We start from the raw sequence: 115,343 nt of genomic DNA on the forward strand, positions 1-115,343 counted from the left end.
GCGAAGTTGATCGCTGATGAGTTTTATTCCGATTCTCATGATGCCGAGGTTTGCTACAGAGATGGTTTACGGTACCAAGCTTTTCTAAAAGCTCATCCGGAAACAGGTAAGGCCACGGAGCAAAGCGCGGTATTCCCGAAAGATCATGTGCTTCTCATTACAGGCGGCACACGAGGCATCGGACTATTATGCGCCCGTCATTTTGCAGAGTGCTATGGAGTGAAAAAACTGGTGCTGACCGGACGAGAACAGCTTCCTCCGCGAGAGGAATGGACTCGTTTTGACACCTCGAACACATCAGTTGCCCAGAAAATCCAGGCAGTGCGGGAGCTGGAAGCGAAGGGTGTACAGGTGGAGATGCTGTCGCTGACGTTATCTGATGATGCTCAGGTTGAGCAAACGCTGCAACATATCAAGCGAACATTAGGACCGATTGGCGGTGTCATTCATTGTGCAGGTCTGACGGATATGGATACGCTGGCATTTATCCGAAAAACTTCAGATGATATTCAGCGGGTGCTGGAACCTAAGGTGTCAGGTCTTACAACGTTATACCGCCATGTGTGTAACGAGCCTTTACAGTTTTTTGTCTTATTTTCTTCTGTTTCAGCCATTATTCCGGAGCTTTCGGCGGGACAAGCTGACTATGCGATGGCCAATAGCTATATGGATTATTTTGCAGAAGCACATCAGAAACATGCGCCGATCATCAGTGTTCAGTGGCCGAACTGGAAAGAAACCGGTATGGGTGAAGTGACAAATCAAGCGTATCGGAAAAGCGGCTTGTTGAGCATTACGAATTCAGAAGGCTTACGTTTTCTAGATCAAATTGTATCGAAAATGTTCGGACCGGTTGTTCTCCCCGCAATGGCGAATCAAACAAACTGGGAGCCGGAACTGCTGATGAAGAGGAGGAAACCGCATGAGGGCGGTTTGCAGGAAGCTGCTTTACAGAGCCCGCCAGCCAGAGACATTGAAGAGGCCGATGAAGTTTCCAAATGTGATGGGTTATTATCTGAAACACAGTCCTGGCTTGTTGATCTGTTTACCGAAGAGCTGAGAATAGATCGTGAAGACTTCGAGATTGACGGGGTGTTTCAGGATTATGGCGTGGATTCGATCATTTTGGCACAGGTGCTCCAGCGTATAAACCGCAAATTAGAGGCAGCGCTCGATCCATCGATTCTATATGAATACCCGACAATTCAAAGGTTCGCAGATTGGCTGATCGGTTCTTATTCCGAAAGTCTGTCCGCTTTATTCGGAGGCAGGATATCGGATGCATCAGCACCTTTGGAGAACAAAATAGAGGCGGAGGCATCTGTTCCTGCGGAGGATCGAGCTCTTACACCTCAGATTCAGGCGCCAGCGATTTTGTCACCGGACTCTCATGCAGAAGATATTGCCGTTGTCGGACTCTCTTGCCGATTCCCTGGGGCAGATACATTGGAGTCATATTGGTCGTTACTATCCGAGGGGCGTTCGTCAATCGGCCCGATTCCGGCAGAGCGTTGGGGCTGTAAGACGCCATATTATGCCGGCACGATTGATGGCGTCAGCTATTTTGATCCTGATTTCTTTTTGCTTCACGAAGAAGACGTAAGGGCGATGGATCCGCAAGCACTGCTCGTGTTGGAAGAGTGTCTGAAACTCTTGTATCACGCCGGTTATACACCTGAGGAAATAAAGGGCAAGCCCGTCGGTGTTTATATCGGAGGCAGAAGCCAACACAAACCTGATGAAGACAGCCTTGATCATGCCAAGAATCCGATCGTGACAGTCGGCCAAAATTATTTAGCGGCTAATCTTTCACAATTTTTTGATGTCCGCGGCCCGAGTGTTGTAGTTGACACCGCATGCTCGTCAGCTTTGGTCGGCATGAATATGGCCATTCAGGCGCTGCGTAGCGGAGATATTCAATCCGCCATAGTCGGCGGTGTCAGCTTACTGAGCTCAGATGCCTCTCACAGGCTGTTTGACCGGCGCGGCATTTTAAGCAAGCATTCATCCTTCCATGTGTTTGATGAGCGTGCTGACGGAGTTGTGTTAGGTGAAGGCGTCGGAATGGTCATGCTAAAAACGGTAAAACAGGCGCTGGAAGACGGAGATACCATATATGCTGTCGTGAAAGCGGCCTCGGTCAATAATGACGGAAGAACGGCGGGGCCTGCAACACCTAATCTGGAGGCGCAAAAGGAAGTCATGAAAGATGCGCTTTCCAAAAGCGGAAAAAAACCAGAGGACATCAGCTATCTTGAGGCAAACGGGTCAGGTTCAATCGTAACCGATCTCCTTGAGCTAAAAGCGATCCAATCAGTGTACCGTTCTGGGCACTCATCGCCTCTTTCTCTTGGCTCAATCAAGCCGAACATCGGGCATCCGCTATGTGCTGAAGGGATCGCCAGCTTCATTAAGGTTGTGCTGATGCTGAAAGAGCGCCGCTTTGTCCCATTTTTATCAGGTGAAAAAGAGATGGCGCATTTCGATCAACAGAAAGCGAACATCACGTTCAGCCGAGCCCTGGAAAAATGGACAGATTCGCAGCCTACTGCGGCTATTAACTGCTTTGCCGATGGGGGGACGAATGCCCATGTCATCGTAGAGGCGTGGGAAAAAGATGAAAAACACGCCATCAAGCGCAGTCCAATATCGCCTCCTCAATTAAAGAAACGAATGCTTTCGCCAGGCGAGACAAAGCTGGAAGCGGAGACTTCGAAAATGACTGCGGCAAACATATGGGATACTTATGAGGTGGAGGTCTAACGTGAAAAAGATAACGAAACAACTCACATTATCGTTAAAAAATCCGTTTATTTATCACCATGTGGTTTACGGACAAAATGTCCTGCCGGGATTGGCTTATATCGATATAATCTACCAGATATTCAGAGAACACGGCTTCTCCTGCTCAGAGCTTCAGCTGCGGAATTTATCTATCTATCAGCCATTGACGGCGGAACAGGATGCAGTAATTGTTCTGAATATCCAATGCGCGGAGAAAAAAGAAGGAAAGTGGCAAATCACAGCCAAGGGAATTGAAAAACGTGACGGGAAAGAAGCTTCGGAAGAAAAGCTCTATATGAAGGCTGACATGCACGCAGACTCCCCAGCCATATTTGAAGAAACACTGGATTTCAGTCAAATCAAAGCATCTGCACAGAACGTTGTTCAGCTTGATGATGTATATGAACAATGCAGACGTCAGGAATTGGTGCACAGCGAATATATGAAAGCAAAAGGCTGCATCTATGAAGAGGAAGACGGCGTTCTTCTTGAGCTTTCTCTCGGTTCGGAAGCCATGCTTCACGCAGAAGGCTTTATGTTTCACCCGACTCTCATAGACGGGAGCGGGGTGGGTGCCAATCATTTGCTCACATCTTTGCTTAAAGGAGAACAGAGGCTGTATTTGCCTCTGTTCTATGAATCCTTTTCCGCTTCTGCACTTTTGCAGTCGGATTGCATGACAAGAATTAAGCGCTCCTCCGTCCGGCGGGAAAAAGAGCTGATTTATGTAACACTTGAATTTTTTAATGCGTCGGGAGAAAAAGTGGCTGAGTTGAAAAACTTTACAAGCAAATTGGTGCGAGAAGCGGAGCTGATTAGCGGAAAACATCAAGATGCACAGGAGACACAGATGACAAGAGCGGACACTGCTGAGCGTGATAAACCTGCTGACATGGTTTCTTCTCCCGTTGATTCCTACAGCGGGGCTGAACAGTTCGTAAGCCAATTAATTGCAGAGAAAATCAATAAGCCGGTAGAACAAGTTGAAAAACAGGTCGGTTATTACCAAATGGGACTGAATTCATCGGGCTTGCTTGAGGTGGTAGAAACGATCAGTGATAAGATCGGTGAGAGCCTTTCGCCGACTCTTCTGTTTGAGCATACCACCATAGCGGAGCTGTCAGCGTTTCTTGCCGAGGAATATGCTGAGCATTTTAGTGCCGCTGGTTCCCTTGGCCAGAATGAAAGAGCACGCGTTTCCGACACAATAAACGATCGTAAGACTGTTGAAGCTTCTCGTCCTGCACCTATTGAGGCAGCAGGCGATATTGCGATTATCGGCTTGGCGGGCAGGTATCCGAAGGCAGCCAATATTCATGAATTTTGGAACAATCTGAAAGAGGGAAAGGACTGCGTTAGCGAGATTCCTGAGTCGCGCTGGGATTGGCAGCGACTTGAAGGAATCACATCTCCTTCGGGTAAGGACATTTCCAAATGGGGAGGATTTATTGATGACCCCGACTGCTTCGATCCTCAATTTTTCAGAATCACGCCAAGAGAAGCGGAGACAATGGACCCTCAAGAGCGGCTGTTTTTAGAAACATGCTGGGAAACGATTGAGGATGCGGGCTATACGCCAAAGACGTTGGCCAAGCCTAAAGGACGAAATAAAAGGCAGCATGTAGGAGTTTTTGCCGGTGTCATGCACAAGGATTATACATTAGTCGGAGCTGAAGAAGCATCAGCAGAAAATGTGTTTCCTCTTTCGCTCAACTATGCGCAAATCGCCAACCGTGTTTCTTACTTTTGTAATTTCCACGGTCCGAGTATGGCTGTCGATACGGTATGTTCATCCTCTTTGACCGCAGTGCACTTGGCGTTGGAAAGCATACGTCACGGTGAGTGCGATGTTGCGTTAGCAGGCGGAGTGAACCTGTCTTTGCACCCGAATAAATATATGACATACGGGGTCTGGGATATGTTTTCCACTGACGGACACTGCCGTACGTTTGGAAAGGATGGGGACGGTTATGTGCCGGCCGAGGGTATAGGCGCGGTTTTATTAAAGCCTTTGCGCCAGGCGGAGGAAGACGGAGATCGCATTTATGCGGTTATTAAAGGAAGTGCTGTGAATCATGTGGGCACTGTAAGCGGCATTTCAGTGCCGAGCCCTGTTTCTCAAGCTGATCTGATTGAGACATGCTTGGAGAAAACGGGAATCGACCCGCGGACGATCAGTTATGTGGAAGCCCATGGAACCGGCACGTCCTTAGGAGATCCGATCGAAATACAGGGATTAGTGAAAGCGTTCCGCCAATATACGCAGGATCGGCAGTTTTGTTCAATCGGTTCTGTAAAGTCGAACATTGGGCACGCCGAATCCGCCGCGGGGATCAGCGGTTTAAGCAAGGTTGCCCTTCAGCTTCACCATCAAAAACTTGTGCCTTCTTTGCATTCGGAAGAACTGAATCCGTACGTTGATTTTGAAAAGTCTCCATTTTATGTACAGCATGAAACAGAAACGTGGAAGCAGCCTGTTATCAAGGAGAATGGGGAAGAGGTCCCTTATCCGCGGCGGGCGGGTATCAGTTCCTTCGGAGCAACTGGTTCAAACGCACATATTATCCTTGAGGAATATATTCCTCAAACAGCGGAGCAGGACGTTTCTTTGTCCTCAGATTCTGACATGTCCGCAGTTATTCCGCTTTCTGCCCGTAATCAAGAACGTCTCCGTGTATATGCAAAACGTCTCTTGGATTTTCTTCATGATGGGATTCAGATTAGAGATTTGGCGTATACATTGCAGGTAGGCCGTGAACCGATGGAAGAACGGGTTACTTTCTTAGCATCCGGAATTCAAGAATTGAGCGACCAATTGAAGGCTTTTATAGAAGGACGAAAAACCATTCAGCATTGCTGGAAGGGCCGCGTGTCAAGAGGAAGCGAACCATCGCGTCCCGCCGAATCGGTACATAAATTGCTGGAGCAAAGAAAACTTGATCAAATTGCGGAGCAGTGGGCGAACGGATCTGGTGTTGACTGGAAGCTGCTTTACGAGGGAAACAAACCAAAGCGGATCAGCCTGCCGACTTACCCATTTGAGAGGGTGCGTTATTGGGTGCCGAAAGCGGAGAAAAAGACTGATCGTTTAAAGGAGGAGCGACACATTCTGCATCCTCTTCTGCATCAAAATGTGTCCGACATATCGGGTGTCCGCTTCCGTTCAGCGTTTACAGGACGTGAATTTTTCTTGAAGGATCATGTCATAAAGGGCGAACACGTTTTACCTGGCGCAGCTTTATTGGAGATGGTTCGGGCAGCTGTGGAAAGGGCAGCTGCGGATCAGTTCCCGACAGGATTCCGGCTCCGGAATATCGTCTGGGTCCGGCCGTTCGCCGTCACGGAACAGCAGAAAGATATAGACGTACGTCTATATCCTGAGGACAATGGTGAGATTACATTTGAAATCTGCCGGGACCCTGAAAGCGCAGAGGAGTCGCCGATTGTATATGGGCAAGGGAGTGCAGTGCTTTGTGAGGCTGGTGAAAATCCGGTTATCAACATTGAAGAATTGAAGGCAAGCTATAATGGCCGGACGCTGTCACCTTTTGATTGCTACGAGGCTTATACAGAAATGGGTATTCATTATGGTGACAGCCACAGAGCGATCGACAGCCTATATGCCGGCGAAAACGGAGTTCTAGTGAAATTGACGATGCCTCCTGTAATCTCTGATACAGAAGACCATTATATTCTGCATCCGAGCATGATAGATTCGGCATTTCAAGCATCTATCGGTTTGAGGCTGGGAGGAGCTACGAGTTTAGAAGACAGAAAGGCAATGCTGCCTTTTGCCATACAGGATGTCCAAATCTTCAAAGGCTGCGAGGCATCTATGTGGGCGCGGATCACATATAGCGAGGGCAGTACAGCTGGGGATCGTATGCAGAAGCTTGATATCGATTTATGCAATGAAGAGGGGCAGGTTTGCGTGCGATTGACGGGCTATTCTGCAAGAGTGTTAGAAACAGATCAAGAAGGTCCTTCTGAAGCGACTGACACGCTATTGTTCGAACATATTTGGGAAGAACGTGCTGCAGAGAGGCAAGAGCTCATAGAGTACGACACGCATAAAGTCGTTGTCTGTGATGTTGGAGAACAAATGGAAAGCCTCCAAAATCATCTTGACTGTACAGTTCTGCAGCATGATACAGAGACAATTGATGAACGGTTTGAAGGTTATGCCATACAGTTATTTGAAGAAATCAAACAGCTAATGCACTCAAAAACAGGAGGACATACATTCATTCAAGTGGCGGTGCCTGCGTTGGACGAGCCTCAGCTATTAAGCGGCTTAACGGGATTACTCAAAACGGCTGAACTGGAAAATCCAAAACTGACAGGACAGTTGATCGAAATAGAAACCGGGATGTCAGCTGGTGAGCTATTCGAAATATTGGAGGAAAACAGACGCTATCCGCGTGACACGCATATCCGCCACTGGCAAGGGAAGCGATTTGTAAGCAAGTGGAAAGAAGTGTCTGGTGAGCACCTAAGTGCTGACATGCCATGGAAGGATAAAGGCGTGTATCTGATCACAGGCGGTGCGGGCGGTCTGGGATTCATCTTTGCAACTGAAATCGCAAACCAAACGAATGATGCGGTTGTGATCCTGACAGGACGCTCTCCGCTTGATGAAAGGAAGAAGAAGAAGCTTAAAGCCTTACAGAAACTTGGCATCCAAGCGATTTACAGACAAGCTGATCTGGCTGACAAACAAACGGTTGATGCCTTATTAAAAGAAACCCAAAACGTTTACGGAGACTTAGATGGCATCATTCATAGCGCCGGTTTAATAAAAGATAATTTCATTATGAAGAAAAAGAAAGAAGAGGTTCAAACCGTTCTTGCTCCAAAGGTAGCAGGACTGATTCACCTTGACGAAGCAACGAAAGATATTCCGCTCGATTTCTTTATCCTTTTTTCCTCAGGTGCCGGAGCAGTAGGAAGCGCGGGACAGGCTGATTACGCAATGGCCAATGCATTTATGAATGCATTCAGCGAATATCGCAATGGCCAAGCAGAGCTGCACAAGCGTTACGGAAAAACTCTTTCAGTGTGCTGGCCGCTGTGGAAAGACGGGGGCATGCAAATTGATGCGGAAACTGCAAGGATGCTGAAAAGAGAAACAGGCATGGTGGCCATGGAAACAGATCGTGGGATTCAGGCGCTATATCATGGCTGGACGTCAGGAAAGCCGCAAGTGTTAGTTGCTTCCGGTGTTACTGATCGGATTCGTGCATTTTTACATGAAACGGGACATGGCAAAGGCCAATCTCACGATATCAAAAAAAGCAGTCTCAATCAGGAGGCAGAAAAAGCAGACATGATCGGGGAAATTGATGAAGAGATACCAAGAGAAAAAGCGGAGAACTATTTTAAACAGGTGCTTTCTTCGGTGATTAAGCTGCCAGCCGGCCAGATTGATGCTGAAGCTCCTCTCGAGGATTACGGGATCGATTCTATCATGATCATGCATGTAACGGGTCAATTAGAAAAAGTATTCGGTTCTTTGTCCAAGACGTTGTTCTTTGAATATCAGGATATTCGCTCATTAACACGGTATTTTATTGATTCCCGCAGAGAAAAACTGCTGGACATCTTGGGAATTGAAACAGGAAAACCTTCTGTTGAAAGAAAATCAGAACCTGAAAAACAAGAAATCCCAGTTACCCTAAGAAAGTCTGGATTTCTTCCTTTGCGAGATAAAGAGCAGAAGCAGTTAAGAGAGAAGGAAACGGAAGAAATCGCGATCATCGGTATCTCAGGTCGCTATCCGCAGGCAGACAACATTGATGAATTGTGGGAAAACCTGAGAGACGGTCGAGACTGTATTACTGAAATTCCTGCAGACCGCTGGGATCACAGTCTTTATTATGATGAAGATAAAGACAAGCCTGGAAAAACCTACAGCAAGTGGGGAGGCTTCTTGAAGGATGTAGACAAGTTTGATCCTCAGTTTTTCCATATATCGCCGCGTGAGGCAAAATTAATGGACCCGCAAGAGCGTTTATTTTTGCAGTGCGTGTATGAAACGATGGAAGACGCAGGCTATACAAGAGAGCACCTCGGCCGTAAGCGTGATGCTGAGCTTGGCGGAAGCGTCGGTGTTTACGTCGGTGTCATGTACGAAGAATATCAGCTGTACGGGGCACAAGAGCAGGTGCGGGGAAGGTCTCTGGCTTTAACGGGAAATCCATCATCCATCGCGAACCGGGTATCTTATTATTTTGATTTTCACGGACCGAGTATTGCTTTAGACACCATGTGTTCTTCTTCTTTAACGGCTATCCACTTGGCCTGCCAAAGCCTGCAGCGCGGAGAGTGTGAGGCGGCATTCGCGGGCGGCGTGAATGTGTCAATCCATCCAAATAAATATTTGATGCTCGGGCAGAACAAATTTATGTCCAGCAAAGGCCGATGTGAAAGCTTCGGACAGGGCGGAGACGGCTATGTGCCGGGGGAAGGCGTTGGAGCAGTGCTTTTGAAGCCATTGTCTAAAGCAGTTGAAGATGGTGATCACATTTATGGAATCATTAAGGGGACAGCCATCAACCACGGGGGAAAAACAAACGGGTACTCAGTGCCCAATCCGAATGCCCAAGCAGATGTCATCAAAAAGGCGTTTGTGGAAGCGAAGGTTGATCCGCGGACAGTCAGTTACATCGAAGCCCACGGCACGGGAACCTCTCTCGGTGATCCTATTGAAATCACAGGGCTGTCCAAAGTGTTTACGCAAGAAACCGATGACAAACAATTTTGTGCAATAGGGTCAGCCAAATCAAATATCGGGCACTGTGAGAGTGCGGCAGGTATTGCAGGAGTAACGAAGGTATTGCTCCAAATGAAATACAGGCAGCTTGCGCCTTCCCTGCATTCAAACGTGCTGAACCCGAATATTGATTTCCTTAACTCGCCGTTTAAAGTACAGCAAGAGCTAGAAGAGTGGAAGAGGCCGATCATCAGTGTCAATGGCAAAGACATCGAATTACCGAGAATCGCAGGAGTCTCTTCATTTGGTGCCGGGGGTGTGAACGCCCATATTTTAATAGAAGAGTATGCTCCGGAACCTGTGGAGGAACGTTTACCAGCGAGGAAACAGCCGGCTGTCATTGTGCTCTCAGCAAAAAATGAGGAAAGACTTCAGAAACGCGCGGAGCGATTGCTGCATGCCATTCGTGAACAAACATATGTTGAAGCAGATTTACACCGAATTGCCTATACGCTGCAAGTCGGCCGGGAAGCGATGAACGAACGGCTGGCGTTCGTTGCGGAAACGATGCAGGAGCTTGAAGAAAAGCTGTATGAATGTATCTCCGGAACAGAAAATCGTGAATATGTCTATCGCGGACAAGTAAAGAGCAACAAAGAAGCCATTGCTGCTTTTGCTGCTGATGAGGATATGTCAAAAACAATTGAGGCATGGCTGCAAAAAGGAAAATATGCGAAGGTTTTAGACCTGTGGGTAAGAGGTTTGCGAATCGACTGGGGCACGCTATATCAGGATCAAAAACCGCGGCGCATCAGTTTACCTGCCTATCCTTTCTCAAGAGATCACTATTGGATAGACGTACATGCAAAGGCTGAGGAAAAAAGAACGGAGGAGCCATTCGCTCCAGTACAGCCCGTCATTCCAAAGCCGTCTGTAGACAGAGAAGCCAGCGGCAAGCCTGCCAATATTACGTTACAGCCTTTAATGACCAATCAGGATCGTTTGGAGCGGACAGCATCTCTGGTTCCATCAGATACAGAAACAGAGACGATCACGGCGGAAGCCTTGTGCGATGAACTGACAGCGGGCTTAGCGGAAGTGCTGTACATGGACCAAAACGAGATTGATCCAGACGAAGCATTCATAGATATCGGTATGGACTCGATTACCGGGCTCGAATGGATAAAAGCAATAAATAAACAGTATGGCACATCACTAAATGTCACAAAGGTATATGATTATCCGACAACACGTGATTTCGCTGTTTACTTGGCACACGAGTTAAGCACACAGGCTGGGGAGAAAAAACAAACGGAGACGTACACGCCGATCAGACAAAAAACAGCGGTACCTGCTGCTAAACCGGCTAATATATCTCTGCAGCCGTTAGAACATCATCAGCCAGTGCAAGAGGAGGCTGAAGAAACGATTCAATATGCAGCGGCAGAAATATCTGCATCAAGACAATATACTGTAGCAATTGAAACGCTGCATGAAAACTTGAGGGAAAGCATAGCAGACGTGTTATACATGGAGCCATACGAGGTGGATATTGACGAAGCGTTTATAGATATCGGAATGGACTCGATTACCGGACTCGAATGGATAAAAGCGGTGAACAAGCAATACGGAACGTCATTTACGGTAACCAGAGTATATGATTATCCAACGATACGTGATTTTGCCGAAATGCTAAAGTCCGAGCTTGGAACTCATCTTGATAGAAAGATAGAGCATACTGACTCTTTCGAAGCAGCCCAGCAAAAGCCAGCAGCACCATCTAATCCAAAGCCGGCAGAACGGCCGCTACAGCCTGTTCAACATCCAATAAAGAAAGAACATGAGAAGAAAACGGTTCCTGTTCTTCAAGACCGCCCGGAGGATGCGATAGCGATTGTCGGGATGTCGGGAAGATACCCGGGCGCTCGTAATGTAAGAGAGTACTGGGATAACCTGGTTCATGCGAGAAATGCCATTCGGGACATTCCAACATCACGGTGGGATGTTGACAAATACTATGATCCTGTCCTCAACAAAAAAGGGAAAGTCTATTGCAAATCAATGGGGATGCTTGATGATATTGAACATTTTGATCCGTTGTTTTTTAATATTCCACCGTCAGAAGCTGAACTGATGGACCCGCAGCATCGAATCTTTTTGCAGGAAGGCTATAAAGCCTTTGAGGACGCTGGGTACAACGCCCGAACTTTAAATGAGAAAAAATGCGGTGTATATCTCGGCATTATGAGCAATGAATACGGGGTCATGCTGAACCGGCAGGCAAGAGCAAATGCCACCGGGAACAGCTTTGCGATCGCTGCGGCGCGTATTCCATATTTTCTTAATTTAAAAGGGCCTGCGATTCCTATTGACACCGCTTGTTCATCTTCATTGGTCGGCACACATTTAGCGCGGCAGGCACTTATAAACAAAGAAATTGATATGGCGCTGGTCGGCGGGGTCAGCTTATACCTGACGCCGGAATCTTACATCAGTATGTGTGAGGCCGGCATGCTTTCACCTGATGGACAATGTAAAGCATTTGACAATGGCGCGAATGGTTTTGTGCCCGGCGAGGGTGCGGGTGCGCTGGTTCTGAAAAGGCTGAAAGATGCGGAAGCGGACCGTGACCATATTTATGGCATCATCATTGGCTCGGGTATTAATCAGGACGGGAAAACAAACGGAATCACAGCACCGAGTGCGAAAAGCCAAATGGACCTGGAAAGAGACATATATGAAACATACGGCATACATCCTGAGAGTATCAGTTATGTCGAGATGCATGGCACAGGAACAAAACAAGGCGATCCAATTGAATTAGAAGCTCTGTCCACCGTATTTCAAGAAAAAACAGACAAAAAGCAGTTTTGCGCAATCGGTTCCGTCAAAAGCAATATTGGCCATACATCCGCGGCGGCAGGAGTAGCCGGGGTTCAAAAAGTGTTATTGTGCATGAATCATAGAACACTTGTGCCGACATTGAACTTCACGACGCCGAATGAGCATTTTGAATTTGAGCATTCTCCTTTATACGTAAATACGGAGCTTAAGCCTTGGGAAACGGCTGATGGAAAACCGCGGAGAGCATGTGTGAGCTCTTTCGGATATAGCGGAACGAATGCCCATATTGTGATAGAGGAATATCAGCCTGAAAAGAGGAACGATCGATTAACAAAGCAGCACCGCTCAGCATTATTTGTACTCTCAGCGAAAAAAGAGAAGCAATTGAAGGCCTATGCGGAAGCAATGAAAGATTTCGTAACTTCCAATGAAGATATCGATCTGGAGGATATGGCATACACACTTCAGACGGGCCGGGAAGCAATGGATTATCGCATGGCGTTTTTGGCGGATTCGAGAGAAATGCTGATCAAAGCTTTAGATGATTATTTGGCTGAAATGCCGAACGGCAGCATATTTGCTGCTCACGTGAAAACGAAGAAGAGCGAAATCAAGCTGTTTGAAACGGATCATGATGCCAAAGCATTGCTGCAAACATGGATAGAGAAAAAAAGGCTGGAGAAAGTAGCAGAGCTATGGGTGAAAGGGCTGCAGATAGATTGGAACAAGCTTTATGGGGAATACACGCCTCGCCGAATCAGCCTGCCTGCTTATCCGTTCGCGGAAGAGTATTACTGGCTGCCAACTCAAGAAGGTGAACCCGAAACCATTGCTACAGCTCTGCCTCAATCCGAACTGATGCCAAAGCGCTGCTTTCTGCGTAAACAGTGGCAGCCTTGTCCGATTGAACCGGCAGAAATGACGAATCAAACCGTCGCCATTTTGGCAAATGAGGAGACAATGGCATTAGCGGAAGAGCTTTCGACGTATTTCTCGACATACCGTATATTTGACAGCCAAGAGCTGGATCGGGTATCTGCTGCTGACTATGAACACGTTGCTGGAGCAATCGATCTGATCGGGTGCGGAACGAGCCATGAGCATTCTATGGGCTGGATAAACTGGCTCCAAAAGCTGATCGAGAAAGGACGTGCAAGCAAGCATCATTTGACGGTCTTGGGTGTAACAAAGGGGCTGGAGGCCTACGCAAATGAGGGTGTTATTTTGTCTGGTGCTTCACGGGCCGGTTTATACCGCATGCTTCAAAGTGAGTACAGCCATCTTACTTCAAGACATGCAGATATGGAATGCGAAGCCTCTCATGAGGAGCTGGCCAGACTGATTGCAGTTGAATATTATGCCAAGAGCACAGAATCAGAAGTCTGTTATCGAAACGGACAGCGATATCGCGCATATTTGGCAGAGCAGCCAGCAGAAGCCGCTCTTAGTCATAAGCAAGTATCGTTTTCAACAGACAAAGTCCTGCTCATTACAGGCGGGACAAGAGGTCTCGGCTTGCTGTGTGCGCGGCATTTTGTGAAAACATACGGCGTTAAGCGGCTGGTCCTTATCGGCCGTGAAGAGCTTCCGCCGCGTGACCAGTGGAATTCGGTAAAAATTTCCTCGCTTGCCGAGAAAATAAAAGCCGTTCAAGAGCTAGAAGACATGGGTGCGCAAGTTCAGGTGCTGTCTCTGGATCTCACAGACAGGGTTGCTGTCGAACAGAGCCTGAAGACAATACACGAAACAATGGGGGCGATTGGCGGAGTCATCCATTGTGCCGGGATGGTGAACAAACAAAACCCGGCTTTTATCAGAAAATCACTAGAAGAGATCGGACAGGTGCTTGAACCGAAAGTCGAAGGTCTGCAAACGTTGTTTGACCTGCTTCAAGATGAGCCATTGGCGTTTTTCACCTTGTTTTCATCAGTATCAGCGGCCATCCCTGCACTAGCAGCAGGACAAGCTGATTACGCGATGGCAAATGCTTTTATGGATTATTTTGCGGAGGCTCATCAAGATAAATGTCCCATTGTAAGCATTCAGTGGCCTAACTGGAAGGAGACCGGTTTAGGCGAGGTTCGAAGCAAAGCTTTAGAACAAACTGGATTGATCAGTTTGACAAACGACGAGGGATTACAGCTGCTTGACCAGATTCTATCAGACAGACAGTATGCTGTCGTGTTGCCGGCAGTACCAGATACAAACGTTTGGAAGCCGGATAAGCTGATGCAGCCGTCACTGCCTGTCGAAGCTCTCTCGCATCCTGAGACGAAAGAGCAAACCGGCACTCGCAACCTGTTCCCTGAAACAGTCGACTGGCTCGTAACTCTTTTTTCAGATGAACTGAAAATAGCTGCAGAAGACTTTGAAACGGATGAACCTTTCCAAGAATACGGAATCGACTCGATTATATTGGCCCAGCTGGTACAGCAGATGAACCAACAATTAAATGGAGATATTGATCCGTCAATTTTGTTTGAATACCCGACAATAGAATCCTTTGCACACTGGCTCATTTCGAAATATGACATATCAGCTGTTTTACAGCCATCTGTTCCTGAGAAACAGACACCTTTCAAGCCGCAATCAGCAATGAAACAGAAGCCGGTGCCAGAACAGCGGCCGCAACAGATAAGCCATGAAAAAACGGCACTTCTTGCTGAGGACATCGCTATCATCGGTCTTAGTTGCAGGTTCCCAGGAGCAGAAACCCTAGAGGAATACTGGGAACTAATACATGATGGACGGTCTGCGATTGCGCCTGTTCCGCCTGAACGATTCGGGAACTCCAGCTCAAATTACGCGGGCCTCATTGATGAAATGAACCGATTTGATCATGATTTCTTCATGATGTCCGAAAACGATGTCAGAGCGATGGACCCTCAAGCTTTGGCTGTATTGGAGGAAAGCTTGAAGCTATGGTATCACGCGGGTTATACAGAGAAAGAAGTGAAAGGCATGAGGGCTGGTGTTTATATAGGAGGCCGCAGCCAGCACAAGCCTGATCCGGCCAGTCTTTCAAAAGCAAAAAATCCGATAGTCGCTGGCGGACAAAACTATTTAGCGGCTAACATCTCACAATTTTTTGACTTGAAGGGACCGAGTATTGTCCTGGATACCGCTTGTTCCTCTGCACTGGTGGGGCTGAATATGGCCATTCAGGCTCTGCGAAGCGGAGATATTGAGGCAGCGGTTGTAGGCGGCGTCAGTTTGCTTGATGCTGATGCGCATCGAATGTTTCATGAGCGCGGACTTTTATGTGACAAACCGTCATTCCATATTTTTGATAAGCGGGCAGACGGTGTCATTTTAGGAGAAGGCGTGGGCATGGTTCTCGTCAAAACCGTCAGCCAAGCGCTTGAAGACGGAGATTCCATATATGCAGTCATTAAAGCCGCTGCGATTAATAATGACGGAAGAACGGCTGGCCCATCATCTCCGAATCTCGAGGCACAAAAGGACGTCATGCTGTCAGCGCTTGAAAAAAGCGGCAAAAAGACTGAAGAGATCAGCTATCTCGAAGCGAACGGATCGGGGTCGGCAGTAACAGATTTACTTGAATTAAAGGCAATCCAGTCCATTTACCGTTCTGAATCAAAGGCTCCGTTAGGGCTGGGATCGGTGAAACCTAACATCGGCCATCCATTATGTGCAGAGGGGATTGCGAGCCTGATTAAAGTAGCTTTAATGCTGAAGCATAGACAATTGGTTCCGTTCCTGTCAGGTAATGAAAATATGCCGTATTTTGATATAGAAAAAACAGATTTGTATTTCAGCAGATCGCAAGCCGAGTGGAAGGAGACAACGCCGGCTGCGGCAATTAATTGTTTTGCAGATGGCGGAACGAACGCCCATCTCATTATAGAAGCCTGGAATGAATCGGTTGCTCGTCCAATTAGAAGAAAACCTCTGCCTTTGCCGGAATTAAATAGGCAGCCCGTTTTAATCAAACCATCAGCTCAAAACGTGCAGGAAAAAGTGCATTCAGACACAGGGGCTTCTAAAGATATGTTTTGGAAAACTTTCAAATAAGAGAGGAGTGGGAAAATGATAACTGAACAACTGCACATTTCATTAAATAATCCAATCATGTCCAACCACAAGGTATATGGACAAGCGTTATTACCCGGCCTTGCTTATATAGATTTAATCTACCAAGTATTCCAGGAACATGGTTATGCATACCAAGAGCTTGAATTAAAAAACCTGACCATTTTTTACCCTTTGATCGCAGATGAGTCATATGACATTGCCCTGACCATTCACGTGTCTGAAAGAAAGGAAGGGACATGGTCCATCATCATCGACGGACAAAAACAGCATGGAGAATCACTATCTGACAAGAGACAATATGTGACTGCTGACATGCATCGTAAAGAGCAAACCGCTTTTGCCGAATCAATAGACCTTAATCAGTGGAAAAGTACAGCTGACAGGATTCTGAATTTAGATGAAATCTATGAACAATGCCGTTCTCAGGAGTTAGTCCATACCGGCATGATGAAGGCAAAAGGGCGGATTTATGAAGCCAAAGAGGGGGCTTTAATTGATTTAGCAGTTGGACAGGAAGCCCTGCGCCATTCTGAAGCTTTTCTGTTTCATCCGACGCTTATTGACGGCAGCGGCATAGGTTCAAGCTGCCTGATCTCAGATCAAACGATGTACCTGCCATTGTATTATGAATCGTTTTCTGCTTCAGAACGATTGCAAAAAGGATGTACAGCACGGATCCTCTCCTCATCTGTGCGCCAAAAGAAAGAACTCACTTATATGACGATTGAATATTTTAATTCAGCAGGACAAAAAGTGGCCGAGCTGAAACAATTTGCAGGCAAGTCTGTACGGAATATGTCAGCCTTTCATTCTCCAAAAGAAATTCAAGAAAAAAGAGCTGCTGTCTCTCAGAACATCAGTCAGGACTATCCCGCATTTGAAATGTATTTGCGTCAGCTGCTTGCTAAGCAGCTTGAAAGGCCGGCAGAACAAATGGATATCCACGCTGGGTACTATGAGCTTGGTCTGGATTCTCCGTCATTGCTTACCATGGTTCAGGAAATTGGAGATAAGGTTGGAGCGGATCTTGCTCCGACACTGCTGTTTGAATTTACAACAATTGCAGAACTAGCTGCTCATCTTGCTGATCACTATTCAATTGGAGAGGCGGACGATGCTGTCCGCCAATCTCCTTCACCAATGAAGGATTCTCCTGATGGTGTTACCTCTTCACCAGAGATCGGGGAGGACATTGCCATTATCGGAATGGCGGGACGCTATCCTAAGGCAAAAAACATACAGGAATTTTGGGAACATCTTAAAGCGGGTACCGACTGCATCACAGAGATTCCAAACTCACGCTGGGAGTGGAAAGAAAACAATGGACAGGATTCACCTGCAGGCAAGCCACTCTCGAAATGGGGCGGGTTTATCGAGGAGGCTGATTGCTTTGATCCTCAATTTTTCAGAATCTCTCCGCGTGAAGCGGAAATGATGGACCCTCAGGAACGGTTATTTTTAGAGACATGCTGGGAAGCTATTGAAGATGCGGGTTATACACCAGAGACAATTGCTTCACCGCAGGGAGAAAATAAAAGACAGCATGTCGGTGTGTTTGCCGGCGTAATGCATAAGGACTATTCCCTTATAGGGGCTGAAGCTCTATCAGAACACAATCCATTTCCTTTATCGCTGAATTATGCGCAAATCGCCAACAGGGTCTCTTACTATTGTAATTTCCACGGCCCAAGCATGGCGGTGGACACGGTCTGCTCTTCCTCATTAACTGCGGTTCATCTGGCAATAGAGAGCATCCGGAATGGAGAATGCGAGGCCGCGCTTGCCGGAGGCGTCAATTTGTCATTGCATCCGGCTAAATATATCAGCTATGGCAGTGTAGGAATGCACTCAAGTGACGGCTATTGCCATACTTTCGGCAAAGACGGAGATGGCTACGTATCTGGAGAAGGTGTCGGGACAGTATTGCTAAAACCGCTGCGAAAAGCTGAACAGGACGGTGACCGAATCTATGCTGTCATCAAAGGCAGTGCGATAAATCATGTAGGAAAAGTAAGCGGAATTACAGTACCGAGCCCGGTAGCTCAAGCTGATGTAATCGAAGCATGTCTAGAAAAAACAGGAATTGATCCGCGCACCATCAGCTATGTTGAAGCCCATGGCACTGGCACCTCATTGGGAGATCCGATTGAAATACAGGGGTTAGTAAAAGCTTTCAGCCGCAATACGCAGGACAAGCAATTCTGTTCAATCGGTTCTGTGAAATCAAATATTGGCCATGCTGAAGCTGCAGCCGGCATTAGCGGCTTAACGAAGACTGTCCTGCAGCTGCATCATAAAACCTTGGTGCCGTCATTACATTCAGAAGAGCTGAATCCTTATTTGAAGCTTGATCAAACCCCATTTTTTGTCCAGCATGAAACAAAGGAATGGGAGCAGCCATCTTTTACAGAAAACGGGGTGGACGTCACATATCCCCGCCGTGCCGGTTTAAGTTCGTTTGGCGCTTCAGGATCAAATGCGCATCTTATTTTGGAAGAATATATTCCGGCAGAGAGCCATTCAGAGACGATTTTAACGAAAAATGAAGAAATAGTGATACCTTTGTCTGCGAGAAACAAAGATCGTCTGCAGGCTTACGCTCTTAAACTTCTTGATTTTCTTAGCGAGGACGTCAATCTTTTAGCGTTAGCTTATACCATGCAGGCAGGACGGGTTGAAATGGAGGAGCGTGCGGCCTTCATTGTAAAAGACATAAAAGATTTAACGGCTAAACTTCGAGCGTTTGCCAATGGCGAAGAAGAGATCGAGGGCTGCTGGACCGGACAAGCCAAGGAGAATCAGGAGGCGGCTGGGCTAGCATCGGTAAATGCGCTGAATAACAATTTGATAACAGACAGTGAAATGATGGAAATGGCGAAAGCATGGGTTCAAGGAAAGCGGGTCACCTGGGAAGACCTATACGGCGATCGCAAGCCGCTTAAAATCAGTGTTCCGACCTATCCGTTTGCAAGGGAGCGCTACTGGATCCCGGTTCCTGAAATGAAAACCAGCACTGTGAATCATATCTTACATCCGCTGGTGCACCGCAATACATCAGACTTTACTGAGCAGCGCTTTAGCTCTGTATTTACAGGCACGGAATTTTTCCTTTCTGATCATGTTGTACAGGGACAGAAGATTTTGCCGGGCGTTGCCTATTTAGAGATGGCAAGGGAAGCAGCGGAAAAAGCTGCAGGCGATCTGGACGGCGAACAAAGAGTGGTGTCGCTTAAAGACATTGTGTGGGTGCGTCCTATCACGATAGAAAGTGAACCAAAAGAAATACATATTGGCCTTTTTCCTGAGGATAACGGGGACATTTCCTTTGACATTTATAGCAGCTCTGAACATAAAGAAGAAGCCCTGACGATACACTGCCAAGGCCGCGCTGTCATTTCAGATGAAGCGGACACTTCCATTTTAAACCTTTCATCAATACAGACAGAATGCAGCCTGGACACAGTGACGTCAGAACAATGCTATGCAGCGTTTCGAAAGATTGGGCTTGACTATGGAGAGGGCTATCAAGGGATTGAAAAAGTCTATGTCGGCAAAGATCAATTGCTTGCAAAAATCTCGTTACCCGCTTTTCTAAAAAACGACAAGCAGCATTTTGCGCTCCACCCGAGTTTGATGGATTCCGCGTTCCATGCCACAGTCGGTTTTATCGTTAGCTCAGTCAATGCCGCTGGACAAGCTCAGACGCTGTCTCTTCCATTTGCGTTACAGGAGGTTGATATTTTCAGCCCATGTCCAGAGAAGATATGGTCTTATATTCGATACAGTTCAGACAGTAAAGCGGAGGACAAAGTCAGAAAGTATGATATTGATTTATGTGATGAGAACGGACACGTTTGTGTGCGAATGAAGGGTGCCTCGATGCGGGCACTTGATGGAGAGCAGCATTCAAAGCCGCAACTATTAACTGATTCTCAGCTGACCGGGCATACGATGATGATCCCTGTCTGGGAACCAGTCTCTTCAGATACGGAGGATAATGCTTCGTTTGCTGGTACACGAGTTGTTTTATGCGGTGCTGCTGAAGCTGATCGGGCATTAATAAAGCATCATTATCCGCAAGTTTCCTTTATCGATATCCGGCCTGCAGATGACATTGAGGGAATAGCGGACAAACTGCAAGCGTACGGAAGCATTGACCATGTATTGTGGATTGCCCCGTCACACCGGGGAAGTATAGGTAGTGATGGACAAGGAGAAGCTGTTCTTCACTTATTTAAGCTTGTGAAAGCATGCCTGCAATTAGGCTATGGCGAGAAACAACTTGAATGGTCTCTTGTGACCGTCCAAGCGCAGCCGGTTACGCAACATGAGGCAGTACAACCCGCTCATGCAAGCATTCATGGGCTTGCCGGCACAATGGCAAAGGAATATCCACACTGGAAAATCCGTCTTCTCGATCTTGAAAAAGGCTGCACATGGCCGGTAAATCACATGTTTGCGCTCCCAGCTGACCGCCTTGGCCATGCTTGGGCCTATCGTAATCAGCAATGGCATCAGCAGCAATTGATCCCATATCGGCACTCACTGTCAGGCGACACGCTATATCGGAAAGGCGGAGTCTATGTGGTCATCGGAGGAGCCGGGTATATCGGAGAGGCGTGGAGTGAGTACATGATCCGCCGCTACCAGGCGCAAATCGTTTGGATTGGGCGAAGTCAACTTAATGCTGCCATCCAGTCAAAAATAGACCGACTTTCGGCGCTTGGCCCTGAGCCTTTCTACATTGCAGCCGATGCAGCCGATAAGCATTCATTGCAGCAGGCTTATGATCAAGTGAAAATGCGCCATCCTCATATTCACGGGATTGTTCACTCTGCGATGGTTTTATTTGAGCAAAGCCTGGAAAAAATGAAGCCGGAAGAATTCACCGCTGGACTGGCGGCGAAGATCGATGTCAGTATTCGGATGGCCCAAGTGTTCCGCCAGGAGAATGTAGATTTTGTTTTATTCTTCTCTTCGCTTGTAGCCCATATCAAAAATGTGAAGCAAAGCCATTATGCCTCTGGCTGTACATTTGCAGATGCTTTTGCTCACCAGCTTTCTCAGAGCTGGGCATGCCCTGTAAAAGTCATGAACTGGGGATATTGGGGGAATAGTGAAGCGGCTGAGGATGAACATTATGTACAACTCATGAATCAAATCGGCTTAGGTTTAATTGAGCCTGCGGAGGCTATGAAGGCGCTGGAAGCACTGCTTTCTGGGCCAGTCAGCCAAACAGCTTTCATTCATACGACAAAGCCTGTAGCAGTCGAAGGCGTGAATCAGAATGAATTCATCACTCTTTATCCAGAGCAACCTTCAGCAGATGCAGAGAGCCTGATGGAGCGTCTGCCGACTACGGGACGATTTCAAAGAGTGACACATGAAGAGCTTGATGATCTTCTTTACAGGCTGTTGTTAGGACAGCTGCAAACAGCCGGGCTGTTTGATGGTTATACATTATCGGTTGAACGTCTTCAACAATATAAGACTCGTGAATTTTATGGAAAATGGATTCGGCAAAGCAGCGAATTTCTCTTGCAGCATGGCTATCTTAAGAAAGTTGGAGATTCATTGGTGAGGAAGGACCAAGCAGAGGATATCGAGCTGCTTTGGCTAGAATGGAACGCGAAAAAAGAAAAGTGGCTTAAAGACAGCGAGACAAAGGCGATGGTTGTATTAGCAGAGGCCATGCTGAAAGCATTACCGGATATTTTGACAGGGAAAGTCCCTGCAACAGATATCATGTTCCCGCATTCCTCGATGGAACTTGTGGAAGGCATTTATAAGCATAACCAAGTGGCAGACTATTTTAATAAAGTGCTTGCCGATACATTAATAGCTTATCTGGATGAACGTCTGAAGCACGACCCTGAGGCATCGATTCGCATTATGGAAATAGGCGCAGGCACAGGCGGCACGAGTGCCGGAATCTTTGAAAAACTGAAACCATATCAAAAGCACATCAATGAATATTGCTATACAGATCTGTCTAAAGCATTTTTGCTGCATGCAGAAAAGGAATATGGGGCGGAAAATCCGTACCTGACATATCAGCTTTTTGATGTGGAAAAACCGATTGATCAGCAGGAATTTGAAGCGGGAGGCTATGATGTCGTCATTGCCGCTAATGTCCTTCACGCAACAAAAAATATCCGTCAAACACTGCGGCATACAAAAGCGGTAATGAAAAACAACGGAATGCTGCTGCTGAATGAAATGGCGGGAAACAGCCTGTTCCCTCACATCACCTTTGGTCTTTTGGAAGGCTGGTGGCTGTATGAAGATCCTGCAGTGCGGATTCCCGGCTGTCCAGGCTTACATCCTGACAGCTGGAAAGCGGCACTTGAAAGCGAAGGCTTTGAATCTGTCTTTTTCCCGGCCGAGGCGGCACATGATCTGAGTCACCAAATCGTCGCAGCCTCAAGTAACGGGCTGGTTCGCCGTATGATGAAAAATGTGATCTTGCCGGAGAAGGTTGTTTCACAAGCGTCTAATCAGGAGCCAGCCTACATTCATACCATAGATTCAGAGGAAGCTGGACAATCAAAACATGCTCTCCTAAGAGAAAAAAGCACAGAATATATGAAAAAACTAATCGGGGAAACGTTGAAAATTCCTGCAGGAAAGATTGAGTCATCTGAACCGCTTGAAAAGTACGGTATTGATTCTATCGTTGTTGTCCAGCTGACGAATACATTGCGTAAAGAATTTGACCATGTAAGCAGCACTTTATTTTTCGAGTACCAGACCATTGACGCATTAGTGGAGCATTTCATCAAAACAAAAACAGAAGCGCTGATGAAATTAACAGGTCTTGACCGTCAAGTTCAACAACAGACACCGGCCGAAAGCAGAACCCAATCTTCACAGAAACCTGATCAGGCCGCTAAAAGAACACGGCGCTATCGCAAGCTTGGCTTCAGCAGAGAGAAAGAAACACCGACAAACACTCTTGCAAGCCGTGACGTTGCCATTATCGGCATTTCTGGACGCTATCCTCAGGCGGAAACAGCAGAAGACTTTTGGAATAACCTAAAAGAAGGAAGAAATTGTATTGAGGAAATTCCGAAAGATCGCTGGGATTGGAAAGCTTATTACGATAAAGAAAAAGGAAAAGAAGGATCAATTTATACGAAATGGGGCGGATTTATCAAGGATATGGACAAGTTTGATCCATTATTCTTTCAGATTTCTCCGCTTGAGGCAGAAAGAATGGACCCTCAGGAGCGATTATTTCTGCAAACCGCTTATGCAAGTATTGAAGACGCGGGATACACGCCTGACTCGCTCTGTTCAAGCAGAAAAATCGGCGTCTTTGCCGGAGTCATGAACAAAAATTATCCGACCGGCTACGGCTATTGGTCTATCGCCAACAGAATATCCTATTTACTGAATTTCCAAGGCCCGAGTCTTGCAGTCGATACAGCCTGCTCATCCTCCCTGACAGCGATTCATTTAGCGCTGGAAAGCATCTATAGCGGATCGAGTGATTGTGCCATTGCCGGCGGTGTCAATTTAGTTGTCGACCCGGTTCACTATCAGAATTTATCTGTCATGAATATGCTCTCTGCTAGTGATACATGTAAATCATTCGGCGATGATGCAGATGGATTTGTCGACGGTGAAGGCGTAGGCGCCATTGTGTTAAAGCCGCTGCAGCAAGCAATAGCGGACGGTGACCATATTTACGGTGTGATAAAGGCAAGTGCCATTAATAGCGGAGGAAAAACAAATGGATACACGGTTCCAAATCCTCATGCACAGGCACAGGTAATTAAAGAAGCAATGGAGCGCGCCGACATTCCTGCCCGAACCATCAGTTATTTAGAGGCGCATGGAACAGGCACTGCATTAGGAGATCCGATTGAGATAGCGGGGTTAACAAAAGCATTCGAGAAAGATACGCAGGAGAAACAGTTTTGTGCGATCGGCTCCAGCAAATCAAATATCGGTCATTGTGAAAGTGCAGCCGGAATTGCAGGGCTGACAAAAATACTTTTTCAGTTTAAATATGGCCAAATTGCGCCATCATTGCATGCTCAGCGGTTGAATCCGAACATCGAGTTCAGCCATACGCCATTTGTCGTTCAGCAGCAACTTGGTGAATGGAAACGCCCAGTGATTGGCGGGCAAGAGGTGCCTAGGCGCGCTGGCTTGAGCAGTTTTGGCGCCGGAGGGTCCAATGCCCATATCATTCTGGAAGAATATATTCCAAGAACGGGGGCGCAAACGCCGAAAGACCATCCTCCAGCGCTGATTGTGCTGTCGGCCAAAAACATGGAACGCTTGCAAGAAAAAGCGGAACAGCTGCTTACAGCCATCAAACAAAAGAGGTACCGCGAAACAGACCTGATCAGGATCGCCTATACCTTGCAAACAGGCCGTGAAGCAATGGAAGAACGGCTGGCCTTTATAGCGGAATCACTAGAGGATCTTGAGAGAAAGCTGAACGATTTTATCGAAAACAAAGCAGACAGCCTGTATCTGGATCGCATCGATGATAACAAAAAAGCGTTAGCAGTCTTATCAGCGGATGAGGATACGGAAAAAATCATAGAAGCATGGATGAGAAAGGGGAAATACACGAAACTGCTGGATCTTTGGGTGAAAGGCTTGTCTTTCGACTGGGGCATGCTGTATGGCACCCAAACGCCTGTCCGGATCAGTCTTCCGGCATATCCATTTGCAAAAGAACGTTACTGGGCACCAGGCGCGGCAAAGGCTCCGGCGTCTATAGAACAGGATCATGATCAGCAAACAGAAGAACCTTTCAAGGTTATGACTTTTCAAGAAGTGTGGAAAGAAGAGCCGGCGACTTTCACATCGAAACGTATCAAAACGCTCATCTGTTTTCTGACTGAAAGAGAAAAGCAAAACGCATTTGCTTCAGCCTTGAAAAACGTTGATCAAGACACTAAGGTCATTTTTATATCACAGGGCGAAGTGTACAGCAAACAGTCTGGATATAGCTACCAGATTGTGCGGCAAGAACCCGTTACTTTTGAAAAGGCCTTCCAGAGCATTAAAGAAGAACTTGGAGAGCCAGATGCAATCCTCTATATGTGGCCTTTGGAAGACAAGCGCTGTATAAAGGACCATTCCTGTATTGTTTACCTATTACAAGGTATGTCCGCAGCAAAGCTTCATCCTTCACGGCTGCTGCTGGCAGGGTGTTTTGAAGATGGTCTTGACCGAAGCTGTCTGGAATCATGGATTGGCTTCGAACGTTCACTCGGGCTTGTCCTTCCGCATACAAAAGTGACTGGAATCTTTCAGCCGGCGGAACAAGGATCGATGGATGATTGGACACGTAAAGTCTGGGCAGAATTACAGGCTTCAGCTGAACAAACGGTTTTGTATCAGAATCTGAAACGATATGTAAATCACATTGAACAGACAACGTTACAACCAGACGACAGCAAATTGAAGTCTGGCGGTACTTACCTGATTACAGGCGGTGTAGGAGGGCTTGGTTATTTATTTGCCAAGCATTTGGCCAAAAACTATGCCGCAAACCTGATTTTGACAGGGCGGTCGCCTTTTAATGATGAGAAGCAAAAGCAAATAAAAGAATTAAAGAATCTAGGCGGCGAAGCGATGTATGCAGAAGCAGATGTGTCTGATCCTATCGCAATGGGAGACTGCGTAAAAAGAGGGAAAGACCGATTCGGTGCCATCAACGGTGTCATTCATGCAGCCGGGATCGAGAGCGACTCTGCTATTTTTGACAAAAAGATCGAAAGCTTCCAGCGCATCATTGAACCGAAAATCAACGGCACGATAGCGCTTGATGAATGGCTTAAAAATGAAGACCTTGATTTTATGTGTTATTTTTCTTCTTCTTCTGCGGTTTTAGGGGATTTTGGATGTTGTGATTATGCGATTGGCAATAGGTTTCAGATGGCTTACGCACAATACAGAAATGAGCTGCATAACGGTAAAACGTTTGTCATCAACTGGCCTGTATGGAAGGATGGCGGAATGAAGATCGGTGATGAGGAAACAACGGATATGTACCTGAAATCAAGCGGCCAACGCTTCCTAGAAGCCGAGGAAGGCATCCGTATGTTTGAGCACATCCTAGCTCAGCAGGATGCTCAGCATCTCGTGATAGCCGGTCAGCCCAGCCGTGTCAGCAGATTTTTAGGAATGACTGAACCAGCTATTCCAGAACCGGCCACTCAAGCCCCTCTAGCACAAGAAAACAAGGATGAGGTAAAAACGTTAAGCATTGAAAAGCGTTTAGAACACGACTTGAAAGAGCATATTCACACATTGCTTAAGATTTCAAAGGACAAGCTGAATTTGAACAAAAATTGGGCCGACTTCGGATTTGATTCAATCTATTTGGCTAAATTTTCGAATGTGTTATCAAAGCATTTCAACATCGAAGTGACACCGGCTTTATTTTTCGGCTATTCGACTTTACAAGAATTGATAGGCTTTTTCTTAACCGATCATAAAGAGCTGATTGAAGCATTTTACCGGGATGATGCATCAGAGGCGCAAAAGCCCCCTGAAGCTTATGCAGCAATTCCTGTAGCTCCAGAACCGGAAACCAGTAAACAAAGCATTCGGCAGGTTCACGATGAGCCTATTGCCATTATCGGCATGAGCGGCAGGTTCCCTCAAGCTGATTCGGTCCATGAGCTGTGGGATAATCTGAAAAACGGTAAATCGTGTATCTCTGACATTCCGGGCGAACGCCGGGACTGGGGGAGAGCTAACAGAGATCCAGAAAAAGCAGTGCCAAGGTGGGGTGCATTTTTGAAGGACATAGACCGGTTTGATCCGCTGTTTTTTCAAATATCGCCTAAAGAAGCCGAAAGCATGGATCCGCGCCAGCGCATTTTTCTAGAGGAAGCATGGCACACGTTTGAAGACGCCGGCTATATGGGAGATCGGATAAAAGGAAAATCCTGCGGTGTTTATGTAGGTGTGGAAGAAGGGGAATATGCGCACCTAACCGGAGATTCGGATTACATTAACGGAACACAAAACGCCACATTGTCTGCGAGAATCGCATACGCATTGGATTTAAAAGGGCCTAATATGGCTTTGACAGCAGCATGTTCATCTGGACTGGTGGCGATTCACCAGGCATGTTCAGCTCTGCGTCAGGGGGATTGTGAAATGGCTTTAGCCGGCGGCGTCAGCTTGAATATTTCTCACATGTCTTTTGAGGCGCTGACAAGGGCCGAAATGCTGTCTCCGAACGGACAATGCAAAGTGTTTGACCAAGAGGCCAATGGCCTTGTGCCAGGTGAAGCGGTGGCTGCTGTTCTCTTGAAACCATTATCAAAGGCAATTGAAGATAAAGATCATATTTATGGCTGCATCAAAGCCAGCGGCGTGAATTACGATGGCAAAACCAACGGCATTACTGCGCCAAATCCTTTTAGCCAGGCAGAATTGATCGAAAACATTTATGAAAAAAATGAAATCAATCCGCTCGATATTCAATATGTGATGGCGCACAGTACCGGCTCGAATCTTGGTGATCCGCTTGAGGTCCAAGCGTTAACGAGCGTGTTCAGCAAATATACGAAGCAGAAGCAATTCTGTATGATCAGCTCAATTAAACCTTTAATCGGACACACATTTGCAGCGTCAGGAACGGTTGCTTTAATCAGTATGCTGATGGCTATGAAAAACCAGATCATTCCGGCCACTCATCACTGTGAATCGGAAAACCCGTATATTCCGTTTAAAGAAAGCCCATTTGTGCTTTGCAAAGAAAACCGTTCGTGGATCAGGAAAAATCAGAAGCCGAGGATGGGAACGATCAGCACGACTGGAATCAGCGGCACCAATGCACATGCAGTCATTGAAGAATACATTCCGGATGATCAGCCGTCCACACAGCGGCATCAAGGGTCACCGCAGGTCATCGTGCTTTCAGCCCAAAATGACGATCGGCTTCAGGATGCTGCCTGCCGCATGATTGCGTATCTGGAGCAGAATCATAACTTTTCTTTACCTGATGTGGCATATACGCTTCAGGTTGGGAGAAAAGCCATGGAAGCAAGGCTAGCGATCGTTGCAAACAATCAGGAGCAATTGGTGCGAAAATTGAAGGAATATGTGGAAGCAATGAAGAATGGTGGGATATCGGGCCAACAGAGATCCCTTTATACAGGATATACAGAAGGGATATTAGAAGAACAAGATGAAGCAGTTCTGCAGGCTCTCGCAAAAGAAAGAAATTTGGAAAACATCGCGGAATGCTGGGTGAAAGGATATCAGATTCCTTGGGAACTCCTTCATGATGGCGATCACGTTCGAATGGTTTCTTTACCTGGTTATCCATTTGCAAGGGAGCGGTATTGGGTTTCGTCAGGCACCCAGCAATCAGTGGCCGTTAAACAGCATTCACAAGATATGAAAACAGAGATTGACGAGCCGAATGGCAAAACCCATATTCAAAAGATCATTGTTCAATTTTTAGCACGAGAATTGGGCATATCTGAGGATCGAATCAATTTCAAAAGAAACTTTTTGGATTATGGGATGGATTCAATTCTTGGCCGAAAATTGATGCGGCATATCGAAAAAACCACGCAGCTGAAGATGGCCGGTCGGGAAATCCTTGAATGTCAGACAGTCCAAGCTCTATCTGACCATTTGGCCTTAAAAGCGGAAAAACAAAATCATAGCGCAGCAGCACATCACATAAAGGGCACGTATACAGACGAGCAAATCATCGGATTGATGCAAGAGGTGGCGCTAGGGAAATTGGATTTTAAGAGTGTGCAAAACATCATAGAAGGGAGTAAATCGTATGAATCATAAAGAAATTCTCGATGCCTTCAGATCAGGAGAATTAACCATTTCTGAGGTGGAAGAACATCTTAAAGGCATGAAGCGGCAGTTGAAAAGCCCGCTTTCAGAAGGGCAAAAAGGGCTGTGGATGCTTCAAAAAATGTCTCCTGGGATGAGTGCATATAATATTCCTTTATGCTTTCGCTTCAGCAAACCAATACATGCAGAGACGTTCAAGAAAGCCCTTCTGTTTGTACAGAAACAATATCCGGTCTTAGCCAGTGTGATTCAAGAAGAGAATGGCGTTCCATTTCAATCGGTTCAGTTATCAAAGGATCTTTGTTTTGTGGAAGAGGATATATCAGCAATGAAATCAGCAGATATCTTTCCTTTTCTAAAAGAAAAAGCAAAAGAACCTTTCCAGTTGGATGCTGGTCCGTTATGGCGCACACACCTTTTTCATCGGTTAGAAGAATGCATTGTTCTTATAACAATTCACCATATCATATTTGATGGTGTGTCGATGCTGACATTGATATCGGCGCTATTCGAAGCGTATCAACAATTGCTGAATGGGATTGAGCCCTTGCAGCAGCCATTAACGGCTGATTATTACGATTTTGTCGATTGGGAAAAACGGATGCTGACTGGCAGAGAAGGGGAAGAGCATCTCGCTTACTGGAAAGAACAGTTGTCTGGGAGTCTGCCAGTTCTTGATTTGCCTGCTGACCGTCCGCGGTCTTCAGCACGAAAATTCAAGGGGCAAGCTTATAAAAGCTTGCTCCCCCATCACCTGAGAAATCAAATTAAATCGTTTGCCTGCACCAATCATGTGAATGAATCGGTTGTGTTTCTCTCCATTTACAAAGTACTGCTGCATCATTATACAAAACAAAAGGATATCATTGTTGGCGTTCCGACAATGGGTCGGCAAGAAGACAGATTTGAAACCCTAATCGGTTATTTTATCAATATGATGGCTGTTCGGAGCAAGAATATCGGATCTCAGCCATTAACAGCATTTATTCGGGAACTGCAGCTGACAGTGGCTGACGGCCTGGATCATGCGGCGTTTCCGTTCCCTGCATTGGTAAGAGAGCTGAATGTAGACCGCTCGGCCGCGGATTCTCCGGTTTTTCAAACAGCTTTTCTGTACCAAAACTTTTTTCAGGCAACAGGCTTGCAAAAAGTGCTCGAACCGTATCAAACGCTTGGCATCGAATATATTGAAGACATTCGGCAAGAGGGTGAATTTGAGCTGGCGCTCGAAATATATGAGCAAGAAAATGAAACAGTGCTTCATCTTCTGTACAACCCTGATTTGTATGAACTGTCCTCCATTGAAAGCATGATGGAGAACTATATGAAGCTCGCGCAACACATGATGGATGACCCGTCTTTGCCGCTTGAAGCCTACTCTTTGCGATTAAATCAAGAACAAACTAATTTGGTGGAACAATGGAATGCGACAGGGACAAACATCGCAAATGACAAGTGTATACATGAGGTGTTTGAGGAAAAAGCGAAACAAACCCCTGATGCGGTTGCTGTGATGTTTGAAGACAGATCACTTACATATAAAGAAGTAGATGAAAAAAGCACATCTGTGGCAGTCTACCTTCAACATCAGGGTGTTAGACCTGAACAGCCCGTTGGCATTTGTGCAGAGCGTTCGTTTGATATGATCATCGGAATTTTAGGAATACTGAAAGCTGGCGGAGCGTATGTGCCGTTAGATCCAAGTTTTCCGCAAGAACGATTAGAGTACATGCTCAAAGACAGTCAGGCATCCATTGTCCTCACCCAACCTAACGTTCATGATAGGATCAGCGGATTAACTGGCAGCCATGTAAAAGCGATCAATATCGAGTTAGCTTGCCGAAACGGTTATACAGACCAGCAAAGCAGCGGTTTAAAGCGGGAAGTAAAACCGGAACACCTCGCTTATATTATTTATACATCGGGAAGCACCGGAGAGCCTAAAGGGGTTATGGTAGAGCATCGGAGCATTATGAATACCCTGAATTTTCTTGAATCTCACTATCCTGTAACGGCTGAGGATGCATATTTATTGAAGACGAACTATGTGTTTGATGTATCGATCTCAGAATTATTCGGATGGTTTATTGGAGACGGCCGTCTAGTGATTCTTCCGCCTAATGGGGAGAAATCACCGCAGCTTTGCATGGATTATATTGAAACATATAAAGTGACTCACATTAATTTTGTGCCGGCCATGCTGCATGTTTTTTTAGAAATGGCGAAAGACAACAAGCGATTCACAGAGGACGGTCCGCTGAAGTATATGATGGTTGCAGGTGAAGCCTTCCCTAAAGAATTAGTGAAAAAGACGGTATCGCTCTTTACAAACTGCCGTGTTGAAAATATATACGGACCGACGGAAGCCTCCATTTACGCTGCGTATTTCGGATGCGGAAAAGGAGATATCGCAAGTCACCATACACCGATTGGAAAGCCTGTTTCCAACACGAAAATTTATATTGTGGACCAGCATTTGAAGCCTGTCCCGATCGGAAAGCCTGGTGAGCTTTGCATCGCTGGAGCCGGCTTGGCAAGAGGCTACTTTAAAAAGCCGGGGCTTACGGCTGAAAAATTTATTGATAATCCCTTTGAACCAGGGACGAAGCTATATAAATCGGGTGATTCAGCAAGGTGGCTTCCTGACGGCAACATAGAATACTTGGGACGGATTGACAGCCAAGTCAAAATACGCGGTTTTCGCGTCGAGCTGGGCGCAATAGAAACAAAGCTGAGTGAATTTCCGGGCATTTTAGATCAGGCGGTAGTGGTGAAGCAGCTGGAGGGCCATCAACAGCTCGCTGCTTATTATACAGAGGAAAGCGGACATGCCTCTGCCAATCCAAAAGATTTGCGCCTTCATCTAAAATCGAGTCTGCCTGAATATATGATACCTTCACACTTTATCCGCTTAGATGAACTTCCATTATCGCCCAGCGGAAAAGTGAACCGTAAAGAATTAGAAAAACGCGAGATCGTGTTCAACAGAAGGAAACCAAATCACTTGCAATTAACGGAAATAGAGGATCAGGTGCTGCGCATTTGGGAGGAAACGCTCAAGGTCAGCGGATTTGGGCCGGAAGACGGATTTTTCGATGCGGGCGGCGATTCGCTTCTGGCTGTAGCTGTGGCTGAACGAATCAAAAAAGAATTCGATTGTGAGTTTCATGTTACTGAGCTGTTTGAGTTTTCCACGATCCGTGCAATCAGTGAATACATTTTGGAGATGAAAAACTCAGATCTAGCCGGGACACAAAATGAAGATCATTATGATATCAAAAAAGATAGAAAACACCTAGAACAGAAGATTCCCCCTTATTTTGATGACAGTGTTGCGATTGTGGGGATATCTTGCCAGTTCCCGGGTGCGAAAAATCATCATGACTTCTGGAACCACATCAAAGAAGGCAAAGAAAGCATACGATTCTTTTCTGAAGAAGAGCTTCGCGCAAATGGAGTTCCCGAAGAATTGATACAGCATCCTGACTATGTGCCTGTGCAATCTGTGATCGAAGGGAAAGACTTATTCGATCCCGGTTTCTTTCAAATCTCGCCAAAAGATGCTGAGTATATGGACCCTCAGCTCCGCCTCTTATTGCTGCACTCCTGGAAAGCGATTGAAGATGCAGGATATGTGGCTAAGGAGATTCCGGCAACAAGTGTATATATGTCTGCAAGCAGCAATTCATATAGAACGTTATTGCCGAAGGAGACAACAGAAGGACATGAATCACCGGATGGCTATGTCTCATGGGTTTTAGCCCAAAGCGGAACCATTCCCACAATGATCTCACATAAGCTCGGATTAAAAGGGCCAAGCTATTTTGTTCATTCTAACTGTTCTTCATCACTAGTCGGTTTATATCAAGCATACAAAAGCCTGACATCGGGCGAATCACAATATGCGCTTGTCGGAGGCGCAACATTGCACGCACAATCAGCGATCGGCTACGTGCACCAAAACGGGTTGAATTTTTCAAGCGACGGGCATGTGAAGGCGTTCGATGCTTCGGCGGACGGAATGGCCGGAGGTGAAGGCGTAGCAGTCATCCTGCTGAAAAAAGCTGTGGATGCCGTAAAAGACGGAGACCATATTTATGCCATTATGCGCGGAATAGGTATCAATAATGATGGGGCAGAGAAGGCAGGCTTCTATGCGCCTAGTGTAAAAGGCCAAACAGAAGTGATACAGCATGTATTGGATACAACCAAGATCCATCCTGAAACGGTCAGTTATATTGAAGCACACGGGACGGGAACGAAATTAGGCGATCCTATTGAAATGTCTGCTCTAAATAAAGTGTACAAGCAATACACCGACAAAACACAATTTTGCGGAATTGGTTCAGTGAAAACGAATATTGGCCATTTGGATACAGCTGCGGGGTTAGCCGGATGCATTAAAGTTGCGATGAGTTTATACCATAATGAACTTGCACCGACCATCAATTGTACGGAGCCGAATCCGGATATAAAGTTTGAAAGCTCTCCTTTTTATGTTGTCCGTGAACGAAAATCGTTAGAGAAACACGCAGGTGTCCATCGGGCGGCTCTGAGCTCATTCGGCCTTGGCGGAACTAACGCCCATGCAATATTTGAGCAATATGAAAACATTTCTGATGCAGGTACCGAAAACGAAGGCAATCAGCCTTACATCATTCCTATATCAGCAAAAAATAGTGAACGGCTCCAAGTATACGCGAAGGAAATGCTGTCCTATATCAGTCAAGACGAGCAAAGGCATTTCTCTTTAAGAGATATTGCATATACCTTCCAAGTCGGCCGTGAAGCAATGGATAACAGGATCGTTTTTATAGTGAACGATCTGGAAGAGTGGAAACATCAGCTGGAAGCTTTTGTGACTGGAAAGCCGCTCGCAGAAGGCTGTATTCAAGGAGAAAAAACGAGAATGACATCCGCTGAACAGCTGCTTGGAAATGCTGAAGCAGATGATATGGCTTCATCGCGGATATCAAAAGAAGAATTGAGAAAGATTGCCGAGATGTGGGCAAATGGCTTTCACGTTGAATGGCGCAGGCTCTATCCAAATATAAAGCCACGCCGCATCAGCTTGCCGACATACCCTTTTGCCGAAGAACGATACTGGCCTGAAAGCAGCACCGGCGCTATCACAACAATTGAACCATCTCGTTTGCATCCTTTGGTGCACCATAATACATCGGTTCTGTCAGAGCAGCGTTTCAGCTCCATTTTCACAGGACAAGAGTATTTTATTGCCGAGCATATCATTAAAGGCATGGCGATTTTGCCGGCGGCGGTCACGCTTGAAATGGCAAGAGCCGCTATAGAACAAGGAATTGGCGGATTGGAAGATCATGAAACTGGAATCAGGCTGAAAAATGTCGTGTGGGTTCGCCCGGTTGTAGCAGGAAGTGAGCCGGTTCAGGTAAATATCGGACTTTACGATGAAGATGGCGGACACATTGCTTATCGGATGTATGGTGAGCCGGAATCCGCTGATGCAGAACCAGTTGTATATAACCAAGGTATAGCGGAATTGATTCAGTTAAAGCGAGAAAAAGCACTGGATCTTTCTAAGATCAAGAAACAATTTGATCAAAGCAGAATGGATGCTGCCTCGTTTTATGAAGGGATGATCGGCGCCGATTACGGTCCAGGTTACAAGAGTGTAGAGGCCGTATATAAAGGCGACGGCCAGCTGCTTGCCAAATTATCACTGCCAGAATCTGTTGCACATACGTTGGGCGATTATGTTCTTCATCCAAGTGTAATGGACGGGGCGTTACAGGCGGCTGAATATTTGCAAAATGTCGTCAGAGCGGAACTTTCAGACACTGAAGACTTTAAGGCAGCACTGCCATTTGCCCTGGAGGAACTTGAGGTCTTTCGTCAGTGCGTTTCTGATATGTGGGTTTATGTTCAATTCAACTCGAAAAACAAACCAGGAGATTTGATACAGAAAGTCGATATTCACCTATGCGATGAGCATGGCATGATCTGCGTGCGGCTGAAAGGATTTTCGACGAGAGTGATGGAGGCAGATATACAAACCGAACCATCAAAAATCAACGCTGAAACTTTATTGTTTCAGCCCGTTTGGCAAGAACAAAAGGCTGCTGACGGCTTAGCTGCAAAAAAATATGCAGAGCATCTCGTGTTCCTCTGTGAATATGACAATGAGACGAGAGAACAGATTGAAGCAGCCATCGAGGATGTCCATGTATACAGCCTGGAAGCAAGGCCTTCTTCAGTAGATGGGCGTTTCCATTCTTATACAGAACAAGTGTTTAAAAAGGTACAAGAGATCATTCGTACGAAACCGAAAGACGGCATTCTCGTTCAGATCGTGACCTCTGCCGAGGGAGAACAGCAATTGTTTTCAGGGTTGACAGGACTGCTGAAAACAGCTTGTCAGGAAAATGCCAAACTAACCGGCCAAATGATTGAAGTCAGCAGTGAAGAAAGTGGAGAAAGCATTGCTGGCAAACTGTTAGAAAATCAAATGAGCAGCGATTCATATGTCAAATATCAAAACGGGACACGGTATATTGCTGATTGGCGTGAAATCAAACAGGCAAAAGGAGACGGCAGCAAACCGTGGAAAGACAATGGCGTTTATCTCATTACAGGAGGTGCCGGCGGACTAGGTCATATTTTTGCAAAGGAAATTGCGGAACAAACGAAAAATGCGACAGTCATTCTGGCGGGCCGCTCACCTCTTAGCGAAAGCAAAAGCAAAAAGCTGGAAGAGCTTCATAGCAAGGGGGCTGACATCACCTACCGGCAAACAGATGTTACCAATAAAATTGAAGTCTATCAGCTCATTGACGACATTCAAAAAAGATATGGCCGTCTGAACGGTATTCTTCATAGTGCCGGAATCATCAAGGACAGCTACCTGGTTAATAAACAGGCGAAAGATCTGCACGATGTACTGGCGCCTAAAGTAAAAGGGCTTGTTTATCTAGACGAAGCGAGCAAGGATTTGCCTTTAGACTTCTTTATTCTCTTTTCATCTCTTTCAGGAAGTTTAGGGAGCATTGGCCAGTCTGACTATGCGGCAGCCAATGTATTTATGGATATGTATGCAGGCTATCGAAATCGGCTTGCCGACCTCAGCCAGCGGCATGGGAAGACGCTTTCTGTAAACTGGCCTTTATGGAGAGATGGAGGCATGCAGGTCGATCAAGAAACTGAGAAAAGGCTTGTACAACTGGCCGGTATTGTTCCTATGAGGGCGGAAAAAGGAATTCAGGCATTATATCAAGCACTTCATTCAGAGGCAAACCAAGTAATGGTGATCGAAGGCGATGTGCAGAAAATAAAACAAAACATGCTGGCAAAAAACGCCTCCGCACCTATGGAAAAGAAGGAAGCAGAACACATGACTGAACAAATAAATAGCATTGATACAGACAGTTTGCTGGATAAAGTAAAGGCGATGTTAAAGCGAGAGATCGCCAAGCTGTTAAAGGTCAAGCTTGAAACGATTGATGATCATGCCGAGATGACGGTGTATGGTTTTGATTCTATCTCCATGACTGAATTCACCAACCATATCAATCGCGCCTATCAGTTAGAGCTGACGCCAACCGTATTTTTTGACCACCCGACGATTCATGCGTTTGGCAAGCATTTGTCAGAAGAGTATCAATCGGTATTTGCGAAGACATTTGCTGTGCGCGCTGCATCGGCTAAGATTCAGCCTGCTGCGAAACAGGAACAAGCCGTGCGTGCCAAAGCTAAAAGACGCAGAAAGCAGCAAGTCATGCTGCCAAACGCCATACAGAGTGATGCAGGGCCTGAGCCAATTGCCATTGTGGGCATAAGCGGGATTTTCCCTATGGCGAAAGATGTTGAGGCGTACTGGAACATCTTAAAAGAGGGCAAAGACTGCATGACGGAAATCCCGAAAGATCGCTGGGATTGGCGTGAATATGAAGGTGATCCGGCGAAGGAAGTCAATAAAACGAACGTGAAATGGGGCGGCTTTATTGACGGTATTGCAGATTTTGATCCATTATTCTTTGGCATTTCCCCGCGTGAAGCTGAACAAATGGAACCACAGCAGCGCTTACTGCTGACTTACGCCTGGAAAGCGATCGAAGATGCAGGATATTCGGCGAAAAGGTTGTCAGGCACAAAGACCGGCGTCTTCATCGGAACGGGAAATACAGGATACAGCTCTCTTCTATCTAAAGCGAACTCGGCAATAGAAGGATCAGCGGCAGCCAATACGAGCCCATCGGTCGGTCCGAACCGGGTCAGTTATTTCCTTAATCTGCACGGGCCGAGCGAACCGATTGATACAGCGTGCTCAAGTTCACTAGTGGCGATCCACCATGCCATCTCTTCAATTGAGGAAGGCACTTGTGACATGGCATTAGCCGGCGGTGTAAATACGATTATCCTTCCTGAGGTGTATATCAGCTTTGATAAGGCGGGAGCACTGAGCAAAGAAGGAAAATGCAAGACGTTTTCAAATCAAGCCGATGGTTTTGCGCATGGAGAAGGTGCCGGCATACTGTTCCTGAAAAAATTAAAAGCGGCTGAAGAAGCGGGAGACCACATTTACGGAGTCATAAAAGGCAGTGCAATCAATCACGGCGGCCGTGCAGCCTCTTTAACGACTCCCAATCCGAAGGCGCAGGCAGATGTTATTCAGTCGGCATATCAAAAAGCGGGAATCGATCCGAAAACCGTGACCTACATTGAAGCCCACGGAACCGGGACGGAGCTTGGAGACCCGGTTGAAATTAACGGTTTGAAATCAGCTTTTAAAGCATTGGGTGTAAATGAAGGAGACACATCAGTCAATCCTTACTGCGGTTTAGGTTCTGTAAAGACAAACATCGGCCACTTATCGCTGGCAGCCGGTGCAGCAGGAGTTATTAAAATATTATTGCAGCTTAAGCATAAAACCTTAGTGAAAAGTCTGCATTGCGAAACCGTGAATCCATACATTCAGCTGAAAAACAGTCCGTTCTATATCGTACGGGAAACGGAAGAATGGAAAGCGCTGAAAAATGAACGGGGAGAAGAGCTTCCTCGCCGGGCAGGTGTCAGTTCATTTGGAATCGGCGGGGTAAACGCCCACGTGATTATCGAGGAATATATTCCGGAAGCATCCGATGAGAATATACCATCCATCACGCCGGAACATCCGGGTATCTTCGTTTTATCGGCTAAAAATAAAGCGCGGCTAAAAGAACATGCACAGCAGCTGGCAGATGCGCTTGATAAGCAAACATATAGTGACGTAAATCTCGCCCGAATCGCTTATACACTGCAAGCCGGACGGGATGCGATGGAAGAACGTCTCGGGATTATTTCCGGTTCCATTGAGGATTTACAGCAAAAGTTAAAAGACTTTGCAGCGGAGAAAAGCGGTGTGGAGGATGTATTTAAAGGCAGGATTGATAAAGGCACACTCCAAATGCTGACAGAGGACGAAGAGATTCAAGAAGCCGTCGAGAAATGGATGGAACGGGGAAAGTATGCAAAATTGCTTGAATTATGGGTAAAAGGGCTTGATGTAGACTGGACGAAATTGTATGGCGAGAATCTGCCAAAGCGCATCAGCTTGCCGACGTATCCTTTCGCAAAAGACCGTTATTGGATCTCTGATCATATTGAAAAAAGCGGCAGCATTGATGCAAATCAAGCAGCCTCCCGCCTTGGCGGAGCCGTGCTGCATCCATTAATGCATCAAAACACATCGAATCTCTCGGAACAAAGGTTTAGCTCTATTTATACGGGAGAAGAGTTTTTCCTTGCTGATCATGTTGTGAAAGGCCAACGGATTTTGCCGGGAGTGGCTCATCTTGAATTGGCGCGGGCAGCTGTTGAGCAGGCCGCAGAGGTACAAGGTGTACCGTGTACCATGAAGCTAAAGAATGCGGTGTGGGTGCGGCCTATTGTTGTAGAGGATCAGCCGCAGCAAGTACACATTAGGCTTTTACCGGGAGAAAATGGTGAGATCTCTTATGAAATCTATGGTCATTCAGACGTTACTGGCGAACAGTCAATCGTCTACAGTCAAGGCAGCGCGGTATTGAATCCTGCTGAAAATTTGCCGGCGGTTGATTTGCAATCTCTGCGGGAGCAGTGTCAGGAAAGCCATTTCAGCGTAAACGAAGTATACGACACCTATCGAATGATTGGATTTGAATATGGTCCTGCTTATCGCGGAGTGAAAAAAATCTATACAGCTGAACAATTTGTTTTGGCAAAATTGTCATTGCATCCGTCAGCTGCAGATACGCTCAGCCAATACAAAATGCACCCTGGGCTGATGGATTCTGCTTTGCAGGCGTCAAGCATTTTGACAGGCGCCGGGGATAACCAGCTGACACTGCCTTTTGCGGTCCAGGAGCTTGAAGTCTTCGGAGCATGTTCGTCAGAAATGTGGGTATACGCAAGATACAGCCAAGGCAGCAAGGCAACTGATAAGGTGCAAAAGCGCGATATTGATATTTTAGATGAGAGCGGCAATGTTTGCGTACGGATGAAAGGATTATCTTTCAGAGCAGCGGAAGGCGGCTCTGGATCGGCGGAATCTGATCAAACGCTGGAAACCCTGATGTTTGAAGAAAAATGGGTGCCTAAGGATTTTAAAAAAGAAAGTCCTGAGCCTCATTACGAACGGCACATTGTCATGCTTTGTGACATGAATGGCCTCTCAAAAGACCGCATTGAATCAAGATTGACAGGAGCGGAATGCATCGTTTTGGAGTCATTCCGCGAAGGACTTGCAGAGAGGTTCCAAGATTATGCCGAACAAGCGCTTGAGACGGTTCAGGGTCTTCTCAAAAGCAGACCTCAGGGCAATGTTCTGATCCAGCTGCTTACCTCTGCACAAAGAAAGCAGTACTCATTCTCAGGGCTATCGGCGCTCCTTAAAACTGCCGGCTTGGAGAATAAAAAACTAATCGGCCAGACGATTGAAATCGATTCACATGAAAATATTGAAAGTGTGATAGAAAAACTGAAAGAGAATAAAAGGCACACAGAAGATCAGCACATCAAATATGAAAAAGGCAAACGGTACATCAATGATCTGGATGAAATGCAAATAGATGATCGGGAAATAAGCATGCCGTGGAGAGATAAAGGTGTATACCTCATCACGGGCGGCGCAGGAGGACTTGGGTTTATTTTTGCAAAAGAGATTGCTCGTCAAGCCGAACAGCCTGTGCTCATTCTGACAGGCAGATCCGCGTTGAATGCGGATCAGCAGGCGGAGCTTAACGAACTTCAGCAATTAGGGGCTCGCGCAGAATACAGGCAGGTTGACGTGACACAAACCGAAGCAGCCTCCGAGCTTATCACAAGCATTACGTCTGATTACGAAGACTTGAATGGTGTCATTCACAGCGCTGGGCTGATTAAAGATAACTATCTTATGAGCAAAACCAATGAAGAGCTGACACAAGTTCTCGCTCCTAAGGTGAAAGGGCTTGTGAATGTGGATGAGGCAACCGAGCATCTTGCGTTAGATTTCTTTATCCTCTTTTCTTCAATATCAAGTGTTGCCGGCAGCGCGGGACAGGCCGATTATGCAATGGCTAATGCATTTATGGACAGTTATGCTGCTTATCGGAATGCGCTTGTAACCGCCATGTACAGGCACGGACAAACGTTGTCAATCAATTGGCCGCTCTGGAAAGAAGGCGGCATGCGCGCGAATAAAGAAATTGAAAACATGACGTTGAAAAACACAGGTGTGACTCCAATGCGGACCGAGACCGGCATTCAAGCGCTGTATAAAGCTTTGGCATTTGGCAAAGATCAAGTCATCGTCATGGAAGGAATCAAAGACATGATGAGGGAAAAGCTGACTCAAAAGCCGTCTTCTGATGATGTACCGGTGACATCTGAATCAAGAATGGATCAAGGGAATATGTTTGACCACATTCAAGAAGTTTTAAAGCAAACAATCTCTCAATTGCTCAAAATCAAACCTGAAGAGATTGACCCGGACATGGAGTTTAATCAATATGGATTTGATTCGATTACGTTAACTGAATTCGCAAATACACTGAATGAGAAGTACAAGCTGGATCTTACGCCTACGATCTTCTTTGAGCATGCAACTGTTTATGCATTTGCAGGGTTTCTGTCAGAAGAATATCCAAATGCTTTTACAGCTCAAACGCCTGCCAAAGCTGAGGTGCTGATGCAGCCTGTCGAACAGAATATAAAAAATATGACGTTTTCGACTGAAAACCGCTTTGTAAAACCTTCGGTAACACCAATGCAAAAGGAAGCTGATCACAAGCCTGAGCCTATTGCGATTGTTGGGATGAGCGGCGTTTTCCCAAAGGCAAAAGACGTTGAGGAATATTGGAAGAACCTGTCATTGGGCACGGATTGTATTACAGAGGTTCCAAAAGACCGCTGGGATTGGCAGGAGTATTACGGGGACCCTCTGAAAGAAGCGAATAAAACAAACGTCAAATGGGGCGGTTTTATTGATGAAGTAGCTGACTTTGATCCATTGTTCTTCGGCATATCTCCGCTGGAGGCTGAGCAGATGGAGCCTCAGCAGCGCCTGTTAATGACCTATGCGTGGAAGGCGGTAGAAGAAGCGGGACACTCAGCGAGAAGCCTGGCAGGAACCAAAACGGGCATCTTCATCGGGACAGGAAACACAGGGTACAGTTCACTTCTGTCAAATGTAGACATCGAAGGCTCAGCGGCTGCGAATATGAGTCCTTCTGCAGGACCGAATAGAGTCAGTTATTTCCTGAACATTCATGGACCGAGTGAACCGATCGACACTGCGTGCTCAAGCTCTTTGGTCGCCATTCATCATGCGGTTTGCGCCATTGAAAATGGAAACTGTGAAATGGCGATTGCGGGAGGGGTCAACACGGTCGTAACTCCGCAAGGCCATATCGCCTATGATAAAGCCGGGGCGCTGAGCAAAGAAGGAAGATGCAAAACATTTTCTGACAAAGCCGATGGATTCGCAGTCAGTGAAGGTGCCGGCATTCTCTTTCTGAAAAAGCTGACAGCGGCTGAACGAGACGGTGATCATATTTACGGTGTCATTAAAGGAAGTGCGGTAAACCACGGTGGCCGCGCAAATTCTCTAACGACTCCTAATCCGAAAGCTCAGGCGGATGTCGTAAAAACAGCATATGAAAAAGCGGGAATTGATCCAAGAACCGTAACTTATATTGAAGCGCATGGGACTGGAACCGAGCTGGGCGATCCAGTAGAAATCAACGGCTTAAAAGCGGCATTTAAAGAGCTGTATGAAAAAACGGGGGACCCGGCTGTTCATGGCAGCCATTGCGGACTTGGGTCAGCGAAAACAAACATCGGTCACTTATCGCTGGCGGCCGGTGTGGCGGGTGTCATTAAAGTGTTATTGCAGCTCAAGCATAAAACGCTTGTCAAAAGTCTGTACAGTGAAACTGTTAATCCATATATCAGACTGGATGACAGCCCGTTTTATATTGTGCAGGAATCGAGAGAGTGGCAGGCGCTTCGTGATGAAGCCGGCCGAGAGCTGCCGCGCCGCGCAGGTATCAGTTCGTTCGGGATAGGCGGCGTCAATGCCCACGTGGTCATTGAGGAATATATTCCGAAAGAAACAACCCATCCTGCAACAGCACCAGCTGTGACAGCACAGCACCCGGGCATCTTTATTTTGTCGGCAAAGGATGAAGGTCGTCTGAAAGACCAAGCCCGGCAATTAGCAGACTTTATCAGCAAGCGATCTATCACTGCTCGTGACCTCACTGATATTGCTTATACACTCCAAGAGGGGCGTGATGCAATGGAGGAGAGATTAGGGATCATCGCTGTCTCGACTGGGGACTTGCTGGAAAAACTGAACCTCTTTATAGAAGGGGGCACCAATGTGAAGTACATGTACAGAGGCAGAGCAGAAAAAGGTATCGCACAAACATTGAGATCAGATGACGAAGTACAGAAAACGCTCAACAATAGCTGGGAGCCTCACATATATGAAAGACTGCTTGATTTATGGGTAAAAGGCATGGAAATAGGCTGGTGTAAACTGTATGACGGCAAACAGCCGAAACGCATAAGCCTCCCTACCTATCCATTTGCGAAAGAACGCTACTGGATAACGGATACGAAAGAGGAGGCAGCCGCCCATCAAACAGCTTTAAAAACAGTCGAATCAGCAGCTTTGCATCCATTGATACATGTCAACACATCTGATTTGTCAGAGCAGCGTTTCAGCTCGGCCTTTACAGGTGCTGAGTTCTTTTTCGCCGATCATAAGGTGAAGGGAAAACCGGTTATGCCGGGCGTGGCATATCTTGAGATGGTTCATGCTGCCGTTACAAGAGCAGTGAGAAGAACCGAAGATCAACAATCTGTTATTCACATCAAAAATGTTGTGTGGGTGCAGCCGATTGTGGCGGACGGCCAGCCTGTGCAAGTGGATATCAGTCTAAATCCCCAGCAGGACGGCGAGATTGCTTTTAACGTCTATACAGAGGCTGCACATAATGATCGAAAGATACATTGTCAAGGCAGTGCTTCAATCCGTGGGGCAGGAGACATTCCAGTCCAGGATATCAGCGTGCTTCAAGATCAATGCAGTTTAAGCACACTCTCACACGACCAGTGTTATGAATTGTTTAAGGCGATCGGCATTGACTACGGACCTGGTTTTCAAGGGATAGATCGGCTTTACATCGGCCGCAATCAAGCCTTGGCAGAGCTTTCTCTGCCTGCTGGTGTAACTCACACACTGAATGAATTCGTTCTTCATCCAAGTATGGCCGATTCTGCTTTACAAGCGTCGATCGGGCTAAAGCTGAATTCCGGTGACGAGCAGCTTTCTCTGCCTTTTGCGCTGCAAGAGCTAGAAATATTCAGCCCGTGTACAAATAAAATGTGGGTGTCTGTGACATCTCGTCCTAATGAGGACAAAATACAGAGACTGGATATTGATTTGTGTGATGAACAAGGCCGAGTGTGTGTAAGAATCAAGGGGATTACCTCAAGGCTGCTGGAAGAAGGCATACAACCGCCAGACGGGCCGACATCACTAGGAAACTCCAAAGCAACTCTTAACGGAGCGCTTCTTATGGCGCCGATATGGGATCGAGTGCAGCTGGAGAAGAGGATCATTTCGCCTGCTGATGAGCGTGTTGTCATCCTCGGAGGGGATGACAACAGCAGAAAAGCTGTTCAAAGGCAGATCCCGTTTGCCAAGGAGCTGTCCATTGAGCCGAACGCATCAATTCATAGAATTGCAGGCCAGCTTGAAGCACTCGGATCGTTTGACCACATCGTGTGGATGTCTCCTTCTCGTGTGACAGAGTGCGAAGTCGGCGATGAAATGATTGAAGCCCAAGATCAAGGCGTCATTCAAATGTATAGGCTCATTAAGGCAATGCTCTCTTTAGGCTATGGACAGAAGGAGATAAGCTGGACGGTCGTGACGGTGAATACACAATATGTTGATCAGCATGATATTGTCGACCCGGTCGATGCCGGGGTACACGGCCTGATCGGTTCAATGTCAAAAGAATATCCAAATTGGCAGACAAAGCTGATCGATGTTAAAAAATACGAAGATCTGCCGTTATCTCAACTCCTTTCCTTGCCTGCCGATCAAGAAGGGAATACGTGGGCCTATCGAGACAAGGTCTGGCATAAGCTTCGTCTAATTCCAGTACACAACAATCAACCGGTGCACACGAAGTATAAGCACGGAGGCGTTTATGTTGTCATAGGCGGAGCTGGAGGTATTGGTGAGGCGTGGAGTGAATATATGATCAGAACATATCAGGCGCAGATCGTTTGGATTGGCAGAAGGAAAAAGGATGCAGCCATTCAAAGCAAGCTGGACAGACTTGCACGTCTAGGGCCAGCCCCGTATTACATTCAAGCAGATGCGGCTAACCGAGAGGAATTTGAACGCGCGTATGAAACAATGAAACAAACGCATCGAGAAATCAACGGTGTCATTCATTCTGCGATTGTCTTACAAGACCGAAGCCTGATGAATATGAGTGAGGAATGTTTCAGAAACGTTCTTGCTGCAAAAGTTGATGTAAGCGTGCGAATGGCCCAAGTTTTCCGGCATGAACCACTGGATTTTGTTTTGTTTTTCTCTTCCGTACAATCGTTTGCAAGAGCTTCCGGACAAAGCAACTACGCTGCGGGCTGCAGTTTTAAGGATGCTTTTGCACAACGGCTTTCTCAAGTATGGCCTTGTACAGTAGCCGTGATGAATTGGAGTTATTGGGGAAGCATTGGTGTTGTTTCATCACCGGATTACCAGAAGAGAATGGCTCAGGCAGGCATAGGCTCAATTGAAGCCCCTGAAGCAATGGAAGCTTTGGAATTGCTGCTCGGGGGACCGCTGAAGCAGCTAGTGATGATGAAAATGGCAAACGAAACGAATGATGAAGCGGAACAGACAGAAGAAACGATTGAAGTGTACCCGGAAACTCACGGCTCAGCCATTCAAAAGCTGCGAAGCTATCACCCGGGTGACAGCACAAAGATTCAACAACTGTTATAGGAGGGGGAGCGCCAATGCTGAACACAGAAGACATTCTCTGTAAAATGCTTTTCGCACAATTACAGTCCATAGGGTTTTTCACAGAAAGTAAATCCCAGCCGGTATTGGAGAATTTCTATGGCAGATGGTTTGAAGAAAGCCAATCGATTTTAGAACGGCATCAATTTCTCAAGCGAACGGAGAACGGATATGTTCCAACACGTTCAATAGGCACCATGAGCGAGCTGTGGAAAGAATGGAATGAACAAAAATCTGACCTGCTTCAAGATCATAATATGAAAGCCATGGTGACATTGGTGGAGACAGCACTTAAAGCCTTGCCGGAGATTCTGACCGGCAAGGCGTCAGCCACCGATATCCTGTTTCCGAATTCATCTATGGATTTAGTAGAAGGGGTCTATAAAAACAATCAAGTCGCAGACTATTTTAATGATGTTCTTGCAGATACGTTAACAGCCTATCTGCAAGAACGTCTGAAGCAAGAGCCTGAGGCGAAGATTCGAATATTAGAAATCGGAGCCGGGACCGGCGGGACAAGCGCGGCTGTTTTTCGAAAATTGAAAGCATGGCAGACACATATAAAAGAATATTGTTATACAGACCTGTCTAAAGCTTTTTTAATGCATGCAGAAAATAAGTATGGTCCTGACAATCCATATTTGACATATAAACGATTTAATGTCGAGGAGCCGGCGTCTGAACAGCATATTGATGCGGGAGGCTACGACGCGGTCATCGCGGCAAATGTGCTTCATGCCACAAAAAATATCCGGCAGACATTGCGAAATGCAAAAGCAGTTTTGAAAAAAAACGGGCTGCTCCTTGTAAATGAAATAAGTGATCATAATATATACTCGCATTTGACGTTCGGCCTTTTGGAAGGCTGGTGGCTGTATGAGGACCCTGATCTTCGCATACCGGGCTGTCCGGGCCTGTATCCGGATACTTGGAAAACGGTGCTTGAGAGTGAAGGATTTCGCTATGTTTCCTTTATGGCTGAACAATCGCATCAGCTCGGCCAGCAGATCATTGCCGCTGAAAGTAACGGAGTCGTCCGTCAAAAGAAGAGAACGGGGGCAGAAGAAGATCCAAGCCATATACAAATGAATGCTGAAATCGATCATTCACAGGAAAGCGATTCTCTCATCGAACAAACGGCACAATTTGTGAAGCATACGCTGGCAAAATCAATCAAACTATCACCAGAACGTATTCACGAAGATGCGACATTTGAGAAGTATGGAATTGATTCGATTTTGCAGGTGAATTTCATTCGTGAATTAGAAAAAGTGACGGGAGAGCTTCCAAAAACCATTTTATTTGAACATAACAACACAAAAGAACTCGTCGAATATTTAGTAAAGGGGCATGAAAATAAGCTCCGGACAGCATTGTTAAAGGAAAGAACGAAGCCTGCAAAAAATGAAGCTCCACTTCAAACAGAGCGTACAGATCCTAATAAGCCATTTACTTTTCATACACGCCGCTTTGTTACAGAGCAGGAAGTCACTGAAACTCAGCTAGCAAATACCGAACCACCAAAAAAAGAAAAGACAAGTAATTTGCAAGGAACACATTTTAATGATTCTAGTACAGAAGATATCGCAATAATCGGGGTAAGCGGGCGCTATCCGATGTCTAACAGTTTAGAAGAGCTTTGGGGGCATTTAATCGCCGGAGACAATTGTATTACAGAGGCACCGGAATCCAGATGGCGCACATCTTTATTGAAAACATTATCAAAAGATCCAAAAAAGCCGGCAAATAAGAAACGCTATGGCGGATTTTTACAAGATATAGAGGCATTTGACCATCAGCTTTTTGAGGTGGAGCAAAACCGGGTGATGGAAATGACACCGGAACTCCGTTTATGTTTAGAAACCGTCTGGGAAACGTTTGAGGACGGCGGCTATACGCGAACCCGGCTGGATAAATTGCGGGATGATGACGGAGTAGGTGTTTTTATAGGGAATATGTATAACCAGTATTTTTGGAATATCCCATCTTTAGAGCAGGCAGTCCTCAGCTCAAATGGGGGAGACTGGCACATTGCAAATCGCGTTTCCCACTTTTTTAACCTGACCGGACCGAGTATCGCTGTCAGCTCAGCATGCTCTAGTTCATTAAACGCCATACATCTTGCGTGTGAAAGCCTGAAATTGAAAAACTGCTCAATGGCGATTGCTGGAGGCGTCAATTTAACACTCGATCTCTCTAAATATGATTCTTTGGAGCGTGCCAATCTGCTGGGAAGCGGCAATCAAAGCAAAAGTTTTGGCACAGGAAACGGGCTTATTCCCGGGGAAGGCGTCGGAGCTGTCCTGTTAAAACCGCTTTCAAAGGCGATGGAAGATCAGGATCATATTTACGCTGTGATCAAAAGCAGTTTTGCTAACCATAGCGGCGGAAGACAGATGTATACAGCTCCAGATCCGAAGCAGCAAGCAAAGTTAATTGTCAAGTCGATTCAGCAGTCGGGCATTGATCCAGAGACTATCGGCTATATTGAATCGGCGGCAAATGGTTCGGCGCTAGGCGATCCTATTGAAGTAATTGCCTTAACAAACGCGTTTCAACAATATACAAACAAGAAACAGTTTTGTGCGATAGGCTCTGTCAAATCCAATCTGGGGCATTTAGAGGCGGCTTCCGGTATTTCTCAGCTGACAAAAGTGCTGCTGCAGATGAAGAAAGGGACGATGGTGCCGACAATTAACGCGATGCCTGTCAATCCAAATATTAAGCTGGAACACACGGCTTTCTATCTTCAGGAACAAACAGAGCCATGGCATCGCTTGAATGATCCTGAAACTGGTAAACAATTGCCTCGCAGAAGCATGATCAATTCCTTCGGAGCGGGGGGAGCCTATGCCAATCTTATTATAGAAGAATATATGGAGACGGCCCCTGAGAAAGAACATATCGCTCTCCGCCAGCAGGAATTCACTGCCGTTTTTTCAGCCAAAACAAAATGGAGCCTGCTTAGCTATCTAGAAAATATGCAATTGTTTTTAGAGAAGGAAGCTTCTCTGGATATTGAACCCGTTGTACAGGCTTTACACAGGAGAAACCATAATTTAGAGCATAGGGCTGCATTTACAGTGACATCGACTCAAGAGCTGATCGAGAAACTAAAGGTGTTCCGAACATCAAGAGAAAGCTCACTCCAGCAAGGCATCTATACATCATTCGATTTACAGCCATGTCCGGAATCAGCATCTAAGGATAGAGAAATAAACGCAGCAGAGCAATGGGCACAAGGGGCATCGATTACTTTTAAAGAAGCTGATAGAGAGAACCGATCAGGCTGGGTTCATCTGCCTCACTATGCATTTGACCATAATACATCATTTCATTTCGATGTATCGTCTATCAATGAGAAATCGTCAGATGTTGAAGACAATATCAATCAGCCGGTCATTCAAGACCAATTCACTTATGATGAGCCTTACGTTCAAGGACACGTCTTCAACAATGAACGGATGCTTGTCGGTGCCACATATGGCAGTCTGGCCATTGAAGCATTTTTTAACCTGTTCCCTGAGGAAAACAGCGGCCGTATCAGCAAATTAAGTTATATCAGTCCAATTGTCATCAAACAAGGCGAGACCATTGAACTTCAGGCAAAGCCGCTGCAAAAAGATCAAGTCATAGAACTGCAAATCATGTATCGCGAGCCGTCCTCCGGTTTGTGGAAGCCTGCCGCAATCGGACAATGCGGAATCGGTTCTTTTGAGCCCAAAAAAGTCAATATCGAGAACGTTAAGCATTCATTAACTAAGCTTCATCACATCGATCAGATGTATAAAACCGGAAACGGTCCTGAATGGGGAGAGTTATTTAAGACAATTACTCATCTTTACAGAGATCACAAATCTATACTGGCAAAAATTCGCCTGCCCCAAAGCGGGCCGGCAAACGGGCACCATTACACTGTAAGCCCATTGATGACAAACAGCGCGTACTTGGCTATCCTCAGTTTCTTAGAGCAGTTTGACATGACAGGCGGCTTCCTGCCGTTTGGAATCAATGATATCCAGTTTACAAAGCAAACGATAAAAGAGGATTGCTGGCTTTTGATTACATTGGTTAAGAATACAGGTGACATGCTGCTGTTTGATGTAGATGTGATCAATGAGTCGTCAGAAACAGTGCTGCACTACTCGGGCTACTCGCTTAAACAGCTTCGTATTTCGAATCAAAGAGGAAATCAAAATAAGGCCATCAAAGCCAGCAATCTGAAAGATCGTATCAGAAGCTATGTAACAGATAAACTGGCAGTAAACATGGCCGATCCGTCAAAATTGTCTCTTGCAAAAGCGCATATCATGGATTTTGGAATCGATTCTTCTCAATTGGTTGCATTGACAAGGGAGATGGAAGCAGAGACAAAGATCGAATTAAATCCGACTCTGTTTTTTGAGTATCCGACTATTCAAGAGCTAATCGACTTTTTTGCGGACAAACATGAAGCATCATTTGCTCAGCTGTTTGGTGAAGCTAATCAGCAGGAAGAACGCCCAGCTCAAATCGAAAACCAAATGAAACAGATTCCGGCATACGAGACGAACACGGATAAAACAATCGAACACGCGGCAGACGGCATAGCCATTATCGGCATGTCGGGACAGTTTCCGAAAGCAAACAGCGTAACGGAATTTTGGGATAACCTTATCCAAGGAAAGAACTGTGTCTCTGAAGTGCCGAAAGAACGCTGGGACTGGCGCAAATATGCCGCAGCCGATAAGGAAGGGCAATCAAGCCTTCAATGGGGCGGTTTTATAGAAGGAATAGGTGAGTTTGATCCCCTGTTTTTTGGCATATCGCCTAAAGAAGCGGCGCATATGGACCCACAGGAGTTTCTGCTCTTGATACATGCATGGAAGGCGATGGAAGATGCAGGCTTAACAGGGCAGGTTGTATCCAGCCGCCCGACAGGAGTATTTGTCGCAGCCGGCAATACGGATACAGCTGTAGTTCCTTCCCTAATTCCAAACCGTATATCCTATGCACTTGATGTAAAAGGGCCAAGTGAATATTATGAAGCTGCCTGTTCCTCAGCTCTAGTGGCTTTGCACAGAGCTATACAATCCATTCGAAACGGCGAATGTGAGCAAGCCATTGTCGGGGCTGTGAATTTGCTGCTTTCACCAAAAGGCTTTATTGGCTTCGACTCAATGGGCTATTTGAGTGAGAAAGGACAGGCCAAATCCTTTCAAGCAGATGCAAATGGCTTTGTCAGAAGTGAAGGAGCAGGAGTTCTCATCATTAAACCATTGCAAAAAGCCATTGAAGATTCTGATCATATTTATTCGGTTATTAAAGGTTCAGGTGTATCGCATGGCGGCAGGGGAATGTCACTTCACGCGCCAAATCCGGCCGGCATGAAGGATGCAATGCTGAAGGCTTATCAAGGAGCGCAAATTGATCCCAAAACGGTGACCTATATAGAAGCGCATGGGATCGCCTCTCCATTGGCAGACGCGATAGAAATAGAGGCGTTAAAGTCAGGCTGCAGTCAGCTCGAATTGGAACTTCCACAGGAAGTACGGGAGGAAGCGCCATGTTATATCAGCAGCTTAAAGCCGAGCATCGGACACGGTGAACTCGTCTCCGGTATGGCTGCTCTTATGAAGGTCAGCATGGCGATGAAGCATCAAACAATACCAGGCATATCCGGATTTTCGTCTTTGAATGACCAGGTGTCAATAAAGGGCACCCGTTTCCGAGTGACTGCCGAAAATCAGCAATGGGGGGATTTAAGTGACGATGCAGGCAAAAAAATTCCGCGCAGAGCGAGTATCAACAGCTATAGCTTTGGAGGCGTAAATGCGCACGTCATTTTAGAAGAATATATTCCTTTACCAAAACCACCGTTTAGTATGAGTGAGAATGGTGCCCACATTGTGGTTCTTTCTGCAAAGAATCAAGACAGGCTAAAAGCAATTGTTCAACAGCAGCTTGACTATGTGAATAAACAACAAGTACTGTCATTACAAGATTATGCTTATACACTCCAATCCGGCCGAGAGGAAATGGAAGACCGCCTGGCGCTCGTTGTCCGCAGTAAAGAAGAACTGGTAATCGGCTTGCAAGCCTGCTTAGCTGCGGAAAAAGGCGATAAGCCGAAGAGTTCTGTACCTGTCTTTAGCGGAAATGCAGAAAATGGCTCGTCAGATCTCGAAGCCTTGCTGGATGGTCCATTAAGAGAAATGGTGATCGAGACTTTGTTGTCTGAAAACAACCTTGAAAAGATCGCGTTTTGCTGGACAAAAGGGGTGCAAATCCCATGGGAGAAGCTTTATAAAGGAAAAGGTGCCCGCAGAATACCGTTGCCAACCTATCCATTTGAAAAGAGAAGCTGCTGGAACGGCTTTCAAGCAGTAGAGAATACGCCTTCTGTTTCACAGGATGAGCGTATCAACAACAGCAGCGATCATCACATATTAGCAAATGTACTAGGGATGGTTCCGGGTGAACTGCAGCCTCATAAGCCATTGCAGCAGTATGGATTTGATTCAATTTCTTGCATACAGTTATTACAGCAATTGCAATCAAAGGTGGACCCTCTCATTGCCTTGACGGAGCTTCAAGCATGCCATACTGTTCAGGACATGATGGACTTGATCGCAAAGAAAAAGGAGGATACATCCTTACAAAATGATCAAGCTCGCACGTTTCCGGAATTGATACCGTTAAATGACGGCAAGCGGGGGCGCCCTGTCTTTTGGTTCCATGGCGGAGTAGGAGGAGTTGAAATCTATCAGCAATTTGCACAAAAGAGCCAGCGCCCTTTTTACGGCATTCAAGCCAGAGGATTCATGACTGATTATGCTCCTTTGCACGGAATTGAACAAATGGCTTCCTATTATATAGAGATCATTCGATCCATACAGCCTGAAGGTCCTTATGATGTAGGCGGATATTCCTTAGGCGGGATGATTGCATATGAAGTCACACGCCAGCTGCAAAGCCAAGGCCTTGCTGTCAAAAGCATGGTGATGATTGACTCCCCATATCGTTCAGAGACAAAAGAGAATGAGGCATCTATGAAAACGTCAATGCTGCAAACAATTAATACGATGCTGGCATCGATTGCGAAACGGGAAAAGCTTACGGATGTTCTCATCAGCCGTGAAGAGGTGGACATAAGCTTAGAGGATGAAGAATTCCTGTCTGAGTTGATTGACTTGGCAAAAGAACGAGGGCTAAACAAACCAGATAAGCAAATACGTGCGCAGGCTCAGCAAATGATGAAAACACAGCGCGCCTATGATTTGGAGTCGTACACTGTTAAGCCTCTCCCTGATCCTGAGACGATAAAATGTTATTATTTCCGCAACAAAAGCAGGTCTTTCTTTGGTGATTTAGACACTTATTTCACTTTATCAAATGAAAAAGAACCGTTTGATCAAGCTGCCTATTGGGAGGAATGGGAGCGGCAAATTCCCCATTTCCACCTGGTGGATGTCGATTCAAGCAACCACTTCATGATATTAACCGAACCGAAAGCGTCAACAGCCATGTTAGAATTTTGCGAAAAGCTCTATTCAAACAGGGGAGTAGTGAATGCGAATTTCCTTAAGGCTTTCCGGAAGAAACATGAAGCGAGGGAAGAAAAAGAAACAGATGAATTGGTGAAGCGCTGAGAAAACACAAACGCCCCCTCTTTTAAAAGGGGGCGTTTTGAATATTATTTTGAAAGTGAAACAGGGAGACTTTCTAATCCTCTTAAAAAGACATTTTTTCTCCATTGAATGTCATCAGGTGCAACCGCAAGTTCAATATCAGGAAATCTCTTCAAAAGTGCGTTAAATGCAATGTGGCCTTCCAGCCTGGCAAGAGGCGCTCCTAAGCAGAAATGAATGCCAAAACCGAAAGAAATATGTCTGTTAGGCGACCGATTTATATTTAATATTTCGGGGTTCTCAAAAAAATTCGGGTCGCGATTGGCCGATCCAATGCCTATAAAAATCATGTCTCCTCTTTTGATCGAATGCCCCTTATATGTAAAGTCTTCAATGGCCCACCGATTTGCCATCATAACGACAGGTGAGGTGTATCGCAGCAATTCTTCAACCGCTGTAGCGATCATTTCAGGCTGCTGCTTGAGCTTCTCACATTCCTTCATGTGCTGCAGCAATGCGAGGGTGCCTGAGCCGAGTAAGTTAACAGTTGTTTCAAGGCCGGCTACAACGAGCAAGAACAGCATCGAATAGAGCTCTTTTTCGCTTAACTTGCTGCCGTTTTCCTCAGCATGCACAAGTTTGCTGATTAAATCGTCTTTTGGCTTTATTCTTCTGTCATGGATCAGCTTGGCGATATAATCTTTAAATTCACGAAGAGCCTGATTTGTCAGCTCTCTATTACCTTCAGAGGTATCAACCATCGCATTGGTCCAGATTTGAAACTGTGACCGATCTTCTTTTGGGATTCCCATCAATTCAGATATAACAATAAAAGGCAAAGGGGAAGCGAAGGATTTCATGATATCCGCTTTATTTTCTTTTTCCATTTCATCTAAAAGCTGTTCAGCAATTTGTTCAATGCTGCCGCGCAGATTTTCAATGGTTCGGGGAGTAAATGCTTGATGAACAAGTGATCTCAGGCGGGTATGGTCAGGTGTGTCTTTTGCCAGCATATGATCGGATACAAAATCGATATCTTCACTAACGTTGAGCATTTTGATTTGTTCTTGGTTCATCACATTTTTTACGTCTCTTGTAATTCGATTGTCTTTTAAAAAGGCCATACAATCATCGTATCGGGTAATTAACCAGGCCGGATATGTGGCTCCGAACCGTTTTAATTCAAATCGGTGAATGGGCTCTTCCTCTCTAAATCGTCCTAAAACTGAAAAAGGATTGTGATGAAACTCTTTACCATGCGGATGAAACATCAATTTTTCCATTTGCATTCTCCTCGCCTAATAGGGTAAATAGATGAATCAAATTGCTGAACTAGTTTACAAAAAACAGAATGATTTGAAATGTAATCCTGTCTCTAAAACTATATATCTATTTTAGGAGTCATTCAATAGGGTGAAGAACGAAAAAAGTGAAAAAACGGCTCGATATAAAGCAGCGCCTTTGAACGAAAGCTCAAAGGCGCTACGCTGTATTATTTTGATGAAAGTGGCTTTCAGCTGTGCTGGATATCAATTGTATATACTGCACGATCTGTTACGACCTTCAATCCTTCGTTTTCTTGGTGAATATGAATTTCACCTAATAAAGGAATCTCATAGGCATTTTGCGGAAGCGGTACGTTTCCGTCCTCAGTGAATGTTGTTCCTTCGCCTTCTAAAACCAGCTCTTCTTTCGCAACATAATCATCAGGATGATTCGTACTGCGTATAGCCACTTTTTGAAGGTGGAGAACTATCTGATCCAAGTCTGATATCTCTTCATTATGGGTCAATTCACCTTTTCTAATATCAAGCGTCTGGCCGACTTTTGACTCCAGCCATTGAGAAAGCTGTGTATTCGTGTGTGCCATCAATATTCCTCCTTTTGATCTACACGATACTATTCCCAATTGCTGCATCTTTTACACGGAAAAGAGCCGCCTCACTCTTTATGTATGAAACAATTCGCTGTTGAGAGCCTTGATATAGCGTACGGCAGAACGCTGGACCGCTTCGCCAGCATTTTCTTTGACAACTTTAGAAAAAGCATTGTAAAGCCGGTTGAATTGAAGCGGTTTTACTTTGGCTGCTATTTCTTCAACTTTGGAGGCGGGAAGGGGAATGAGATTTGGGTAGCTGTACATAAAGCTGACCCAGTTTCGGTCCGCCGCAACCGTAATGATATCTCCGGTCAATAGACAGCCTTTCCCTTCATTGCCCTTGCTCCAATGCAAAACAGCACCGCCTTTAAAATGTCCGCCCAGTCGGTAAAGGTCCAGTCCCGGCTTCATATTGAGCGTTTCCCCTGACCAGAAGTGAATGTGATTGCTTGGCCTTGTCACCCATTCTTTATCATCCTCATGGATATAGATCGGGGCCTGAAACGTTTCAGCCCACTCAACCTGAGTAGAGTAATAATGTGGATGAGACAAGGCGATGGCTTGAATACCGCCTAATTCGTTGATTTGGCCAATTGTCTTTTGGTCAAGATATGTCATGCAATCCCACAGCACATTGAAGCCCTTATGCTGGATAAGATGGGCTGTTTGTCCAATCGCAAACTCTGGTTCAGTTTTGATGCTGTAAAGATGCTCTTCTTCCTTTTTGAGGATGTTTTGAAGGTTTCCTTTCTCACGCATGTCTTCAAGGGTTGTCCAACTTTGTCCATCGGGATGAATATACTGCCTTTCATCCTCGCAAATCAGACACGAGTTGGGCGGATCTACAGTCTGTGCATGTTGCACACCGCATGTGTTGCAGATATAATATGGCACTTTCTTCACTTCCTTCATCTATTTTCCATTATTTTACCTTATGATTATGAATATTCAAACAAAAAACCGGCAGTTCTGTTGAGAGAGAATTGCCGGCTTTTTGGTGCTGTTTATTGGCCGGGAACGGAATTTTCTGCGTTGACAGCGCCCGCTCCGTACACATTCGGATCTTCATCTTTCCATTTGTCCGTGCCGTTTTTCAAAAGCTCTTTTACTTCATCAGGGGTAAGATCCGGGTTTTGCTGAAGAATTAAAGCTGCGATTCCTGCGCAAATCGGTGTTGCCATCGAGGTTCCTGACATTGTAAAGTACTGAGACCCTACACGGCTTGACTTTTGGAGCTTATCAATATAAGAATTCGGAGAGCGAAGGGAAATAATATTAACACCCGGCGCTAAAATATCGGGCTTTTCTTTCCCGTATACTGTCGGGCCGCGGCTTGAGAAGGAAGCGACAGTATCATCATCGCTGCTTGCAGTATTGTTATCGTCAAGCGCACCTACTGTAATCACCTTTTCGCTCACGCCCGGGCTTGCAATGGTCTGCGAATCAGGGCCTGAGTTTCCGGCAGCGACACAGACGACAATCCCTGCGCTCCACGCTTCCTCAACCGCTCTGACTAACGGATCTTCCTGTTCATGATCATATCTAAGGGCATCGCCCCCGAGCGACATGCTAATAATATCAATCGGTTCATCGGGGTTGTCCTCATTGTATTGAATACACCACTCAACACCCTCTATAATATCTGCTAACGTTCCTGAACCCTGCTTGTTTAATACCTTTACGCCGATGAGATTGGCTTCCGGTGCAGGGCCGCGGTATTGACCGGAAGAGGATGCGCCGCTGCTTGCGACATCACCTGCACAGTGTGTGCCATGACCATTATCATCGTACGGCTCTGTTTTTTGATTGACCATGTCCGCGAATCCGATAATTCTGCCTTCTAGATCAGGATGCGGGTAGATTCCTGTATCGACAACAGCGACAGTAACACCTTTTCCTGTCAGGGTTTGCCCGTTTCTGACGACTTCCTTCGCATGGCTTGCTTCGGTTGCCGTGTCTAAAAGCGCTTTGACTTCGCGGTTTAAATACACTTTACGGATATTGCTGCATTCAGAGAGAAGGGAATGTAATGCTGAAGGAGTAACCTCGGCGCTGCAGCAGTTGATTTTGTTGAAGCGGCTTTTTAGCTTGCTGCGTTTTTCTTTTTGCAGCACCTCTCCAGCCATTTGAAAGCCGGTCTCGTGACAGCCTTCCTCAAATTCGATAATGACTGACATTTTTTTTCTGTTTTGCAATTTGGTTTCGAAAAATTTATGCAAGAAGCAAGGAGTCCATTTGAAGGGCTTGTAAAGCTGCAATACGGTTTCCCGTAACGGCCAATCTAGCTTGTGAGCATTTGCTCTCACCATTTGTACCATAGAGTACCCAAACATGTATTTTCCTCCTATTATAAGGTTCTCTGTATACTCTATGAACAGATGATAGGTTTGGTAAGTTTGTTTGTCCTCTGTAAGAGACAGACAAGAGTTTGTTTTTCTGAATCTTTCGCATTAGATACGATAGATTCAGAAGTTGAGGAAATCATTGGGGATTGAAAAAGAACGTTTGTTCGTATTATAATGTGATCATATCAAACTGGGAAGGGGAGAGCAACCGTATGAATTTCTACTTGCACCGTTCTTTGGAAAGCCAAATGCCAATCAGCATTATATATATGAAGAAAGACGGAACGATTAGTAAAAGAACGATTATTGTGAGACAGAAAAGCAAAACGAAAATTAAAGCATTTTGTTTTTCGAAACAACAGATCAGAACATTTTTATTGGACTCTATCCTCTCCTGTGATTTTGTGAGAACAAATAAGCAAAATCTCTATTCTGCAGGCCGGTAACAGCTGTCCGTCTCAGCAACCGGGCAGCCTGTTACTAAAACCCTCCTTAAACCTATATACATTTATTTGCCAAGTGAGGTTGTTCCTACCTTTTTTGTCTTTCCTCTCAACCTTTTTTCACTCTTATTTGAAATGAACCGCTAATAACCGTGACAATCAATTGATTTTTTGAAACCGGGAACTTTTTCACTGATGATATTGTGTATACAATGGTAAGATAAAACCTATTGGCTAAACCTCATATAATGAACCGCGCCATTCTTATGAAAGGAGTTAAACATGAGAAGATTTTTACTAAATGTCATATTAGTCTTAGCCATTGTCTTGTTCTTGAGATATGTTCATTACTCATTGGAACCTGAACCATCAAATCAGCCAGATACATATTCAAATTTCAGCAGCTTGGCAGAGAATGAGAGCCCAGCCGATTACGATATTTCATATAATGAGAAAAAAGGAAGCAAAGTCTTAATTATGTCTCCGCATGGTGGAAGAATTGAAGGCGGAGTAAGTGAGCTTGTGCGTTATTTCAATAATGAATACTCTACATACCTGTTTGAAGGGTTGAAGTCCCACGATAACCAAACGCTGCACATTACAAGTACCAACTTTGATGAGCCATTGGCTAAAAAGAAAATCAAGGAGCATCAATATGTGGTGGCTTTTCACGGATATAAAGGAGAGAACAAGAATACGCTTGTAGGGGGAACAGACCGAAAGCGGGCGAAAATGATTGTGAGAGCCCTTGAGCGGAGAGGGTTTTCCGCTGAGTTAGCGTCGTCTAAAAGCGGTCTTGCTGGATTGAATGCCGAAAACATTAATAACCAAGGGGAAACGGGGCTAAGTATCCAGCTGGAAATCAGCCGTGAGCAGAGAGAAGCATTTTTTGATGATTTTTATTATAAAAATAGAAAATACACAAAGAACAGTGAATTTTATGCTTATGTCAGTGCGATCAAAGGTGTCCTGGAAAAAGAGTATTCGTAACAAGCAGATCAGAAGACAAAATAAGAGAAGATCAGTAGACTGAAATAGGATAAAAAAGGAGGCGAAACAATGGCAGATCATCATTTTTATTTAAAAGCGAATTGGCCGGGTAACCGCAATGATGTCGGTACGATTGAAAGCGGTAACCTGATCACATCGATTTCCATTCCTAAAGAAATGGATGGCCCGGGAGAAGGGACCAACCCAGATGAAATGCTTCTCGGGGCGGCAGCGACCTGTTACATTATTACACTTGCAGCGATGATGGAGAGAAGCGGGCTGGAAAAAGAAGACTTACAGATGGAGTCAGAAGGCATTGTCGACGTCACAAAAGGAGTCTTTACATACAAAAAGATCATTCACCGTCCCTCTGTCGTGCTTAAATATGATGCTTCACAAGACGACGTCGCATTGGCGCACAAGCTTTGTAAAAAAGCGGAGACGTCATGCATGATTTCGCGTGCAATTCAAGGAAATGTCGAGCTGCAGCTTGAAGCCTCTGTGAAACTGGGTGGAGAATAAAGAAAACAGACGGTCACTCACAGACCGTCTGTTTTTTATCTTCAGCGTGGGCTTTCGATTGATTTAGCACGACCACGCCTGCAATGACAAGCGTGAGACCAAATACACCTTTTAAACTGATGGTTTCGCCAAAAAGCAAAAACCCGACAATTGCTGTAAGCGCGGTACCGACGCCCGACCATGTTGCATACGCGCTTGATAAGTCAATTGTTTTTAAAGAAAAGCTTAGAAACGTAAAAGCAGAAAGAAATCCGACTATGACTCCGGCAATGGGCCAGGCTTGTGTAAATCCTTCTGAAAGCTTCAGCATCGTGCTCCCAAACACTTCAGATACAATGGCGAGAGCCAAATAAAGCAATCCTCTCATCTTCATCACTCCTTTACTGCCAATTAAGTAACACGACCCCTGATAGTAATAAAAGAATCCCGATCAGCCCTTTGGCATTCAGATCTTCCTTGAACCATTTTACTCCGATCACTGACGTCAGCACCGTGCCCGCCCCGCTCCAAGTCGCATAGGAGAGGCTCAGGGGAATATGGTTTAAAGTCAGGGACAGCATATAAAAGGCGAGGGAATAGCCAATAACGACCAAAGCACTTGGCTTCCACTTTTTGAAGCCATCAGATACCTTCAGCATGGCTGCTCCTATCGATTCCGAACATATGGCAATCGTGAGGAATATATATCCTATCAACATCATGAATTCTCCTCACTATATTTTTAGATTAGAAAAAACTTCAGCTAGAAAAATATTAGTGTATGCCTATGTATGAGTCAAGAGATTCATTTTCACACACATAAAAAGACCCCTTTTTAAGGGGTCTTTTGCGTTTAATAATAATAAGGGAACGGGGCATACGGATAATAGGGGTATCCGCCATACAAATAAGGATTAAATAAAGCGCTTCCTATAAGCCCGCCTGCAAGGCCGCCGATAAACGGTCCTCCAAAAAATCCGAATGGCCGGCCAAAACCAAATCCATAACCAAATCCGGGTCTTCCAAACCCGTAACCGAACCCGAACGGTCTTCCAAACCCAAATGGTCTCCCGAATCCGAACGGTCTTCCAAATATTCTTGTATCTTCAGGGCTGAAATGCTCTAACTCGTTCATGTTTTCTTTCCTCCTGTAATAAAGTGTAGATGATGCAGTGTATTCACCATGCCCGGATTTGATTGGGCGAATCGAGGAAAAGGAGGATGTGAACACATTGGGCCTGTATCAGTCTGACTGGTCAAAAGCACCGCCCCACGCACATGCTTATCATGTCAAAACAACGAGAGAACAGGGCCATTATCATCTCATCGAAGGGTTTACTCAGCCGGCAAACGGATCAAATACCGATCAGCATACACATTACTATACAGGGATCACTTCATTTGAAAACGGCCATTTTCATCGGTATTACGGAATCTCAGGACCGGCGATTCCTTTAGCAGATGGCACACATTATCATGAAATCGAAGAAACGACGTATCTGGCCTATAACGAGCCGATTGAGATCCAGTACGGAGGGGTTGTGTACGATCCCGGAGATGACAGAAGAAAAACGCATCGTCATACCCTGAAAGGAAAGACAAGGGAAATTGTCGGCAATGAGCCGCTCGGCTGGTAGAAGGATGTTTACCGATGCAAAAAAAGGGCAAAATGGATAGGTGGTTGTCCATGTTGAATGCTATAATGGGGGGAGATTTATAAAAGAGAGTGATACATATTGAATAATACGAAGCAGCCCGTTGTCATTTTAGTCGGACCGACGGCAGTGGGGAAAACCAATTTAAGTATTCAGCTAGCCAAATCCTTAAACGCGGAAATTATCAGCGGAGATTCGATGCAGATTTATAAAGGGATGGATATTGGAACAGCTAAAATTACCGAACAGGAGATGGAGGGAGTGCCCCATCATCTGATTGACATTTTAGATCCCCAAGACTCTTTCTCTACTGCCGATTATCAAAGCTTAGTAAGAAATAAAATCAGCGAGATTGCAAATAGAGGAAAGCTTCCGATGATTGTCGGCGGTACAGGGCTTTATATACAATCTGTGCTTTACGATTATACATTTACGGAAGAGGCAAATGATCCCGTGTTTCGAGAGAGCATGCAAATGGCCGCTGAGCGGGAAGGCGCTGACTTTCTTCATGCCAAACTTGCTGCAGCAGATCCCGAGGCAGCAGCTGCGATTCATCCGAATAATACAAGAAGAGTCATTCGCGCACTGGAAATTTTACATACGTCCGGAAAAACGATGTCCCAGCATTTGAAGGAACAAAAACGAGAACTTCTGTACAATGCAGTGTTAATTGGCCTAACAATGGATAGAGACACGCTTTACGAAAGAATTAATCAGCGGGTCGATTTGATGATGCAGTCAGGCCTTCTTCCCGAAGTGAAACGCTTATACGACAAGAACGTGAGAGACTGTCAATCAATACAGGCGATAGGCTATAAAGAGCTGTATGCATATTTTGACGGTTTTGTGACACTTTCCGATGCTGTCGAACAGCTAAAGCAGAACTCGAGGCGGTATGCGAAACGCCAGCTGACGTGGTTTCGCAACAAAATGCAGGTCACATGGTTCGATATGACACCGCCTGTTGATATGGAGCTGAAAAAAAAGGAAATTTTCACACATATAGCAGGAAAACTCGAACTTTAATCGAAACTGTATGATATAGAGAATCAAGGAGGACGAAACATGAAACCGATTAATATTCAGGATCAGTTTTTGAATCAAATCCGGAAAGAAAATACGTATGTCACTGTTTTTTTGCTGAACGGCTTTCAGTTGCGGGGCCAGGTGAAAGGCTTTGATAACTTTACCGTATTGTTGGAATCGGAAGGTAAGCAGCAGCTTATATATAAACATGCGATCTCAACGTTTGCGCCGCAAAAAAACGTCCAGCTTGAACTCGAATAGATCAAAAAATGCCATGTCAAGATATGAGGAAAGGCTGCCGGGGGTTCCCGGCGGCCATTTTTAACATGAATCCACTTTTGCTCCAAGCTTTTTGTGTAAGCTGACCATGCCAAGGCACGGTCTTTTTTTATGAGAATAACATACGGAAGTGAAAATGGTATATTATGTATAAAATGAATTTGGGAGTGATCGACCTTGTTTGAAAGTGAAGCAGAACTGAGACGAATCAGGATTGCACTTGTATGGATAGCTGTCTTTTTACTGTTCGGGGCGTGCGGGAATCAAGATACCATTATTGAAACAGACAGCGGCAATTCAGACTATGAAACGCCTCAGCCCACCTCGTTTCCACTTGAACATAACCATTTTGGCGTTATGGAGGACGGCTATATCAAAATTTATGAGTATAATGAGTCCCGCAATGAGGTAAAGCTGAAGAAAGAATACGCGGATGATGAGCTTGAATAAAATTCACAAGCATTCGAATTTACAAAGCGGATTCCAGCCGCTAAACTAAATACAGACACAGATCAAACAGAGGGTGAAAACATGAAGCATAAAGTGATCGTGAATCATTGGGAAGAAATTTGCGAAGATGATTCTTGCTATGAATACGGAACAAGTATCATTGTGAACGGAAAAGAATTAATCAGAGAAGCGTCAATTATCACTGCTTTGAAGGCGGTTTTAGAAGAGATCGGCGCGGATGTTGAAATAGAAGAAACAGTAGAGAGCGAAAAATGCTGTGATAGCTTAAGAAAAAAAAATCTAGACTACTAAGCAGTTTTTTTTCATGTTATGATAAACATCGGCTAAAAAACGACACCCCGAGTAGGACGAGAGATGATTCTCGTTCTGCTCTCTTTTTTGGGCCCTAATGAGTCTGCCCATTTGCCTGATTTGATCAAAATATGAATTTTTCATAAAAACGAATCTATATATTGTGTTTTTGCTAGAGGGTAGTATACTATATATAGTGTTAGTGATGAGAGATTCATATTTTTTGATAGGTCGTGATAAAACGTGGTACAAATCATATTTGATTCGAAAACAGGGAATGTTCAGCGGTTTGTGAATAAAACAGGTTTTCAGCAGATACGCAAGGTGGACGAAATGGACCACGTGGACACTCCGTTTGTTTTGGTCACCTACACGACAAACTTCGGCCAGGTACCGGCATCAACACAATCATTTCTCGAAAAATACGCCCATCTCTTATTAGGAGTCGCTGCGAGCGGCAACAAAGTATGGGGCGATAACTTTGCAAAAAGCGCCGATACCATTTCAAGACAATATCAGGTGCCGATCTTGCACAAATTTGAACTCAGCGGCACATCTAAAGACGTTGAATTGTTTACTCAGGAGGTAGAAAGAGTTGTCACAAAATCAAGTGCCAAAATGGATCCAGTTAAATAACGAAATCATGATCCAAAAAGATGGAAAATTCCAGTTTGATAAGGATAAAGAGGCTGTACATAGCTATTTTGTAGATTATATCAATCAAAACACAGTCTTCTTTCACGATTTAAAAGAGAAGCTGGATTATTTGGTTGAAAACCAATACTACGAAGAGGAATTCTTAAGCCTTTATTCTTTTGAAGACATTAAAGAAGTGTTTAAGACAGCTTACGCTAAGAAGTTTCGTTTTCCTTCCTTCATGAGTGCGTTTAAATTCTATAATGACTATGCTTTGAAAACGAATGACAAGAAAAAAATCCTCGAGCGTTATGAGGACCGGATCTCAATTGTTGCGCTGTTCTTCGCTAACGGCGACACTGAGAAAGCAAAAGAATATGTAAACCTGATGATCAATCAAGAATATCAGCCGAGCACACCGACATTTCTGAACGCCGGCAGAAAACGCCGCGGTGAACTTGTGAGCTGCTTCTTGCTCGAAGTTAATGATTCTTTAAATGACATTTCAAGAGCGATCGATATCTCCATGCAGCTTTCTAAGCTTGGCGGCGGGGTTTCTCTTAACCTGTCCAAGCTTCGCGCGAAAGGTGAAGCCATTAAAGATGTTGAGAATGCGACAAAAGGCGTTGTAGGCGTCATGAAGCTTCTTGATAACGCGTTCCGTTACGCTGACCAAATGGGACAAAGACAAGGATCCGGCGCGGCGTATTTAAACATTTTCCACCGCGATATCAATGATTTTCTTGATACGAAAAAGATTTCTGCGGATGAAGATGTGCGTGTCAAAACGCTTTCGATCGGTGTTGTCATTCCGGATAAGTTCGTTGAGCTTGCACGCGAGGACAAAGCGGCTTATGTATTCTACCCGCACACGATTTATAAAGAGTACGGCCAGCACATGGATGAGATGGACATGAACGAAATGTACGACAAGTTTGTCGACAACCCTCGGGTGAAAAAGGAAAAAATCAACCCGCGGAAACTGCTTGAAAAATTGGCGATGCTTCGTTCTGAATCAGGCTATCCATACATCATGTTCCAAGATAACGTCAATAAAGTGCATGCGAATAACCATATTTCCAAGGTCAAATTTTCTAACCTTTGCTCTGAAGTGCTGCAGGCATCTCAAGTTTCTTCATACACAGACTATGATGAAGAAGATGAAATCGGTCTGGATATCTCCTGCAACCTGGGTTCGCTTAACATTCTCAACGTCATGGAGCATAAATCAATCGAAAAGACAGTCAAGCTTGCGACAGACTCTTTAACACACGTTTCTGAAACAACTGACATCCGTAATGCGCCTGCTGTAAGACGGGCAAACAAAGCGATGAAATCAATCGGCCTCGGTGCTATGAACCTTCACGGCTACCTTGCGCAAAACGGCATTGCGTATGAAAGTCCGGAAGCGCGTGACTTTGCAAACACGTTCTTTATGATGGTGAACTTCTACTCCATCCAGCGTTCTGCGGAAATCGCAAAAGAGAAGGGTGAAACGTTTGATCAATATGAAGGCTCAACCTATGCGACAGGTGAATACTTTGACAAATACGTTTCTACTGATTTCTCACCGAAATATGAAAAAATCGCCAACCTGTTTGAGGGTATGCATATCCCGACGACAGAGGACTGGAAAAAGCTAAAAGCATTTGTGGCTGAACACGGCATGTATCACAGCTACAGATTATGCATTGCGCCGACAGGCTCTATCTCATACGTCCAATCAAGTACGGCGTCTGTTATGCCGATTATGGAACGCATTGAAGAACGAACATACGGCAACTCAAAAACGTACTACCCAATGCCTGGGCTTGCATCTAATAACTGGTTCTTCTATAAAGAAGCCTACGATATGGACATGTTCAAGGTTGTGGATATGATCGCCACTATCCAGCAGCACATTGATCAGGGAATCAGCTTTACATTGTTCTTAAAAGACACAATGACGACCCGTGATTTAAACCGAATCGATCTGTATGCACATCATAGAGGAATTAAAACCATTTACTATGCAAGAACGAAAGATACTGGGCAAGACAGCTGCCTTTCTTGTGTTGTTTGATTAAAGGAGAGTTTATAGTGACAAAAATTTATGACGCAGCAAACTGGTCAAAGCATGAAGACGATTTTACCCAAATGTTCTATAACCAAAACGTGAAACAGTTCTGGCTTCCGGAAGAGATTGCTTTAAACGGCGATCTCCTCACATGGAAGTACCTCGGAAAAAATGAGCAGGACACTTATATGAAGGTACTGGCCGGACTTACGCTTCTTGATACAGAGCAGGGGAATACGGGGATGCCGATTGTGGCTGAACACGTAGATGGCCACCAGCGGAAAGCGGTGCTGAACTTTATGGCGATGATGGAGAACGCTGTCCATGCGAAGTCGTACTCTAATATTTTCATGACCCTTGCACCGACTGAAACGATTAATGAAGTATTTGAATGGGTTAAACAAAATAAATATTTGCAGAAAAAAGCGCAAATGATTGTCGGGCTTTACAAAGCCATTCAAAAAGATGATGAAATTTCACTGTTCAAAGCGATGGTTGCTTCCGTCTATCTGGAAAGCTTCCTTTTCTACAGCGGTTTCTATTATCCGTTATATTTCTACGGACAAGGAAAACTGATGCAAAGCGGTGAGATCATTAACCTGATCCTTCGTGACGAAGCGATTCACGGCGTGTATGTCGGTCTCCTTGCTCAGGAAATTTATAATAAACAGACAGAAGAGAAAAAAGCAGAGCTTCGTGAATTTGCGATCGACCTTCTGAATCAGTTATATGAAAATGAGCTTGAGTATACAGAGGACTTGTACGATCAAGTCGGACTCTCACACGATGTAAAGAAATTCATCCGCTATAATGCGAATAAAGCGCTGATGAATCTTGGATTTGATCCATACTTCGAAGAGGAAGATATTAATCCGATCGTATTAAACGGATTAAACACAAAAACAAAATCGCATGACTTCTTCTCTATGAAGGGGAATGGTTATAAAAAAGCGACAGTTGAGCCGCTCAAAGATGATGACTTTTATTTTGAAGATGAAAAAGAGCAGATATAATATCTGCTCTTTTCGGCTTGAAGGTTCAAATGAGGAGGACGCAGTACCCATGGGAAAAATGGACGAAATGATTTTAGTTGCCCCGCGCGGTGATGTGTTTAAGAAAGAAAGCTTAACCTTCCAGGGCGTGTACAGTGAAGATAGCAGAGTAGCCGAAATCATGGCTCAGATTGAAGCGGCCTATCGTGAAATGAGAAGAGGGGACGCAGAAGAAGATCCGCGTTTCAAGCAGCCGATACCTTATGTCGTCATTAAGCGTGAAGATGAAGTTTTTCTTTACGAGCGGCTGGCTGGCGGCGGTGAATCACGACTGCACAACAAGCTTTCTCTCGGCTTTGGCGGTCATATGAACGCCATCGAAGGGGCAGCTTCATTTGCTGAAGTCTTAAAGCTGAACACAGACCGTGAGCTTGAGGAAGAACTGCAAATAAATGAAGAAGATAAACAGGCGATTGTCACACTGGGATTGATCAATGATGATGAAAACAGTGTTGGCAAAGTGCATATCGGTATTCTTTCTGCGCTTCAATTAAAGCCTGGCGCACAAGTGGAAGTGAAGGAGAAAGAACAAATTGCGGGTAAATGGATGAAAGTTTCTGAATTAAAACAGGATGACATCTACAACCGTCTGGAAACATGGTCACAGTTTGTTGTTGATATTCTTGAATAAAAAAACCCGGTTTCTCGCGATGAGGAGCCGGGTTTTTTTATGAGACGCTCGTCCCCGTCTCGGCTATGATTCTAGGATCACAATAGCGTCAAAGCCGGCATTTTTCGCTCTGGCAGCGAGGGTGTCTGCATTGTCTTTGGATGAAAATGCGCCAATCTGCACTTTGTATAATCCGTCCTTTAAAAGGACAATCGAGTCAAAACCTTTGGCTTCGGCATTACTTGCGAGCGAGTCGGCATTCGCTTTGACTTTAAATGCGCCGATTTGAACCTTATATAACCCTGAGCTGGAAGTCTTTTTAAGGTTAAAGGCTTGCTCCAGCCCGTTTGCATGTCCTCTCGCTAAGCTTTGAATAAAACTGCTCGTTTTCAGCTTATTTGCATCGGCAACGGTATCAATGAAACCGTTCTCGGTCAAGAGGGCAGGCATTGCCGACTCCCTTAGGACGTGGAAATTCGCTGTTTTTTTGCCGCGATCGGCAAAGTCGACAGCTTGTATCACTTCAGAGTGAATTGTCGATTGATAAGTCGTCGTCGGGGCTCCTACATCTGGATAAATATAGCTTTCAAAACCTGTGCCTCCCCCGGAATTAACGTGAATGGACAAAAAGAAATCTGCTCCCCAGTTATTTGCGGCATTTGTCCGGTCGTTTAAGCTGACATATTGGTCGCTTGTCCGGCTCAGCAGCAGAGAAACGCCTTCATATTCATTAGTTAATATCGTACGTAAGGCTAAAGCGATTTGCAGGGTTAACGTTTTCTCCTGAAGGCCATTACCTGTTGCGCCTGGATCAGACCCGCCATGGCCAGGATCAATAAAAATTTTAACCATTTTTCATCACCTCATTACAGGATATGAAAAAACACGGCTTCTGCTTGTACGATTATCATTCAACTGAAAAATGAGGAAATAACCCTTTCAAATTCGGAAATTATTTCTCGGGAAAGCGCACAATTCAACATGAAGCGACAACAGATACGATCCGACATGAAATCTGTGCATACGCCATATGTTTGTATGTACTATGGGTTCGGTTAACCTGCACTGATTCCTGTTTAAGCTTTGCGTTCATAAGCATTTGAAACGTTAATTGATGAGAAAAGCTCCTTTCATTAAAGACACCACTTTAAAAATCGAAAAAAAGAAAAACACTTCAGGTATCTTACGGCGGGTAATACGCTTCGTACAAAAAACAGCCCGTTGCATGAAAAAGAAATAATGAGAAAGAAGCTCACTATAATACTCTGACAAAATGATTAAAAACAAAATATCATGGTTTGTCCACCCCATGTCCGTGAATACAATAAGAAATAAAGTATTTCTCGGGAAAGCGCAGGATTCCTTATTGTTCCCGAAAAAAGCAATTGTTTCGACACATGATAGGCGTTTGTCACAATCGGCATCCGCTTGAATATCATATAGAGAGAACAGAGAGGTGAAGATGTTGGAGCGCGCTGTGACTTATAAAAACAACGGACAGATCAACATTATTCTGAACGGGCAAAAGCAGGTGCTGACGAATGCTGAGGCAGAGGCGGAATATCAGGCTGCATTGCAAAAAAACGAAGCAAAGCACGGCATTTTGAAGGAAATCGAAAAAGAGATGAGCGCATTAGTTGGGATGGAGGAAATGAAACGCAACATCAAGGAGATATACGCCTGGATTTTTGTGAACCAAAAACGCGCGGAGCAAGGCTTGAAGGTTGGAAAGCAAGCGCTGCACATGATGTTTAAAGGAAATCCGGGAACGGGAAAAACGACGGTTGCACGGCTCATCGGCAAGCTGTTCTTTGAAATGAATGTCCTGTCAAAAGGCCACTTAATAGAAGCGGAGCGGGCTGACCTGGTCGGGGAGTATATCGGACACACCGCCCAAAAGACGAGAGATTTAATCAAAAAGTCATTAGGTGGCATTTTGTTTATAGACGAAGCCTACTCGCTGGCAAGAGGCGGCGAAAAGGACTTTGGGAAAGAAGCGATCGACACACTTGTAAAGCATATGGAAGACAAACAGCATGAGTTTATTTTGATACTCGCCGGATATTCACGGGAAATGGATCATTTTCTCTCGTTAAATCCCGGACTCCAATCAAGATTTCCCATCTCCATTGATTTTCCGGATTACTCTGTGACCCAGCTCATGGAGATTGCGAAACGAATGATCGATGAAAGGGAATACCAGCTCAGTCAAGAAGCTGAATGGAAATTGAAAGATTACTTAATGACAGTGAAAAGCACGACAAGTCCCATTAAATTCAGCAATGGACGTTTTGTCAGAAATGTGATCGAAAAATCGATCAGAGCACAAGCCATGAGGCTTTTAATGGGAGACCAATACTTAAAAAGCGACTTGATGACCATCAAAAGCCAAGATCTTTCCATTAAAGAAGAAGCATCTGGATCTGCATAGACCTCTCTGTTTTTGAGAGGTCTGTTTTTTGCTCGTATTTCCGCTTTTCAAAGCAATCGATTTGTGGTATACACATGCAGGGTTTGGTATGATAATACTACTGCCCAATATGCAAAAGAAAGGAACATCCATTTGAACGAACAAGAAACGATTCAGGAGAAAGCCATTTTAGTCGGATGTCAGCTGCCGCATATCACGGATGAGCATTTTGAAAATTCTATGGAAGAGCTAGCATCTCTGACAAAAACAGCAGACGGAAAAGTACTGACCAGCGTCACACAAAAACGGAACAGGGCTGACGCCGCTACATATATAGGAAAAGGGAAGGTAGAAGAGCTGAAGGCACTGGTGGAAGAGCTTGAAGCTGATCTCCTCATCTTTAATGATGAACTGTCGCCAAGTCAGCTGAAGTCATTGGCAACAGCAATTGAAGTGAAGATGATTGACCGCACGCAATTGATATTAGATATTTTTGCAAAGCGGGCGAGAACGAGAGAAGGCAAACTTCAAATTGAGCTGGCTCAGCTGCAATATGCACTGCCGCGTCTGACGGGACAAGGGATCAATCTCTCCCGGCAAGGCGGAGGAATTGGGGCAAGAGGTCCCGGGGAAACGAAACTGGAAACCGACCGCCGCCATATCAGAAATCGCATTCATGAAATCAACACACAGCTTTCAACTGTCATTCGCCATAGAAGCCGATACCGTGAAAGAAGAAAGAAAAACGGTGTGCTTCAAATTGCGCTTGTCGGCTATACAAACGCAGGGAAATCAACATGGTTCAACCGCCTGACGAGTGCTGACAGCTATGAAGAAGATCTCCTGTTTGCCACGCTGGACCCGATGACCAGAAAAATGGTCCTGCCAAGCGGCTACAGTGTTCTTCTTTCAGATACAGTAGGATTTATTCAGGATCTTCCGACGACATTGATTGCTGCATTCCGCTCAACGCTTGAGGAAGTAAAAGAAGCGGATTTGATCCTGCATTTAATTGATTCTTCAAATGAGGATTATGCGGGACATGAAAAAACAGTGCTTGGGCTTCTCGAGGAGCTTGAAGCAGATGATATCCCGATGCTGACGGCTTACAATAAACGTGATCAAAAACTGCCTGATTTTATACCGTCCGCCGGAAGGGATCACATTATGGTCAGTGCGAAATTTGAGGACGACGCTGCAGCCTTTAAAGAAGCGATTCAGCGCTATTTGCGCCAAGAACTGTTAACGTCTTTTGAAGCACATGTGCCGGCAAGTGAAGGGAAGCTCCTTTCCAGAATCAAATCGGAAACGATGGTAGACCGCTTCTATTTTAATGAAGAAAATGAACAGTATGACATATCCGGCTATGTCCAAGAAGAGCAAAGTATCATCGGTGAATTAAAGAAGTATATGTAGGAAGGAAATATAAAGACATGTTTGACACATTAACACACGGAGAATTATTGAAGAAAACGGCAATGGAAGTGGAAGCGGACATTGCCGGCATTCATAAACAAATAGAAGAAATCAGCGAGCGAAATGAGTGGAGAGTGCTTCAAAGCTATAGAAAACACAAAGTAAGCGACACTCATTTCACGCCGTCTACTGGATACGGCTATGATGATATCGGAAGAGACACGCTTGAAAGCATATATGCGGATGTGTTTGGCGGAGAAGCGGGGCTTGTAAGGCCGCAAATCATTTCAGGCACACATGCCATCTCAATTGCTTTGTTCGGTGTCCTCAGACCGGGGGACGAGCTCCTTTATATCACGGGCAAGCCGTATGATACGCTAGAGGAAATTGTGGGCGTCAGGGGTGGAGAAAACGCTGGTTCGTTAAAGGATTTTCAAATCGGCTATAATGCGGTTGATCTGACGAAAGACGGAAAGATAGACTATGATGCAGTCGCCGCTGCGATCAATCCGAAGACAAAAGTAATCGGCATTCAGCGCTCAAAAGGATATGCGAATCGCCCTTCTTTCTTAATTAGTGAAATAAAAGAAATGATCCGTTTTGTAAAAGAAATCAATGAAAACCTGATCGTCTTTGTGGACAACTGTTACGGAGAATTTGTGGAAGAGCTTGAGCCTTGCCATGTCGGAGCCGACCTGATGGCGGGATCTCTCATTAAAAATCCCGGCGGCGGCCTTGCGAAAACAGGCGGCTACCTCGTCGGAAAAGCGAAATGGATTGAAGCTTGCTCATACCGTATGACGTCACCCGGCATCGGCAGAGAAGCGGGGGCATCTCTTTACTCGCTCCAAGAAATGTACCAAGGCTTCTTTTTGGCGCCTCACGTTGTGTCTCAAAGTCTAAAGGGAGCGGTGTTTACAGCGAGATTCCTTGAAAAACTCGGCTTCACTTCAAACCCGAAATGGGATGCGAAAAGAACGGATTTAATACAATCCGTTGAGTTTTCTGACAGAGAAAAGATGATTGCTTTTTGCCAGGCTATTCAATTTGCATCGCCAATCAATGCTCATGTGACGCCTTATCCAGCCTACATGCCTGGATACGAGGATGATGTCATTATGGCAGCAGGGACGTTTATTCAAGGAGCAAGCATCGAATTATCAGCTGATGGCCCTATCCGCCCGCCGTATGTAGCGTATGTTCAGGGAGGATTAACCTATTCGCATGTGAAGAATGCCATATGCAGTGCAGTGGATTCATTGATGGAAAAGCAATTAATTTAAATTTTTTAAAAATTTCTCTGGATTTGATGTTAAGAATCCTTACATCGTATTGACACAAAATATAACATCACCTATAATGAAACTAAGTTAAGAAAAGGAGGAAATTGAGATGAGTGATAATATTCGCCGCTCAATGCCTTTATTTCCAATAGGAATTGTCATGCAGTTAACTGAGTTATCAGCAAGACAAATTCGATATTATGAGGAAAATGGACTGATATTTCCAGCCAGAAGTGAAGGGAATAGACGATTATTTTCATTTCATGATGTAGATAAACTGTTAGAAATCAAGCACCTGATAGAACAAGGTGTAAACATGGCAGGAATTAAACAGATTCTGGCGAAAGCCGAAGCCGAGCCAGAACAAAAACAAAGCGAGAAGACGAAAAAACCAATGAAACATGATCTGTCCGATGACGAACTGAGACAGCTCCTGAAAAACGAGCTCATGCAAGCCGGCCGTTTTCAAAGAGGGAATACATTCCGTCAAGGCGACATGTCCCGCTTCTTTCATTAATCCGTTAGCAACTGTTTTGCTATATACATTTACCTTTTAAGAGGAGGAATTTTACCAAATGGCAAAGTACACTAGAGAAGATATCGAAAAATTAGTAAAAGAAGAAAACGTGAAGTATATCCGCCTTCAATTTACTGACATTCTTGGAACAATCAAGAATGTTGAGATTCCTGTAAGCCAGCTTGGAAAAGCGCTTGATAATAAAGTCATGTTTGACGGTTCTTCTATTGAGGGATTCGTTCGTATCGAAGAGTCAGACATGTACCTGTATCCAGATCTAAATACATTTGTTATCTTCCCATGGACAGCTGAAAAAGGTAAAGTAGCACGTTTCATCTGTGATATTTACAATCCGGATGGCACACCTTTCGAAGGTGACCCGCGAAACAACTTAAAACGGATTCTGAAAGAAATGGAAGACCTCGGCTTCAGTGATTTTAACCTTGGGCCTGAGCCTGAATTCTTCTTATTCAAATTGGACGAAAAAGGCGAGCCGACGCTTGAACTAAACGACAAAGGCGGATATTTCGACTTAGCTCCAACTGATTTAGGAGAAAACTGCCGCCGCGATATCGTACTTGAGCTTGAAGAGATGGGCTTTGAAATCGAAGCGTCTCACCACGAAGTAGCACCTGGTCAGCATGAAATCGACTTTAAATATGCTGGAGCAGTCCGCTCTTGTGATGACATCCAAACATTTAAACTAGTTGTCAAAACAATTGCCCGCAAACACGGCCTGCATGCGACATTTATGCCAAAACCATTGTTCGGTGTGAACGGTTCAGGTATGCACTGCAATCTATCACTCTTCAAAAATGGTGTTAACGCATTCTTTGACGAAAACGCAGATCTTCAGTTAAGTGAAACAGCGAAGCACTTCATTGCAGGTATCGTGAAGCACGCAACAAGCTTTACAGCAGTAACAAACCCGACAGTAAACTCTTACAAACGTCTTGTTCCTGGCTATGAAGCACCTTGTTATGTAGCATGGAGCGCGCAAAACAGAAGCCCGCTTATCCGTATCCCGGCTTCTCGCGGCATCAGCACACGTGTTGAAGTACGCAGCGTAGACCCAGCTGCAAACCCATACCTTGCACTTAGCGTATTGCTTGCTGCAGGATTAGACGGAATCAAAAACAAACTGGAAGCGCCGGCTCCAATCGACCGCAACATCTATGTGATGAGCAAAGAAGAGCGCATGGAAAACGGAATCGTTGACCTTCCCGCAACACTTGCGGAAGCACTAGAAGAATTCAAATCAAACGAAGTCATGGTCAAAGCGCTGGGCGAGCACCTATTCGAACACTTCATCGAAGCAAAAGAAATCGAATGGGATATGTTCCGCACGCAAGTTCACCCTTGGGAACGCGAACAGTATATGTCTCAGTATTAATCTCTCAATCCCTTGGCACTATTGGTGTCAAGGGATTTTTTATGTTAATAGGTAATAAATTATGGAGCGGCACTGCTAAAAAGCAGGGTCACTTTTATCTATGTCACTAATAATTCTATGTACTAAATTTTCAATTAGGAAAATAATTCTATGCTTAAGGAAAGTAATACGCATAAATAATTCGACAAACTCTATGATAATTCCATTGTTCAATACTTCTACCAGCAATAATAAGATGAGTAAGGTGGATGTTTATCATTGACGTCATAACCAAAAAAATCCATAATTACGTTGAAATCTAAATCAATTTTCAAAAAGGAGATTTCTATGAAAAAATTGACTATCTTCTCCGGGGGATTAGGAGCGGTTTTTTCTGTACTGGCTCAACTGTTTGCGGTTATAGATGACTCTTACACTTTGGGGAATTTATGGTTTTTAGGTGCTTTGGCGGGAATTATAACCATGCTTGCTTCAATCCAGACAAATAATAAACCAGTCTTCAGCATATTATTAATTGCTAGTTCAGTAATAGGTCTACTTGGAACTGGTCTTGTATACATCATACCAACACTGTTCAATATAATAATAATTTATAAATTTTCAAAAGTAAGCCAATGGTAAAATAAAGGTTCTTTTTTTATTTAGTATCCCTTTGACAAGGTCGGTAATGAATCGCAGAATGTTGCAGCTAGGGCTTCCGTGGGCATGATTATCGAACGCCATGTTTCTAGGATACCGGAATTGAAACATTTGCTGAGACATTTCGTGAAGCTGATCACCAAATGACCATTTTCATAGAGGCACGTCTAAAGAAGCTATCATAGGAGGACAATACTGTGTGGAAAGCTTTAAGTCAATTACTCAAGAAACAGAAAAATCAAAGTCCACTCGATGAGGGTTATATACAGATTCCAGAAAAGGATATAAATCAAGAATTAAAGCAAGTGATATTTGAGTTGGAGAGCCTGGGGGAAGTAGTATCGAAAAAGCTGCAGAATAAGTATGCAGGTGTTTTTGAAGCTCAGGATAAACCAAATCTCAGCATCAAAGTTTGTAGAGACATAGATGGAGATGTGCTAAATGATTTTACAGCTGAGAGATGTTTTGAAAAAGAATACCGTTCACAAATAGCAATTAATTACTATCAACCTGCAATAGTCTGTGATGAAGAATTAGACTGTTTCACAATGGATTTGTGGTATTACTACGGTGGATAGGTTGTGGAACATTATTCGATTTAAATAATAATGACTTAGAAAAAGAAATTGAAGAGACGCTAATATTTTTGCTCAATGACAAACAATTCGAGAAATAAAAAAGAAAGCCGCAAAGCGCTTTCAATCAACGTTCATTTGCTTAGTTACCTTGATCCTTGTCCATTTTATGTTGGTAAGCAGGGAGGAGAACTAGGCACTCCATTCAGATATCTCTTTCTTAACTCAGTCAATTTTTAAACGTTTCTTCATTTATATCTAGGATTTGAAAAAAATAAAAAAATAATGAATAATTGAATTTTTTGTTATATTAAATATAGCGTTGGAAATATGAAAGGTGGATTAAAAATGAAATATGAAAAAGTTTTAGATTCAACATTTCCATATGGGCCTCAAGGCCTTTTAGAAAAAGAGGGGCTTTTAATATCTACTAGATTCTGGGCAAATACTCAAGCGGATATTCTTACTGGAACGGGTTTACCTGTGAGCGATGAAGAGATGAAAACTTATCTGGCTATACCGGATGACGTTGAAATTCCTCAAGATTTTCAAAAAATATATGATGTTTATAACGAATATAAACAGTTGTGTAACTGGTGGATGAAGAATTTATTCAGCAGTGTTCTTAATATGGTTAACGATATTAATAATATTGGATCTTTGGCAACTAGAACGATAAATATGGATATAAAATTATTACAAATAATGTCTAACGATAGCAATGAACAAGGAAGACAAGAGGCTGCGAAGCAATTTCAGTCTTCCTGTTCAAAGCTTGCTGCAATACTCAATCAACAACAACAGTCTATGAAAGAGGTTCAAAACCAATTAAATTCCCTTCTTCAAGGTAGTGACGACTGTATAGGTGTTAGACAATTGAATAATTCTTTAGAAAAAGAAGTCGCATATTTAGATTCACAGTATAATGATGAGAGTGAGATACATGATTCAATAAATATGTTCTTAGGATTAAAAAAATTATTGGGTGTATTTGTTGAAGGTCAAGATATTAATGAGAAAGTAAAATTCAGCTTTGATCTAGGGCCTTTATTTGGTTTTATTGTATCTGAAATATTAGAGTGTTCCGATATACAATCAGTTAAACAACAAATTGATCATTTTCTGAATAAGTTAAACAATATAGATGCACAACTTTCATTAGAAGTAAAAGTTTTGGGGATGCTTCACAGTATCAATATAGACTTGGTTAATTTAATAGCTCAAGCAGAAAAGTCTAAGGAGTTTATAGGACAAATCGAAGGCATCTGGCATTCTATAGAAAATCAATTTTATTCACTCGCCCAAGGGTTTGAGAATGAGGATATCAATAAGCTTTCTGCGGATCTTGATCATGCTGCCGCCACTTGGGAAACTGTTGCTAATAAAGCAAAAGAGTTTGTAACAAATTCATACCAAGGGTAAAAGAAAAATAAGGGCCTGAAAGGGCTCTTTTGCTTATAGTCATATTTCCCGTAAGTATTACTTTTTGGATTTATTAAATTTTAAAGCGTGTTTGTTTCACTGAATTCATAGTCAAAAGGGGAATGTTTTTACTTGGAATCAACGTTGAAAAATCAAATGAAAACTTAATTATCAATTGGCAGCTATCCAAAATTGAAATTCCAATCAAAGAAATCAATGATGTATTTCTTGATCCAAACTATGGGGGAGAGGAGAAAAGCGCAGTAAGGATTGGGTTTCCTTATGGCTCAACAGATAGGGTAGTAATTAAAACAGCATATAACACTTACATTTTGTTCACCACTAATCCTGCTTTAATTATGAGTAAAATTGTTTCTTAATAAACAGTTTATGTCCCTTTTAAATTTATCTTAATGTTCTGTGTGGTAAAATTTAGTGAGATGATTTAAGGAGGAGGAGGAGCATTTATGGAAGAAGGAAAGTTAGTTCACATGACATTAGATGGTATTAAGAAAGCAGTTACTAAATATGGTACATTTCCTGTGTTCCATCATGGGGGTTATGTCTTGGAAGATGCTACTTTTCATTTCAAAAATCCAGCAACTCCTCAAGAAATTAGCGGCTTAGAAAAGAAATTAGGTGTTACTTTTCCTAATGACTTTAAAGAGTTTTTGTTACAACACAATGGGATGGAAATGTTTGATGGCATTGAAATACTTAGCTTAGAGGGAATCGTTGAATATAATGAGGTTCAAGATTTCCCAGAGGGATACTTATTAATAGGATATCATTTTGATGGAAGGTATGTCATAGACACAAACAAATCAAAAAAAGGATTAGGTTATATGTTATATCTAGACTCAATTGACGATATTGAAGATGCGATTAACTTAAATTCTAATTTCGAGATATGGTTTGATATGCTAGTGTCTTCTAATGGAACGAAATATTGGGAAGTAAATCCGAATCTCCAAGAGTATTATAAACTGGTTTCAGAATAACACTTCGGCAAAAGAAAAAATTATGACTAATTTCAACAACCAAAGAATCTGCTATTTGAGGGAAGTATAATGACAATTTACGAGCAAATTAAAGATGCTTTGAAAAATAAGATCAATGAGTTGGTTTCACCTCAAGAAGTAAAGAAAATACGGAACTAATCCGGATAGCATTATTTTATCAGATTATTGTTATAACCGGTATAATAAGGGGATTTCATTTAATAAGCACCTCTTTGAATATGTGAATAGAAGTTCTTACAAATACTTAGGTGAAAACTCTCTTTATACAGGACTTATTTTCAGAAAATCAAAAGGGGAAGATAAGGAAGTTTCGTAGGCGAATGGGTAAACGGTGTTAAATCACTCCGAGAAGTACCTATTACTAATAACCAAATACATGATCAAGCTGAAATCATTAGTAAAGAACAACTTGTAAACCTTTATAATGAATATAACCAAATCTTGAGATATGAAATGAATGTATTGAACTGTAAGCCCACAGAATTGAGGCATTTAATTGGCAGAATCGGTGAATTCATTTGTGCAATCCAAACCAACGGCACTCTGGCACGTCAAACTAATCAGCATGGATTTGATGTTGTGAGTGATGGCAGGCGGATTAGTGTAAAAACAACAGCTCAATCAAGTGGTTTTATTTCGATAAATAAAAATACATTTGATGATTTTGATGTTTTTTTGTAGTTCAATACGTAAATGATGATTTTAAAGTTATTTTCTTCGGCTCAAAGGAAGAAGTGCAAAAAATAAGCAGAGTTTATGGAAGCCAATACGAAGTTGAAATTTCACTTCTTAAAAAGCTTAATAAGGAATACCAATTAAATTAAACAATCTTGTTGATAACAAACATCCTCTTACTTATTGTAAGGGGATGTTTGTTTAATCCTTATTTTATCTTCGCAATCTGGCTTACGAGTTGCATCCACAGTAAATGATCTTACTTCGTCTTTTCCCCGTGTTACTTTTTTCTATTGAGATAACCATTGATTTTAATGCCGCTCATTGGGTTTACCTCATAATCATCAGTGTAATCGTAATCAATTGATTCAATATCTTTATCGTTTGTTTTAATAAAGCCAAGCCAGTCATTAACCAATGAATACAACTCTTCTTTTTGCAGAGCTACTTGGACTTCCATTTTTTTGTTGTGTTGTTCCTTCATAATTGTCCCTCAGAGAAGGGTAAGGGAATTATTTTGGAGAATCATATTCCTTTGCTTCTTCATAGTCAGAAATCCTTGAGTTGTTCTAGCAAGAGGCAATATTGTTGAATAAGGATAGTTTTAAAGAGGTTATTGTTGTCTTCATATTGAATAAAGATTAAGTATATTAGAGGGGAGTTGCTTTAATGCACATAACAACAAAAAGGTTATTGATACGTGAATTTGAATTCAAAGATTGGCAGGCTGTATATGAGTATACATCTGATAGTAATGTAATGAAGTATATACCTGAAGGGGTTTTTACTGAAGAAGATGCAAAGGCATTTGTAAATAAAAACAAAGGTGATAACGCTGAAAAATTCCCTGTCATACTAAGAGATGAAGACTTTCTTATAGGCCATATTGTCTTTTATAAGTATTTTGGTGAACATACATATGAAATTGGGTGGGTGTTTAATCCGAATTATCAAAATAAAGGGTATGCTTCTGAGGCAGCTCAAGCTATCTTGGAATATGGATTTAAAGAAATGAACTTACATAGGATTATAGCTACGTGTCAACCTGAGAATATTCCCTCATACCGAGTTATGGAGAAGATTGGAATGAGAAGAGAAGGCTTTTTTAAAAAATGTATTCCAAAAGGCAATGAATGGTGGGATGAATATTATTACGCTATTTTAGAGGAAGAGTGGAATTGTAAGAGGGGTAATGCAGGAAATTGAAACCATAACAGCTATAGAACGTATAGTGATAGTAGGGCTTATAGTGCTTAATATGAATGATGTGAGAGGGGTATCCAAATGCAAATTCATCTCACCAAAAGCGGAAAACAAGACAATCATCATAAATGGTTAGGAACTGTCTTGCTCAGTTGGGGAACATTCGTATTTGCTTTGTTTTTTGCTACTTTAGTCGGTTCAATGGCTAGCCAAGCAGGAGCTTCCAAGCTTTTGAAGCAAGGCATCCAAGCAGGTTTAGTCACATTAATAACTGTCCCGTTGCTCTACATTCTTCTTAAACGGATGTCTAGTAGACCCTTTTATTCTATAGGACTGTCTGGGTGGCGGCAAGCCATTCCGAAAGCCATAATAGGAGCAATATATGTGATTGTATTATCCGGGTCTGGTTTCGCTATCGCCCATTTATTAGGCTGGATCAAAGTTACACAATTTCACTTCTCTGTCCATTTAGTGACAGCATTGCTCTTAAATATGATTATCGCTTTCTTTTATGAAGCTTTTCCAGAGGAATTAACTTTTCGGGGGACGGTGTACTATGCTCTAAATAAGCGTTGGAACTGTTTTATGGCCTTACTCCTACAGCCGATCCTGTTTGTGCTTGCACCAATAACTGTAAGTGGCTTGCAATATATAGCTGGAATTGAATCATCTGCTATCACATTAGATTACATTGTTTTATTGTTGGGTTTTGGATTCATCCTTCAACTCCTGCGTATTGTAACAGGAAGCTTATGGACGTCTATCGCTTTTCATCTGGCCTTTCTCGAAAATTCTCGGTTCTTCGTCCTGCAGGGAGAGAAGCGCTTTATTACCTATGAAGAAATTGTTCCGGGAACAAGTGCGCTGTTTGTGATCTTTTTTATGTTGCTTATTGTCGGTACTCTACTATTAATACCTGTTGCAATAACTCGCCGAAATACTATTCAATGGCGGAAGAATGAGAAATGCGACCAAGATGTTTAATTTCTGAGTAGAACAGTAGTTTTAAGGAGGATCTAGACAATGTTGAAGAAGCATTCATTAAGAAAGAGGTTATAAACATGCAAGTTTTAAGGATCATATTTGTTCATGTCTTGTCCGCGTTATCAGCTGCTGTTGTTTATGTTTTTGGCATTGGTTATGATGGCTACTTACCATACTTCCTAATAAGTGTTCTTCTCTTTATCTTTTATTTAATCTTTGCTGCACCTGTTCAATATTTCTTAAATCCCAATCCAAAAAGGTTTAACGCGAAATATTTACTCATATACATATTCTTTTCCTTCTTAGTATGGTTATTCTTCGCTTTCATTACTGATCCAAAAAACACCTTAAACTTTCTGATGGGATATGAAATTTACTTGTTTAGTGTCTCATTTTCTGTAATATTTTGGATATGGGACTCGGTTTTTCTGCAAAACATTGGGAGGGTAGCAGCGTAGCTTAAATCATCACAATCCTTTTCCTTATGCACGGTCAAAAAGCCCTTTCATTTACCGAATTATGCCATAAATGGGTAAGGGAGAGAGGGATGAAAAGGGTTAATCGTCTAACTTTGGTTTGCTTAGGCTTAGTCTCAAGTTTTACTCTTCCGAATGCTGAAGAAAAGCTAACGGTGGATTAAACAAATGTAGACTTTGTTTTGAGCGAGGAATCAACAATTGTCTTCATGGCAGATAATTTCGACCGGAATTTTGACCGCACTTGGTTATAAATTCACAATACACAATAATAAAGACTGTACTCTAAATATGAAACTTAGCAGAATAGCTCTAACTGATGGATATTTTCAAGGAGCGAGAAAGAATTCACAGGAAGTTATTTGGACTACAGTGCAGCAGATCGAGTAGAAGGTGATCAGTTGGAAATAACAAAAAGTCCAGGCTGCGGCGATGTGTGGATAAAAGGTATTTATGGATTTTAACATGAAGAGCGGGATTATTAAATTCAGCGAGGCCAAGGATCCATTATAAACCTAATGATCATTTTAAGTGATCAAAAATAACTAAAAGGTGAGAATATGATTAAATCAAAGTTAAAAACGATTATAGACCAAAGAAAGATCAGTATCCGGAAACTTTCCAGAGATATTGATCATGAGTATCCAACTGTCAGAAAGCTATATAATGACGAAATGGAGCGGTATCCGAGAGAGCTGTTTGATAAAGGCTGTCCCTATCAAAACATCCATGAGTTGTTGATATTCCAAAAAGATCATATTCCTAAAGTGAGAATGTCTAAATGAAGATAATGGAGTATATGGAGGAAAGGTTTCAAAACCTCGAATTCATTCCTAGCATCTATAATCAATGGGGCATAGGAATCCATTTTTGTCTTGGGAAAAATATCTATCAACTCAAAGAAAATGAAGAATTGAATCATAAGAGGTTCCAAGTTGTATATGAGCAAATAACAATCCTTTTTAATGAATTATTTGAACAAAACGATGACATATTCCTCGTGACGAATATGTATAAGCACAAGAAAGAGAAATGTATAAGAAAATTAAAGGTCTATCAACCGTTTCTAAAGTGTAAAAATCATTTGAATCAAATTCTGGTGAAGACATATCCCTACCCTTTCGAAATCAATAAAGCTGAAGAATACGAGATGCAACAATTTTCCTTGTTATGCAAACCTCGAGACTTACGTGTAACTGAATTACTTAAAGCAGCCAGTAACGAGGATTTTCCATTAAAACCGAAATTCGGAGGTTACTCTATTGATTACCCTGATGTTTTCTTTGTGAACATTACAAAAGACATTATTTTCTTTATCTATGATGATCGTGGATGTGAAGTCATAGCTCTTGATTTCAAACGAATACGTCCACTTTATGAAAAATATCACGACTGGGTAGAAGAGTATAAGTGCATATAATACTCTTTCATAAAACGATTTATACCAGAAAAAGCAGAATTAGATTATGGGGGCCTTACATACTAAACGGTTATTGAAACTAAGAAACTTAGAATTTTTTCAGTTGGTATTGATGATGAGAGATCTGCATTTTTATTAGTACTTGATGAAAGATTAGTAGATTTTGATTCTCAAGGTGGAAACCTTATTAGTGTTTATTTAGTTACTCACTTTGAGTTATCTGATCAATCGTATAAAGATGTATTAAGCTTTAATGATGATCTTTTGGGTATAAAGCATAACTGTTCGTATGCAATGGATATTCTAAGCGTTAAAGAGGAATTTGATTTCGATTTCCCATTTAATATGCTTGCAATAAAAAGCTACGTACAAGAATTAATAAAAAGGTTAGGGATTGATATAACTCTGCCTGAAATGAAAGAAAGTGATTTTGACAAACTTTCTCAAGACTAAATAAAACTACGATTTTAAAGAGAACGGAGACTTGCTTTCAATATGAATGTTAGAAAAGCTGCAGCTATTTTTTCAATCACGATTCCAATTATCTCAGCTATCTTAAATTTTTTTACGGGAGTTATGTCAATTCCATGGCAAGGAATGCCGGTGTTTTTTCCATTATTACTTTCTCCTATAGGAATCATTTTAGCGTTCGTTTCAATGAAGACAAATAAACGGTGTGCTGTATATGGGATTGTCTTAAATGCAATTATGTTTCCATTTCCTTTTTTCTGGTTTATCGGAGGGACTTTGTTATTTGGAGTTTAAAATTTAAAGAATAGCGGAGGTACCATTTTATGGTTATATAAACCGTTAGGCAGTTACGCTTATCCATTGGTATTTTCAAACTTATCATATGGTCTAATCTTTGGCTTGTATATGTTTGTTTATTCAGCTTTTATGGCGATCGCATTAATCACAATAGGAATCATAGCATTCTACTCATTTATCACTTACTTATTATTTGCTATCCCTTTGCAAAAATTACTAAGAAGAAGGCCCAGAAAATTCAGTTTGATCAATTTGTTAATTTATGCTGCAGTAGCCTTTTTAGCTGTGTTTTTTTTCTGGTTTGTTGATTATCCGTCAAATGCTCTTACCGTATTCAGAAGCTTTGGGTATTACATTATGAGCATTTTTGCTGCGTTAATTTATTGGTTCTGGGACTCAATATTTTTGCGAATTTATAACATTTGATTTAAATTATGTGTTCACACCCTTCACAACAAGTAAAGGCCTGCTGAATCAAACAGTAAATATTCAGATTGTTTGATTAATCCGAGAAACATAAGAATTGTTTTATTTAAAATTGGGGGATTTGACTTGAATTTTTTTTATTTGGATTGTAATGTTTATAGTTATTTTTAGCGACCTTTATGCATGTTACAAAAGGATAGGAAGAGCTTAAAAATGATGAAAAGTTAAATATACATAAATTTCTTTGTATATGACTGTCGGATACCAAAAGCGAAAAGAGCATTAAACTAAATGCTCTTTTTCATTCCACAACATCGGCATTCACGCACTTTTGAACAGAGGTAATCGCAATTGTCGTAGTGGCCATATACTTTATTCAACATATTGAAGAATATAAATCTGTTGTGAAGTAAGGGAAATTCAAGACACAAAACGTTAGGTGTTCCATGTGTATTGTATAGAGTGGATTGAAGAGGCATTGTTACCAAGAATGGTTTGAATGGGCTGCTGTACTTGAAGGCCTATATCAAAAGCGGTTTGAGCATGCGAAATGGAAGCGGCTATCAAAAGGAGGGGGAATACCATGAAAAAATTAGTTTTATTATCCAGCTTTTTCGGGATTGTGCTATCAATTATTGGAACCGGTTTTTTTAAGTAATACAAAAGGCTTTTTAGATGAAAGAATTCTTTTAAAGTGGAGATTGTAAAAATGATCTTCAGGGTTTTTAGAGTTTTAAAATCTTACCTGTTTAAACTTTCTGAAAAAGATGTTGAAAAAGTCGAAAGGATTTTATAATATTAAGTCAAGTTAGTTTGTTCGATCAACAAACTAATAAGATGAACTTTCATTGTCCACAAGATAAGGTCTTACTGAATATGGATGGAAGGGGGATAAGAGGATCGATTTTAATGGAGCTAAACAATATAAGAAACGAAAGAATGAGGCTTTTATCCTTTTCCAGGTATATAAGGTATGACGAAAAAAGATGAGTTTACTGCTTGTTGATCACCATATTTTTTTGCACTGTTTTGAAAGCGCTTTTATAAAAGTTTACTGACCGTAAATTCGAGAAATTGTTATACCGTTTCACACTGTTCCATATTAAAGGATCGAAAAGGGGAGAAATCATGCTCAGTGAAAATGTAAAGAAGATTAGCATGGTTGAAAAAGTTGGATATGCGTCTGGAGATTTTGCGTGTAATTTAATTTATGCAACAGTGTCTACGTATCTTTTGTTCTTCTATACAGATGTATTTGGTTTATCGGCAGCAGCAGCCGGTACTATGTTTTTAGTGGTTAGAATAATCGACGCTCTCGCTGATCCTTTTATTGGAACAATAGTTGACAGAACGAACAGCAGATTTGGACGCTTTAGACCATATCTTTTATTCGGAGCTTTTCCATTTGTCATACTGGCAATACTCTGTTTTACAACCCCAGACTTTTCGGATATGGGGAAATTAATATATGCCTATATGACCTATGTTGGCTTGTCGCTTACATACACGACGATAAACGTTCCATATGGCGCGTTAACTTCTGCAATGACTAGAAATAATCAAGAAGTGGTTAGTATAACTTCTGTTCGCATGTTATTTGCGAATCTTGGGGGACTTGTCGTTGCATTTTTTGTTCCCTTACTGGCTGCTTATTTAAGCGATACTTCCGGCAACGAGTCTCTTGGCTGGCAACTAACCATGGGTATTTTGGGAGTGATAGGCGGGTGCCTTTTAATCTTTTGTTTTAAAAGCACAAAAGAGCGGATCACTCTTCAAAAATCCGAAGAAAAAATTAAATTTACGGATATATTTGAGCAGTTTCGTGTTAATCGTCCACTTGTTGTATTAAGTATTTTCTTTATTATTATTTTTGGAGTGAATTCCATCAGTAATTCGGTTGGCATTTACTACGTAACGTATAACTTAGAAAGAGAGGATTTGGTGAAGTGGTACGGTTTGATAGGAAGTTTGCCCGCTTTGGTCATTTTACCGTTTATTCCAAGGTTTCATCAATTTTTGGGGAAAAAGAAATTACTAAACTATGCATTATTACTGAATATTATCGGCCTCTTAGCTTTACTGTTTGTTCCGCCAAGTAATGTTTACCTCATACTTGTCTGTCGATTAATCGCTGCTGCTGGAAGTCTCACTGCCGGGGGATATATGTGGGCGCTTATTCCTGAAACAATTGAATATGGAGAGTACAGGACTGGGAAAAGAATGGGTGGGCTCATTTACGCTATAATCGGATTTTTCTTTAAGTTTGGTATGGCCTTAGGAGGAGTTGTTCCGGGTCTGGTTCTTGATAAGTTTGGATATGTAGCAAATCAGGCACAAACCCCGACGGCATTAACGGGGATTTTAATTACAACAACCATTATTCCCGTGTTCTTGCTGGTTCTAGCTTTAATTGATATTAATTTCTATAACTTAGATGAGAAAAAATATAAAAACATGGTTCGAGAATTAGAGAATAGAGACAAAGTTTATTTGGACCATATTGATGATTTCAAGGCTTAAAAAAGAAAATAAACTGAGGAGGAGTCCCAAATGAAGATTACCAATCCAGTACTCAAAGGATTCAATCCCGATCCAAGTATTTGTAGGGCAGGAGAGGATTATTATATCGCTGTATCTACATTTGAGTGGTTTCCGGGAGTCCAGATACACCACTCAAAAGATTTAGTAAATTGGCACTTAGTTGCACATCCATTACAGAGAGTTTCACAATTAGACATGAAAGGAAATCCAAATTCAGGTGGGGTTTGGGCACCATGTTTAAGCTATAGTGATGGGAAGTTTTGGCTGATCTATACGGATGTTAAGGTAGTAGATGGCGCATGGAAAGATTGTCACAATTATTTAGTTACTTGTGAAACGATTAATGGTGATTGGGGGGAGCCGATTACATTAAATAGCTCGGGGTTTGATGCTTCTTTGTTCCATGATACGGATGGAAAAAAATATTTATTAAATATGTTATGGGATCACCGTCTTGATCGGCACTCATTTGGAGGAATTGTTATACAGGAATATTCTGATAAAGAGCAAAAATTAATCGGTAAACCAAAAGTTATATTTGAAGGAACTGATAGAAAACTGACAGAAGCTCCGCACCTTTATCATATCGGGAACTATTATTATTTATTAACTGCAGAAGGAGGAACACGGTACGAACATGCTGCTACAATTGCCCGTTCTGCAAATATTGAGGGGCCATATGAAGTTCATCCCGATAATCCAATCTTAACGTCATGGCATGACCCAGGAAATCCATTGCAAAAATGTGGTCATGCATCCATTGTTCAAACACATACAGATGAGTGGTATTTAGCTCATTTAACGGGACGTCCTATTCATCCTGACGATGATTCAATTTTTCAGCAGAGAGGATACTGTCCTTTGGGCAGAGAAACAGCTATTCAAAAACTTTACTGGAAAGATGAATGGCCCTATGTAGTAGGTGGAAAAGAAGGAAGCTTGGAGGTAGATGCACCTTCTATACCCGAAACAATATTTGAAGCAACGTACCCGGAATTTGATGAATTTGAGGATTCAACATTAAATATAAATTTTCAAACTTTAAGGATTCCATTCACGAATGAATTAGGTTCATTGACTCAAGCGCCAAATCATTTACGATTATTCGGTCATGAATCATTGACCTCGACATTTACTCAGGCATTTGTAGCCAGACGCTGGCAAAGTCTCCATTTTGAAGCCGAAACTGCTGTTGAGTTTTATCCGGAAAATTTTCAACAAGCCGCTGGATTGGTGAATTACTACAATACAGAGAACTGGACGGCTCTTCAAGTCACGCATGATGAAGAACTTGGCCGCATTCTTGAATTAACAATATGTGACAACTTTTCTTTTTCACAGCCATTAAATAATAAAATTGTTATTCCTCGTGAAGTAAAGTATGTATATTTAAAAGTAAATATTGAAAAGGACAAATATTATTATTTCTATTCTTTTAACAAAGAAGTTTGGCACAAAATTGACATTGCACTGGAATCGAAAAAATTATCAGATGATTACATCCGTGGGGGAGGATTCTTCACAGGGGCCTTTGTAGGGATGCAATGCCAAGATACCAGCGGTAATCATATACCGGCCGACTTTAGATATTTTCGTTATAAAGAAAAATAATTTGCACTTGAAAAAGGAGATTTCTATTTTAGAACTCCTTTTTCATATGAGAAGGTGCCTATATCAATATTGCTTCAGAAATACTCCTAGAATAAAAAAGCTCATCTTTAAAGATGAGCTGTACATTCCATAAAAATTACATTGTAACCTTGTCCAGAAAATGATCAATCACAATGGAGGACATTCCTAATGCCGGTGCATTCTGTCCTAAGGAAGATGGCAATAATTCATAGCTATTGCCTAATTGGGAATAAACCCTTGACGATACTTCACTTCTCATTGAATTTAAAACCATAGGATGCGATTCAATTATGCTATTTCTTAAAATTACGGCTTGTGGGTTGAAAGTATTTAGAATATTGGTAAGGCCTATTCCTAAATAGAATCCAAAATTTTGTAATGCATTTAAGGTTCCGATATCATTCAGATGGGCGAGGTTTATGATATCTTGATAGGACAGTTTTTTCTCTTTAGTCTGAAGAGATTTTAATAAAGCCTTCTCTGAAGCATACAATTCCCAGCAGCCTCGGTTTCCGCAACTGCATTTAGGACCATTAAAGTCTATTGTCATATGTCCCATTTCTCCAGAGAAGCCGCTTACTCCTCTATATAAATGATTGTTGATAATAACACCGATCCCTATCCCTGTGCTGATACTTACGTAAATAATGTTATCGTGATTTTTTGCAGCTCCAAATACTTTCTCTCCATATGCGCCAGCATTTGCCTCATTTTCAATAAAAACAGGCACATTGTACTTCTCTTGTATCGAAGATTTTAAGTCAATATCTCTCCAGTTGGAGTTCGGAGTGAAAACAATTTTTTTATCTTTATCAACGAGTCCAGGCACGCAAATACCTATACCAATAAGCCCGTACGGAGATTGGGGCATATGCATAATAAAGTGATGAATCATATCAATCAAAATGTCTTTCGTTATTTCTGGAGAATTGGATTCCAAATGGCAGTATTGATCAAGAACGATCGTTCCTTCGAGGTCTGTTAAAATGCCATTGATATAATCCACACCAACATCTATTCCTACGGAGTATCCTGCCTTTTTATTAAAAACAAGCATGACAGGTCTTCTTCCGCCACTTGATTGTCCTTGACCTATTTCAAATACCAGATTTTCTTTCATTAACGTGTTTACCTGTGATGAAACAGTTGATTTATTTAATCCAGTCATTTCAGATAATTTTGCTCTTGAAATAGGTGAATTTTTAAGAATTTCTTTTAATAATAACTTTTGATTTACTTTTTTGACAAAGGTTTGATCAGCGATATCCACTTCATCCACTCCATTTGTTTAATCTTTAAATTAAGTATGAACATAGTACATAGCGAATCTTCCCTTTATTATATCTAATGTGTTCATAAAAAACTAAAAAAAATATTGAAAATACTGATGAGGTTATATAAGATGAAAATAAGTTAGTTTGTTTAAACAACAAACTAATGGGTCACTTACAATATGAAATAAAATGCATTTGTATTTGAATGATCATGTTTTGAATTTATTTTTAAGGGGGAAATCACATGGCTCAATCTCATTCCAGTTCAACCAAATATTTTGGAAGCGCAAACAAAGTGGTTTACGAAGGGAAAGATTCGACTAATCCTTTAGCATTTAAATATTATAATCCTCAAGAAGTAATCGGCGGAAAAACGATGAAAGAGCATTTGCGATTTTCTATTGCCTATTGGCATACATTTACTGCTGATGGTACAGACGTTTTTGGAGCAGCTACGATGCAAAGACCATGGGATCACTATAAAGGCATGGATCTAGCGAAGATGAGAGTAGAAGCAGCATTTGAGATGTTTGAAAAACTAGATGCACCATTCTTTGCTTTTCATGACAGGGATATTGCACCAGAAGGCAGTACGCTAAAAGAGACAAACCAAAATTTAGATATGATCGTGGGCATGATTAAAGATTACATGAGAAATAGCGGCGTTAAGCTATTATGGAATACCGCAAACATGTTTACGAATCCCCGTTTCGTCCATGGTGCCGCGACTTCTTGCAATGCAGATGTGTTTGCGTATGCTGCAGCACAAGTGAAAAAAGGGTTAGAAACAGCAAAAGAGCTTGGCGCTGAGAACTATGTATTTTGGGGCGGCCGTGAAGGATATGAAACATTGTTAAATACTGATTTAAAATTTGAGCTTGATAATTTGGCTAGATTTATGCATATGGCAGTGGATTATGCGAAGGAAATCGGGTATACAGGGCAGTTTTTGATTGAGCCAAAACCAAAAGAGCCGACCACCCATCAATACGATACAGATGCAGCAACAACCATTGCCTTTTTGAAGCAATATGGCTTAGACAATCATTTTAAATTAAATCTTGAAGCCAATCATGCCACATTAGCTGGGCATACATTCGAACATGAATTGCGCATGGCAAGAGTACATGGTCTGCTTGGCTCTGTTGACGCAAACCAGGGTCATCCTCTTTTAGGCTGGGACACGGATGAATTTCCGACGGATTTATATTCTACGACATTAGCAATGTACGAAATCCTGCAAAATGGCGGCTTAGGAAGCGGCGGATTAAACTTTGACGCGAAGGTCAGAAGATCTTCTTTTGAGCCTGATGATCTAATATATGCCCATATTGCAGGGATGGATGCATTTGCAAGAGGATTGAAAGTTGCCCACAAATTAATCGAAGATCGTGTGTTTGAAGATGTGATTCAACATCGTTACCGCAGCTTTACTGAAGGGATTGGTCTTGAAATTATAGAAGGAAGAGCTAATTTCCACACACTTGAGCAATATGCGCTAAATCATAAATCAATTAAAAACGAATCTGGAAGACAGGAAAAATTAAAAGCGATATTGAACCAATACATTTTAGAAGTATAACAGGATAAGCTCCAGATCCTGCTATCAATACCAAGTCACTGAATTACCCGTCATGATTCCTTTCCTATTGCTTGTTGTTATGACGGGTAACTTCTATAATTAGGATTTATTTAGAGTGAAAGGTTTTTTAAAAGGGCAAGGAGTGAAAAAATGAAGTATGTCATTGGAATAGATCTTGGAACGAGTGCTGTTAAAACCATTTTAGTTAACCAAAACGGCAAGGTTTGTGCAGAAACGTCCAAAAGGTATCCGCTTATCCAAGAGAAGGCGGGATATAGTGAGCAAAATCCTGAAGACTGGGTGCAGCAAACAATTGAAGCATTGGCTGAATTGGTTTCTATATCCAATGTTCAAGCCAAGGATATTGACGGGATAAGCTATTCGGGACAAATGCATGGATTAGTACTGCTTGATAAAGATCGTCAGGTGTTACGTAATGCAATTCTTTGGAATGATACCAGAACAACGCCTCAATGTATCCGGATGACCGAGAAATTTGGCGATCATCTTCTTGACATCACAAAAAACCGTGTTTTAGAAGGGTTTACATTACCTAAAATGTTATGGGTAAAGGAACATGAACCTGAACTTTTTAAAAAAACTGCTGTGTTTTTGCTTCCGAAAGACTACGTGCGATTCCGTATGACCGGTGTCATTCACACCGAATACTCCGATGCAGCAGGAACTTTACTTTTACATATTACTCGCAAGGAGTGGAGCAATGATATTTGCAATCAAATTGGTATTTCTGCAGATATTTGTCCTCCGCTTGTTGAATCTCATGATTGTGTAGGATCGCTGCTTCCGCACGTTGCCGCGAAGACCGGGCTATTAGAAAAAACAAAAGTGTACGCTGGGGGAGCAGATAATGCTTGCGGCGCTATTGGAGCAGGTATCCTTTCTTCCGGAAAAACTTTATGCAGTATTGGGACCTCAGGGGTCATACTTTCCTACGAAGAAGAAAAAGAAAGAGACTTTAAAGGGAAAGTCCACTTTTTTAATCATGGAAAAAAGGATTCTTTTTATACGATGGGCGTCACGCTCGCTGCAGGCTACAGCTTGGACTGGTTTAAAAGAACGTTTGCACCAAACGAATCGTTTGAGCAATTATTGCAGGGGGTGGAAGCTATTCCGATAGGAGCCAATGGACTGCTATACACTCCTTATTTGGTTGGTGAAAGAACGCCGCATGCTGATTCTTCTATTCGGGGAAGCTTGATCGGAATGGATGGAGCTCACAATAGAAAGCACTTTTTGAGGGCAATAATGGAAGGTATCACATTCTCTTTACATGAATCAATTGAGCTATTCCGCGAAGCGGGAAAATCAGTTCATACTGTTGTTTCTATCGGTGGAGGAGCTAAAAATGATACGTGGCTGCAAATGCAAGCTGATATTTTCAATGCGAGGGTGATTAAGTTAGAAAATGAACAAGGGCCAGCTATGGGGGCTGCAATGCTGGCTGCCTTTGGGAGCGGTTGGTTTGAATCCCTTGAAGAATGTGCAGAGCAGTTCATTCGTGAGGCTGCTGCATTTTATCCAAAGGCGCAAAATGTTCAAAAATATAAAACACTATTTGATTTGTATAAGAACATTTACACTCACACAAAGGATCTCAATACAGCTTTGAAGAGCTTTCGAAAAAACTAATGATGTTATTGTCCGGAGATCAACCGAAGAACAATTAATGATTAATCATCAAAGGCCTTTGATGTCATTTCTAATCACAAAACACTAAGCTATTACAATAGTAACTAAACTCATTGCAGGAACAATAATATAACTACCATGGCTGCCTTCTATTAAAAGATGGTGAGAATAAGGTATCGCAACCTTTAAACAGTATTGGAGTGTCCAGCAGACAAAACGAACGAGCGGAACTGTATTCTGTCAGCGAACACTTCAAGAAGTGAGAAAGCTTAGGAATGCCAATGGGTAAGATGTATGAAACCGCGCTAACGACGGTAGAGGGATCTCTTGATTTATGATGAAATAGGAAGGATGTTTACACACAAATAACCCCCTCACATTGACGTGAAGGGGTGTTTTTTATTGTTACTATACAGTGGAAATTTTACAGGCTAGTTGCATGATTTTAGCTTGATAAGCAGAATGGAAACTAGACACGCCATCATCTCTTTCTAATTCTTTGGAAACTGCATTCTGCTAGGTTTGCTGCTTTTTTTAACAAACAGTGTTTTTCTATTTCACACAGCCATTAAATCCTCTGTTCGTCACATAACCGCTCTTACTCCAAATTGACAGTTTATCTGACTTTGCTTCTTGCTCATCTAGTCTGAATTGGTCTATGTATTTTGTGTTAGGCTCATATACATATGCTACTCTGGCCAATCCCTCTTTCAATAATGTCTCTTGAACAGATTTGCCGTCAACATAAACGTATGCTAACAGTCTTCCATACTTATCTCTGCGATCGCCTTTATCAAATTCCAGCTGTAGCTTACCGCTATTGACCAATTCTTTATTTCGTTTCGACGCATCCTCACCGTATGGTTGAACACAAGAATTTGGTTTCTTCGTCTCAGGTGTATCAACGAGCAAGTAGCGAACTGTGTCTTTCTTTCCGTTGTAAATAACCTTAATCGTATCTCCATCTATTGCTCTATCTAATGTAACATTGACCAATTTCTTCTGATTTTTTGAATGAGGCGTGCCGGCCTTTTGTTCTGTCTGATTATATTTATTAGATTGAGTATCTTGAGAGACTTGCTCCGTCCCATTAGAATCTGAATGGTTTTTGGCTGCGTGATTTGATCCGCAAGCTGCCAAAGTAATACTTAAAACGATTGCGATCATACTGATCAAAATCTTCTTCATATTGATTCCCTCTTTATCATTTTCTCTTTTTGCGATTAAACATCATCATTATAACGATATGGACATTTTTTGTGAATGGAAAACTTCAAGGGAACTTATAACACTCCAAATTGCCAATAGTTAACTTCACAACGAGGTGATCAAAACATCACCATCACATAGCGGAAATAAATAATCCTGAAAATAATATTGACTGAAAATGCTTTTGGAATTATGATAATATGAGAAATGACAATAATATGACAAAAACATTACTACAACATAACAACTAATAGCTTATGTTTATTCTATTGGCTAAAAATGTAAACGGTTACAAATCCAGAGGCGAAAATCTAAGATAGAGATGACGTTAGTTTTGACTCAATATCCACACTGAAAGAGCTTATTAAGTATTCTTAATAAAGGCAGGGGAAATGGATATGAATGAACATCGAAATCGAAGGTTGAAATTAATAATGATTTCAGCAACTTTTGGAGGGCTTCTCTTTGGATATGACACCGGAGTTATAAATGGAGCTTTACCTTTTATGGCAAGGCCAGATCAGCTTGATTTAACACCGGTTACAGAAGGGCTTGTTACGAGTATTCTTTTATTAGGTGCCGCGTTTGGAGCGTTGTTATGCGGAAGATTGGCTGATCGATATGGCCGACGTAAAATGATCCTTAATCTTTCCTTTTTATTTTTCCTGGCATCACTGGGAACAGCGTTAGCACCTAATGTTTTACTCATGGCGGCCTTTCGTTTTTTACTGGGGCTGGCTGTTGGAGGAGCCTCGGCGATGGTGCCGGCCTTTTTAGCAGAAATGGCACCGCATGAAAAGAGAGGGCGTATGGTAACCCAAAATGAACTAATGATTGTTGGCGGGCAATTTTTAGCATATGTTTTTAATGCGATCCTCGGTGTAACAATGGCAAATACGGGACATGTTTGGAGATACATGCTTGTCATTTGTGCTGTACCGGCTATCATGTTATTTGCCAGTATGCTTAAGGTACCAGAAAGCCCCCGATGGCTAATCTCCAAAGGCAAAAACAGTGAGGCGCTGCGAGTTCTTAAACAAATTCGAGAAGATAAACGTGCAGAAGCTGAATGTAGAGAAATTCAAGAAGCGGTAGAAAAAGATACAGCACTAGAAAAGGCATCACTCAAGGACTTTTCTACACCATGGCTGCGCCGTCTTTTATGGATTGGAATCGGTGTTGCCATAGTGAATCAAATTACAGGTGTGAACTCGATTATGTATTATGGCACACAAATCCTTAAAGAATCTGGTTTTGGTACAAAAGCGGCTTTAATCGCTAATATTGGAAATGGGCTGATATCAGTTATTGCAGTTATATTTGGGATTTGGCTGGTCGGAAAAGTGAGACGGCGTCCAATATTATTGATTGGTTTGGCGGGGACGACTACAGCGCTCCTATTGATTGCGATTTTCTCAATTGTGCTTGATGGATCTATGGCACTTCCTTATGTAGTGCTTTCTTTGACCGTTTTATTTCTTGCCTTTATGCAAGGGTGTGTAGGACCTGTGACTTGGCTTGTCATAGCGGAAATCTTCCCTCAAAGGTTAAGAGGACTTGGTTCTGGGATAAGTGTTTTTTTCCTTTGGATATTAAACTTTGTGATCGGTTTTGCTTTCCCGATCTTGCTTAGCTCTGTAGGTTTGTCTTTTACATTCTTTATATTTGTGGCTTTAGGTGTATTGGCAATCGGTTTTGTATACAAATTCATGCCGGAAACAAAAGGGCGTACACTTGAAGAATTAGAAGAGCATTTTCGTTCTCGACACGATCATAATACTCCTGAACAATCAGTTATTGAGGTATAAATATGTTGAAAATCTCTCTTCTTATAGGAGGGATTTTTTTGTTTCAGAAAAAACAAAATCCCTCTGGTAGAGGGATTTTGATTCAGCATTTTAAGATGTTCTACACGTATAATACTGGAGTTGATACTTTAAAAATCTCGCCATCTCTTATATAAAAACGAGGGATGCGGCGGCTTAATGTAGACACGACTTCATAGTTAATCGTATTGAGCATTTCAGCCACTTCATCAACGGAAATCTCGGCTCCTTTTTGCTTACCGTAAATCACGACTTCTTCTCCTTGTTTACCTTCACCGTTTTCTCCTAAACTGACCATGATCATATCCATTGTTACTCTTCCCGCCACTGGCACTCTTTTTCCGCGATGAAGAACAAACCCGCGATTGGAAAGGGCACGAGAATAGCCGTCAGCATAGCCAATCGGGAGTGTAGCAATTACTTCATTAGGTTCTGCGACGTATGTAGCACCATAGCTAACGGTTCGGGGTTCTGTCCGCATGGTTTTCACATAAGCGATGCGTGCCTTTAAACTTAACGCAGGTTCAAGCTTAACGAGATTTAGTTGTTTAATATAGGCTGAAGGATATAAACCATATAAGCCGATACCTAAACGGATCATATCAGCGCTAAATTCCGGAAATGCGATAGCTGCAGCCGTGTTGCACATATGCACGGTGGGCAGCTCAATCCCCTGTTTTTTTAAAAAGCTGAGAAAACTGATGAATTTTTCGTGCTGCAGCTTTGTGAGTGTTGTGTCCGGTTCATCAGCTGTCGAAAAATGTGTGAAAATCCCTGTCCATCTGAGGAATTTACTTGCCTTTAAGGCTTTCACTACTTCTAAAAGTTCTTCCTTTGTGCGTACACCTAATCGTCCCATGCCGGTATCCACGTTAATATGAATGGCCAGCCGGTTAGCACTCGCTTCTTTTTCCAATATCTCGTTTGCTTCTTTCATCCAATCAACCTGGAATGCTGATAATGTTATATTCCAAGCTGCTGACTTCTTTACACAACTAAGGGATGTAAAACCAAGCACAAGGATAGGTGCTGTAATCCCAGCTTTTCGTAAAACGATTCCTTCCTCCACACTGGCAACAGCGAGCTCACTCGCCCCGTGTTCCAGTGCATGGCGTGCCACTTCTATAGACCCGTGACCATAACCGTTCGCTTTTACGACAGCCATAATTTTGCTCTTATGTGGAATATGACGGCGGATCGCTCGCAAATTCTTTTTAACGGCATCAAGATTGACTTCGATCCAAACTTCTCGGCAAAGCTTTATCATCAACGCTTCCTTCCTTCTTATGGATTATAAATACCACCTATTTCCGCAAGTAAATGTTAATTGTTGGATGATTCGATCTTATTTTATTCAACTTTATTTGAAATCATTCAACAGCAAATCCATGTGATACGAGAAGGTGCCTATCAATGTTCGAATAATAGCAAGTACGGGATACATGAGGCTTGTAAGTGGGGTGTTAATGGGTACGGCGACCGAGGATTACAAAAATGATTATTTGTTTTGGGACATTTTTTTCTAAGGGTAGATGATAACGAGAAATCTAATCAGGAAATACTTACCGTTCATCAATACAAAGGATACAGGTTAGAATTAGTGATGTTTGATGTTTGATGTTTGCAGTATAGAAGCACAGAAAAAGCAAGGAAGTAACAGCAATCTTCCTTGCTCCATTGGATTCCTATTAGAGAGCACGCACTTTTGCAAAAGCTTTTATCTTAGCTCCATCATCATTTTGACAGCGAATATAATATGTTCCGGTTTTATAGTGTGATACGTCAAGAGTTAGAGTTACACTTTTGCCAGGTTTAACTGTATAGCCGGAAGCGATTGTTCCACCATCTGGTTTTACAATTTTGAATTCAAATGGATTGCTTCCTGTATTCTCAACAAAAACTCTGATTTCGCCATCTTCACTTCCATAATAATCAAAATAAAATTTTCCGTCACCTCTAAACGTTTCTTCCTCTTCCAGTATAATATCGGATTGTGCGGCTGCAAACGCAGAGGCTTTTTTAGGTGTGTGGTCAATTGATGCAGCTGAAGCATAAGTAGAGCTTAATCCTGTAATTGAACTAACTAAAATCGAACCTACCACAATTTTCTTAAACACTTTTCTTCATCTCCTATATAAGAAATAAATTACAAATTTATACATTCGGTAAAGAGTTGGAAAGACCTTTGGGAAATCCTATAATTCACAAGAAATACAAAAAGGGTATGTTTATTTCTGGTGAATATTTATGACGGAGTAAACATGTCATAACATGAGGATGATTAAAGCGTAATCAAGTACGGTCTGAGACAAGCAGGACACTACATATGAAGGCACTGACTGGCTAACTTTTCTCCACAAAGACAAGAGAACAAGAGGGCGTCTATTGTTTGAACATTGGAAGAACCTTTTAAATGAGAAGGGCTGAGGAAATTCTGTAAAAGATAATCGGTTGAAAAGGCAGTCGGTTCCTTGTTCCATAAACCTAACATCAGAGTATATAATTAAACTCGTATTCACAAAAATCGTTTAAGTAAGGGGTATACATGAATAGGGGAGTTAGTTTTCAAATACCGAATGAATATGGAAATTTTCTATGGAGAATACTGCAGCCGGTAGAAATAGCTAATTATAGGTGGCAAACGAGTGGGGAATCTTATTTTGTTGTAGAAGGAGAGCTCGATGATGAGGAACTTTTTCATGACTACGCAATTGTTGAAGGGGCAGTTTTTGAGCAACAATTAAAAACGAATCAGTACTATACCATTTTCGTTGAACTGAAAGCATTTCCATATGGAAAAATGGTTAATCAAGTCAATACATATGAAGAGTTTGCTGACAGTGATTGCGAACTTGTCCTGTTGATAGCAGATAATAGCTACGTTTCGATTTACTGTAAAAACAAAAATATCATTGAAAAACTGTACTTCAATGCTTTACAGAATGATTTTGAAGACGTTGAATTTATAACTGATGAAAATGACACAAGAACAAGCCTTACTGTATGATAGTCAATAAAAATTAAAGGAGCTAGTACATGACAATGCAAATTAAAATCAAGTATCTAGATGAAACACAAACAAGAATCAGCAAAATTGAGCAGGGAGACTGGATTGATCTTCGGGCAGCTGAAGATGTAACTATCAAAAAAGATGAATTTCAGCTTGTCCCATTAGGTGTTGCAATGGAACTGCCTGAAGGTTACGAAGCACATGTCGTCCCTCGTTCAAGTACATATAAGAACTTTGGCGTTATTCAAACAAATTCAATGGGTGTTATCGATGAGTCATATAAGGGAGACAACGATTTCTGGTTCTTTCCTGCTTATGCATTGCGTGATACTAAAATTAAGAAGGGTGATCGTATCTGCCAGTTTAGAATCATGAAGAAAATGCCGGCGGTTGAATTGGTTGAAGTCGAGCATTTGGGAAACGAGGATAGAGGAGGACTCGGTTCAACAGGTACGAAGTAAACAAAATAAATCCTTGGCTGTCTTCATGCTGTGTGATTGATCAATGGAGGTTTCAGCCAAGGTACATATAAATATTATGTATAAAATGAATATTTTAATACGAAGGATTTAATTAAAAACAAATTTTAAAAAGGGAAGTTTTGAAAAAGTGAAATAGTAATAACTAAAGTCGATAAAGAACCTAAAGATGTCAAAGAAACAATTTTTCTGGTGCTTTGCTTTTTTGAAGGTTTACTTAGCTCGTGGATAACCGCCCCCCATAAAAGCATGGATGCTAAAATTATAATACTTATATACATATAGATGCTCCTTTTATTATATTTACAGTTTTTACATTTTTATCGTTTTTACATTTTTATCGTTTTTACCACATTTAGGAATGAGTTGTCGATGAAACAAGCATCTCTATAAAGAAATACTTTTATCTAAATTTTTATAAGTAGGGGAAGGCAACTAAAAACTAGTAATGCCACTAATAATAAGCCAAGTTAAATGACATGTGTTCATTAATAATTGAATTTACAGCAGCCATGAGCACAAAAAAATCTGAGTATCGTCGATAAATATCATAAAAAAGCCCCCGGTATGTCGCCAGGGAATAAATAGACGTTTAAGAGATTTAGTGATGTTTTTTATATGATTCGACAAAATCATAATAATGATCATCGTCATCATAATACTTTTTTTCGTAATGATAATCGTGATCATCGTAATACTTTTTATCATGGTCATCATACTTTTTGTCGTAATCATAATGTTTTTTATCATGATCATAATACTTCTTGTCGCAATCATAATGCTTCTTATCATTGTCGTAATACTTTTTGTAATATGTTTTTTTCCAAGTGTAATACTCTTCTTTATATTTTTTATAATAACCCAATTAAATTCCTCCTTTATGTTATTCGAATTTAATTTATGAAGTTTAAATGATATGGTATGGTCAAATGAAATAAGAATAGTAAAAAGAGGCTGTTTAAAACACTTTCTGAAAAACAAAACGGATAGCTGTTTATGAAAATAAGAGCGAGAGAGAGCACTCAATCACTGTAAAATAATAGTAAAGTGTATAGAGAGATTAGTATACGTAAAAAGGGACTTTCTCATTGAAGAATATTTGAACGTTATGGTTAAGATTCAAGAGCTCTATGATGTGATTTTTAACACTGCTTTTGAAGGATTTAGAGTTAGACATCAAAAACAAACAGCAAAACCGGTTAGAAACAGATCGTATAAGGAATGAACCGTTGCCAAATATCATAAAAAAGTTGTTAATGATCAAATGAATGAAATTAGAGAGAATTTATTTTAAAGAAAGCCCAATTGCACATGGACAAATGACAATTGATATTGAGGTAAAATACAATGCATTAAATCAGAAAAAGCTATTGGAGGATTTAATGTGTTTAGACAATTTCCAATTTGGTATACACAAACACCTGACTATTTGAATTTTTATGTACCGCAATATCAAACCATTTCGTATAATCCTCAACAATGTTATCAACGGTGTATGTACCAAACTGGCGGTAACTATGAGCTATGTGACAGACTATGTTATGGAGAAATACAGGTGTAAAAGAGGGGGGATCAACTCCTCTTTAAACACACAGTGAGTGGAATAAGATCCTCACTTTATCTGCAAGTGCTTAGTATTTGCGATAATATTGCATTCGTAATAAATTATGCTTAGCAACTGAAAATGAAAGAAGGATATGAATAGTCATGACGCAATTCGATAAACAATACAATTCAATTATAAAGGATATTATCAATAATGGAATCTCAGACGAAGAGTTTGATGTAAGAACCAAGTGGGACTCAGATGGAACACCGGCACATACTCTAAGTGTAATCAGTAAGCAAATGAGATTCGACAACTCAGAGGTTCCGATTTTAACGACAAAAAAGGTTGCCTGGAAAACAGCAATTAAAGAGTTGCTCTGGATTTGGCAGCTGAAATCTAATGATGTTAATGATTTAAACAAGATGAGCGTACATATTTGGGATCAATGGAAACAAGAAGACGGCACCATCGGACATGCATATGGATTTCAGTTGGGGAAGAAAAACAGAAGTCTAAATGGAGAAAAAGTGGATCAGGTAGACTATCTTCTTCATCAATTGAAGAACAATCCATCTTCACGCAGACACATTACAATGCTGTGGAATCCTGATGAATTAGACGCAATGGCCTTAACGCCATGTGTATACGAGACACAATGGTACGTTAAACATGGGAAACTCCACCTTGAGGTAAGAGCACGGAGCAATGATATGGCATTGGGAAATCCATTCAATGTATTCCAGTATAATGTGTTGCAGCGCATGATTGCTCAAGTGACTGGTTATGAGCTTGGTGAATATATCTTTAACATTGGGGATTGCCATGTGTACACACGTCATATAGACAATTTGAAAATCCAAATGGAAAGAGAACAGTTTGAAGCACCTGAACTATGGATCAATCCTGAAGTGAAAGATTTTTATGACTTTACCATTGATGATTTCAAGTTAATCAACTATAAACATGGGGACAAGCTTTTATTTGAGGTAGCGGTTTAATGCTGCCTTTTTATTGTTGCAGTAAATAGATAGCAGGTATCCTAATTTCATTAAGCAATCTGGAAGATGAATAAAAATTGAAGGACAAACACGTATAATACATAAAAAAGATTAACTCTACAGTTAATCTTTTTTATTCAGAAGAAAATATCCTAACTTTGAAACTAAATACAAAGTAAAAGCAATCATTACAGTTCTAGATATTACAATTCCATGAATAGCTAGATCATATCCAGCAGGTATCAACGCATTTGTATTACACATAAAATATATAGATATTAGAAGTGCTACAATAACTAAAATCATTCCAAAAAGACTTGTTTTTTCATATTTCATACCAATTTCCACCCTTATTAAAGTTAGGTTTAAACAAAAGAGCTGAAGAAACGAACTATGACCAGTATGCTCCAAGGAAAACCGCCAGACAATGCTGGCGGCTTTTTGCTGCTTCGTTTATTTATTAACAGAGATCGTAACGTTATTTCCTGCAACTGAAACCTTTGCGAAATCCTGTGTATCTACCACAGGAGTGACGGCTTTATTGTCGATTGTGATGTTGTTAAAAGATGTCGAAAAGGTTGCTTTGATCGCATCACGCTGGCTTTCATACGAAACAGCCGCGGTAGCAAGGGTTTTCCATTTTGAAATCGTGCCGATGTTGGTTCCTTGAATTTCTGTGATAATCCGTCCAGTATAGCCGTCATTGTTCGTTCCCCAAAGGGTCATGCGCGTATTGCCGCTTAAATTTTTATAGATTGTCATTTGGACTGTGCTTCCAGGGCGGAAGCCTTTATTGTATGTGAATTTGTCTTTTCCTTCGATGTACGTTTCTTCATTTTTGGACCCAACCTTCATGAGGGGCTTCCAGACGTTGTATTGTTTGCTGTACTGAAGCCCGATATCGGCTTCAGTTCCGCTTGTTGCCCTAAAGCCAGAATAAATATAGGGAGTAGAGACCGAGTCGTTGTTTTTGACAGTTTCAGGAAGCGTGATTTTAGCTGTAAAAACGGCGCCCGTACTGTTCAGGTAGACACGGCCGCCGATTCCGTTAGGCAGCTGGGATGCTGCTTTTGCGACTTGAGCGTCTGCCGCGGGTAAGCCTGGTATACCTGATGAAAGGGTTCCGAAAAGAACTGCTGTTCCTACTGCACCTGCAATCAATACTTTTTTCACCAAAATTCCCCCTTTTGATAGTGGTTTCGCCATTTATTATACCTTATTTTGGAACTGGATTGATGTATATAAATCGACAAAATATTTCATTTTGAATGGGACGAGCAGCTTCTCCAATCTGAAAGCTATGTAACTTTATCAGAGGAAAGAACGAGATCACAATCGTTTTAACCGATTTGAAATTTTCCTCAAAATAAAAGTACAAATGCTTAAAGAAACGATCATTAAAAGAATGCCCGCTATCGTTTCCCAGCCTGTAAAAAAGAGGTGACGTTTCATCAATGTCTGTCCTTGTAAAATGATAAAAGCACAGATACCGACTAAGAAAAGAAAACAAATACTTAGGATTGCTAACGCTTTACGTGAGTATGTTTTCATTTCATCTTTAAGATACAGCAATACGAAAACAAAGCAGATAACATTGGCTATTGTTCTTATCACCTCAAACCTTTTCATGACAACTGATATAAAAAGACAAAGTAAAATGAGATAAAATACGATGTTTCTATACAAAAAACCTCTCCTTTTATGTATGATCTCTCAAAGAGTTTATAAAAGTTTCTTTGTAACTGCAATAAACTGAATGCGCTCATTTATGAACTAACTAAACTATGTACTAAATATTCATTATTTTTTTTTAGATTCAGTCACCAAGGTTTTCATAGAAAGGGAAGCTTCAGAAATATACATATAGTGCATAAACAAAAAAGACCCGGCAATAGCCGGGGAAAGTAAAAACGAGGAGATGTGAATGGCGTTTAGTAGTGTTTTTTATGCTTTTTATACTCTACAACATAATCATAGTCTTTTTTATCATGATCATAATATTTTTTATCATAGTCATCATATTTTTTGTCGTAATCACAGTCATAATATTTTTTATCATATTCGTAATACTTCTTATAATACGTTTTTTTGACCGTATAATACTCTTCTTTGTATTTTTTGTAATAACCCATATATACTCCTCCTTTATTTTTACTACGCTTTATTATACGGCGAGTAGATTTTGCGGCTTGGACAGTTAAAATCATAGAATGAAAAAAGGGCTGTCCAAATGATAAAAAAAAGGCAGATGACACAGAAACAAATCAAAATAAAGAGCCGATTTTTCATCGGCCCAAACGATTTATCCTATATTTGTTTGTCTTCTTTGTTTTCTGAGTCACTTTTTCTGATATCCTGAGTCAGTCCGCTTGTTGCTTGTTTAAATTCTGATAAGGCTTTTCCTGCTGCACGGCCAAGCGCCGGCAGTTTATCAGGTCCAAATACTAAAAAACCTACAAACAAAATAACGAGTATTTTTGTGAAGCTTAATTCCATATCCTTTTCCCCCTGATTGAAGTACAACCTTTTAAACAAATTATAAGAGATAGCAGTACAAATGGGAATGTATTTATTTTTAACATTTTAAAACCAGCACAAAGACGGATTCATAAAACGGCTGCTGCTGAATATAATGTCCAATGCCACCTGCCTAAGAAGCAGGGAGGCAGGCTGGATCAATTATGTAGCTCTGCCGGAAATGATACAAACGTATCTGCGGCTATCATTGAAATAGAGGAGTGGTGTAGCTGATGAGATTCACTAAGGTAGTTGGATTTTTGTCTGTTTTAGGGTTGGCTGCGGTTTTTCCATTAACGGCACAAGCAGAAAAAGCCGGAACTGCGGGGGCTGGAGAGTGGGATAAGTTGGGGACTTACACATATACTTACTCAAGTCCGACGGTATACTCGACCGGAGGAGATTTTAGAGTGTGCCTTTCAGGAAGCACTCCTTTTTCTGTTTCACTGCACTTATATGAGGATGATCCCGGTGACAATCCTGATGATTATGTAGGGGCAAACTATTTTTCACCCGGAGAATGCCACACCTTTGGCAGTATTGGAAAATTTGTAGATGGGAGCAATAACAAGGCCGAGTTCTTTGTTACCGATTACTCTGGTAAATCTAAAACTGTTACGTTTTATGATTGATGGACTCAAATTGTGAAGTATAACCCTTGGGAAAGAACAAAAAAGAGAGATACCTCTCTCTTTTTTATTCTTCGACAGCCTTACGAAGCCGTTCATTTACAATGCCAGTCCAGCCGCCATCCATCTTACCGCGAACGACGGAGCTTTTCTCGTTTGCTTTGCCGATCACTTCATTCGGCTCTTTCCAGCCGCTGTGAATAAGGGTAAACCCTGTCTTTTCCCCCAAGTCTTCTAATTGAAAGGTAACGACCCATCCTTCTATATCCCATTTAAAAGAAAGTTCAGTTGGAGCTTGAACAGCCAAAACTTTACAAGGGGACGGCCCAAACGGCGATTGTAAGTGAAATTCTTGTCCTTCTTTGAGCTGAAAGTCATTGGGCATAAACCACTTGGCAATGCCTTCTGAAGTAGAGACTGTCTCCCAGACTTTCTGAATGGGAGCCTCCAGGGTAATGCTTTTTGTAATATCCGGTAATGCATTTTCGTTGTTTTGAGCCATTTCGTTTACCTCTTGACATATGATGTTTTTTTCAATTCAATCATATAATAACTAATAAGATCATGTCCATAGCGTGCATTATTTATGCTAGAGCTGCTGGTGAACAGCGTGTCAGTCGCCAGTCTGATCTGTGAATGGGAGAATTCTGCATGCACGAAAAAGAGAGAGAGGTGTATGTTGTCATTTCGTTCATTCTTGTTTGCTCAGCCGCAACTGCTATGTTTGAACCGGAATTCCTGTTCAGCCAATTTATTTTGCGATTTTTGTTTTAATAGTAAATGTGCCATTTTCTAAAACAGGAGGTTTTTTATGCTTGGAAAAATCAAAGCAGCCATTGATAACAGTCCAGGAAAGCCGGCCAGAATTATAGTTAGTGAAAAAGTGTTTCAGCAATTAGAGGAAGAAATGCGCTTTGTTTACGTATCCAAACCGAAAACGATAATGGGGATTCCTGTGGAAGTTTCAGATCAGGCAGAAAGCTTCAAGCTGGAATTTTAGTTTATCCCAGACTGCTAAAAGGCTCATTTTGTGTTTAATAATGCAAAATGGTCAGGTTGATTTCTTTGGAAAGCATGATGAAATGTTCATCATGCTTTTTTTATTGAGAAAAAAGACGAACATAAAAAATAGGTATACGGGAAAAATAATCCTATTAGAGAGAGGGGAACTGACAGATGGATAACATGATATCAACACTTACTGACTGGAATGTGTGGTTTCAAGCGTTAGTAGTATTTCTCGTTCCATATGCAATCTATAAAGTGTTTACTTGGATTCATGTATAAGAAGGTGCAATGATGAGGTGGCGGAGCAATCAGTACAAAACACAGAAGCAGCATAAATCAGATCATTCAACAGCTGAAAAGGATCAGGATGTGTTAACCGGTAACATCGGATACGATTTAGAACATGTAAAAAGAAAAATAGGACATAACGGGGACGTTCATTTCCGTAAGCTTGTAATCACTCATTTACATGTGAAAGCGGCATTGATCTTTGTTGAAGGACTGTCTGATCAGGACTTGATTAATAAAGGACTATCAGTGTTAGTCATGAATCAACCTAATCAGGTAAGCGATGAAATTTCTCAATCCGGCAAAGGTATTTTAACTTCGAAACAGATAAAAAATCAAATCATATCAATCGGTGATGTCATAGAATCAGAGAAAATCAGTGATATCGTGTTGAATGTTTTCATGGGTTCGACAGCGCTTCTCATCGATGGAATACCGCAGGCCTTTCTTCTGGGAACTGTAAAAAAACAAAATCGAAGTATCGAGGAGCCGCTTTCAGAAGCGCTTGTCAGAGGGCCGCGCACAGGCTTTACAGAAGAGTTGAGTACGAATACAGCTCTTTTGAGACAGCAAGGAAAAAATGATCAATTAACATTGCAGAGATTTGAAGTAGGAACACGATTAAAAAAGGATTTAATTATCGCTTATATGAATGACATTGCAGATCCAAAAGTAGTCGAGGAAGTAAGAAAAAGAGTGAGAGGGATTGAGATCGATCATTTGCCGGAGTCAGGCTACGTTGAACAGTTAATTGAGGATAATTATTTGAGCCCGTTCCCGCAAGTACAGAGTACAGAACGTCCTGATCGCGTCATAAGCGGATTAATGGAAGGAAGAGTAGCCATTCTGCTTGACGGCACTCCGTTTGCTTTGATTGTTCCAGTCACTTTCAGCATGATGCTTCAATCGCCTGAAGATTATTATGAACGGTGGTTCCCGAGCTCGCTCATCAGATTGCTGAGGTTCATCGCAGCAATGATAACGTTATTTGCACCCGCTTTATATATATCATTTATTTCTTTTCATCCTGGGTTAATTCCGACCAAGCTGGCGATTTCAATTTCCGGGACGCGCCAGGGTGTTCCGTTCCCATCCCTCATTGAAGCCTTATTTATGGAAGTCGCGATCGAAATTTTAAGAGAAGCGGGGCTTCGTCTGCCAAAACCGATTGGACCCGCAATTGGCATAGTTGGCGGATTAATCATCGGGGAAGCAGCTGTGCAGGCGGGGATTGTCAGTCCAATCATGGTCATTGTTGTTGCGCTCACAGCAATTTCTTCATTTGCCATCCCGCATTATAGCACAGGTATAGCACTTCGGATGCTTCGGTTTGGCGCGATGTTTTGTGCGGCGGTGTTTGGATTGTTTGGAGTCATTATGTATTATCTGCTGCTAAGCAGCCATGTCGTAAAGCTAAAGAGCTTTGGTGTGCCATACGCAAGTCCGGCAGTGCCCTATCACTTAAAAGATTGGAAAGACTTTGTTATCAGAATGCCTCTTTTAGTCATGAAGCGCCGGCCTAAAATGATGAATACAGATAATACAAAACGGGTGAAGTGATGAACTCGACAGGATGGTGATAAAGTCTCATGTTCAGTCCAACCAGTAAAATCACAACCGCTCAGGCAACGATTATCATCATTAATTATATGCTTGCTGCCGGAGTTCTTACGCTCCCTCGGACAGTAACAGAACAAACACAATCTCCTGATGGATGGATTTCAATTTTATTAGGCGGGGTCCTAGCGGTAATAGCCGGGATGATTATAGTTAAATTAAGCCAGCAGTATCCTAAGGAGACCTTTTATGAATACTCCCGACATATTGTAGGAAAATGGCTCGGGCATCTGATCAGTATTGTTTTTATTGCTTATTTTCTGGCACTCGGTGCATTTGAAGTCAGAGTCATGTCCGAAATCGTGGATTTTTTTCTCCTCGAAGGGACACCGTCTTGGGCCATCATTATGACAGTTCTTTGGATTGGGCTTTATTCAATTACACAAGGCCTAGATCCGATTGCACGGCTTTTTGAAATGATTTTTCCGATTACGGTCATCATCTTTTTAACGATAGCCCTCATGAGTTTAGGCATATTTGAAATCAACAATTTGCGCCCTGTATTAGGAGATGGAATCATGCCGGTTCTCAGAGGAGTAAAGACAACGAACCTTTCATTTACATGTTCAGAAATTATGCTCATTTTAGTAGCATTTATGAAAAAGCCGAAAAATGCTCTGAAAGCGGTTGTGATTGGGACAGGCGTTGTGACCAGTTTTTATATGATTACGCTGATTATGGTCATCGGTGCACTATCAGTTGAGGGAGTTGTGACGAGAACATGGCCGGGGCTTGATCTGATGAGAAGTTTTGAAATACCTGGTTTAATATTTGAACGGTTTGAATCATTTCTGCTTGTGATTTGGATTATGCAGCTTTTTGCCACGTTTATTATCACTTTTTATGCAGCTTCCCTGGGAGTCTCACAGGTTTTTAAAAAGAAACCCCTTTCATGTATGTTTGGGCTGCTTCCTGTTATTTATATCCTCTCTTGCATGCCGAAAAATGAAAATGACGTCTTTATATTGGGCGATACGGTCAGTCATATCGCTTTGTATATATTTGGCGCTTTGCCGATTTTGCTGTTAGTCATTTCGAAATGGAGGAAAAGAGGTGAAAAGTAAACTAAAACGTCAAGTGCCTGCTATGGTCATAGTATGTCTGGTGATGGTTTGCGTAACAGGATGCTGGAGCAGCCGGGAAATAGAAGATCTGGGTCTCACATTCGCTATCGCAATTGATAAAGGAAAAGAAACGAACACTGAAAAAGAGTTAAAAGAAGAGGGCGGGAGCTATCCGAAAAAAGACAACATTACGCTGACCTATCAATTTGTTAATGAAAAAGCGGCAGGCGCGGGCACTGGCGGGGGAGGCGGTAGCGGACAAGGAGTGCAAAAAGCGTATATTAATATAAGTGAAACAGGGGATTCATTACAGCAGATCGGAAGTGAGGTTGCACTAAGACGGGACCGAGAAGTGTTTAGCCCGCATTTAAAAGTTGTTGTCATGAGTGAAGATGTGCTGCACACATTTCCTATCGACGAAATGCTGGATCAATTTTTTCGTGATAATGAAATCAGGCTAAGCTGTCTTGTTTTATCTGCTAAAGGGGAAGCAAAAGAAGCTCTCCAGCTGAAAGAGAACGGAGAAATTCCGGCTTTTCGACTGATTGGATTAGGTGAAAATGAACATAAGGTTTCCAAAATTCTTCCCCCTGTGACACTCGCGAAACTAATTGGAAAACTGCATTCTGGCAGCAGCTTTTTACTGCAAAATGTGGTTGCGGCGAATGGAGCGGTCAAGTATTCCGGAGCAGCTGTAATCAACGGAAAATCGAAAAAAATGATAGGCACTTTAAATGAATATGAAACTGAGGGGATTACATGGATTAGAGGAGAAGGGAAAGGCGGAGTTGTCAAAAGTCATGATAAAAAGAGCCAACAGACGTTAGCGTACGATATCAATAAAATCAAAAGCAAAATTCAGCCAATCGTAAAAGGGAAAGATATTTCATTCCATGTCGATATTGAATCAGAAGGCGATTTGGTTGAAAACTGGAACACAAAAGAGGCGTTGGACACCCAGTTTATAGATCGTCTCGAAACGACTATTGAAAACGAGGTAAAGATAATAGTTGGTCAGGTATTAAAAAAAATTCAGCATGATTATAAAGCAGATGTTGCGGGTTTTGATGAATCTTTTAGACTTACATATCCTCACTTATGGAAAAGGGTGAAAAATAACTGGGATGACACCTTCAGTAAAGCCGACATCACATACAGTGTGAACGTCACAATTACTCATTTCGGCACGGTTAAAACTCAGTAATGAATCCCAAGGAAGAGAAGGAAACCTCTCTTCTCTTTTTTATGCATTTTTTAGGATAAAGATACATTTTTTGGAGAGATATACACTTTTCAAATCGACCAATATGCTAATATAGGAATTGCTTGAAATAGAAGGGAGAAGGGGCTGTGAGGCAGAAACCGATTTATGTAGAAATCGAAATGAAATCTGATCTGGATACACTCTGGAAATATACACAAAACCCATCACTGCATAAGGAATGGGATCTCCGGTTTTCAAATATTACGTATTTGAATAGTCAGCCATGCGAAAAACAGAAGTTTCTTTACGAAACAAGGGTAGGCTTTGGATTAAAGGTGTCAGGTACAGGAGAAACCGTCGGTGTTTTCAACAAATGTTCATCTGAGAGGTCTTCTTCACTGGCTTTTGGCTCTGATCATCCATTATCTCTGATTCGGCATGGAAGCGGCTACTGGAAGTATATACAGAGAGAAAATGGGAAAATGACGTTTTTAACACAGTACCAATACAAAACAGCCTACGGACTGCCGGGAAGATGGATCGATCGTTTATTATTTCGGCCGCTGCTTGGCTGGGCGACTGCCTGGAGCTTTGATGCATTAAGGCTTTGGGTTGAGCAAAATAAACATCCGAAGCGCTTCATTCGATCCTCTATCATCTATGTGTTCATGTGTCTGTTTTTCAGCCTGTTTTGGTTCTATCAAGGCTTTGCAGGTGTTGAGACAAGCATATTGGCAGGAACAGCGGAGATAGGCTTAGCTATTTTGTGGCTGATTCCTTTAAAAAGAAAATGGATCATTCATGGTGTCCAGGCTTGTATCTTTGCGGGGTTTGCTTGTCTAGGTTCCGAAATATTCATGTGGGTTCTGTTGAGTGTGTTTTCCGCAGCAAGCGGCGCTCTTAGCCTGCAGCTCCCCAGTGCCAGGCGCACAAAACGAAAGAGAAAGAAGTGACATTGTGAGTTCGATTTATGAAAAATCAATTATTAACTATCATTTGCTGCATCCCAAGCTGCGGAAACGGTACCAATTAGACGGGTCTCAAACATTCAGCGGGACGGGAACGATGTCAGAAATAAGCGGAGGCTCTTTTCTGGTTAGAATGCTGTTAAAGCTGGGTGTTTTTTTCAGATGCTTCTTTTCAGAAAGAGGCAAAGACATTCCATTTACAATACAAAATAGAACTTGTCTTTTGAAATCGCAACATACAGGAATAGAATGGAATCGTACATTTTTCTTTAAAGGCAAAAAACGTTTCTTTGACGCGATAATGATATATGACGAGAAAGAAAATAGAATACTTGATTTCTTCGGCAAACCTCATCTGCTGCTGTCTGTTTTGACGTTCGAGGCATCTCATGACGGCTCTCTTACGATCACATCGGGAAAGCAATGGCTATTGATATGCGGAAAAAGAATCCCGCTGCCGAAATGGCTGACCGGTACATCCGAAGTTTGCGAAACGTTTGATGAAAAAAAGAATTGTTTCACCATTGAAGTGCATGTGCAAAATACAATTCTTGGCACTCTTTTCTTTTATAAAGGAACGTTTCAGGAGAAAGAGAGAGAATCATGAAACGAAATGGCATAGTCAGTGCGCTTTGTTTTATAGGATTTCTTGCAGCGGAAGCACCGGATATTTCAGTGGCAGAGGCACTCGTTTTGTTATCCATTCTATTTTTCGTGCCGGGAATTTTTCCTTTTGTTTTTCGTCAATCTCCGGTTCGTGCTGCTCAGTTTATGGAATATGGGCTAATCCAGTGCTACCCTGTAGCCGCATTCTTTGCAGTGTTGGCTCTTGTGACGGAGGTTGGAGTTTTCGCACTTATCTGGTGGATGTACACAGTTTTTATTGCATTGTATGCGATCCTCCGCCTTTGGGAAACAAAGATACATAGAATCGAAGAGACATCAGTTTTGTTCGGTCTTATTTATTTGGCGGGAGGAGGATTTTGGTTTTTTGCTTATGCTGCCCATTTGCAGATCATGCAATTTGGCCCTCTCATCATTTTGCTGACTGCTGTCCACTTTCACTATTCTGCTTTTCTGATCCCGATCTTTAACGGCTTACTCGGCAGAACCATTAGAAAACATCGGATGTTGTACAGTTGGATAACATGGGTGATTTTGCTTTCGCCCCTTCTTATCGCACTGGGCATCACATATTCAAAAACACTTGATGTCATTGCGGTTAGCATTTATATGGCGGCGATTTATCTTCATGCATTTTTGGTGTTCACGGCAGTCTTTCGCACCAAGACGGGGACATTTCTTATTCGGCTTTCTTCCGCTGTTTTAATGATAACGATTGCTTTCTCGATGATTTATTCATTTGGTGTATTTCGGCAAGAAGTTACATTGACCATCAATCAGATGATTTGGATTCACGGTTTTGTCAACGCGTTTGGTGTTATCTTGCCCGCTCTCATAGGGTGGAGAATAGAGGATCCGAAGCCTTTTGATGCAGACAGTGTAAAGACATTCAGCCGTATCTACGGAAAAAGAAAGATGGGAGAAGAATTTTTAGCTAACATTCAAGCTGAAAATAACGCTCGGTACAGCGGACTTGTGGATGATATGGGCAGCCTGCGTTCAAAAAATTTTTCACCAGAAAAACTGGCGCCGCTCATTCTTTCGTTTTATGAACAAACCATCGAATATAATATTAAAGCAAAAGTAACATGGAGCACGTGGTTTCGGCCGCTTGCAATTATTTACGAATGGTTCAGCAGAAGAATCGGCCAAATACATCTTTCGACGTACCCTGACTGGTACAGGATGTACAGCAAGATAAAAGGTGTTCATTCTAAAAAAGACGGAAGGGAAAGAGTACGTGCCTGGATTAGAACAAATGAAAAAAACGAAACCATTTTTACCGCTCTTTATTCAGTGTATCGTTCAAATGGAGAAGGGTATATGAATATTTCTTTACCGCTTCCATTCAGCAGCATGACAGGTATTTTAAAACCATATCATCATCAGGAGAAGCTGGTTTTAACAAGCAGGCGGAGAAAAAGCAGAGCGGGGGATGAGGGGATTTATCTGCAAACAAGAGCGGGAACTTGTCCGCTTCCTTTATCTGAAACCTTTCTGATAGAAGCTGTACATGACAACAAATTAACCGCTGTTCATCATATGTGGCTGTTTGGAATAAAATTTCTAACTGTTCATTACAGCATTACACATATTAACCAGCCTATTGAAAGAACCTAACACAAAGAAGAAGCTTCGTCTGCCAGTTGTAATGAGATGAACTGTTTTAAAATTCTGCACCGCATAAAGACAGGAAAGGAAGGGTTTATGGTGTTTTATATCAGTTTATTTCTGATTCTTTGGCTGGCTGCTGGGTTTGCAGTGGGAATGAAACAAGTGTATGTCGATCAGCTGTTTGATAAAGCTGTGATCGAAAGACTGGAAAAAGAAGCGAATGATCATGGACATGCTGACCGGATGATCAAACAGCGCGTCCTTTATATTGCAGCAGTGACAGTAAGCGGGTTTATTTCTGTTTATTATGAAATGAAAACAATCCCGCAAAGGCGAAACATAAGAAAAATTGAAAAAAACATCATGAAATTAAATCAAGCAAAAAAACGAAGAATGAAGAGAAAATAAAAAGTGCACAGGCCAAAGGGCAGGTGCATTTTTGTTTTGTATGGAAAATGGGGGAGGTGGTGCCAGCTTACTTTTCATAAATTCAAAAATGAGAAGAACAGCGCCCGGGCTAATGGTATATAATATTGTGAATTTAACAAAAATTTAACAAGGAGGACGAGAGAATTCGTGCTAAAGCCTCAAAGAGACCTACATTCTGTTGATTTGGACTTAGAGGCGGAGTAGATGAAACCGGCCAAAGTATCCCTGCTCCGCCGTTTGCTCCATTCCTTGAAGCATGTTGATTGTAACATAGCCAAACGTTTTCCATCAACTATTAAAATTGTAAAATTATTGTTGATTTTTATGGTGTTTACTCCGATTTCTTCAATTTATGCTGAAGATGTATATCAGAATTTTGAGGAATTAAAAAACAATGAAGATCCTTCTGATTATGGCGTTGTTACGAAAGAAACCGGAAGCCCTGTTCTTGTTTTAGCCATTCACGGAGGAGGTATTGAAGGCGGGACAAGTGAAGTAGCGAGAGAGCTCAGCAAAGAGTACTCGATGTATTTATTTGAAGGCTTAAAATCGGCGGGAAACTCAGTCCTGCACATTACGAGCACACACTTTGATGAACCTCGGGCCCTTAAAATGACGGGAAATCATGAATATGTCATTTCATTACACGGGTACGCAGAAGAAGATCAGCAGATCGAAGTCGGCGGTACAGATCGCGTAAGAGCGGCAGATTTAGTTGAGAAATTGCAGCATGCCGGTTTTCCTGCTGTATTGCTCAATACGGACCATCCGCATGCGGGCGTTAGTCCGAATAACATTGCAAATAAATCAAAAACAGGTTTAAGTATCCAGATAGAAATGAGCACAGGCTTTAGAAAGTCTTTGTTCGGCATCTTTTCTTTAAAAAGCAGAGCTGTTACTCAAAATGAGAGGTTTTATGAGTTTACAGAAGTGATGTTCCGTTTTCTCAAAAATAGCTACTGAAAAATAGGAGGCGATAAGACAGCCTCCTATTCCTTATGCTTCTCTTTCGTTTCGGGAAACAGCTCGTCCGCGGCTTCCGTTTGATACTGCAACGTGTTATCTCTCGCTGACAGTTCATTTCGGAAATTTTCATCAAGCACATTTTTCAGTAAATACCGATGAAAAAAGTATTCAAAAACAGTAAGACAGGCAGCGGAAAGGAGAGCCGCTCCAAATGGTGAGAAATCGTTTCTTGTTTGGGTTAAAACAAATACCCAAAGAATAACGAATGAAAGGCCAAAGTCAGCCAATGAAGCTGTAACATTGTTTGTTCTGGGTAAGACGAGCATGTCACCAGAAAGATAGGAAACAAAACCTAAGAAAAGTGCAATAAACATCACACTTAAAAAGGATGCGTGATAGACTCTGTCCAAAATCACATATAAAAGGGCGAGAGTGAAAGCAATCTTTGAAGCAAGCGCAATGATATGTTT

General features: G+C 42.5%; 75 protein-coding genes and 5 pseudogenes (2 of these 80 only partly in view). 58 read left to right on the forward strand and 22 right to left on the reverse strand.

Annotation, left to right across the window (positions count from 1 at the left end):
• The 5 genes from pksJ to CW370_RS04550 all read left to right on the forward strand — a co-directional run.
• Positions 1-2,763 carry the final stretch of a polyketide synthase PksJ gene (gene pksJ / locus CW370_RS04530; protein WP_029946314.1) on the forward strand. The gene continues 12,366 nt to the left of window position 1, outside the view, so only the last 2,763 of its 15,129 coding nucleotides appear in the window; its start codon lies off the left edge, out of view; it ends in the stop codon at positions 2,761-2,763.
• Positions 2,747-16,375, forward strand: a complete 13,629-nt coding sequence (pksL, locus tag CW370_RS04535) for a polyketide synthase PksL (protein ID WP_101169498.1) — start codon at positions 2,747-2,749, stop codon at positions 16,373-16,375. Before pksJ ends, pksL begins: the two co-directional genes overlap by 17 nt.
• A gap of 15 nt (positions 16,376-16,390) precedes the next feature.
• Positions 16,391-29,191 (forward strand): polyketide synthase PksM, encoded by a 12,801-nt coding sequence (gene pksM, locus CW370_RS04540; RefSeq protein ID WP_101169499.1) that lies wholly within the window; start codon positions 16,391-16,393, stop codon positions 29,189-29,191.
• A gap of 67 nt (positions 29,192-29,258) precedes the next feature.
• Positions 29,259-45,704 (forward strand): non-ribosomal peptide synthetase, encoded by a 16,446-nt coding sequence (locus CW370_RS04545; RefSeq protein ID WP_101169579.1) that lies wholly within the window; start codon positions 29,259-29,261, stop codon positions 45,702-45,704.
• 14 nt (positions 45,705-45,718) lie between these two features.
• A complete protein-coding gene (locus CW370_RS04550; protein ID WP_101169500.1) occupies positions 45,719-53,353 on the forward strand; it encodes a beta-ketoacyl synthase N-terminal-like domain-containing protein in 7,635 nt (2,544 codons plus the stop codon).
• A gap of 44 nt (positions 53,354-53,397) precedes the next feature.
• On the opposite strand, the gene CW370_RS04555 is transcribed toward CW370_RS04550, so the two are convergent.
• The 4 genes from CW370_RS04555 to aprX form a co-directional block, all read right to left on the reverse strand.
• Positions 53,398-54,615: a cytochrome P450 family protein gene (locus CW370_RS04555; RefSeq protein ID WP_024572610.1), complete on the reverse strand. Its 1,218-nt coding sequence runs from the start codon at positions 54,613-54,615 to the stop codon at positions 53,398-53,400.
• A 230-nt stretch (positions 54,616-54,845) separates the two neighbouring features.
• Positions 54,846-55,202: a hypothetical protein gene (locus tag CW370_RS04560; RefSeq protein ID WP_024572611.1), complete on the reverse strand. Its 357-nt coding sequence runs from the start codon at positions 55,200-55,202 to the stop codon at positions 54,846-54,848.
• 78 nt (positions 55,203-55,280) lie between these two features.
• Complete coding sequence (locus CW370_RS04565; RefSeq protein WP_080263056.1) at positions 55,281-56,105, reverse strand: MBL fold metallo-hydrolase; 825 nt, start codon at positions 56,103-56,105, stop codon at positions 55,281-55,283.
• Positions 56,106-56,215: 110 nt separating this feature from the next.
• Complete coding sequence (gene aprX / locus CW370_RS04570) at positions 56,216-57,544, reverse strand: serine protease AprX (protein WP_024572446.1); 1,329 nt, start codon at positions 57,542-57,544, stop codon at positions 56,216-56,218.
• Between the two features lie 224 nt (positions 57,545-57,768).
• On the opposite strand from aprX, the gene CW370_RS04575 reads away from it, so the two are divergent.
• From CW370_RS04575 to CW370_RS04585, 3 genes are all read left to right on the forward strand, one after another.
• Positions 57,769-58,002: a hypothetical protein gene (locus CW370_RS04575; protein WP_014476869.1), complete on the forward strand. Its 234-nt coding sequence runs from the start codon at positions 57,769-57,771 to the stop codon at positions 58,000-58,002.
• Positions 58,003-58,281: 279 nt separating this feature from the next.
• Positions 58,282-58,989, forward strand: coding sequence for a poly-gamma-glutamate hydrolase family protein (locus CW370_RS04580; RefSeq protein WP_003245758.1), 708 nt, complete (start codon positions 58,282-58,284; stop codon positions 58,987-58,989).
• Between the two features lie 69 nt (positions 58,990-59,058).
• Complete coding sequence (locus tag CW370_RS04585; RefSeq protein WP_101169501.1) at positions 59,059-59,511, forward strand: OsmC family protein; 453 nt, start codon at positions 59,059-59,061, stop codon at positions 59,509-59,511.
• 13 nt (positions 59,512-59,524) lie between these two features.
• Here CW370_RS04585 and ebrB read toward each other — a convergent pair whose 3' ends face one another.
• The 3 genes from ebrB to CW370_RS04600 all read right to left on the reverse strand — a co-directional run bounded on the left by ebrB (position 59,525) and on the right by CW370_RS04600 (position 60,625).
• On the reverse strand, positions 59,525-59,878 hold the full coding sequence (gene ebrB / locus CW370_RS04590; RefSeq protein WP_014476870.1) for a multidrug efflux SMR transporter subunit EbrB: 354 nt from the start codon (positions 59,876-59,878) through the stop codon (positions 59,525-59,527).
• Positions 59,879-59,891: 13 nt separating this feature from the next.
• Positions 59,892-60,209, reverse strand: a complete 318-nt coding sequence (gene ebrA / locus CW370_RS04595) for a multidrug efflux SMR transporter subunit EbrA (protein WP_024572445.1) — start codon at positions 60,207-60,209, stop codon at positions 59,892-59,894.
• A gap of 134 nt (positions 60,210-60,343) precedes the next feature.
• A complete protein-coding gene (locus tag CW370_RS04600; protein ID WP_015715926.1) occupies positions 60,344-60,625 on the reverse strand; it encodes a hypothetical protein in 282 nt (93 codons plus the stop codon).
• An 88-nt stretch (positions 60,626-60,713) separates the two neighbouring features.
• Between CW370_RS04600 and CW370_RS04605 the strand changes: the two genes are divergently transcribed.
• The 9 genes from CW370_RS04605 to CW370_RS04645 all read left to right on the forward strand — a co-directional run bounded on the left by CW370_RS04605 (position 60,714) and on the right by CW370_RS04645 (position 67,587).
• Entirely contained in the window at positions 60,714-61,127 is a 414-nt protein-coding gene (locus CW370_RS04605) for a YmaF family protein (protein WP_003231769.1), read from the forward strand.
• Between the two features lie 99 nt (positions 61,128-61,226).
• On the forward strand, positions 61,227-62,171 hold the full coding sequence (miaA, locus tag CW370_RS04610; protein WP_003245569.1) for a tRNA (adenosine(37)-N6)-dimethylallyltransferase MiaA: 945 nt from the start codon (positions 61,227-61,229) through the stop codon (positions 62,169-62,171).
• Positions 62,172-62,210: 39 nt separating this feature from the next.
• Positions 62,211-62,432, forward strand: a complete 222-nt coding sequence (gene hfq / locus CW370_RS04615) for an RNA chaperone Hfq (RefSeq protein ID WP_003221097.1) — start codon at positions 62,211-62,213, stop codon at positions 62,430-62,432.
• Positions 62,433-62,627: 195 nt separating this feature from the next.
• Positions 62,628-62,900, forward strand: coding sequence for a YmzC family protein (locus CW370_RS04620; protein ID WP_014479841.1), 273 nt, complete (start codon positions 62,628-62,630; stop codon positions 62,898-62,900).
• A gap of 81 nt (positions 62,901-62,981) precedes the next feature.
• Positions 62,982-63,212 carry a hypothetical protein gene (locus tag CW370_RS04625; RefSeq protein ID WP_003245262.1) on the forward strand — a complete coding sequence of 77 codons (231 nt, stop codon included), beginning with the start codon at positions 62,982-62,984 and terminating at the stop codon, positions 63,210-63,212.
• Between the two features lie 243 nt (positions 63,213-63,455).
• Positions 63,456-63,848 carry a class Ib ribonucleoside-diphosphate reductase assembly flavoprotein NrdI gene (gene nrdI, locus CW370_RS04630; protein ID WP_003231758.1) on the forward strand — a complete coding sequence of 131 codons (393 nt, stop codon included), beginning with the start codon at positions 63,456-63,458 and terminating at the stop codon, positions 63,846-63,848.
• Complete coding sequence (nrdE, locus tag CW370_RS04635) at positions 63,808-65,910, forward strand: class 1b ribonucleoside-diphosphate reductase subunit alpha (protein WP_014479842.1); 2,103 nt, start codon at positions 63,808-63,810, stop codon at positions 65,908-65,910. Before nrdI ends, nrdE begins: the two co-directional genes overlap by 41 nt.
• A 17-nt stretch (positions 65,911-65,927) precedes the next feature.
• A complete protein-coding gene (gene nrdF / locus CW370_RS04640; protein ID WP_003231754.1) occupies positions 65,928-66,917 on the forward strand; it encodes a class 1b ribonucleoside-diphosphate reductase subunit beta in 990 nt (329 codons plus the stop codon).
• Between the two features lie 49 nt (positions 66,918-66,966).
• Positions 66,967-67,587, forward strand: a complete 621-nt coding sequence (locus CW370_RS04645) for a hypothetical protein (RefSeq protein WP_024572444.1) — start codon at positions 66,967-66,969, stop codon at positions 67,585-67,587.
• 63 nt (positions 67,588-67,650) lie between these two features.
• On the opposite strand, the gene cwlC is transcribed toward CW370_RS04645, so the two are convergent.
• Positions 67,651-68,418, reverse strand: coding sequence for a sporulation-specific N-acetylmuramoyl-L-alanine amidase (cwlC, locus tag CW370_RS04650; RefSeq protein ID WP_024572443.1), 768 nt, complete (start codon positions 68,416-68,418; stop codon positions 67,651-67,653).
• Between the two features lie 610 nt (positions 68,419-69,028).
• On the opposite strand from cwlC, the gene spoVK reads away from it, so the two are divergent.
• From spoVK to CW370_RS21800, 7 genes are all read left to right on the forward strand, one after another.
• On the forward strand, positions 69,029-69,997 hold the full coding sequence (spoVK, locus tag CW370_RS04660) for a stage V sporulation protein K (RefSeq protein WP_003231746.1): 969 nt from the start codon (positions 69,029-69,031) through the stop codon (positions 69,995-69,997).
• A 132-nt stretch (positions 69,998-70,129) separates the two neighbouring features.
• The gene (gene hflX, locus CW370_RS04665) at positions 70,130-71,392 is read left to right on the forward strand and encodes a GTPase HflX (protein ID WP_029317828.1); all 1,263 of its coding nucleotides are present in this window, start codon (positions 70,130-70,132) and stop codon (positions 71,390-71,392) included.
• Positions 71,393-71,409: 17 nt separating this feature from the next.
• Positions 71,410-72,675, forward strand: coding sequence for a methionine gamma-lyase family protein (locus CW370_RS04670; protein ID WP_029317829.1), 1,266 nt, complete (start codon positions 71,410-71,412; stop codon positions 72,673-72,675).
• A 109-nt stretch (positions 72,676-72,784) separates the two neighbouring features.
• Positions 72,785-73,192, forward strand: coding sequence for a transcriptional repressor GlnR (glnR, locus tag CW370_RS04675; RefSeq protein ID WP_014476884.1), 408 nt, complete (start codon positions 72,785-72,787; stop codon positions 73,190-73,192).
• Between the two features lie 58 nt (positions 73,193-73,250).
• Positions 73,251-74,585, forward strand: coding sequence for a type I glutamate--ammonia ligase (gene glnA, locus CW370_RS04680; RefSeq protein ID WP_003231737.1), 1,335 nt, complete (start codon positions 73,251-73,253; stop codon positions 74,583-74,585).
• Positions 74,586-74,912: 327 nt separating this feature from the next.
• Positions 74,913-75,206 (forward strand): hypothetical protein, encoded by a 294-nt coding sequence (locus CW370_RS04685; RefSeq protein ID WP_015715927.1) that lies wholly within the window; start codon positions 74,913-74,915, stop codon positions 75,204-75,206.
• 215 nt (positions 75,207-75,421) lie between these two features.
• Positions 75,422-75,802 carry a hypothetical protein gene (locus tag CW370_RS21800; RefSeq protein ID WP_430383961.1) on the forward strand — a complete coding sequence of 127 codons (381 nt, stop codon included), beginning with the start codon at positions 75,422-75,424 and terminating at the stop codon, positions 75,800-75,802.
• A gap of 139 nt (positions 75,803-75,941) precedes the next feature.
• Here CW370_RS21800 and CW370_RS21805 read toward each other — a convergent pair.
• Positions 75,942-76,046: pseudogene (locus CW370_RS21805) on the reverse strand (excalibur calcium-binding domain-containing protein); the annotation flags it as partial.
• Between the two features lie 911 nt (positions 76,047-76,957).
• On the opposite strand from CW370_RS21805, the pseudogene CW370_RS21465 reads away from it, so the two are divergent.
• The 4 genes and pseudogenes from CW370_RS21465 to CW370_RS04710 form a co-directional block, all read left to right on the forward strand.
• A pseudogene (locus CW370_RS21465) lies at positions 76,958-77,221 on the forward strand (hypothetical protein); the annotation flags it as partial.
• A 122-nt stretch (positions 77,222-77,343) separates the two neighbouring features.
• A complete protein-coding gene (locus CW370_RS04700; RefSeq protein ID WP_024572958.1) occupies positions 77,344-77,601 on the forward strand; it encodes a SunI/YnzG family protein in 258 nt (85 codons plus the stop codon).
• A gap of 186 nt (positions 77,602-77,787) precedes the next feature.
• On the forward strand, positions 77,788-78,222 hold the full coding sequence (locus tag CW370_RS04705) for an SMI1/KNR4 family protein (protein ID WP_080262658.1): 435 nt from the start codon (positions 77,788-77,790) through the stop codon (positions 78,220-78,222).
• Positions 78,223-78,291: 69 nt separating this feature from the next.
• A pseudogene (locus CW370_RS04710) lies at positions 78,292-79,067 on the forward strand (DUF7225 domain-containing protein).
• Positions 79,068-79,198: 131 nt separating this feature from the next.
• Here CW370_RS04710 and CW370_RS04715 read toward each other — a convergent pair.
• The gene (locus CW370_RS04715; protein ID WP_234398212.1) at positions 79,199-79,402 is read right to left on the reverse strand and encodes a hypothetical protein; all 204 of its coding nucleotides are present in this window, start codon (positions 79,400-79,402) and stop codon (positions 79,199-79,201) included.
• 185 nt (positions 79,403-79,587) lie between these two features.
• Between CW370_RS04715 and CW370_RS04720 the strand changes: the two genes are divergently transcribed.
• The 10 genes from CW370_RS04720 (at position 79,588) to xynB (ending at position 88,347) form a co-directional block, all read left to right on the forward strand.
• A complete protein-coding gene (locus tag CW370_RS04720; RefSeq protein WP_024572960.1) occupies positions 79,588-80,124 on the forward strand; it encodes a GNAT family N-acetyltransferase in 537 nt (178 codons plus the stop codon).
• Between the two features lie 78 nt (positions 80,125-80,202).
• A complete protein-coding gene (locus CW370_RS04725; protein ID WP_024572961.1) occupies positions 80,203-81,105 on the forward strand; it encodes a CPBP family intramembrane glutamic endopeptidase in 903 nt (300 codons plus the stop codon).
• Positions 81,106-81,182: 77 nt separating this feature from the next.
• Entirely contained in the window at positions 81,183-81,563 is a 381-nt protein-coding gene (locus CW370_RS04730; protein WP_024572962.1) for a UPF0715 family protein, read from the forward strand.
• 578 nt (positions 81,564-82,141) lie between these two features.
• Entirely contained in the window at positions 82,142-82,366 is a 225-nt protein-coding gene (locus CW370_RS04735; protein WP_024572963.1) for a helix-turn-helix domain-containing protein, read from the forward strand.
• Positions 82,363-83,001, forward strand: coding sequence for a DUF3885 domain-containing protein (locus CW370_RS04740; protein ID WP_024572964.1), 639 nt, complete (start codon positions 82,363-82,365; stop codon positions 82,999-83,001). The genes CW370_RS04735 and CW370_RS04740 overlap by 4 nt, the downstream gene beginning before the upstream one ends.
• 108 nt (positions 83,002-83,109) lie before the next feature.
• The gene (locus CW370_RS04745) at positions 83,110-83,454 is read left to right on the forward strand and encodes a hypothetical protein (RefSeq protein WP_029878504.1); all 345 of its coding nucleotides are present in this window, start codon (positions 83,110-83,112) and stop codon (positions 83,452-83,454) included.
• A gap of 42 nt (positions 83,455-83,496) precedes the next feature.
• Entirely contained in the window at positions 83,497-83,766 is a 270-nt protein-coding gene (locus tag CW370_RS04750) for a hypothetical protein (RefSeq protein WP_024572965.1), read from the forward strand.
• 24 nt (positions 83,767-83,790) lie between these two features.
• Positions 83,791-84,195 (forward strand): UPF0715 family protein, encoded by a 405-nt coding sequence (locus CW370_RS04755; protein WP_029878505.1) that lies wholly within the window; start codon positions 83,791-83,793, stop codon positions 84,193-84,195.
• A gap of 1,128 nt (positions 84,196-85,323) precedes the next feature.
• On the forward strand, positions 85,324-86,715 hold the full coding sequence (locus CW370_RS04760) for an MFS transporter (RefSeq protein ID WP_029946147.1): 1,392 nt from the start codon (positions 85,324-85,326) through the stop codon (positions 86,713-86,715).
• 30 nt (positions 86,716-86,745) lie between these two features.
• Complete coding sequence (gene xynB / locus CW370_RS04765; RefSeq protein WP_101169503.1) at positions 86,746-88,347, forward strand: xylan 1,4-beta-xylosidase; 1,602 nt, start codon at positions 86,746-86,748, stop codon at positions 88,345-88,347.
• Positions 88,348-88,483: 136 nt separating this feature from the next.
• Here xynB and xylR read toward each other — a convergent pair whose 3' ends face one another.
• Positions 88,484-89,638 (reverse strand): transcriptional repressor XylR, encoded by a 1,155-nt coding sequence (gene xylR, locus CW370_RS04770; protein WP_101169504.1) that lies wholly within the window; start codon positions 89,636-89,638, stop codon positions 88,484-88,486.
• 248 nt (positions 89,639-89,886) lie between these two features.
• Between xylR and xylA the strand changes: the two genes are divergently transcribed.
• From xylA to CW370_RS04785, 3 genes and pseudogenes are all read left to right on the forward strand, one after another.
• On the forward strand, positions 89,887-91,224 hold the full coding sequence (gene xylA / locus CW370_RS04775) for a xylose isomerase (protein ID WP_101169505.1): 1,338 nt from the start codon (positions 89,887-89,889) through the stop codon (positions 91,222-91,224).
• A gap of 150 nt (positions 91,225-91,374) precedes the next feature.
• Positions 91,375-92,874, forward strand: coding sequence for a xylulokinase (gene xylB, locus CW370_RS04780; RefSeq protein WP_101169506.1), 1,500 nt, complete (start codon positions 91,375-91,377; stop codon positions 92,872-92,874).
• Positions 92,875-93,046: 172 nt separating this feature from the next.
• Positions 93,047-93,212, forward strand: a pseudogene (locus tag CW370_RS04785) (glycoside hydrolase family 11 protein); the annotation flags it as partial.
• A 214-nt stretch (positions 93,213-93,426) separates the two neighbouring features.
• Here CW370_RS04785 and yncB read toward each other — a convergent pair.
• The gene (gene yncB, locus CW370_RS04790) at positions 93,427-94,062 is read right to left on the reverse strand and encodes an endonuclease YncB (RefSeq protein WP_101169507.1); all 636 of its coding nucleotides are present in this window, start codon (positions 94,060-94,062) and stop codon (positions 93,427-93,429) included.
• A 413-nt stretch (positions 94,063-94,475) separates the two neighbouring features.
• Here yncB and CW370_RS04795 point away from each other — a divergent pair, with 413 nt between their 5' ends.
• A complete protein-coding gene (locus tag CW370_RS04795) occupies positions 94,476-95,891 on the forward strand; it encodes a sugar porter family MFS transporter (RefSeq protein WP_101169508.1) in 1,416 nt (471 codons plus the stop codon).
• Positions 95,892-95,991: 100 nt separating this feature from the next.
• Here CW370_RS04795 and alr read toward each other — a convergent pair whose 3' ends face one another.
• The gene (gene alr / locus CW370_RS04800) at positions 95,992-97,176 is read right to left on the reverse strand and encodes an alanine racemase (protein ID WP_021479223.1); all 1,185 of its coding nucleotides are present in this window, start codon (positions 97,174-97,176) and stop codon (positions 95,992-95,994) included.
• A 421-nt stretch (positions 97,177-97,597) separates the two neighbouring features.
• On the reverse strand, positions 97,598-98,026 hold the full coding sequence (locus tag CW370_RS04805) for a phospholipase domain-containing protein (RefSeq protein WP_101169509.1): 429 nt from the start codon (positions 98,024-98,026) through the stop codon (positions 97,598-97,600).
• A 428-nt stretch (positions 98,027-98,454) separates the two neighbouring features.
• Here CW370_RS04805 and CW370_RS04810 point away from each other — a divergent pair, with 428 nt between their 5' ends.
• Both CW370_RS04810 and dutA read left to right on the forward strand, forming a co-directional pair.
• A complete protein-coding gene (locus CW370_RS04810; RefSeq protein ID WP_015252017.1) occupies positions 98,455-98,916 on the forward strand; it encodes a DUF2691 family protein in 462 nt (153 codons plus the stop codon).
• 29 nt (positions 98,917-98,945) lie between these two features.
• Positions 98,946-99,380 carry a dUTP diphosphatase DutA gene (dutA, locus tag CW370_RS04815; protein WP_024572378.1) on the forward strand — a complete coding sequence of 145 codons (435 nt, stop codon included), beginning with the start codon at positions 98,946-98,948 and terminating at the stop codon, positions 99,378-99,380.
• 619 nt (positions 99,381-99,999) lie between these two features.
• Here dutA and cotU read toward each other — a convergent pair.
• Positions 100,000-100,263 (reverse strand): spore coat protein CotU, encoded by a 264-nt coding sequence (cotU, locus tag CW370_RS04820; protein ID WP_101169510.1) that lies wholly within the window; start codon positions 100,261-100,263, stop codon positions 100,000-100,002.
• A gap of 403 nt (positions 100,264-100,666) precedes the next feature.
• Between cotU and CW370_RS21175 the strand changes: the two genes are divergently transcribed.
• The gene (locus tag CW370_RS21175; protein WP_003231643.1) at positions 100,667-100,831 is read left to right on the forward strand and encodes a hypothetical protein; all 165 of its coding nucleotides are present in this window, start codon (positions 100,667-100,669) and stop codon (positions 100,829-100,831) included.
• Positions 100,832-101,105: 274 nt separating this feature from the next.
• Positions 101,106-101,945 (forward strand): thymidylate synthase, encoded by an 840-nt coding sequence (locus tag CW370_RS04825; RefSeq protein ID WP_024572380.1) that lies wholly within the window; start codon positions 101,106-101,108, stop codon positions 101,943-101,945.
• Between the two features lie 123 nt (positions 101,946-102,068).
• Here CW370_RS04825 and CW370_RS04830 read toward each other — a convergent pair whose 3' ends face one another.
• The 5 genes from CW370_RS04830 to tatAC all read right to left on the reverse strand — a co-directional run bounded on the left by CW370_RS04830 (position 102,069) and on the right by tatAC (position 104,441).
• Positions 102,069-102,356, reverse strand: coding sequence for a hypothetical protein (locus CW370_RS04830; protein WP_119123060.1), 288 nt, complete (start codon positions 102,354-102,356; stop codon positions 102,069-102,071).
• Positions 102,357-102,398: 42 nt separating this feature from the next.
• Positions 102,399-103,121, reverse strand: a complete 723-nt coding sequence (locus tag CW370_RS04835) for a YrpD family protein (protein ID WP_134157202.1) — start codon at positions 103,119-103,121, stop codon at positions 102,399-102,401.
• 153 nt (positions 103,122-103,274) lie between these two features.
• On the reverse strand, positions 103,275-103,631 hold the full coding sequence (locus CW370_RS04840) for a YoqO family protein (protein WP_024573163.1): 357 nt from the start codon (positions 103,629-103,631) through the stop codon (positions 103,275-103,277).
• A 245-nt stretch (positions 103,632-103,876) separates the two neighbouring features.
• Positions 103,877-104,077: a spore coat protein CotC gene (locus CW370_RS04845; protein WP_024573164.1), complete on the reverse strand. Its 201-nt coding sequence runs from the start codon at positions 104,075-104,077 to the stop codon at positions 103,877-103,879.
• Positions 104,078-104,252: 175 nt separating this feature from the next.
• Complete coding sequence (gene tatAC / locus CW370_RS04850; RefSeq protein WP_014476920.1) at positions 104,253-104,441, reverse strand: twin-arginine translocase TatAC; 189 nt, start codon at positions 104,439-104,441, stop codon at positions 104,253-104,255.
• A gap of 75 nt (positions 104,442-104,516) precedes the next feature.
• Here tatAC and CW370_RS21180 point away from each other — a divergent pair.
• A pseudogene (locus CW370_RS21180) lies at positions 104,517-104,679 on the forward strand (hypothetical protein).
• A gap of 16 nt (positions 104,680-104,695) precedes the next feature.
• Positions 104,696-105,094 carry a hypothetical protein gene (locus CW370_RS04855; protein ID WP_009967329.1) on the forward strand — a complete coding sequence of 133 codons (399 nt, stop codon included), beginning with the start codon at positions 104,696-104,698 and terminating at the stop codon, positions 105,092-105,094.
• A 64-nt stretch (positions 105,095-105,158) separates the two neighbouring features.
• On the opposite strand, the gene CW370_RS04860 is transcribed toward CW370_RS04855, so the two are convergent.
• Positions 105,159-105,593: an SRPBCC family protein gene (locus CW370_RS04860; RefSeq protein WP_024573165.1), complete on the reverse strand. Its 435-nt coding sequence runs from the start codon at positions 105,591-105,593 to the stop codon at positions 105,159-105,161.
• A gap of 149 nt (positions 105,594-105,742) precedes the next feature.
• On the opposite strand from CW370_RS04860, the gene CW370_RS21705 reads away from it, so the two are divergent.
• From CW370_RS21705 to pghL, 10 genes are all read left to right on the forward strand, one after another.
• A complete protein-coding gene (locus CW370_RS21705) occupies positions 105,743-105,865 on the forward strand; it encodes a hypothetical protein (protein ID WP_260512026.1) in 123 nt (40 codons plus the stop codon).
• A 37-nt stretch (positions 105,866-105,902) separates the two neighbouring features.
• Positions 105,903-106,091 (forward strand): hypothetical protein, encoded by a 189-nt coding sequence (locus CW370_RS04865; RefSeq protein WP_014476925.1) that lies wholly within the window; start codon positions 105,903-105,905, stop codon positions 106,089-106,091.
• A 296-nt stretch (positions 106,092-106,387) separates the two neighbouring features.
• Positions 106,388-107,947 carry a spore germination protein gene (locus CW370_RS04870; protein WP_080262671.1) on the forward strand — a complete coding sequence of 520 codons (1,560 nt, stop codon included), beginning with the start codon at positions 106,388-106,390 and terminating at the stop codon, positions 107,945-107,947.
• 29 nt (positions 107,948-107,976) lie between these two features.
• Positions 107,977-109,068 carry a spore germination protein gene (locus CW370_RS04875; RefSeq protein ID WP_024573203.1) on the forward strand — a complete coding sequence of 364 codons (1,092 nt, stop codon included), beginning with the start codon at positions 107,977-107,979 and terminating at the stop codon, positions 109,066-109,068.
• Positions 109,058-110,272 carry a Ger(x)C family spore germination protein gene (locus CW370_RS04880; protein ID WP_024573202.1) on the forward strand — a complete coding sequence of 405 codons (1,215 nt, stop codon included), beginning with the start codon at positions 109,058-109,060 and terminating at the stop codon, positions 110,270-110,272. The genes CW370_RS04875 and CW370_RS04880 overlap by 11 nt, the downstream gene beginning before the upstream one ends.
• A gap of 146 nt (positions 110,273-110,418) precedes the next feature.
• Positions 110,419-111,225 carry a hypothetical protein gene (locus CW370_RS04885; protein ID WP_024573201.1) on the forward strand — a complete coding sequence of 269 codons (807 nt, stop codon included), beginning with the start codon at positions 110,419-110,421 and terminating at the stop codon, positions 111,223-111,225.
• 4 nt (positions 111,226-111,229) lie between these two features.
• Positions 111,230-111,847 carry a DUF4166 domain-containing protein gene (locus CW370_RS04890; RefSeq protein WP_024573200.1) on the forward strand — a complete coding sequence of 206 codons (618 nt, stop codon included), beginning with the start codon at positions 111,230-111,232 and terminating at the stop codon, positions 111,845-111,847.
• Positions 111,844-113,484, forward strand: a complete 1,641-nt coding sequence (locus tag CW370_RS04895; RefSeq protein WP_024573199.1) for a YndJ family protein — start codon at positions 111,844-111,846, stop codon at positions 113,482-113,484. The genes CW370_RS04890 and CW370_RS04895 overlap by 4 nt, the downstream gene beginning before the upstream one ends.
• Before the next feature lie 87 nt (positions 113,485-113,571).
• Complete coding sequence (locus tag CW370_RS04900) at positions 113,572-113,886, forward strand: hypothetical protein (RefSeq protein ID WP_003245621.1); 315 nt, start codon at positions 113,572-113,574, stop codon at positions 113,884-113,886.
• A gap of 225 nt (positions 113,887-114,111) precedes the next feature.
• Positions 114,112-114,870, forward strand: a complete 759-nt coding sequence (gene pghL, locus CW370_RS04905; protein WP_024573198.1) for a gamma-polyglutamate hydrolase PghL — start codon at positions 114,112-114,114, stop codon at positions 114,868-114,870.
• A 26-nt stretch (positions 114,871-114,896) separates the two neighbouring features.
• Here pghL and CW370_RS04910 read toward each other — a convergent pair whose 3' ends face one another.
• A protein-coding gene (locus tag CW370_RS04910) for a YndM family protein (RefSeq protein WP_024573197.1) crosses the window boundary here: on the reverse strand, positions 114,897-115,343 show its 3' portion. It continues 3 nt past the right edge of the window; only the last 447 of its 450 coding nucleotides appear in the window; its start codon lies off the right edge, out of view; it ends in the stop codon at positions 114,897-114,899.

The sequence above is a fragment of the Bacillus sp. SN32 genome (assembly GCF_002837495.1).
In the GTDB taxonomy this organism is placed as follows: Bacteria; Bacillota; Bacilli; order Bacillales; family Bacillaceae; genus Bacillus; species Bacillus subtilis.

Coding starts and splice junctions, on each gene's coding strand:
- pksL (WP_101169498.1), top strand. CDS start 2,747: ATGAGGTGGAGGTCTAACGTGAAAAAGATAACGAAACAACTCACATTA.
- pksM (WP_101169499.1), top strand. CDS start 16,391: ATGATAACTGAACAACTGCACATTTCATTAAATAATCCAATCATGTCC.
- CW370_RS04545 (WP_101169579.1), top strand. CDS start 29,259: ATGAAGCGGCAGTTGAAAAGCCCGCTTTCAGAAGGGCAAAAAGGGCTG.
- CW370_RS04550 (WP_101169500.1), top strand. CDS start 45,719: ATGCTGAACACAGAAGACATTCTCTGTAAAATGCTTTTCGCACAATTA.
- CW370_RS04555 (WP_024572610.1), bottom strand. CDS start 54,615: ATGGAAAAATTGATGTTTCATCCGCATGGTAAAGAGTTTCATCACAAT.
- CW370_RS04560 (WP_024572611.1), bottom strand. CDS start 55,202: ATGGCACACACGAATACACAGCTTTCTCAATGGCTGGAGTCAAAAGTC.
- aprX (WP_024572446.1), bottom strand. CDS start 57,544: ATGTTTGGGTACTCTATGGTACAAATGGTGAGAGCAAATGCTCACAAG.
- CW370_RS04575 (WP_014476869.1), top strand. CDS start 57,769: ATGAATTTCTACTTGCACCGTTCTTTGGAAAGCCAAATGCCAATCAGC.
- CW370_RS04580 (WP_003245758.1), top strand. CDS start 58,282: ATGAGAAGATTTTTACTAAATGTCATATTAGTCTTAGCCATTGTCTTG.
- CW370_RS04585 (WP_101169501.1), top strand. CDS start 59,059: ATGGCAGATCATCATTTTTATTTAAAAGCGAATTGGCCGGGTAACCGC.
- ebrB (WP_014476870.1), bottom strand. CDS start 59,878: ATGAGAGGATTGCTTTATTTGGCTCTCGCCATTGTATCTGAAGTGTTT.
- ebrA (WP_024572445.1), bottom strand. CDS start 60,209: ATGTTGATAGGATATATATTCCTCACGATTGCCATATGTTCGGAATCG.
- CW370_RS04600 (WP_015715926.1), bottom strand. CDS start 60,625: ATGAACGAGTTAGAGCATTTCAGCCCTGAAGATACAAGAATATTTGGA.
- hfq (WP_003221097.1), top strand. CDS start 62,211: ATGAAACCGATTAATATTCAGGATCAGTTTTTGAATCAAATCCGGAAA.
- CW370_RS04625 (WP_003245262.1), top strand. CDS start 62,982: ATGAAGCATAAAGTGATCGTGAATCATTGGGAAGAAATTTGCGAAGAT.
- CW370_RS04645 (WP_024572444.1), top strand. CDS start 66,967: ATGGGAAAAATGGACGAAATGATTTTAGTTGCCCCGCGCGGTGATGTG.
- cwlC (WP_024572443.1), bottom strand. CDS start 68,418: ATGGTTAAAATTTTTATTGATCCTGGCCATGGCGGGTCTGATCCAGGC.
- spoVK (WP_003231746.1), top strand. CDS start 69,029: ATGTTGGAGCGCGCTGTGACTTATAAAAACAACGGACAGATCAACATT.
- CW370_RS04670 (WP_029317829.1), top strand. CDS start 71,410: ATGTTTGACACATTAACACACGGAGAATTATTGAAGAAAACGGCAATG.
- glnR (WP_014476884.1), top strand. CDS start 72,785: ATGAGTGATAATATTCGCCGCTCAATGCCTTTATTTCCAATAGGAATT.
- glnA (WP_003231737.1), top strand. CDS start 73,251: ATGGCAAAGTACACTAGAGAAGATATCGAAAAATTAGTAAAAGAAGAA.
- CW370_RS04685 (WP_015715927.1), top strand. CDS start 74,913: ATGAAAAAATTGACTATCTTCTCCGGGGGATTAGGAGCGGTTTTTTCT.
- CW370_RS04700 (WP_024572958.1), top strand. CDS start 77,344: ATGTTTTTACTTGGAATCAACGTTGAAAAATCAAATGAAAACTTAATT.
- CW370_RS04715 (WP_234398212.1), bottom strand. CDS start 79,402: ATGAAGGAACAACACAACAAAAAAATGGAAGTCCAAGTAGCTCTGCAA.
- CW370_RS04720 (WP_024572960.1), top strand. CDS start 79,588: ATGCACATAACAACAAAAAGGTTATTGATACGTGAATTTGAATTCAAA.
- CW370_RS04725 (WP_024572961.1), top strand. CDS start 80,203: ATGCAAATTCATCTCACCAAAAGCGGAAAACAAGACAATCATCATAAA.
- CW370_RS04730 (WP_024572962.1), top strand. CDS start 81,183: ATGCAAGTTTTAAGGATCATATTTGTTCATGTCTTGTCCGCGTTATCA.
- CW370_RS04735 (WP_024572963.1), top strand. CDS start 82,142: ATGATTAAATCAAAGTTAAAAACGATTATAGACCAAAGAAAGATCAGT.
- CW370_RS04740 (WP_024572964.1), top strand. CDS start 82,363: ATGAAGATAATGGAGTATATGGAGGAAAGGTTTCAAAACCTCGAATTC.
- CW370_RS04750 (WP_024572965.1), top strand. CDS start 83,497: ATGAATGTTAGAAAAGCTGCAGCTATTTTTTCAATCACGATTCCAATT.
- CW370_RS04760 (WP_029946147.1), top strand. CDS start 85,324: ATGCTCAGTGAAAATGTAAAGAAGATTAGCATGGTTGAAAAAGTTGGA.
- xynB (WP_101169503.1), top strand. CDS start 86,746: ATGAAGATTACCAATCCAGTACTCAAAGGATTCAATCCCGATCCAAGT.
- xylA (WP_101169505.1), top strand. CDS start 89,887: ATGGCTCAATCTCATTCCAGTTCAACCAAATATTTTGGAAGCGCAAAC.
- xylB (WP_101169506.1), top strand. CDS start 91,375: ATGAAGTATGTCATTGGAATAGATCTTGGAACGAGTGCTGTTAAAACC.
- yncB (WP_101169507.1), bottom strand. CDS start 94,062: ATGAAGAAGATTTTGATCAGTATGATCGCAATCGTTTTAAGTATTACT.
- CW370_RS04795 (WP_101169508.1), top strand. CDS start 94,476: ATGGATATGAATGAACATCGAAATCGAAGGTTGAAATTAATAATGATT.
- alr (WP_021479223.1), bottom strand. CDS start 97,176: ATGATAAAGCTTTGCCGAGAAGTTTGGATCGAAGTCAATCTTGATGCC.
- CW370_RS04810 (WP_015252017.1), top strand. CDS start 98,455: ATGAATAGGGGAGTTAGTTTTCAAATACCGAATGAATATGGAAATTTT.
- dutA (WP_024572378.1), top strand. CDS start 98,946: ATGACAATGCAAATTAAAATCAAGTATCTAGATGAAACACAAACAAGA.
- CW370_RS21175 (WP_003231643.1), top strand. CDS start 100,667: ATGAAATTAGAGAGAATTTATTTTAAAGAAAGCCCAATTGCACATGGA.
- CW370_RS04825 (WP_024572380.1), top strand. CDS start 101,106: ATGACGCAATTCGATAAACAATACAATTCAATTATAAAGGATATTATC.
- CW370_RS04845 (WP_024573164.1), bottom strand. CDS start 104,077: ATGGGTTATTACAAAAAATACAAAGAAGAGTATTATACGGTCAAAAAA.
- tatAC (WP_014476920.1), bottom strand. CDS start 104,441: ATGGAATTAAGCTTCACAAAAATACTCGTTATTTTGTTTGTAGGTTTT.
- CW370_RS04855 (WP_009967329.1), top strand. CDS start 104,696: ATGAGATTCACTAAGGTAGTTGGATTTTTGTCTGTTTTAGGGTTGGCT.
- CW370_RS04860 (WP_024573165.1), bottom strand. CDS start 105,593: ATGGCTCAAAACAACGAAAATGCATTACCGGATATTACAAAAAGCATT.
- CW370_RS21705 (WP_260512026.1), top strand. CDS start 105,743: ATGCACGAAAAAGAGAGAGAGGTGTATGTTGTCATTTCGTTCATTCTT.
- CW370_RS04865 (WP_014476925.1), top strand. CDS start 105,903: ATGCTTGGAAAAATCAAAGCAGCCATTGATAACAGTCCAGGAAAGCCG.
- CW370_RS04870 (WP_080262671.1), top strand. CDS start 106,388: ATGATGAGGTGGCGGAGCAATCAGTACAAAACACAGAAGCAGCATAAA.
- CW370_RS04875 (WP_024573203.1), top strand. CDS start 107,977: ATGTTCAGTCCAACCAGTAAAATCACAACCGCTCAGGCAACGATTATC.
- CW370_RS04895 (WP_024573199.1), top strand. CDS start 111,844: ATGAAACGAAATGGCATAGTCAGTGCGCTTTGTTTTATAGGATTTCTT.
- CW370_RS04900 (WP_003245621.1), top strand. CDS start 113,572: ATGGTGTTTTATATCAGTTTATTTCTGATTCTTTGGCTGGCTGCTGGG.
- pghL (WP_024573198.1), top strand. CDS start 114,112: ATGAAACCGGCCAAAGTATCCCTGCTCCGCCGTTTGCTCCATTCCTTG.